Source organism: Verrucomicrobiia bacterium, assembly GCA_026414565.1.
Classification (GTDB): Bacteria; Verrucomicrobiota; Verrucomicrobiia; order Limisphaerales; family Fontisphaeraceae; genus Fontisphaera.
Genome location: JAOAIT010000053.1, coordinates 1 through 115,343 on the forward strand (window position 1 = coordinate 1; position 115,343 = coordinate 115,343).

The 115,343-nt window shown below is 61.2% G+C and carries 72 protein-coding genes, 2 tRNA genes and 1 pseudogene (1 of these 75 running past the window's edge); 38 read left to right on the forward strand and 37 right to left on the reverse strand.

What is annotated here, in order from left to right; genetic code table 11:
- Positions 1 to 215, reverse strand: a 215-nt coding sequence (locus N3J91_12035; protein ID MCX8157154.1) for a hypothetical protein, incomplete at its 3' end; no start/stop codon positions are given.
- Between the two features lie 551 nt (positions 216 to 766).
- On the opposite strand from N3J91_12035, the gene N3J91_12040 reads away from it, so the two are divergent.
- The 3 genes from N3J91_12040 to N3J91_12050 are packed head-to-tail and all read left to right on the forward strand — an operon-like array spanning position 767 to position 3,550.
- The gene (locus N3J91_12040; protein MCX8157155.1) at positions 767 to 1,774 is read left to right on the forward strand and encodes a serine/threonine protein kinase; all 1,008 of its coding nucleotides are present in this window, start codon (positions 767 to 769) and stop codon (positions 1,772 to 1,774) included.
- A 31-nt stretch (positions 1,775 to 1,805) separates the two neighbouring features.
- Positions 1,806 to 2,711, forward strand: coding sequence for a carbon-nitrogen hydrolase (locus N3J91_12045; GenBank protein ID MCX8157156.1), 906 nt, complete (start codon positions 1,806 to 1,808; stop codon positions 2,709 to 2,711).
- Entirely contained in the window at positions 2,708 to 3,550 is an 843-nt protein-coding gene (locus tag N3J91_12050) for an NAD(P)-dependent oxidoreductase (GenBank protein ID MCX8157157.1), read from the forward strand. Before N3J91_12045 ends, N3J91_12050 begins: the two co-directional genes overlap by 4 nt.
- Here the strand turns inward: N3J91_12050 and N3J91_12055 are convergent.
- The 15 genes from N3J91_12055 to N3J91_12125 all read right to left on the reverse strand — a co-directional run bounded on the left by N3J91_12055 (position 3,536) and on the right by N3J91_12125 (position 17,559).
- Positions 3,536 to 4,540 (reverse strand): 2-dehydropantoate 2-reductase, encoded by a 1,005-nt coding sequence (locus tag N3J91_12055; GenBank protein MCX8157158.1) that lies wholly within the window; start codon positions 4,538 to 4,540, stop codon positions 3,536 to 3,538. The two genes, N3J91_12050 and N3J91_12055, sit on opposite strands and share 15 nt — an antisense overlap.
- Positions 4,541 to 4,649: 109 nt before the next feature.
- Positions 4,650 to 4,937, reverse strand: coding sequence for an HU family DNA-binding protein (locus tag N3J91_12060; protein ID MCX8157159.1), 288 nt, complete (start codon positions 4,935 to 4,937; stop codon positions 4,650 to 4,652).
- Positions 4,938 to 5,102: 165 nt separating this feature from the next.
- Entirely contained in the window at positions 5,103 to 6,383 is a 1,281-nt protein-coding gene (gene argA, locus N3J91_12065; protein MCX8157160.1) for an amino-acid N-acetyltransferase, read from the reverse strand.
- A gap of 75 nt (positions 6,384 to 6,458) precedes the next feature.
- Complete coding sequence (locus tag N3J91_12070) at positions 6,459 to 7,556, reverse strand: glycosyltransferase (protein MCX8157161.1); 1,098 nt, start codon at positions 7,554 to 7,556, stop codon at positions 6,459 to 6,461.
- Position 7,557: 1 nt separating this feature from the next.
- Positions 7,558 to 8,202: a class I SAM-dependent methyltransferase gene (locus N3J91_12075; protein MCX8157162.1), complete on the reverse strand. Its 645-nt coding sequence runs from the start codon at positions 8,200 to 8,202 to the stop codon at positions 7,558 to 7,560.
- Positions 8,189 to 9,580 carry a hypothetical protein gene (locus N3J91_12080; GenBank protein ID MCX8157163.1) on the reverse strand — a complete coding sequence of 464 codons (1,392 nt, stop codon included), beginning with the start codon at positions 9,578 to 9,580 and terminating at the stop codon, positions 8,189 to 8,191. The genes N3J91_12075 and N3J91_12080 overlap by 14 nt, the downstream gene beginning before the upstream one ends.
- Before the next feature lie 11 nt (positions 9,581 to 9,591).
- A complete protein-coding gene (locus N3J91_12085; GenBank protein ID MCX8157164.1) occupies positions 9,592 to 10,359 on the reverse strand; it encodes an imidazole glycerol phosphate synthase cyclase subunit in 768 nt (255 codons plus the stop codon).
- Entirely contained in the window at positions 10,352 to 10,981 is a 630-nt protein-coding gene (gene hisH, locus N3J91_12090; protein MCX8157165.1) for an imidazole glycerol phosphate synthase subunit HisH, read from the reverse strand. The genes N3J91_12085 and hisH overlap by 8 nt, the downstream gene beginning before the upstream one ends.
- Complete coding sequence (locus tag N3J91_12095) at positions 10,978 to 12,126, reverse strand: N-acetyl sugar amidotransferase (GenBank protein ID MCX8157166.1); 1,149 nt, start codon at positions 12,124 to 12,126, stop codon at positions 10,978 to 10,980. Before N3J91_12095 ends, hisH begins: the two co-directional genes overlap by 4 nt.
- A gap of 13 nt (positions 12,127 to 12,139) precedes the next feature.
- A complete protein-coding gene (locus N3J91_12100) occupies positions 12,140 to 12,784 on the reverse strand; it encodes a methyltransferase domain-containing protein (protein ID MCX8157167.1) in 645 nt (214 codons plus the stop codon).
- Positions 12,785 to 12,931: 147 nt separating this feature from the next.
- Positions 12,932 to 13,669 carry a glycosyltransferase family protein gene (locus N3J91_12105; protein ID MCX8157168.1) on the reverse strand — a complete coding sequence of 246 codons (738 nt, stop codon included), beginning with the start codon at positions 13,667 to 13,669 and terminating at the stop codon, positions 12,932 to 12,934.
- The gene (locus N3J91_12110; GenBank protein MCX8157169.1) at positions 13,666 to 14,859 is read right to left on the reverse strand and encodes an N-acetylglucosamine-6-phosphate deacetylase; all 1,194 of its coding nucleotides are present in this window, start codon (positions 14,857 to 14,859) and stop codon (positions 13,666 to 13,668) included. Before N3J91_12110 ends, N3J91_12105 begins: the two co-directional genes overlap by 4 nt.
- Positions 14,856 to 15,647, reverse strand: a complete 792-nt coding sequence (locus tag N3J91_12115; protein ID MCX8157170.1) for an RDD family protein — start codon at positions 15,645 to 15,647, stop codon at positions 14,856 to 14,858. Before N3J91_12115 ends, N3J91_12110 begins: the two co-directional genes overlap by 4 nt.
- Entirely contained in the window at positions 15,644 to 16,657 is a 1,014-nt protein-coding gene (locus tag N3J91_12120) for a stage II sporulation protein M (GenBank protein ID MCX8157171.1), read from the reverse strand. Before N3J91_12120 ends, N3J91_12115 begins: the two co-directional genes overlap by 4 nt.
- Positions 16,654 to 17,559, reverse strand: coding sequence for a DUF4197 domain-containing protein (locus tag N3J91_12125; GenBank protein ID MCX8157172.1), 906 nt, complete (start codon positions 17,557 to 17,559; stop codon positions 16,654 to 16,656). Before N3J91_12125 ends, N3J91_12120 begins: the two co-directional genes overlap by 4 nt.
- Before the next feature lie 357 nt (positions 17,560 to 17,916).
- On the opposite strand from N3J91_12125, the gene N3J91_12130 reads away from it, so the two are divergent.
- From N3J91_12130 to N3J91_12145, 4 genes are all read left to right on the forward strand, one after another.
- Complete coding sequence (locus tag N3J91_12130; protein ID MCX8157173.1) at positions 17,917 to 27,909, forward strand: PA14 domain-containing protein; 9,993 nt, start codon at positions 17,917 to 17,919, stop codon at positions 27,907 to 27,909.
- Between the two features lie 83 nt (positions 27,910 to 27,992).
- The gene (locus N3J91_12135; protein ID MCX8157174.1) at positions 27,993 to 29,159 is read left to right on the forward strand and encodes an aminotransferase class V-fold PLP-dependent enzyme; all 1,167 of its coding nucleotides are present in this window, start codon (positions 27,993 to 27,995) and stop codon (positions 29,157 to 29,159) included.
- Between the two features lie 2 nt (positions 29,160 to 29,161).
- A complete protein-coding gene (locus N3J91_12140; GenBank protein MCX8157175.1) occupies positions 29,162 to 30,004 on the forward strand; it encodes an MBL fold metallo-hydrolase in 843 nt (280 codons plus the stop codon).
- Positions 30,005 to 30,013: 9 nt separating this feature from the next.
- Positions 30,014 to 30,757, forward strand: a complete 744-nt coding sequence (locus tag N3J91_12145; protein MCX8157176.1) for a carboxypeptidase regulatory-like domain-containing protein — start codon at positions 30,014 to 30,016, stop codon at positions 30,755 to 30,757.
- On the opposite strand, the gene N3J91_12150 is transcribed toward N3J91_12145, so the two are convergent.
- Genes N3J91_12150 through larB form a run of 4 tightly spaced genes read right to left on the reverse strand, consistent with a single transcriptional unit; the run spans position 30,754 to position 35,246 of the window.
- Positions 30,754 to 31,758: a class I mannose-6-phosphate isomerase gene (locus N3J91_12150; protein MCX8157177.1), complete on the reverse strand. Its 1,005-nt coding sequence runs from the start codon at positions 31,756 to 31,758 to the stop codon at positions 30,754 to 30,756. The two genes, N3J91_12145 and N3J91_12150, sit on opposite strands and share 4 nt — an antisense overlap.
- Before the next feature lie 6 nt (positions 31,759 to 31,764).
- The gene (locus N3J91_12155; protein ID MCX8157178.1) at positions 31,765 to 33,120 is read right to left on the reverse strand and encodes an ABC transporter permease; all 1,356 of its coding nucleotides are present in this window, start codon (positions 33,118 to 33,120) and stop codon (positions 31,765 to 31,767) included.
- A 36-nt stretch (positions 33,121 to 33,156) separates the two neighbouring features.
- On the reverse strand, positions 33,157 to 34,485 hold the full coding sequence (larC, locus tag N3J91_12160) for a nickel pincer cofactor biosynthesis protein LarC (protein MCX8157179.1): 1,329 nt from the start codon (positions 34,483 to 34,485) through the stop codon (positions 33,157 to 33,159).
- A gap of 2 nt (positions 34,486 to 34,487) precedes the next feature.
- The gene (larB, locus tag N3J91_12165; GenBank protein MCX8157180.1) at positions 34,488 to 35,246 is read right to left on the reverse strand and encodes a nickel pincer cofactor biosynthesis protein LarB; all 759 of its coding nucleotides are present in this window, start codon (positions 35,244 to 35,246) and stop codon (positions 34,488 to 34,490) included.
- 145 nt (positions 35,247 to 35,391) lie between these two features.
- Between larB and N3J91_12170 the strand changes: the two genes are divergently transcribed.
- A complete protein-coding gene (locus tag N3J91_12170) occupies positions 35,392 to 35,778 on the forward strand; it encodes a metalloregulator ArsR/SmtB family transcription factor (GenBank protein MCX8157181.1) in 387 nt (128 codons plus the stop codon).
- A gap of 49 nt (positions 35,779 to 35,827) precedes the next feature.
- Here the strand turns inward: N3J91_12170 and N3J91_12175 are convergent, their stop codons facing one another.
- A complete protein-coding gene (locus N3J91_12175; GenBank protein MCX8157182.1) occupies positions 35,828 to 38,059 on the reverse strand; it encodes an arylsulfatase in 2,232 nt (743 codons plus the stop codon).
- A 148-nt stretch (positions 38,060 to 38,207) separates the two neighbouring features.
- On the opposite strand from N3J91_12175, the gene N3J91_12180 reads away from it, so the two are divergent.
- The 5 genes from N3J91_12180 to N3J91_12200 all read left to right on the forward strand — a co-directional run bounded on the left by N3J91_12180 (position 38,208) and on the right by N3J91_12200 (position 43,470).
- Positions 38,208 to 39,200: a ZIP family metal transporter gene (locus N3J91_12180; GenBank protein ID MCX8157183.1), complete on the forward strand. Its 993-nt coding sequence runs from the start codon at positions 38,208 to 38,210 to the stop codon at positions 39,198 to 39,200.
- 142 nt (positions 39,201 to 39,342) lie between these two features.
- A tRNA-Ser gene (locus tag N3J91_12185) sits at positions 39,343 to 39,435 on the forward strand.
- Between the two features lie 94 nt (positions 39,436 to 39,529).
- Positions 39,530 to 39,907, forward strand: a complete 378-nt coding sequence (locus N3J91_12190; protein MCX8157184.1) for a YbjQ family protein — start codon at positions 39,530 to 39,532, stop codon at positions 39,905 to 39,907.
- Positions 39,908 to 39,914: 7 nt separating this feature from the next.
- The gene (locus N3J91_12195; GenBank protein MCX8157185.1) at positions 39,915 to 40,637 is read left to right on the forward strand and encodes a YebC/PmpR family DNA-binding transcriptional regulator; all 723 of its coding nucleotides are present in this window, start codon (positions 39,915 to 39,917) and stop codon (positions 40,635 to 40,637) included.
- Between the two features lie 52 nt (positions 40,638 to 40,689).
- A complete protein-coding gene (locus tag N3J91_12200) occupies positions 40,690 to 43,470 on the forward strand; it encodes an MMPL family transporter (GenBank protein ID MCX8157186.1) in 2,781 nt (926 codons plus the stop codon).
- A gap of 145 nt (positions 43,471 to 43,615) precedes the next feature.
- Here the strand turns inward: N3J91_12200 and N3J91_12205 are convergent, their stop codons facing one another.
- Genes N3J91_12205 through N3J91_12225 form a run of 5 tightly spaced genes read right to left on the reverse strand, consistent with a single transcriptional unit; the run spans position 43,616 to position 51,941 of the window.
- Positions 43,616 to 46,885, reverse strand: coding sequence for a hypothetical protein (locus N3J91_12205; protein ID MCX8157187.1), 3,270 nt, complete (start codon positions 46,883 to 46,885; stop codon positions 43,616 to 43,618).
- 3 nt (positions 46,886 to 46,888) lie between these two features.
- Positions 46,889 to 48,700, reverse strand: coding sequence for a DUF4340 domain-containing protein (locus N3J91_12210; GenBank protein ID MCX8157188.1), 1,812 nt, complete (start codon positions 48,698 to 48,700; stop codon positions 46,889 to 46,891).
- A gap of 7 nt (positions 48,701 to 48,707) precedes the next feature.
- Complete coding sequence (locus N3J91_12215) at positions 48,708 to 50,228, reverse strand: GldG family protein (GenBank protein ID MCX8157189.1); 1,521 nt, start codon at positions 50,226 to 50,228, stop codon at positions 48,708 to 48,710.
- 13 nt (positions 50,229 to 50,241) lie between these two features.
- Positions 50,242 to 50,994, reverse strand: a complete 753-nt coding sequence (locus N3J91_12220; protein MCX8157190.1) for an ABC transporter permease — start codon at positions 50,992 to 50,994, stop codon at positions 50,242 to 50,244.
- Complete coding sequence (locus tag N3J91_12225) at positions 50,994 to 51,941, reverse strand: ABC transporter ATP-binding protein (GenBank protein ID MCX8157191.1); 948 nt, start codon at positions 51,939 to 51,941, stop codon at positions 50,994 to 50,996. The genes N3J91_12220 and N3J91_12225 overlap by 1 nt, the downstream gene beginning before the upstream one ends.
- Positions 51,942 to 52,094: 153 nt before the next feature.
- On the opposite strand from N3J91_12225, the gene N3J91_12230 reads away from it, so the two are divergent.
- The 14 genes from N3J91_12230 (at position 52,095) to N3J91_12295 (ending at position 66,507) form a co-directional block, all read left to right on the forward strand.
- A complete protein-coding gene (locus N3J91_12230; protein ID MCX8157192.1) occupies positions 52,095 to 52,949 on the forward strand; it encodes an ABC transporter permease in 855 nt (284 codons plus the stop codon).
- Positions 52,950 to 52,954: 5 nt separating this feature from the next.
- Positions 52,955 to 54,193 (forward strand): ABC transporter ATP-binding protein, encoded by a 1,239-nt coding sequence (locus N3J91_12235; protein ID MCX8157193.1) that lies wholly within the window; start codon positions 52,955 to 52,957, stop codon positions 54,191 to 54,193.
- On the forward strand, positions 54,190 to 55,425 hold the full coding sequence (locus N3J91_12240) for a glycosyltransferase family 4 protein (GenBank protein ID MCX8157194.1): 1,236 nt from the start codon (positions 54,190 to 54,192) through the stop codon (positions 55,423 to 55,425). Before N3J91_12235 ends, N3J91_12240 begins: the two co-directional genes overlap by 4 nt.
- Before the next feature lie 2 nt (positions 55,426 to 55,427).
- Positions 55,428 to 56,750, forward strand: a complete 1,323-nt coding sequence (locus N3J91_12245) for a nucleotide sugar dehydrogenase (protein MCX8157195.1) — start codon at positions 55,428 to 55,430, stop codon at positions 56,748 to 56,750.
- 6 nt (positions 56,751 to 56,756) lie between these two features.
- Entirely contained in the window at positions 56,757 to 58,070 is a 1,314-nt protein-coding gene (locus tag N3J91_12250; protein ID MCX8157196.1) for a glycosyltransferase, read from the forward strand.
- A 52-nt stretch (positions 58,071 to 58,122) separates the two neighbouring features.
- Complete coding sequence (locus N3J91_12255) at positions 58,123 to 58,980, forward strand: hypothetical protein (GenBank protein ID MCX8157197.1); 858 nt, start codon at positions 58,123 to 58,125, stop codon at positions 58,978 to 58,980.
- Between the two features lie 84 nt (positions 58,981 to 59,064).
- Entirely contained in the window at positions 59,065 to 59,673 is a 609-nt protein-coding gene (locus N3J91_12260) for a MotA/TolQ/ExbB proton channel family protein (GenBank protein ID MCX8157198.1), read from the forward strand.
- The gene (locus N3J91_12265; protein ID MCX8157199.1) at positions 59,670 to 60,371 is read left to right on the forward strand and encodes a biopolymer transporter ExbD; all 702 of its coding nucleotides are present in this window, start codon (positions 59,670 to 59,672) and stop codon (positions 60,369 to 60,371) included. The genes N3J91_12260 and N3J91_12265 overlap by 4 nt, the downstream gene beginning before the upstream one ends.
- Positions 60,368 to 61,144, forward strand: coding sequence for a TonB family protein (locus tag N3J91_12270; protein ID MCX8157200.1), 777 nt, complete (start codon positions 60,368 to 60,370; stop codon positions 61,142 to 61,144). The genes N3J91_12265 and N3J91_12270 overlap by 4 nt, the downstream gene beginning before the upstream one ends.
- Positions 61,141 to 61,365, forward strand: a complete 225-nt coding sequence (locus N3J91_12275; protein MCX8157201.1) for a hypothetical protein — start codon at positions 61,141 to 61,143, stop codon at positions 61,363 to 61,365. Before N3J91_12270 ends, N3J91_12275 begins: the two co-directional genes overlap by 4 nt.
- A gap of 50 nt (positions 61,366 to 61,415) precedes the next feature.
- On the forward strand, positions 61,416 to 61,706 hold the full coding sequence (xseB, locus tag N3J91_12280; protein ID MCX8157202.1) for an exodeoxyribonuclease VII small subunit: 291 nt from the start codon (positions 61,416 to 61,418) through the stop codon (positions 61,704 to 61,706).
- Positions 61,707 to 61,770: 64 nt separating this feature from the next.
- Complete coding sequence (gene dxs, locus N3J91_12285) at positions 61,771 to 63,774, forward strand: 1-deoxy-D-xylulose-5-phosphate synthase (GenBank protein MCX8157203.1); 2,004 nt, start codon at positions 61,771 to 61,773, stop codon at positions 63,772 to 63,774.
- A 39-nt stretch (positions 63,775 to 63,813) separates the two neighbouring features.
- Positions 63,814 to 65,178, forward strand: a complete 1,365-nt coding sequence (gene icd / locus N3J91_12290) for an NADP-dependent isocitrate dehydrogenase (protein ID MCX8157204.1) — start codon at positions 63,814 to 63,816, stop codon at positions 65,176 to 65,178.
- Between the two features lie 126 nt (positions 65,179 to 65,304).
- Positions 65,305 to 66,507 (forward strand): DUF362 domain-containing protein, encoded by a 1,203-nt coding sequence (locus tag N3J91_12295; GenBank protein ID MCX8157205.1) that lies wholly within the window; start codon positions 65,305 to 65,307, stop codon positions 66,505 to 66,507.
- A 20-nt stretch (positions 66,508 to 66,527) separates the two neighbouring features.
- On the opposite strand, the gene moeB is transcribed toward N3J91_12295, so the two are convergent.
- A complete protein-coding gene (moeB, locus tag N3J91_12300; protein MCX8157206.1) occupies positions 66,528 to 67,667 on the reverse strand; it encodes a molybdopterin-synthase adenylyltransferase MoeB in 1,140 nt (379 codons plus the stop codon).
- A gap of 66 nt (positions 67,668 to 67,733) precedes the next feature.
- On the opposite strand from moeB, the gene N3J91_12305 reads away from it, so the two are divergent.
- On the forward strand, positions 67,734 to 68,591 hold the full coding sequence (locus tag N3J91_12305) for a purine-nucleoside phosphorylase (protein ID MCX8157207.1): 858 nt from the start codon (positions 67,734 to 67,736) through the stop codon (positions 68,589 to 68,591).
- Between the two features lie 84 nt (positions 68,592 to 68,675).
- Here N3J91_12305 and N3J91_12310 read toward each other — a convergent pair whose 3' ends face one another.
- Positions 68,676 to 69,968: a Gfo/Idh/MocA family oxidoreductase gene (locus N3J91_12310; GenBank protein MCX8157208.1), complete on the reverse strand. Its 1,293-nt coding sequence runs from the start codon at positions 69,966 to 69,968 to the stop codon at positions 68,676 to 68,678.
- Between the two features lie 464 nt (positions 69,969 to 70,432).
- On the opposite strand from N3J91_12310, the pseudogene N3J91_12315 reads away from it, so the two are divergent.
- Both N3J91_12315 and N3J91_12320 read left to right on the forward strand, forming a co-directional pair.
- Positions 70,433 to 85,093, forward strand: a pseudogene (locus tag N3J91_12315) (hypothetical protein).
- Positions 85,094 to 85,196: 103 nt separating this feature from the next.
- Positions 85,197 to 89,207, forward strand: a complete 4,011-nt coding sequence (locus N3J91_12320) for a tail fiber domain-containing protein (protein ID MCX8157209.1) — start codon at positions 85,197 to 85,199, stop codon at positions 89,205 to 89,207.
- Positions 89,208 to 89,233: 26 nt separating this feature from the next.
- Here N3J91_12320 and N3J91_12325 read toward each other — a convergent pair.
- The 3 genes from N3J91_12325 to N3J91_12335 all read right to left on the reverse strand — a co-directional run bounded on the left by N3J91_12325 (position 89,234) and on the right by N3J91_12335 (position 91,992).
- Positions 89,234 to 89,309 (reverse strand) — tRNA-Phe (locus N3J91_12325).
- Between the two features lie 127 nt (positions 89,310 to 89,436).
- Positions 89,437 to 90,645 carry a tryptophan synthase subunit beta gene (gene trpB, locus N3J91_12330; GenBank protein ID MCX8157210.1) on the reverse strand — a complete coding sequence of 403 codons (1,209 nt, stop codon included), beginning with the start codon at positions 90,643 to 90,645 and terminating at the stop codon, positions 89,437 to 89,439.
- A 63-nt stretch (positions 90,646 to 90,708) separates the two neighbouring features.
- Entirely contained in the window at positions 90,709 to 91,992 is a 1,284-nt protein-coding gene (locus N3J91_12335; GenBank protein ID MCX8157211.1) for an MFS transporter, read from the reverse strand.
- A 330-nt stretch (positions 91,993 to 92,322) separates the two neighbouring features.
- Here N3J91_12335 and N3J91_12340 point away from each other — a divergent pair, with 330 nt between their 5' ends.
- The 4 genes from N3J91_12340 to N3J91_12355 all read left to right on the forward strand — a co-directional run bounded on the left by N3J91_12340 (position 92,323) and on the right by N3J91_12355 (position 96,437).
- On the forward strand, positions 92,323 to 94,812 hold the full coding sequence (locus N3J91_12340; protein MCX8157212.1) for a right-handed parallel beta-helix repeat-containing protein: 2,490 nt from the start codon (positions 92,323 to 92,325) through the stop codon (positions 94,810 to 94,812).
- Between the two features lie 88 nt (positions 94,813 to 94,900).
- Positions 94,901 to 95,476 carry a sigma-70 family RNA polymerase sigma factor gene (locus tag N3J91_12345; GenBank protein ID MCX8157213.1) on the forward strand — a complete coding sequence of 192 codons (576 nt, stop codon included), beginning with the start codon at positions 94,901 to 94,903 and terminating at the stop codon, positions 95,474 to 95,476.
- 62 nt (positions 95,477 to 95,538) lie between these two features.
- On the forward strand, positions 95,539 to 95,841 hold the full coding sequence (locus N3J91_12350) for a hypothetical protein (GenBank protein ID MCX8157214.1): 303 nt from the start codon (positions 95,539 to 95,541) through the stop codon (positions 95,839 to 95,841).
- The gene (locus N3J91_12355; GenBank protein MCX8157215.1) at positions 95,838 to 96,437 is read left to right on the forward strand and encodes a hypothetical protein; all 600 of its coding nucleotides are present in this window, start codon (positions 95,838 to 95,840) and stop codon (positions 96,435 to 96,437) included. The genes N3J91_12350 and N3J91_12355 overlap by 4 nt, the downstream gene beginning before the upstream one ends.
- 1 nt (position 96,438) lies before the next feature.
- Here the strand turns inward: N3J91_12355 and aroF are convergent, their stop codons facing one another.
- The 5 genes from aroF to N3J91_12380 form a co-directional block, all read right to left on the reverse strand.
- Positions 96,439 to 97,455, reverse strand: a complete 1,017-nt coding sequence (gene aroF / locus N3J91_12360) for a 3-deoxy-7-phosphoheptulonate synthase (protein MCX8157216.1) — start codon at positions 97,453 to 97,455, stop codon at positions 96,439 to 96,441.
- A 243-nt stretch (positions 97,456 to 97,698) separates the two neighbouring features.
- Complete coding sequence (gene nifS / locus N3J91_12365) at positions 97,699 to 98,949, reverse strand: cysteine desulfurase NifS (GenBank protein ID MCX8157217.1); 1,251 nt, start codon at positions 98,947 to 98,949, stop codon at positions 97,699 to 97,701.
- Positions 98,950 to 99,061: 112 nt separating this feature from the next.
- Complete coding sequence (locus tag N3J91_12370) at positions 99,062 to 99,265, reverse strand: DUF6485 family protein (GenBank protein ID MCX8157218.1); 204 nt, start codon at positions 99,263 to 99,265, stop codon at positions 99,062 to 99,064.
- A 76-nt stretch (positions 99,266 to 99,341) separates the two neighbouring features.
- Positions 99,342 to 100,373, reverse strand: a complete 1,032-nt coding sequence (locus N3J91_12375) for a DUF4388 domain-containing protein (GenBank protein ID MCX8157219.1) — start codon at positions 100,371 to 100,373, stop codon at positions 99,342 to 99,344.
- Positions 100,374 to 100,417: 44 nt separating this feature from the next.
- Positions 100,418 to 102,412 carry an Ig-like domain-containing protein gene (locus N3J91_12380; GenBank protein ID MCX8157220.1) on the reverse strand — a complete coding sequence of 665 codons (1,995 nt, stop codon included), beginning with the start codon at positions 102,410 to 102,412 and terminating at the stop codon, positions 100,418 to 100,420.
- A gap of 182 nt (positions 102,413 to 102,594) precedes the next feature.
- Here N3J91_12380 and N3J91_12385 point away from each other — a divergent pair, with 182 nt between their 5' ends.
- A complete protein-coding gene (locus N3J91_12385) occupies positions 102,595 to 103,551 on the forward strand; it encodes an RluA family pseudouridine synthase (protein MCX8157221.1) in 957 nt (318 codons plus the stop codon).
- 23 nt (positions 103,552 to 103,574) lie between these two features.
- Here the strand turns inward: N3J91_12385 and N3J91_12390 are convergent, their stop codons facing one another.
- Positions 103,575 to 104,516 (reverse strand): uroporphyrinogen decarboxylase family protein, encoded by a 942-nt coding sequence (locus N3J91_12390; GenBank protein MCX8157222.1) that lies wholly within the window; start codon positions 104,514 to 104,516, stop codon positions 103,575 to 103,577.
- On the opposite strand from N3J91_12390, the gene N3J91_12395 reads away from it, so the two are divergent.
- The 3 genes from N3J91_12395 to N3J91_12405 form a co-directional block, all read left to right on the forward strand.
- The gene (locus tag N3J91_12395) at positions 104,403 to 104,837 is read left to right on the forward strand and encodes a hypothetical protein (GenBank protein MCX8157223.1); all 435 of its coding nucleotides are present in this window, start codon (positions 104,403 to 104,405) and stop codon (positions 104,835 to 104,837) included. The two genes, N3J91_12390 and N3J91_12395, sit on opposite strands and share 114 nt — an antisense overlap.
- A complete protein-coding gene (locus N3J91_12400; GenBank protein ID MCX8157224.1) occupies positions 104,834 to 113,149 on the forward strand; it encodes a DUF2341 domain-containing protein in 8,316 nt (2,771 codons plus the stop codon). Before N3J91_12395 ends, N3J91_12400 begins: the two co-directional genes overlap by 4 nt.
- A gap of 130 nt (positions 113,150 to 113,279) precedes the next feature.
- A protein-coding gene (locus N3J91_12405; GenBank protein ID MCX8157225.1) for a lamin tail domain-containing protein crosses the window boundary here: on the forward strand, positions 113,280 to 115,343 show its beginning. 6,603 nt of this gene lie beyond the right edge of the window; the window shows 2,064 of its 8,667 coding nt (coding positions 1-2,064); its start codon is at positions 113,280 to 113,282; the stop codon falls past the right edge of the window.

Sequence of the window (115,343 nt, forward strand, 5' to 3'; positions counted from 1 at the left end):
AGATGTGTATAAGAGACAGCCCCCCGCACATACCCCATCACGTTCCCATTCCCATCATAAACCGGAAAATACACCCCTGCATTCGGGCCGTTATGAATCACCGTCGCCAGCGACCCGCCCATGTTGTATGCGTCGTTCAGAGGAGAGGAATCCTGCGGGATGAGATTTGCCTCCTCCCTGGCCTCATACGTGCCGATGGTTCCCCACGCTTGCATTTGCTTTCGGCTGACCCGAAGCCAATATCCACCAAAACCTCTTTTCGTTCAAGGCCATTTAGGGGGATGGGGAAATGCAAAATGCAGAGGGGTAAATGCAAAGTGCAAAGTGCAAAATGAAAAATGCAAAGCCGGAGGGGGCGGAGGCGAGGGGGGAAAAAGGTGGCGTCTTCTCCTTCAAATTCTTTATGGGATGGTTTGGTTGTAAGAGGCGGGGCCTGCGCGGGGCAGTAAGCTTTGCTGGGGTTCATCTATGGCGCCAAGGTTGCAAAGGGGGAAATGCAAAGTGCAAAGTGCAAAATGAAAAATGCAAAGCGGGAGAGTCGCTGGCATAGGTGCAAAATGGGGAGCATCATGCCAATTTGTTAATCATTGGAGCATAGCTTTGGCTTCGGCGGGGGCCGGAGGCGGCACGCGGGCCGCGTGCGTGCCCCAAGCGGGTGGGCAGTGTTGGCGCCGGGGGTGGCTTGTGCCTTGGAGCCGACAGGCAGGGCTTTTGGTTGTGCAATGGACTTGACTTGACGGGGGAGATGCCAACATCTTTAGGACGCATGTCGGCGTTGTTTACGATTCAAAGCGAATTTCGCTACGACATCGTCCGCAAAATTTTTGAGGGCGGGATGGGGATCGTTTATGAGGCCGAGCAGCATGGGGCCCGCGGATTTGTCAAGCGCATCGCCATCAAGGTCATCCGACAGCATTATGCCAGTCAGAAGCTGTTCATTGAGAATTTCATCGGGGAGGCCAAGCTGGTGGCGGATTTGATTCATACCAACATTGTTCAGACGTATCATTTGGGGGAGGCGCGGGGGATATATTTCATCGCGATGGAGCTGATCCGGGGGGTGAATCTGGAGCAGTTCGTGCAGCAGTTGCAGGAAAAGAACCGGGTGCTGCCGGTGGAGCTGGCGGTGTTCATTGTGAGCCGGGTGGCGCGTGGTCTGGCTTACGCGCACGCCAAGACCGACAAGGACGGGCGTCCCCTGGGAATTGTGCACCGGGACGTGAGCTTCAAGAACATCATGATTGCCTTTGAGGGGGATGTGAAGCTGAGCGATTTTGGCATAGCCAAGGCGCGGGGGTTTCTGACCGACAACGAAGGGGAGGTGATTGCAGGCAAGGCCGACTATATGAGTCCGGAGCAGGCGGATTTCAAGATCACCGACAAGCGGTCAGATATTTTCTCGGCGGGGATCGTGCTGGCGCAGTTGCTGTTGGGGTACAACATTTTCAAGGGGGAGAATCCCGAGGCTTCGCGCCAGAAGGTGTTGAACATGCCCATTCCGGATTTCCGCAAACTGGATCCACGCATCAATGACCGGCTGAACGAGATTCTGCATCGCGCCCTGGCCCGTGATTTGGCGCAGCGTTATCCCACGGCTGACGAGCTGTTGTATGATTTGGAGCATTTCATCTACCATACCGGCTACGGCCCCACCAATGAGACGATTGGCCGGTTTATTCGCGAGCTGTTTGGGCAGGCGCCGCCCACGCCGGTGAGCGACACGGCGGTGACAATGGTGGTGGATCGCTCGGACAAATTCCCCACGCGGTTGTGAAGCCGCCGTGGGGCCCCGGTTTTTTCTGCACATGAAAAAAACTTTTTCCTCCCCTCGTGTCACTTTGGGTTTGATCCAGACGGCGAGTTCGCCGGATCCGGGGGAGAACACGTCGGTCACGCTGGCGGCGGCCCGGCGCGCGGCGCGGGATGGGGCGCAAATCCTCTGCACGCAGGAGCTTTATCGCTCGCCGTATTTTTGTCAGAGCGAGGATGCGCGGCATTTTGCGCTGGCCGAGCCGATCCCCGGGCCCAGCACGGCGGCGTGGCAGAAGCTGGCGCGGCAGTTGCGGGTGGTGGTGGTGGCCTCGTTGTTTGAGCGCCGGGCACCGGGTTTGTATCACAACACCGCGATTGTGGTGGATGCCGACGGCACGCTGCTGGGGCGCTACCGCAAGATGCACATCCCCGATGATCCGTTGTATTACGAGAAATACTATTTCACGCCCGGGGATCTGGGGTATCGGGCCTGGGCCACCCGGTATGGGAAGATCGGGGTGCTGATATGCTGGGATCAATGGTATCCCGAAGCGGCGCGATTGACGGCGCTGCAAGGGGCTGAAATTTTATTTTATCCCACGGCCATCGGCTGGCATCCGGCGGAGAAGGCGGCGGTGGGGCAGCGGCAGCATGAGGCCTGGGAGACCATCCAGCGGGCGCATGCGATAGCCAATGGCTGTTACGTGGCTGCGGTCAACCGGGTGGGACATGAGCGGCCGGCCGGGGGGGATGGTCTGGAGTTTTGGGGGCAAAGTTTTGTGGCGGGGCCGGACGGCGCAGTGCTGGCGCGGGCGGCGGTGGACAAGCCCGAAAATTTGGTGGTGACGGTGGATTTGGGGAGGTTGGACGAGGTCCGCACGGCGTGGCCTTTTTTGCGAGATCGTCGCATAGACAGTTACGGGCCGCTGACGCAGCGGTTCCTGGAGGGGCACGGATGAAGGTGTGGGTGACGGGCGCGGGAGGCTTGGTGGGGCAAGCCCTCATGGCCTTTGGCCCGCCGTCGCCGGACTGGCAGGTGCGGGGCCTGACACATGAGGAGTTGGAACTCACGGATTATCGAGCGCTGGGGGAGGCCTTCCGGCACGACCGGCCTGATTTGATCATTCATGCTGCGGCGCTGAGCCGTCCCTGGGATTGCGAGGCTCAACCCGATCGGGCATGGGCCGTGAACGTGGGGGTGACGGCGATGCTGGTGGATTTGCTGGACGAGGGACGGCTGATCTTCATCTCCAGCGAGCAGGTTTTCGATGGCCGCAGCGGGCCTTACGCCGAGGATGCGCCGGTGTGCCCCATCAATGTTTATGGGCAGACGAAGGCGGAGGCCGAGCGCCATGTATTGTCCCGGGCCCAGCATGCGGTGGTGCGGCTGGCCCTGACGTACGGGCGCTCGCGCAGCCACAACCGGGCGTTTAACGAGGAGTGGGAGGCGCGGTGGCGGCAGGGCGAGACTTTGCGGTTGTTCACGGATGAGTATCGCTGTCCCATCCCCGCCGGGGTGGCGGCGCAGGCGATGTGGGTGTTGGCGGCGGAGCCTGCGGCCCGTGGGGTATATCATCTGGCGGGGGCTGAGCGGTTGTCGCGATGGGAAATTGGGCGTTTGCTGGCGCAACGGGACCCTGGGGCTACGGGGTTAATTCAACCGGCCTGTCTGCAGGAGTGGCAGGGGCCGCCGCGGCCGCCGGATTTGCATCTGACCTGCGAGCGTTTGCAGGCGTTGCTGCCTTTCCCGCTGCCGGCGTTTTCGACGTGGCTGGCTACGCATTCACCCAGGGATTGAAGGCGGATGGGGCGGCGTCGCATTTCTTGCGGCATCCAGTTGGCGCAAAATCTGGCACAAGGCGGTGAGGCGGGGACACTCGGCCCCGGCGGCGCGGGCGCGGCGCCAGGGTTCCAGGAATAGTGCCTCCAGTTCCAAGGGACGGCCTTGGGCAAAATCCAGCAGCGTGCTGGCGTAGTAATCGCCCATGACGCGCGTGCGGGCGATGTTTTCGTCCGCCCATTGCTCCGGGATATTCAGGCCCAACTGGCGGGCTGCTCCAATGACCTCGAGCATCAGCTCCCGCACCAGGGCCAGCCAGCGGGAATCTTCCAGGAGGGCGCGGGTGGGCAGGCAGGGGCCAAGAGGTTGCGAAGGTTCCCATCGGCCCGTGATGACCGCCTCGTAACCGGCGGCGCCGGCCACGCCGAGGCCGTTGAAGGGGATGTTCCAGACCAGTTTTTTCCACAGCGCGAGATTCAAATCATCAATGACCTCGCAGGGCACTCCGGCTTGTTGAAAGCGTGCGGCCAAGGCCCGGGTGCGGGGCAGGGCGGGGCGTTGGAATTCACCCAGCATCATGCGGCCGTGGGCCAGATGCCGGATGACGCCGGGAGCGACGCGGTTGAGGCAGACGAAGCACAGCCCGCCGAGGACTTTTTCCGGGCCGGCCAGGGCAGCGAGGGCTTCCACGTTACCCAGGCCGTTCTGCAAAGTAAGCACCAGGGTATCGGATTTGATCAAGGGTGGCAGCAGGGCGGGAAAAGCGGTGGGGTTGGCCGTGGCTTTCAAGGCGATCATCACCAGGTCGCAAGGACCAATTTCCTCCGGGCGGCGGGCGGGATGGGGACGGAAGTGCCAGTCGCCCTGGACACTCAGAATGCGCACGCCCTGCGCGGCGACGGTGGCATGGTCGCTGCGCAAAAGGAAGTGGGTTTCCACCCCCGTGCGATGCAGCAATCCCCCGTAGAAACTGCCGACCGCGCCGCAACCCACAATGGCCGCTTTCATGATGGGGCGAGTAAAGTCTGCGTGTTGTTACACTCCTGCCGGGAGGGGAGGTTGTAATGAAAAAGGCGCTCTGTGGGGACACAGAGCGCCTGCCACCAGGACGGCGAAATTATTTCTTGCCCAACACGGCGTCCTTGCAGGCCTTGGCCACGCGGAACTTCACCACTTTCTTGGCCGGGATCTGAATGATCTCACCCGTGGCCGGATTACGGCCCTGCCGCGCCTTGCGATTCACCAGCACCAGCTTGCCAATGCCGGGCAGGGTGAAGGTGTTTTTGGCGTTTTTGTACGCCAGTTGAGCCAGCTCCACCAGTACGATGTTCGCTTGCTTCTTGGTGATGCCCGCCTTTTCAGCGAGAGCCGCCGCCAACGCCGACTTGGTAAGTGCTTTAGCCATAGTGATGCGAGTTTAATTGTTTGGTTGTTGTGTCTCTGTCGTCTTGACTCGGGGGCTATTAAACGCCTTCAGGCCGGGGACGCAAGGGAAAAATCGCGGTTTTTTCAAGGATTTTGCCGGTTTATGCGCCTTTGCCCGCCTGCAGGCGGAGCGTCGCGGCGGGAATTAGCGCAGCTTTTTGAGCAGGATTTTGGAGCGCCGCCCGCTTTGCTCGTACTTCTCCCGGCGAGCCGGTGGCAGGTCCTCGGGGCTGCCCTCCTGGAAGCCGGCCTTGGACTGGAAGTAGGCAAAGGCCTGCGTGGACAGTGCAAAAAGTTCCTGCAAACCAAGTTCCCGGGCGCGGTTTTCGACAAACTGGATAAGCTTGCGGCCAATGCCCTGATTTTCATGGGAGGGGCTGACGCAGAGGCAGGCGAGCTCGCCCTTTTTCTGGTCCTCGTACACGTGGAGCGCCACGCAGGCCACGGGGTTGCCGTCAATTTCGAAGAGGTAGTAATCGCCCAGTTGTTTTTCAATCATGGGCCGGGTGCGCTTGACAAGCTCCTCCAGTTCCACCGATTTGCGCGTGAGCAGGAGGATGGTGCGGATGTCCTTTTTCATGGCCCGCCGGATTTGCTGGTATTCATTGGCATAGATCAAGGTGCCAATGCCTTCGTTGGAGAACACCTCGGCCAGCAGTCCTTCGTCCACGCGCCCATTGATGATGTGCACCCGTGGGATGCCCTGGCGGCAGGCCTGCGCGGCAAAGAGGGCTTTGGACAAAGACTCCGGGGCGACATCCTGTTTGCGGAGAGCGAGGATGCTCTCGAGGTCGGCCACCGGCATTTGCCGCACCAACTGGCCGCGGACGATCAGGCCATCGGTGGTGGTAAGGAAGACGAGTTTGACCGCCTTGAGGGCGGTGGCGACTTCGGCGGCCACCATGTCGCTGTTGACGCGGAAGGTGTGGCCGTCCCCATCAAAGCCCAGGGGTGGCAGGACGGGAATGATGCCCTGGGCCAGGAGGGTTTGCAGCAGTTCAACATCCACCCGCTCGATTTTGCCGGTGAATTGATGGTCTATGCCATGCAGGATGCCCAGGGGGTGGGCTACCAGGGCGTTGGGGCAGACGGCCCGCAAATCCGTGGCGGCGAGCCCCTCCAAAATTTCATGGCTCAGCCGGTTGGCGGCGGTCAAGGCCAGCCGCAGCGTGGCGGCGTCGGTGATGCCCGAGCCTTCCAGGTCGCTGGGGGTGAGGCCCTGCTCGGCGGCCAGCGAGCGGATTTGCGCCGAAGCGCCATGGACCAGCACCACCCGGATGCTGAGGGAGCGCAAGACAGCAATGTCCAGCAGCAGGTTGGCAAAATTTTCGTCCGTGACAATGGCGCCGTCCACTGCGAGGACGAAAGTTTTTTCCCGAAACTGCGGGATGTACTGCAAGATGCCCCGAAGATCCGTCGGTTTCACGTGAGGCAGTATAGCGCGATTTCCCGGCGCGCCACGAAAAAAATGGGACGGCGGCCAGAGGGGGGAGGGGCAAACTTAAGGCGGTATCAACCCCAGTTGGTCCGCGTAGGCGCGAAGGAGTTTGTCCACAGCGTAATCAATCAGGAAACGGGCACGAATGAGTTGCTGGGCTTTTTCCACCCCCGGATCCAGCGTGGGCCAATGTTGCATCAGGTGCTGCAGAGCTTGCGCCAGGATGGCGGGCCGCCGGGGGGGCACCAGAAAAGCCGGCGCTTCGAGCACCTGCTCAATCACGCCCACGCGAGTGCTGAGGAGGGGGACGCCGGCAAACAAGGTTTCCAGAGCAGCCATGCCAAAGCTCTCGTGCCAGCTTGTCTGGAGGGCCAGGTCATATTGCCGCACCAGCTCGCGGAATTCCTCCACCCGTCCCAGAAAGTGGAACTGGCCGGTGGTCAGCCGCTCCAACTTGAGATTGTTGCGGGCGGGATCAGGGCGGTCGCCGGTAAAGTCCCACTGAATGGGAGGAAGGTTTCCGTCCTGCTGTAAAAGCCAGAGGGCTTCGGTGAGGTCCGCCCAGCCTTTCCAATCCAGGGGGCTACCGAGCACCAGGATTTTTGGGGGGAAACTGGCCGGCCGGGGTTTGGGGGGGAGCTGTTCAGCGGCTTCCAGTCCATCATGGATGAGCAGGATGCCACGCCCCATGTCCCAGTTTTGGGCCCGTTGTTGTAATTCATCACCGACAGCGATCACCAGGTCCATTTCGCGGCAGCCGTATTTGTCATAGTCTTCCGGCTTCATGCCGGGAGAGCGCAAGAACACGGCTGATGGGACGTGCAGGCGGCGGGCCAGAGTCAATCCCAGCAAGGCGTCCCAATGATCATTGGCGTGCACCAACTGGGGGGTCCAGCGATGGCGGCGCAGTTGCGCGGCCACCTGCCCGGCGAAGGCCTGATTGCGCCAGAGCCGTCCGGCCAGCGTGCGCGCGCTGGGAAAAGGATTCACCAGCACCCTCACGCCGGCCTTGCGGCACGTTTGAGCCAGCCAGCCTTCGTCTTCGCACACCAGCACGGGATTCCACTTTTGCATGGCCGGATGGCGGAGCAGGCGGGCCAGGCAGGTCTGAGCCCCCGCGCGGTGGGTGCGGCGTTGCAAAAAGATGACGTGACCGGCCATGTCAGCTTGTGGTGTGTGGCGTGTCGGGGCCGCGGCGGGCAATCACATAGACATCGTCCCCCACCCAGTAGCGGCCAAACAAGGCATTGCGCAGCGCGTAACTGAGGCGGCGCAGCAGGGAAGGCTTGCGGTCGGTGTGCTCGCCGGACTGGATCACTTCCCAGCCGGTGCGCCGGAGCAATTTGGACACGGCGGAGATGGGGTAAGGGCGCACATGGGTGGGGTCGCGCCAGAAATCGCCCACGGCGCGGCGGATGTTGGCGATGTTGGGGGTGAGAATGACCATGGGCGCCCCGGCAGGCAGGGCGCGGTGCAGGAGGGCGAAAAGTTCCTCCACCTGGGGCGGGGGAAAATGCTCGATGATGTGCGAAACATGGGCGGCGTCGTACGTGCCCGGTGCCACGGTTTTCAGGTATTCAAAGAAATTGCCCTGGATTACCTGCAGCCCTTTTTGGCGGCTGCGATGGGCCAGTTCCTGGTCCAGCTCGATGCCCGTGCCGGAGATGCCAGCCTCTTTTAATAATTCGAGGAAATGTCCCTGACCGGAGGCGATGTCCACCACCGACCGGCAGCCGTGAAAGTGTTTTAGGAAAGGGGCGAAATAGCGCCGGGCGACTTCACGTTCGCGGGGGTCAGGAATGTGCATAAGCCGTGGTCAGGGTTGCGGGTTGGGGGAGGACGCAGGCTTCAATCTGGCGGCGCATGGCCTGGACTTCCGAGGGACGGATGGCCTTGCGCTGACTGAGATGTTTGATGCGATAACGGGCGGGCCAGAACCAGTGCTTGGCCGCCAGCGAAGGGTCATAGTGGTAGGGCTGGTCCACGAGGTGCGTGAGCTGCCATTTCCAGTGGCGGCGGCGGTCGGTCCAATTTAGTTGTGACCAGTCAGGTTCGGGGGTGCGGGCCAGCATGTCGGCAATCAAGGCGGCCATCTTTTCGGCGGAATGTCCGTCGGGCGTATGACACCATCGGGCGAGGTGGGCGCGCTGTTTTTCTCGCAGGTCCAATGGCATGCCGTTTTGCAGCACCTGTTCCACCAAGGCTGGCAAAGCCTCCGGCCGGGCACAATGAACGTTGCAGGCGGAGGGTTCCTCGTAATACCAAAGGGGGTCCTGCTCGAGGAGCAATTCAATGGTGGGCTTGCCGGCAATCCAGCTCTCCAAGGCCGTGGTGCAGGTTTCACAGGAGATCTCCACGTCACACCCCAGAATGAGCGAGGTGATGTTGCTCTGCGCGTCCAAACGCACATAGCGGCGTTGCGCGGCGGGGAGGGCGGAGAGCCAGCGCTGGTAGAACATGGCGTCTTCGCGGGGGTGCGGGCGGAGCACAAGCTGATAGCGGTCGGCGTCGAGCAAGGCTTGCAAAAAGTTCAACACTTTCTGGCGGCCTTTAAAATGGGCTTCGATGGACTGCCAGTAATTGCGATAGCGCGGGATGCGATCTTTCCAGGCGGCGAAGAATTTGTCCCCTTCACTGCGCGGGAGCTCCCAGAAATGAGCCGTGGCAAAGTTGGTGCAGAGGAGGACGACGGGGCGGTCCTCTTTCTCGCGGGGCGGGGACGCAAAAAGGCGGGACCAGGGTTGGAAATAGAAATCGAAGCGGGGCACGCCAATGACCTCGATGCGGGTATGGGCCTGGCCGCCATGCTCCTGCAAGGCCCGGGCATGCACGTGATTCCAACAGAAGAAACAATCAATGTGGGCGTGGGTATGGTAACGGCCGGAGTTGAAGATCAAATCATCATAATCGTAGAAAATACCTTCATTGGGCAGGACGGCCGTCAGCACGCCCATCTGATGGAGGCGCTGAGAATAAGCCGCCAGATGACTGGCGGTGAGGTGATTGAATACCATCATGCGGGGCCGATGGGCGGCGAGGGCGCCCTGATAGGCTTCCAGCGGCTCCAGATGCGCGGTGATGCCTTGTTGCTCCAGATGGTGTGCCAGCAGAGCGGCGACCGGCAAATCCCGCACCTTGCTGTCCACCAGCAGGACGACGGATGGGTTTGGAGCAGCAGCCGGCATGTTGAGGGGGATTACAAGGGGGTGGTTTGCCGCACCCGGATACCATGACTGGCCAGGAAGGCCTTGGCTTCCTTGGGGGTTTGCTCGGTGAAATGAAAGATGCTGGCAGCGGCCACGGCGGAGGCGCCTTTTTGGAGCGCCTGTAGCAGGTGGACATAAGAGCCAGCTCCCCCGCTGGCGATGACGGGGATGGTCACGGCCTGGGCCACTTGTTCGATCAATTCGAGATCGTATCCCTCAAAGGTGCCATCGCGCTCGACACGGGTCAGCAGGATTTCGCCGGCGCCCAAATCCTGCAACCGGCGAGCCCAAGCCACCGGCTCCTGGCCGGTGGGTTGCTGGCCGCAATGGCTGAAGCACTCGTAGCGGCCCGTGGGATGGCGTCGAACGTCCACCGAGGCCACAATGCATTGCGAGCCGAAGTGTCGCGCGCCCTCTTGCACCAGTTGCGGGTGCTGGTAGGCCGCCGAGTTGATGGCCACCTTGTCCGCCCCGGCCTCCAGCAATTTCTGAATATGCTCGAGGGTCCGCACGCCTCCGCCCACCGTCAGGGGAACAAAACACTCGGCCGAGTATTCGGCCACGGACTCATAATCCGGCTCGCGCTGCTCGCGCGTTCCATTGATGTCCAGGAGCACCAGCTCGTCCACCTCCCGGGTGTTATAGACCTTGATGGCCGGCAGGACGGTACCCACGCGCCGCCAACTGTCGAAGGCCACCCCCTTGACCAGGCCGGCCCCTTTCCACAACAAGGTCGGTATGACGCGTGTTTTAAGCATGGTCGGCCGGGAAGGCCAAAAAATTACGTAACAGTTGAAAACCGGGGCGGCCGCTTTTTTCCGGGTGGAATTGCACGCCCAGGATGTTTCCATGACCCACCACGGAAACAAATCCGCCGGCATAGGGGGTGGTAGCCAAGGTGTCCCCGGCCTGGGCCGGCAGCAGGTGATAACTGTGCACGAAATAGAAATCGGTGCCGTCGGGGATGCCGTCCCACAGCCAATGGGGACGGGTGGGATGCACTTCATTCCATCCCACATGGGGGAGGCGCTCCCGTGTCTCCTGGACCTGCAAGCGGCTGACATGGCCCGGGATGCAGCCCAGGCCGGGGGTCAAGCCGCCTTCCTCGCCGCTGCCGGCCAGGAGTTGCATGCCCAGGCAGATGCCCAGCAGGCGCACGCGGGGGTTGGCCAGCGCCTGGCGCAAGGCGGACACCCATCCGGCTTGGTGGAGGCGTTGCATGCCGGTGGCGAAGGCCCCCACGCCGGGCAGAATGATCCGGTCGGCCCAGGCGAGGTCCTCCGGCCGGCTGGAAACCCGGACTTCGGCGCCGCACTCCTCCAAGGCGCGGCGCACGCTGCCGAGGTTGCCCATGCCCACGTTGATGACCAGTGCCTTCAAGGATTGTCGTAATTGATCTTGGTCAGGTTGCCGTGTTTGTCCTTGATCAGGTTGCCGTGGGCGTCTTTGAGGAAAAGTTTTTTGTTGGTGAAACGGTCGCAGATTTTGATGAATTCCTCCACCGTGATGTCCAGCGGTTCGAGGATTTTTTCGAGCGGTTTGCCCAGATAACTCCAGGGGAATTTGCCGTCATGCAACCGCACCAGCTCGATGGCATCCTGACGGGAGATGCGCCCGCGGCGGACGTGCAAGCACGCCAGGTCGGTGGCCCGGCCGAAGCCAAATTTCAGGAACTTGAAGTAATCGTGGATGCCGGTCTGGTGATTGTCCAGGTTTTCGTAATTCACCAGGCTGCCTTCCACCGTGGTATGATAGGTGGTGAAGCCATGGGCTTGCGAGAGCAGGGCGTTGGAATAACCATCCCAGGGGAGATAATAGCCCAGGAACAAGCCGGTGACCCCGACGCGTTTTAACTCCTCATCGGTAGGGTAAGTGTAGGGGATCAGGTCTTTGGCCTGCAGTCCTTCCAGCCCGATCAAGTCCGAGACGCGCAGGCCCAGCAGGCCGCCGAATTCTTCCAGCCAGCGCCGGTCAAGGGTGTTGTTTTCGGCGGCGGCGGCCGGGCCGCCGTACTCGTTCTGAGAGTTCTCCCCCCAGATGATCAGGGGCACGTTCATTTGGACGGCCACGCGGACGGGGATGGTAAAGATGCCCACATGCTCCGGCCAGGAGATATCGCCTACCTGCATGAGGCCGATGCGGTTGAGTTTGCGGCGTACGACGGGGTTGGGGGAGAATTCGACGTAATCCACTCCCTGGTTTTTGAGGTTTTGAATATTTTTCCGGCCGATGTCAGACAAATCGCAGGTAGTGGCGGTGACACAGAGCGGATTCAGGCCCAACTGCTTCATACGCACCACCTGGAAGGTGCTGTCCTTGCCGCCGCTGACCGGGATGAGACAATCCCAGTTGCGTCCGTCTTTGGAGCGGTAGCGGTCCAGGATGCCCATCAGCTCCTGCTTGCGGGCGTCCCAGTCAATCGCCTGGCGTCGTTCATAACTGCGGCAGGCATTGCAAATGCCTTCTTCGTCCAAATACAGGTCCGGCTTGGTGTCCGGCATGACACAGCGTTTGCAGTACCTCAGCATAACTCAGAACTCAATCGCGGTCAGGGGGTTGTCTGGTGGTTTTTTCCATTAAAAACCAGGTTAAATCATCCTGGGGGTGCTGGGGATCACGCCGATAAACGAAGCCGTAATCCACCAGGCGCAAATCGGGAAAGCGATCCAGCAATTCCCCGGCAAAATCACGCTTGAACAGACGGTCGGCATGGCCGCGGTAGGGCACGCTGACCGGCGTGGGGCTGTAATATTCGGCCAGGGCGACGTAACGGCGGCTGGCGCGGTACATCAAGTCGTACACCCGGGGCAGTTGGTCGGGGGCAATGTGAATCAGCACTCCCTTGGTGAAGACCAGGTCATAGCTCTGCGGCGGCTCGAAGGCCAGAAGCGACTCGTGGAAGACCTCGACTTCCGGCAAGCGGCGAAGGTGGGCCACGGCCTCGGGATTGATTTCCACGGCTGCCAGACGGGCTTGGGGCAGGAGTTGCCGGAGGGCGATCAGATTCAAGCCAATGTTGGCGCCCAGCTCGAGGATGCTGGCGGGCGGATGCGCCCGGGCCAGCAATCGCTGGAACAAGCTGGCGTTGCAGGCCACCAGACGTTCGCCCTGATTACGTTGGGTGTAATCATTTCCAAAGGCGCCCGCCCAGAAGGCTTCCTGGGGTGTTTGATACCCGGACATGATGATCGTTGTTTTTAACTGGGGCGGCCTCGCGTTACTGCTTCGCCGCCCTCCGGCGCAGTACTAAACCAAAGCCCGCGACTGGGTGCCATGAAATTTTTTTCTGCCGTGGCCTGGTTTATCTGAGAGGGCCAGCCGATCTGGTGCTCACTCTTTTTGCCGCACGGAGGCGTTGAGTTGGGCCAGCTCGGGGTGGGCGGCAAGTAATTCGAGCACCTGGGGGGTGGTAAAGGGGGTTTCGGGACGGTAAAGCGCTTGATAAATGGCCTCGATCAAGGCCCAATCCTCCGGGGTGTCAAGCGTCCACCGGTAATGCGACCAGTCCTGCGGGGCGCGATACGAGTGGAGGCGAAAGATTTCTGGATGGCCATACAGGTAAGGGGTAACATGCTCCCGTTCACGCGGCAACCGGGCTTCGAGGTAAGCCCTTTGCAACGCGGCACAGGTGAAGATTTCCGCATCCAGGCCGCGGGGATAGCGACGTTCGAGAACATTGCTTAGGTAATCCACGGTGGTGGCCGGCGTGTTAAGCTCCGCAAACACCTTGAGCATGTCCTCCAACAAATGCCCATCAAACAACGGACAGTCCGCGGTGATGCGTACCACCGTGTCGGCTCGCGCGGCCTTTGCGGCCTCATAAAAACGGGCGAGGACATCCTCCTCGCTGCCGCGAAAGCAAGGTGTGTCCCATCCCCGGCAGGCCTGAGCGATGGCGTCATCGGCCGAGTGGGTGGAGGTGGCTACCCAGACGTCATCCAGTCGCCGGCAAAGCCGGACCCGCTGCAAGACGTGCGCCAGGACGGGTTTGCCGCACAGCGGGCGAAGCACTTTGCCGGGCAGGCGCGTGCTGCCCATGCGCGCTTGAATGATGGCCACGGTTTTCATGGCGGGGTCGGTTGACCGTGAAAGTAGGTGCGTTCAATTTGCGGGATTCCTTCCATCGCAGGACGCACCAGACAAAAATTGGCGGGTTGTCCGGGTTGCAGGGAATTGGGCACACCGGCGAACGCGGCGGGGATGGCAGCAGCATGAGCCCACACTTCTGCCCAAGGTCGCTGCAAAATACGGGCGGCCCGTTGCACCGCCTGGATGGGCCGCAGGGCGGAGCCGGCAAAATAAGGGGTGCCCGGCAAACGCACCACCCCTTCCGGCCCTACTTCGACTTCCAGTTTGCCCAAGGTGTATTTGCCCGGAGGGCTGGCGGCAGCGGCCATGGCGTCGGTGGTGTAATAGATGCGCTCTTGGGGAAGCCATTGATGCAGGAGCCGGAATAAGTCGGGGCTGACATGAATTCCGTCGGCGATCAACCCAATAAACCGTGGGGGGCTGGTGACGGCTGGCCGGGCCAGGGAGCCGCCCAGCACTCTCCAAAGGATGTTGTCGTGCCGGTCCAACAGCCGGGGGCAGCCATTGGCCAGGTGGGTAAAGCCCACGGCGCCGGCGGCCAGGGCGGTTTCAATCAAGGTGGTGTCGGCATCGGTATGTCCCAGGCTGATGCGAATGCCCATGACTGCGGCCTTGCGGATGGCCGTCAGGCTGCCGGCGCGCTCCGGGGCCAGGGTGATGACCAAGGGATCGGGGGCCGTGAGGCGGCGCAACTCGGCCAGCAATTCCGGGGTGGGGTCCAGCATCAAGTCCGGGGCATGTGCCCCGCAAAACCCCGGTTTTTCTGAAAGAAATGGTCCCTCAATGTGCCAGCCGGCCAGGGCCGCCTGCAGTTCGGGATGTTCACGGCGGACGGCGGCCAAATGCCGCAGGCGGCGGGTCAAAGCGGGCCAGGAGTCGGTGATTAAAGTGAGCAGGAATCGGGCGCATCCATCGCGGCGCAGGCGACGGGCGGCTTCGAGGAGCGCCTCGGCTGTGAGGTTGTCCTGCTGGAAATCCACGCCGGCATAACCGTTGATTTGCGGGTCAAACAGGGCGGGGGCAATAAACAAATCCGGGTCACCCCCACATTTGACGCACTCGCTTTCCGTGAGCAGGCCGTTTTCCCACGCCAGCCGCCAGCAGGTGCCCCGGCGGTAATGCCGGGCCATGACCGCGCCCCGGTTTTTTATCCATGGCCTCGTGTTCATGCGGTAGTGGACTCGGACTTGGCTTCCGCTCGGTAAAGGGCTTCCACGATGTTGCGGATGAATTGTTCGTCGCTTAATCCTTCGCAGGCCTCGGGAGGGAAGGCCACTTTCTGGCTGAAGTGCTCGGCCAAGGCATGAAACAATTCCACGCGTTTTTCAGGGGTGAACGCCTCACGGCGCAGGACGGCCTGCAAGGCCAGAGCGGCTTCAGCGGGGGTGGTTTTCTGGCGCAACCGGGCCAGCAAATGGGGATAGCGCCGCAGCGAATTGAACTTGCCGGTGCGGATTTGCTCCAGGTCCGGCGCGGTGAATTGGGGGGTGCGAATGACCACCGTGCCGGCCGCCATGTCGCCCAGGCGCTGATAGCGCGGAGAGAGCATGCAGACCACGCCACCCAGGAGGTAAAGGAGAGGCAGGGCATCCACCGCCCGCAGGACGTTGCGCAGAAAAACCTGGTAAAACTGCAGGCGCAACCCCTGGGCGTCCACCACGCGCAGGCGCAGCACTTTTTTGCCGAGGGTCTGCCCCCGCCAGAACCATTCCAAGGCCATGCCGTAGCCAGTGGAGACCCCCAGCCAGCCCAAGATTCGCATGGCATGGCCCAGGTCGGGTGCGAGGAGGCCAATGAGGCCGAATATTTTGAGCAAGCTTAGCGTGAGGGCGAAAATGACCAAGGCGTCCAGCAACCAGGCCACCATCCGGGGCAGGGGACTGGCCAGCGGCAGGCCGAAGGTCACGCCTTCAGGGGTTTTAATCCAAAGCTGGTTGCTGGCAGCAATACCGTTCATGCTTGGGGTTTTACAGCCGTTGCGGCTTTCCGTCCGCCTCGGGCCAGAAAGAGGATCAAGAGGGCCAGTTGGACGGCCCCAAAGGCAATCTTGAGCGCGTAGGGAAAATGGGGCTGGTGATACTGGCTGAAAAAAGATTCGACCAACCCCGCCCAAACGAGCATCAAGAGGACTCCGCCAGCCAGCGTAAGTACTTGCGGCCCAACAGCCCGTACCCGCTGCGCCAGCCGCTCCCGGTTTCCTCGTCCCACAAGGGCTCCGGCCAGCACCAGCCCGGCCTGGCCGGCAATTAAAATGGCTGGAATTTCAATTGAGCCATGGGGCAGCAGCCAGGCCAGGAGGAAGGTCGTCTGACCATCCAGGCAGTAGTCCGTGGTGATCGCACCCAGCACCACGCCGTTGTAAAAGAGAAGCACCACCGTACCCACGCCATAGGTCATGCCCAGGGCCAGGGTGAGCAAGGACACTTTGGTGTTGTTGGCAATGAGATGGGAGGAAAAGGTCATGTGCTGTCCGGCGGGGGTTTCCGCGGTGCCGGATTCTTCGTGCGCAACGCGCTCACTGGGCCGCCATTGATCATGTCCAAACGGCATGGTGACGAAGCGGGATTGCGGGTCCAAGAGGGTGGCCAATCCGCCAAAAACCACGCCGGCCAGGGTGATCAGCGCCGCCAGTTGAAAGGCCTGCCAGCGTTGCCGGAAGGTTTGAGGAAAGGTTTGCGTCAACCAGGGCCAAAACCGCCAGCCCCGGCTGCGGCCGCGGGATTCATGGATTTCCGCGTAGGCGCGCGCCACCAGATTTTCCAGATAATTTCTGATTTCCGGCTCGGCGGCGTAGGTGCGGAGCCGTACCAGGTCGGCGGAGGTGCGCTCGTATAGATAGTGCAGCCGCTGCAAATCCAGGAGACTGATGGATTCCGGTTCGGTGCGTTCCAGCCGTTGGAGGCGCTCTTCCAGTTCGCGCCAGCAGGGCTGCTCGGCCTCCAAGAAGCGCTGGAGGTCAATGATCATGGTGTAAAAGCCTGGCGCAAGGCCGGGGTAAGCCGGGCTGCGGTGTTGGTCCGCACATTTTTCTCTTCGCGAGCCAAGTAGTCGGCGAAAGCGCGCAAAAGCCCCTGCGCCACGTGGCTTTCGATATTTCCCTGGGGTTGCGTCCCGAGCACCGCTCCCAGCAGCCCGCCGCCGCGCAGCATGGCGTTGGCGTAGGCTTCCGGCAGCTTGGTTTCCCGTCCATGGCGCTCTACGATTTGGAGCAGCCCGGTGGCCAGGGCTTCCCCTTGCACGCTGAGCAGGAGACGGGTGGCGGCCTCCGGCTCGCCCCGAATGATTTCGACCGGGTTGGTGTGATTCACCTGGCCGGCAAGCTGGCGAAGAAGCTGGGCGGCCTCCGGCACGGCGCGCTCGGCGGTCTGGTTCATGGCCTGCAAGAGGACCTCGCCACGTTTCCGGTCAAAGACGGTGACGCCGGTGGGGATGGCGATTTGGTGGGCGGCGTTGCTGGTGAAGGCCCCCGGTTTGGCCAGGGCATTGGAGGCGGCGGTTATGCCCTGAAACAACAAATCACGCACGGCTTGCAGTTGGATGGCCAGAAGCTGGGCCGGGTCGGGTGTGGCCGGTTTGGCGGGAGGCGGCGCGGGCAGTGCTGGGGCAGCAGCGGGCGGGGTAATCGGGGTCAGCAACTGGCCGGCAGCATTATAGTAGTTGGTGATGCGCGTGAGATTGGTCACCACGACGTAATTGGTGACGATGACGATGTTGGTTCTGATTTCCAGATTGGTGGTGACGAGCATGAAAGCCGGCTTGACGTCCAGCACGGCGGGTGGGGTTTGAGCCACCGTGGTGGCCGGCATGATGCCGGCAGCAGCCAGGAGTGCGAGGCTGCACATGGAGAACAACGTTTTCATGGCCATCATGGCGCTCATTCTACGCGGTCGGGCGAGGCGAGACAATCCTTTTGCCGCTGTCGCAAAAAGTGCCTTGTGCCGCTTTTCCGGAGCAGGCAGACCGGGTGGAGCATGAAGGGGGGCAAGGCCTGTTGCTGGCGTTGCAGCGCCAGCGGGTGGAGCGGGTGACGAACGCGAAAATTTTTTGAAAAAAAGTCTTGCGCTGCAACGGCTAATACGCTAATCGTAGGCGCCAGTAACCTAACAACAACCCAAAATCACCGTATGTTGGCGAAATTTTTTGCCAGGAAAAGTGTTGGTGTCATGGTGTCTGCAGGTCAGGATTTTACGTTGGTCAAAACAAAGCTCCCCCATCAAGGAAACCCTATGTCGTACTCCCGAACCCTCAAAACGTTGGCGGCTGCCGCGGTATTAACCGCCTGGTCAGCCTCGGCTCAGGTGGCAGTGGTACCATTTACCCTGTACCATGTTGGAGACAACCCGGTAGGCTCCGTGGTGAGCAATGCCCCCAACCACATCACTCTATACGCGGGGGGCAATGACATTTGGGATATGCGCGACGATTTCACCTATCTCTACCTGCAAGTCACGGGGGATTTTGACATCAAAATCCGCGTGGCTTCCATGGAGGTGACCGCGCGCTGGCCCAAGGCGGGCATCATGGCGCGGCCTTCATTGGATGTGAGCAGCAAGATGGTGTTCTCCAAGGCCACGCCGTCGGGGCAGATAGTAGGCAACGATGGCAATCCGGCGAGCAACTGCGGCCAAAGCGTTGGGGTGGGCGACCTCTCGCTGATGTACCGCACATGGCGGGCGGGGGAGGCCGGCAATGGCGGTCAACATGAGGATCGCATTGTGCCGGGCGATGGGAATCATCCGACCTATCAATGGGTGCGCTTGCAACGGGTGGGCAGCGTGTTCCGCGGCTACGCCAGCAGCAATGGTGTGGATTGGGTGGGACCGCAGACGCAGGACACCTACAACTGGCCCAGCACGGTGGGTGGGGTGGACAATGATCCCTTCCCGTCCACGATTTACGTCGGCATTGCGGGCAGCCGCCACGGGTGCGCGGGTGAGACGGGGAACGCGACGGCCACGACGCAGATTTACGATAATCCCGCTGAGCCGGTGATGTTCACGGTGCAGCCGGCGCCGGTAAGTGTGATTACGCCGGGGAGCAGCGTGACGTTGCGGGCCGTGGCCATGGGATGGCCCGTCTATTTGCAATACCAATGGAAGTTAAACGGCGTGAATATTCCGGGGGCAACCAATACAGCTTACACCTTTACGGCGCCGGGAGCGGCTGATTCGACCAACGTTCTGACTTGTGTGGTGAGCAATACCTACAATGGCACGGTGGCCACCAGTGCGAATGCAGAGGTCCGGGCCACCAAGGGTCCGCGCATTGCGGCCGTGTCCAACCCTGGGTACGGGGTGCTGTTCATTGATTTCAACCGTCCCCTGGCCAACAGCCAGAAAGTGAATGATGCGGTGGCGTTGATTCCGCAATATTGCTACCTTTTCTCCAATGCTCCGCCCAATCAGGTGGCCGTGATTGGCGCTCCGGGCAATGCCCCTGCCGCCTTTACGACGGTTTCATTGGTCAACAATCGGACGCGGGTGATTCTCAACTATGTGAACTACAACCTCGCGATTGGGCATCCTTACTTCGTCGAATTCGACCCGACGGTGGGCATTGATTTGGAGGACAATGATGGCAACAACATGTTCTCCAACATGAGCTATGATGATTTGCGCAGCCCGATCTTCACGCGGTCGGTGGGGCAGATGCAGGCCATTGGGGCCCGTGCTAATGTGGGTTTGCGGGGCATTGTGGTTTCCTTCAATCAATCGGTGGCGGGTGACTTGGCCAATGCGCAAAACCCGGCCAATTACACGGTCAACAACGGGGTGACGGTCATTGAGGCCACCATGATGCCGAACGGCACCAACGTGCTGTTGTACACCAGCATGCAGGATCCGGTGAGTTCGTACACGGTGACGGTGCGCAATATTGCGGACATGAGCCAGACAACGCTCAATTTCAGCACGCCCATATCCGTTCCGGGTTATGTGCTGAGCAAGCGTTACCTTGGCGATCGGAGCCTGTCGGACTTGAGAACGTATGCCGCGGCCAATCCACCGGCTGCCGCCAATTTCGTGCCGTATTTTGACTACCCGGACGACGGACTGGATTACTTCCAGGCGATCATCACCGGCTGGATTGTGCCGGCCAGTTCCGGCAACTATCGTTTCTACCTGGCCAGCGACGATGATGCGGAAGTGTATCTGAGTCCGGATGACAATCCGGCCAACAAGACCATGATCGCCAACCTGTACGGCTGGTGCTGGTATCGCGCGTATGGGGTGTGGCAGACGGCGCAAGGCAGCGGGCCTTATCCCAGTGCCCGTTCCGCCCCGGTGCAGTTGTATCGTGGCATGGCTTATGCCGCGGAAGTGATGTTCCGTGACGGCACGGGAGGCGGGCACGTGTCCGTGGGGTATAGCACGGGAGATGTGACGCCGACCGGGCCAATCCAAGGGGCGGAAGTGGTTTATGGCGCCCAACCGGGCGGGCCGACGACGTTGACGATCAACCAGCAACCACAAAGTGCCACCCAGTATGCCGGCCTGCGGGTAACGTTCACCTTTGGGGTGACCGGCGCCAATCCTGCCGGGCCGATTGTCTATCAATGGCAAAGTGGTGGAATGGGAGCGTGGACCAACATCCCAGGAGCGAATGCGGCCACTTATCAGACGCCGGTGCTGTCAATGGCTGACAATGGAAAGCAGTACCGGTGCTTGGCCGTGAATGTGGGAGGATCGCTGGCGCAGGTAATCAGCGCGGTGGCGACGCTGACCGTGCAGGAGGATACTATCGCGCCCGTGTTAGTGTCGGCGGAAGCGTACCAAGGTTACCGCAAGGTACGCGTGACTTTCAGCGAGCCGGTGGAGCCGACCTCGGCGGAGAACCTGGCCAACTACGCCATTAGCGGTGGGATTACGGTCCTAAGCGCGACCCGGACGGGTGATGGTTCGGTGGTGATTTTGGACACCTCCCCGCAGGATATTGCGACCCAGTACACGCTGACGGTCAATAACGTGGACGACTTCTCGCCGTTGAGCGGGGCCATTGCGCCCAACTCCACGGCGACATTCACCAGCTTCATGCTGATCCCCGGCAAGGTGAAAGATGAAGCCTTCACCGGGATTGGGGGCAGTGGGATCAATGATTTGAAGAACAACAGCAAGTACATCAATAATCAGCCAGACACCGTGGGATACCGGGCTGGTTTTGATGTGCCCGATGAAGGGATGGATAACTATGGGCGCCGGTTGTCGGCCTTCATCATTCCGCCCACCAACGGCAACTATCGTTTCTACATGGCCAGCGATGATGATTCCGAGTTTTACTTAAGCTCGGATGACAATCCGGCCAACAAAACGATGCGCGCGAGCCTGTATGGTTGGACAGACTACCGGGCTTATGATGTGTGGACAACCGCCCGCGGTGGCGGCACCTATCCGAGCGCCCGCTCCGAGGCCATAACGCTTGAGGGGGGCAAACTTTACTATGCCGAGGCGATTATGAAGGAAGGCGGCGGCGGGGACCACATTGCGGTGGCGATGGCCCCCGAGGGGTCGCAACCGGGCAATGGCAGCCCTGGCATGATTGGGTGGGGCTTGTTCCCGGTGACTGCCGGGGCTACAACGGTCACCATCACGACCCAGCCGCAGAACACCACGGGTTACGAGAACGCGCGGGCTACCTTTACCTGCGTGGCCCAGGGCAGCAATCCCAATCAGGTGGGTTACCAGTGGCAGGTGCGCCGTGGCGGGCAATGGCTCATGATTCCAGGGGCCACCTCTTCCACGTATCAAACGCCGGTGCTGACGGTGGCTGACAGTGGCACCCAGTACCGCTGCCTGGTCTATAATCCGGGCGGCAACATGGCGCAGAGAGTCAGCTCGGTGGCCACCTTGACAGTGCTGGTGGACACCGTGGCGCCGACAGTGGAAACGGTGAGTGCCACGCCGTTGCCCAACAAGGTGTTTGTGCGCTTCTCGGAGATGGTGCCCTATGGGTGGGACAGCACCAGCGCTTACACGTTGATTGATGGGGCGAATAGTTACAACCCGGTGGAGGTGGTGGATTTGGGAGACACCACCGGCTTCATCCTGACGTTCAGCGGAGTGACCCTCAATGCGAATCAGGAGTATTCGCTGCGCGTGGAAAGCGTTTATGATCAGGGATTTAACCTGATTAATACCACCACGGTTACATTCCGGGGCTGGTATTCACGGCCGGGCTTTGTACAACGGCAAGTCTTCACGGGTAACTCGAGTGCTGCCAACAGCTTCCCGATTATCACCAATAACGTGAAGTTCCCTTATTTCCCGGATTCGGTGACGATGCTATCGGTGGCCAATTCGCCGAAGAATTATGGGGATTATTACAGCATTCGGATGATTGGCTATTTCATCCCGCCGGAAACGGCAGTGTATAACTTCCGGGCGGAAGCGGATGACTCGGCCTGGTTGATGATGAGCCTGAGTCCGGTCAACCCAGTTAATCCGGCCAACATTGCCACGGTCATCCGGTTGGAGGGCGGATGCGCCGCCTGCAATGAACCGGGCAACTGGAGCGGGCCGGTGCCCTTGGTGGGCGGAGTGCCGTATTACTTCGAGGTGTTGATGCAGGAAGGCGGTGGCGGAGACTATCTGAGCCTGGCCTTCCGCAACAATGCCAGCTTCCAGACGGCGCCGGGGATGTTCCGCGACACGGACAACCAGGGTAATTTCACCAATGGGTGGATTGCCTGGGCATTGGTGCCTGATTACAAGTACTTTGATTTGCAACCGGCCAACATCTCTGTGCCGGACAGCTATCCGGGCACGCTGGTGGCGGCGGTGCATCCTTATGCGCAACCGGCCACCTACCAGTGGCAGCGGCTCAACGGAGGGGTGTGGCAGAGCCTGGCAGGGGCCACCAACGCCTCCTACACCAAGGCCATGCGGCCGTCCACGGATCAGGGGGCCCAGTACCGATGCATTGCCACCTTTGTGGATGGGACCACTGCGACCAGTGCGGTGGCGACGGTGACGGTGTTGGCTGATACTGTACCGCCCTTCGTAACTTACGTGAGCGGTTCGCAGAACTATCAGCAGATCATGTTGCGCTTCAGCGAGCGCATGAATGCCGCCTCTGTGGCTACGGGTACTTACACCCTGACCGACAGTATGAACAATGTGGTGCCGGTGCTCGGGGCAACCTTGATGCCGGACGCGTTGACGGCGGTCATCACCACCACCCCGCAAAATCCGGGGCAGGTCTATACCCTGACGATGAACAACGTCCGGGACGACAGCGAAAATCTCAATGCCCTCAGTCCGAACGTCGTCACGTACACGAACGCGGTGTATGCCGATGGCATCTACCTGCGCCGGTATGACGGCTTTGGCGGGACTACGTTGTCGGCGTTGACGAACAACGTGAACTTCCCGAACAACCCCGCCTTCCGCACCATCTTGGGCGATGCCAATTATCGTCCCAACCTGGATAATTACGGGGCCTTGATGTCGGGTGTGTTTGTGCCGCCAACCACGGGGAACTACAAATTCTGGCTGCGCAACGACGATGACGCGGGGATGTTTTTGGGCACCACCATTGATTACGCCAGCCGTCAGTTTGTGGCCTTCCGCGCCTGCTGCAACGACGGTTGGAATGACGGGGCCAACTCCCTGCCGAATGATCAGGCGGTGAAGTTCCTCATCGCGGGATTCCCTTATTACTGGGAAGCCATGGTCAAGGAAGGCGGTGGCGGTGACTACCTGGAGGTGGGATATACTGTTAATAACCTGGGTGGCGGGGCGGCGGTGCGCATCCCGCGCACCATGGTGTACCAGTATGGATTCATCAATCCGGCGATCACCATCACGACCCAGCCGCAGAGCGTGACCACCAACATCGGAGCAACCGTGACGTTGTCGGTGGCGGTCAGTGGCGGTTCGCCGTTCTACACGCTGTATCAGTGGCAGCGCAACGGAGTGAACATCCCGGGCGCCCGCAATGCCACCTATACCACGCCGGTGTTAAACTACCTGGACAACGGCGCGCAATATCGGTGCTTGATTGTGCGCTCGGATGGCGCTCAGGTGTCGCAGACGGCGGTGATTACGGTGACGCCGACGGAGACCACTCCGCTGGGATTGGTTCGCGGGCACAGCCTCAACGGCAAGGTGGTGGGCTTGGTGTTTAATGACGCGGTGGCCATCGGCTCGCTGACCAACTTGTCGCAAATCCAGATCATTAATCCGGGTTCGCCGGTGGGCATGCGTCCGGTGACAGGGCCGGGTGATGTGGTGACCGGCTTCTGGGGGACGTGGCCGGGCAATGAGCATCCGGGGCTGGCCGTGGATGGCTTGCTGCGGACGAAGTATCTGAACTTCGGCAAGCTGAACACCGGCTTTACGGTGCAACTTGGTGCCGGGGCTAAAGTGGTGCAGGCGATTCGCTTCACGTCGGCCAACGACGCGCCGGAGCGTGATCCGGTGGACTTCATCCTGGAAGGCTCGAACGACGGATTCACGTGGACGGTAATTACCAACTCCCCGTTGGCGCCATTCCAATCCCGCGGCTGGTCGCAGTTGGTGCCGATACCCAACAATACGGCATACGCTTATTACAAGGTAACGTTCCCGAATGTGGCCAACGCTGCCGCGGCCAACTCGATGCAAATCGGGGAAGTGGAGTTGCTGGAGCAGCCCACCTTTGTCTCGGTGGCCAGCGCTGTGGTGAACCGCGGCGAATCCAATGTGCTGGTACTGAACTTGACTGCGCCCATCAACGGACCCTTCCAGGTGTTGGTGAGTGGTCTGGCTGACCTGAACGGCAATTTCATGTCGCCGACGGCGGTCTTGGTGACCCCACGCGGGTTAATGCATGCCAACTCCAGTGAGATGGTGGCGGGTGATGCCAACAACCCCAATGCCAACTGGCCGGGGACTTACGGTTGGAACGCCATGGCTGATGAAAACACCATCCAGGCGTGGGTGGCTGGCTCGGACATTTGGGGCAGCTATGACGCCATGAACTTCACCTATCGTGAAGTCGTAGGCGACTTTGAGGCCACGGTGCGCATCCTTGGCCTTCGCAATGCTGCCAACTGGAGCAAGGCCGGCCTGATGGCGCGGCCGGGCTTGGCGGCACACGAACGTCAGCGCGCCATTCTGGCGACGCCGGCGTATGATACCGGCCTGGCTCGTGGTGAGAACGCCATCCAGATGACGTACCGCGATGGGTTTGGCGGCGGCTCAACGGAAGCGCTGCGCACGTACCCGACGGGTGGGCGCACGGGTGTGCCGCCGTTGCCATATCCGAATGTGTGGGTGAAGCTGGTGCGCTCCAACGGCAACTTCTATGCCTTCCATAGCCTGGACGGCAACACGTGGGTGGCCAACGGACAGTACACGGACAACCTGCCGAGCCTGCTCAATGTGGGTCTGGCCTCCTCGGCCGTGAACAACAGCGATTACACGATCGCCACGTATCGCGACTTCCAGATCAAGTTGGTGGTCTCGGCGCCGCTGGTGGCGACTGCGCCCGCGGTGGATGAGGACTCCATGGGTGCAATCAACATACCGGGCTACCGGGCTGGAGCCACCTATGAGATTGTGTCCGGGCCGGCGCATGGTCAGGTGATCTGGCAGGGCAACCAGTTCATCTACATCCCTGATCCGAACTTTAACGGTATGGACAGTTTCACTTACCGGGCGATTCTGAACGGGGTGGCTTCTGATGTGTTCACGATGAATGTGCCGGTGACGATTGTGGAGGATCCGGCGACCCGTCCGTACGCCTTCACCAACAACCTGCCGGTGGCCATGGGCGCGCCGCCGCGCGCGGTGGTGACGGCGGACTTTGTGAAGGACAACAAGCTGGATCTGGCGGTGGCCATCCCGGCCAGCAACGTGGTGGCCCTGCTGAAGGGCAACGGCAAGGGTGACTTCACCAACCGGTTTGACCTGGTGGTGGGCAACAACCCGATTGCGCTGACGCTGGGCGACTTCAACTACGACCGCCGTCCGGATTTGGCGGTGTTGTGTGCGGGCGACCGCGTGGTGCAGATCTGGCAGAATAACGGGGTGAACGATCTGGCCACGGCCCTGACGCTGGTGACCAACATCCCGCTGAGCGGCAATAATCCGGTGGCGTTCATTGCTGCTGACCTGAACAAGGATCTGTTCGTGGATCTGGCAGTGGTGGATGCGGGCAACGGCAGCAACCCGGGGACGGTGGAAGTCTTCTTCCACCAGCGGATGGTGTATGCGCCGGTCTTTGATTCCACCAACATCGTGGAAGTGGGCCGCTCGCCGAGCGCGATTGCCGCGGGCCTGCTGGGCACGCCGACGGCGCTGGACAAGCCTGACTTGGTGGTGGCCAACGCCGGTGATGACAATGTCAGCATTGTCACGCTGGTGGGGACTTCTCTGGCGGTGGTGACCAACCTGCCGGTGGGTGACATGCCGGTGGCCGTGGGCGTGGTGGACATCAACCTCGACAAGCTGCCGGACATCTTGGTGGCCAACATGAATTCGGACGACATCACCGTCTGGACCAACGCCTCCAACCCGAAGGTGCGCAATGACATGCGCTTTGCCCCGGCGGGCAGCTTTGGGGTGGGGATGGCTGCGGGCTTCCAGCCGCGTGACCTGGCCTTTGGCGACTACAACAACGACAAGCAGGTGGATGTGGCCATCGCTTTGATGGGCGCCGATGCGGTGCTGGTGATGCATGGCAACGGTCTCAAGAGCGTGACCAATACCCTGCCGGTGCTGAACTTCTACTGGGGTGATCCGGGTATGATCAGCGACGTGGAGGACATGCCGGTGTCCCTGGCGGCTGGCGATTACAACGCCGACAAACTGCCAGACCTGGCGGTGGCCAACTGGGGCACGGCAAATCTGTCCATCCTGCTGAACAACTGGGCGCCGAAGGCATACAACCAGAAGCTGGTGTTCATCGAGGATGTGCCGACCAACATTGTGTTGGGCGGCAGCTACGGCCCGCTGGATTACTACATCACGGTGTGGCCGACCAATGGCGTGCTCGATCCGAGCAACGCGCTGGGCTACCTCAATCTCACCACCAATCCAGTGTTGAAATACACGCCGCTCACCAACCGCTTCGGGCGCGACCTCATCAAGTACTATGTGTCTGACGGGGTCAAGACCTCGAAGTTGGCGACCCTGAGCATCAATATCCTGCCGGTGAATGATCGTCCGGTTATTCAGACGGCGGTGGGCAACATGGGCACGGTGGAGGTGCCGGAAGACATCCCGGTGAAGTGGACCAACTTCATCACCTATGCTTGGGCCGGGCCGTGGGGTGAGGAGAAGCAGCTTTTGAGCTACTTCTTCAAGCCGGCGGATCCGACGCTGTTCAAGGGCAAGGCCGGCCTGCCGCGGATTGCCACCACCAACCTGACCCTGTTCTTCACGCCGACAAACAACGTCTTCGGTGAGACGCTGGTGGAGTTGTGGGCCAAGGACAGTGGCCGGGTGAAGACCAACAATCCTGATTTGCGGCCTTACGGCGAGCAGGATACGACGGTGACGCAGGTGTTCATCATCCGCATCACCAATGTGAACGATGCGCCGGTGTTTGTGAATCCGCTGGCGCTCAATGCCCGCACCATTCTGGAGGATGAGAGCGTGACCTGGACGTTTAATGTGCGGGACCTCGACAGCGACATCAACAGTCTCACGGTGAGCCTGTTGTCCACCAACACCGCGCTGGTGAATCCGGCCAATCCGGCGCATTGGAGCTACACCAAGTCGCTGGTGCCCGGGACCAACCTGTACGAGGTGCAGTTGACGGTCACGCCGGCGCCGGACGCCTACGGGCGCACGCTGTTGACCGTGGTTCTGAGTGACGGCACCAATACATCCTCGCGTACGGTGGGCCTGATTGTTCAGCCGGTGAATGACAAGCCCAACTTCGTGCTGACGCGGACGAGTCTGGACATCAACAGCACGGCCGGGCACTGGAGCACGAATGTGGTGGTGGACATTGCCGCCTCCACGCCGCTGCTGGGTCCGGATAACGAGGTGAATCCTCCGGCTCCGCTGGCGCCGCAGAGGTTCCAGCAGTTCCGGGTGCAGGTGAGTGACGCTACGCCGTTTGTCTCAGCCCCCACCATCAATCCGCTGACGGGCGGGCTGGTTATCCGCACCAAACCGACCAGCGCCTCGCTGACGGTTACGCTGACCATCACGGCGGTGGACAGCGGCGGTACGCTCAACGGCGGGGTCAACACCAGTGACCCGCAAACCTTCACGTTGCGAATTAATCCGTAACGGTTGCACTTCAGAAAACGGCGGACGGGAAACCGTCCGCCGTTTTTTCTTTTTCGGGCGGGGGTTTTTTCTAAAATCCCGTCATGCCATTGACTGTTCAGGGTTTGCTGTCCAACGAGGAACTGCGCCTTCATGAATTTCCTGTGGCCGCCCGGAAGGTGTTTCTTGCTCATGCCGCGGTATCGCCGTTGCCGCGCCGGGTGGCGGAGGCGATGGCTGAGGCGTCAAAGGCGGGGATGTCGGATGATCAGGAGGCGGTGGTGGGGTATGAGGTCATTCATCAAACCCGCCAGCGGGCCGCAGAGCTCCTGGGGGCGGCAACCGAGGAGATTGCGCTGGTGGGGCCTACCTCACTGGCCTTGAGTTTTGTGGCGGGTGGTTTGCCGTTGCGGCGGGGCGACAATATCGTTGTTTATTTTGACGATTACCCTGCCAACGTGTATCCATGGATGACACTGGCGGAAAAAGGGGTCCAAGTACGCTTCCTCAACACGCGCGGCCTTGGGCGTATTCGCCCGGTGGACGTCATGGGCCAGGTGGATGAGTCCACACGGCTGGTCGCGCTAGCCTCATGTCACTTTGTTTCCGGTTGGCGGGTGGAGATTGAGGCTTTGGGGCGCCAATTGCGGGAGCGCGGCATCTGGTTTTGCGTGGATGCCATTCAGACCCTCGGTGCCTTCCCCTTAAAGGTGGCCAACAGCGTGGATTTTCTGGCCGCAGATGCACATAAATGGCTGCTGGGCCCGTCCGGGGCCGGCCTGCTTTATGTCCGGCGTGAGTGCCAGGGATTGCTCCGGCCCATCGTTTTCGGCTGGCACAATGTCCGCTGCCCGGACTTCATCGCCCAGGAAAAGATGGAATTTCGCCCGGATGCGCGCCGGTATGAAGTGGGCACGGTCAACCTGGCAGGCATTGTGGGTTTGAACGCGGCCCTGGGTTTGCTGTTGGAATTGGGGGTGGAAAACATTGCGGCGGAACTGCTGCGCAAGCGTGCCTGGCTGGTGCCGGAGCTGTTGCGCGCGGGCTGGCAGGTCTTGCATGCTGATGCATCTGAAGTCAATGCCGGCGGCATTCTTACTTTGTCTCGGGATGATACCAACCTGGCGGAATGGCATGCCCGCCTGGCGCGGGAAGGATTTGTCACCTCGCTCAGGGCGGATCGCTCGCGCCGGCAATACTTGCGTCTTTCCCCCCATTTCTACAACACGGATACTGAACTGCAGCGGCTGGTGGAAATCCTCAAAGCCTGATCATGTCTGTTGCCCGCCTCACCATCCTGGTGGAGAATTCCACCCATCAGCCCGGCTTGCAGGCCGAGCACGGTTGGAGCGTATGGATTGAGTGGGGGGATCAAGCGTTTCTTTTTGACACCGGGCAGAGTGGTATGTGGTTGAACAATGCGCGCCAACTCAAAGTCCCTCTCTCCAGGCTGGGAGGGGTGATGCTCAGCCATGGCCATTATGATCACACCAGCGGGCTGGCGGCCCTGGGGGCGCTGGCGGAGGAAATGCCAGTTTATTTGCATCCCGATGCGTTTGCGCCCAAATACTCGGTGCCGGCCGGCGCATCACCGCGGTATATTGGCATGCCCCAAGCCTCCCGTGACTGGCTGCAACAACAAGGCGCACGGGTGAAAACGGTGCATACTGCCCTTGAGGTGGCGCCGGGTTTGTGGTTGAGCGGTCCCATTCCCCGCCAGAACACCTTTGAAGACGTGGGCGGCCCGTTTTATTTGGATGCGGAGGGGCGATGCCCTGACCCCCTTTGGGACGATATGGCTTTGGGGATGATGACCCGGGAGGGGCTGGTGGTCTTACTGGGATGTGCTCATGCCGGCGTGGTGAATACCTTGGCCCATTTTCGTTCACTGCTGGGGAGTCCGCCCGTGTATGCCGTTGTGGGCGGCATGCACCTTTTGCAGGCGTCCGCTGAACGATTGACAGCCACCATGGAGGCTCTGGAGCAATATCAGGTGCGGCGTCTGGGGGTGGGGCATTGCACCGGCTTTGTGGCGGCGGTGGCCCTGAGCCATCGGTTTTCGGGCCGTTGTTTTGTGCCCGCGGCGGGCACCCGGCTGGAATTTCCTCTGCCTTGACGAGCAACCATGAAAAGCGCCCTGATGACGTGGTGGAGAGGCCGGAATTGCCGGTGGTTTCTTCCGCTGATGTTGCCTTGTGTGTGCGTGAACCTGTTGGCGGCGGTGGTGGAGGGGCAGGTTTTTCTACGCGGCACACCTCCGCCGGAAGTGCCGGTGGATTTGACCCAATTCCCCGATTGCCGGAGTGTCCGCCAGGCACCGCTGACCACGCGGCATTACGTGGCGGGCACCAACGGTGGTCTGGCCAATGTTTTTGTGTTCATTCGGGAAGGTTTGCAGGGGCGGAGCTTTGCAGTGTCCACCCAGGAAGTGGTGCTGGATCAGTACGAGTGCGGTTTTCATCCATATGTGCTGGGAGTCCAAACCGGCCAGGTTTTACGCATTAAGAATTCTGAGCCTTACCTGGAAACGGTGCATGCTGTGGCCCTGACCAACAAAGGCTTCAACATCGCCCAGCCGCCGAATACCAGTGCCCGGTTCAAGTTCGACAAGCAGGAAATATTGCTGCGCATCAAGTGCGAGATTCATCCGTGGGAATTTGCCTATGTGGGTGTGGTGGAGCACCCTTTCTTTGCGGTGACCGATGCTCGTGGAAGCTTCCGCCTGCCGGAGGGACTGCCGCCCGGTGAATATACGGTGGAAGCCGTGCACCAAAAACTGGGCAAGCAGTCCCAAACCATAAAAGTCCAGGAGGGACAAACGGTGTTGCTGAAGTTCGAATTTCACTCGCCTTACAAGGCGACTCCCTAGGGGGCAGGCGGGGCGGTGAGGGCTTTAGGCTCGGCCAATAAATATTCCACGCGCGTGAGTGCTTCCAGCGGTACGCGCTCCAGCGCCGCCGGCAACAGACAAAAATCTCCGGCTTGCAGTTCCACCGCTGTTTGCCCGCCACCCGCCCGCAGGCGGCCCTGGATGACTCCCAGAACTTGCGCGGCGCCAAAGCGCAGGTAGAACCGTTGGCCGCGCCGCACACGGCAGGCATTGACCATAAAAACCGGGTCGTCCACCAGATAGCGCACGGCCACGGAGGCGCTGCGCGAATAGCGGGAGGCAATCAACGATGGCTCCACGTCGGCAAAGTCAATGCAGGCCAGGGATTCTTTGACGTGCAGTTCGCGGGGGCGTCCATCCAATCCCGGCCGGTTCCAATCAAACACCCGGTAGGTGGTGTCGCTGTTCTGCTGGATTTCAAAAAGCACGCAGCCGGCGCCCAGCGCATGCAGGCGGCCGCTGGGTAGAAACATTGCGTCGCCCGCCTGCACGGGGAGCCGGTGGACGCATTCCGCTGCAGTGCCTGCAGCGAGGTGGCGGGCGAAGTCTTCCCGGGACACGCCCTTTTTCAAGCCGGCATAAATACAGGCGCCTGGCTGGCACTCGGTGAAGTACCACATCTCGGTTTTGGGTTCGCCCCCCAGGGCGGCGGCTTGGCTGGGTGGTGGATGCACCTGTAGAGACAGGACATCCTGGGCGTCCAGGATTTTCACGAGCAAAGGGAATCTGCCTTGAGGGGCAGGGGAGGCGGCGCCCAGGATTTCGGCGGCGTGATGTTCCATCAGCCAGCGCAAATCGCGGCCGGCCAGCGGACCATTGGCGATGACGCTGGCCTCTCCGGGGCGGTCACTGATTTCCCAAGATTCACCGATGGGCACATGGGGGGGAAGGGCTTTACGGTACAGCCGTTCCAGATTGCGCCCACCCCAAACCCGCTCTTTGAAGCGCGGTTGGAACAGCAGGGGATAAAAGCAGCTCATGGCCAATTATTCATAACGCAGGGCCTGGATGGGGTCGAGGCGGGAGGCCTTGAAGGCAGGAATGAGGCCGGCAATGATGCCGACGGCCACGCTGAAACCGAGCGCCAGAGCCATGGCACCCGTGGTAATGACTGGCGCGTTGGCCTGCGGGGTAAGGTGCTCCAGAAGGGCCACCAGTCCCCAGGCCGCTGCCAGACCGGCGGCGCCCCCGAGCACGGAGATAACCGCGCTTTCCACCAGGATTTGGGCGAAGATGGCGAAAGTCGTGGCCCCGATGGCCTTACGCAAACCGATTTCGCGCACGCGCTCAGTGATGCTGGCGAGCATGATGTTCATGATGCCAATGCCACCGACCAGCAGGCTGATGGCGGCGATGAAGCCGCCGCTCAGCCGGGCGTTTTTGATGGTGCGGTTGATGTTTTCCACGTTGTTTTCCTGGGTTTGAAAGGAGAAATCTTCAATGCCGCGGTGAGTCATCATCAGCACATTGCGGGCCTGCTGCAGGGCGGCGTCCATGCGATTCAGGCTGGCCACCTTGATGTCAATGTCCGACAGGCGCGGGTCAGGCACGCTGCCGGTGCCTGCGGAGGCCTTGAAGCGGAGCCACATGGTGTTTAGCGGAATGTAAGCGGTATAATTTTTACGCTGAAAAGCCCAGTTGGGGCGGCCAAAACCGCGGCGGCGCTCCACCATGGTTTTCTTTTCCTCCAGGCGGCCCTGTTCTTTGAGTTCGCGTTTCTTTTTCTCCAATTCGCTTTCGTAATGTTGCAACATGCCCACGATGATGAAGGGCTGATTATTGACGAAAATGGTTTCGCCCAGCGGGATGATTTCCCGGCCCACCTCTTCGGGGGAGCCGAACAATTCGTTGCGGATGCCGGTGCCAATAACAATCACATTGCGCGCCTCTTCTTCGTCCAGGTCGCTGAAGAAGCGGCCGTGCTCCAGCACGTGCAAATTCATTTCCAAAACCTCGCGCCATACACCCACCAGCTCGCTGGGGCGCACCGATTTGCCGCCGCGGGTGAGGATGGCATCGAACAGGGCCATTTCCGGGGAAACGACGCGCACGAGAGGAGCGCTGCGTTTGAGGGCCTGAACATCGGTGATGGTACGGCCGGGGGCCTGGTCCGCCTTGTGTTCCTGTTCGGGCGGCACGTCCTGTTCACGGGTAAGGACCTTGTCCAGTCCCCCCATCGCCATGAGGGCCTCTTTCATGCCGTTTTCCATGCCTTTGATGGTGGCGGACATCGCCACCAAGCTGGAAACTCCGAGCACAATCCCCAACATGGTGAGAAAGGAGCGGAACTTGTGCGCCCAAATCTCCTTAAACCCCACCAGGATGGCATTCAAAAGAAACATGCGTCGTGATCCTCCGCCGGGCTGCCTCGGCCCCGGTTATTTGCTGAGCTTGCGTCCGGCCTTTTTGGTTTTTGCCCGTCGCCTGGATGGCCGGGGCTGACCGGCGCTCAAGGCGCTCGCATAAACTTGACGCACCGGAATGCCGTTTTCTTCAGCCATTTGACGGCAGCTCTCAAATTCCGGCGCGGCATGAAGCAGCTCCCCGCCCAGCCAGCCTTGTTTGACCCGGACTTTGCCCCAGGGAGTTTCCACGTCAGCGAAGTTGCGCCGTAATTTGCGGCGGGAGCACAAATGAAAGCGCACGCCAAAGGCAGAAGTTTCGCGCAGGATCATCGCCATGAAGGCATCGGCTTGTGGTGGCGGGCAAAGCAGGGTCAACAGCACGCCCGGGCGGTTTTTCTTCATGGTGACGGGCGTGTAAAATACTTCCAAGGCTCCTTGATTCAGGGCTTTTTCCACGAAATGGCCCAGGATTTCGGGGTTCAAGTCGTCCACGTTGGTTTCGAGGACGGCCACCTGATCTGTTTCCCAATCCAAGGCCGGTTGGTGTTCGCCCACGGCGCCTTCTCCCAGGATCATGCGGACACAGTTGGGGCGGGTGTGCAATTGGCGGGTGCCAAGCCCGTAACCGGTTTGCGTTATCCTCATGGCAGGCATGGGGCCAAAGTGCTCTGCCAGTTCCGCCAGGATGGCCGCCCCGGTGGGCGTGAGCATCTCGTGCGGTTCCTCGCATTGTTCCAGGGAAACGCCGCGGGCAGCCAGGATTTCAAGCGTTGCCGGGGCGGGGACGGGGAAGCGTCCGTGTGCACATTCCACCCAGCCACGGCCTTCAACGACGGGGGAGGCGAAGATTCGGGGGCGGCCCAGCAACTCCAGCCCGATGCAACCTCCCACAATGTCCACAATGGAATCCACCGCTCCCACCTCGTGGAAATGCACCTTTTCGGGTGGCAGGCCGTGCACCTTGCCTTCCGCTTCGGCGATGCGGCGGAAGATGGCGACAGCCTTCTGGCGTACCCAAGGGGACAGGCGGGAGTGCTCGATCAAATCTTGAATTTGGGCAAATGTGCGCTCGTCGTGGTGATGGTGCGCATGGCTGGCGTGATGATGTCGCGCATGGGAATGCGCATGAGCGGATGAAGAGTGTTCCTCATGGGGATGATGATGATCCTCCAAATGCACATCCACCTTGATGCCGCGTATTTGCCAGGAGCTGCGCTCATGGGCATGCAGGTGGTATCCTTGGAGATTCAGTTTGGTCAGCTCTCGTTCGAGTTTGTCCAGGTCCACCCCCAAGGCCAGCAGCCCCCCCAGGAACATGTCGCCACTGAGGCCGCTTAAGAGGTCCAGATAAAGGATTTTCATGGTTATTCACCTGCTGCCAGAGCATTGATTTGGCTGGCGGCATAGCCCGCGCCGAAGCCGTTGTCAATATTGACCACCGTCACTCCGCTGCCACAACTGGTGAGCATGCCGAGCAGGGCGCTCAAGCCGCCCAGGTTGGCGCCGTAGCCCACGCTGGTGGGCACGGCAATAATGGGCCGGGCCACCAGCCCCGCCACCACACTGGGCAGGGCGCCTTCCATGCCCGCCACCACAATTAACACGTGCGCTTTTTGCAATTCCGCCAAGGGGCGCAACAGGCGATGCAGGCCGGCAACGCCAATATCATAGTAACGCTCGACCTGGTTGCCCATGATGCTGGCGGTGATGGCCGCTTCCTCGGCCACGGGCAGGTCGCTGGTACCGGCGGCCAGCACGGCGATGACGCCCGGGCGCTTGGGCAGGGGCTTTTTTTCAAAGGTCATGCAACGAGCGGTTTTGTGCCATACGGCCTTGGGCAATTTTCGCTTGACCGCCCGGACGTGAGCTTCGGTGATGCGGGTGATGAGCAGGCAGGATTCCTGCTGCGCCAGTCTGGCAGCAATGCCGGCCACCTGTTCGGGGGTTTTGCTTGCCCCGTAAATCACTTCGGGAAAACCTTTGCGCAAGCCCCGATGCGTGTCCACCTGGGCATAGCCCAAATCAGCAATGGGAGCGCGCTGAAAGGCGCGCAGGACCTCCTCGCGGGAAAGGCGGCCTGCCTGAAATTCGTCCAACAAGGTTGCTGCTTCTTTAGCCGTCATGCGCCTAAGTTTGCCTTGCCCTCAGGGGGACGGCAAATGGAATTGCGTCTTGAGGCGAACGGCCCGGGGGGCAGCCTTTATGAGGGGGCCCGGCCGCAAAGAAAGATTGCCAAAAGCGGGGGGCTTGGGGTATCAAGCCCTGCTCATGGGGAAGACGCAGGCCATAGATCATCTATCGGATGCCGCCTTGGAAATAATTGCATCGCGTTTTCGCATTTTGGGGGAGCCCACCCGATTGAAGTTGATTCATGTTTTGCGGCAGGGCCGGCGAACCGTGAACGAGCTTGTGTCTCTTACCGGCAAATCGCAGGCGCACGTTTCGCGTCAGCTCAAGGCCCTGGCCGATGCCGGCATCCTCAGCCGTCAGCGCGAGGGGGTGAGCGTCTATTATTCGATTGGGGATCCGGCCATTTTAGAATTGTGCCATCATGTTTGTGATGGGTTGGCGGGCGAGTTTGTGCGCCGAGGTCTGCCGGTGCCGGGCAAGCCCTCGATGGGGGGTACGGGAGCCAAGCTCCAGGAGCGTAATTGATTTGGGGCAAGGGCGCGCCGGGATGCCACACGCCCGGGGTGTGGCCGGCTCAAGGATCGAGGATTTCTATTATTACCGAGAGGGTCTTGCCCTTAAAAGTAAATGGCGGTGCATAAGCCCCCACCGCGCCATTTTCGTCGGCTCCCACTTGCAAACCATCCTGGGGCATGGCGGTGATCAATCCCTGGCTTTTTCCCGTTTTGGGTGGTTGTTGGCCCACGGTCAGGAGCATTTCACCTTTGTCGTTCAAGAGGGCGACCACTTCATGTTGCGCCGCTGCCGGGAGGGGCGCGCTGACGGTAGAACTGGCGCCCGCACGGTTGCGCACGGTGAAATGCACCTGACCTCCTTTAAGATACAAGCCGTAGCCCAGAGCATTACCGCCCTGCGCCACGATGACTCCCTCATCCTCGGGGCGGGCCTGAAATTGCGCAGTGATGCGAAATGCCTTTTTGGCAATGGCCGGGGCCTGGGCCCGCGTTAAAGAATCGCCCGCCTTCAGCAGGAATCGCTTTTCCTTGCTGCCTGGGGTGGTGTCTGTTTCGCCGATAGGTCTGGCACGCCAGGCTCCGAGCGGCAGGACATCGGCGCGTGCAGCCCAGGCGTCCCATGCCGCAGCCATGGTTTTGACTTTTGCCGGGTATTTGTCCGCCAGATTATTCATCTCAGTACGGTCCTGGTTCATGTCATACAGCTCCCAAGGCTGGTGTTCCGTGGCCACGAGTTTCCAGCGGCCCTCGCGAATGGCGCGGTTGCCCTCGTGTTCCCAAACAAGGGGATGGCTGCGTTGAATGGTTTTGCCGGTAAAGGCCGGGCGCAGGCTTGTGCCTTCCAGCGGGGTAATTTTCTGACCCTGGTATTCGGTGGGATAAACCACTCCCGCCACGTCCAAACAAGTGGCCATGATGTCCATCAACTGGCCCGGCTGTTTTTCCACCTTGCCGCGGCGGCTGGCGGGTATGCCGGCCGGCCAGTGCACGATGAGCGGGGTGGCGATGCCACCTTCATGCACCCAATGTTTATACTCGCGGAAAGGGGTGTTGCTTACATTGGCCCACTCGCCCCCATAGGCAACGTAAGTATCGGGCCCACCGGGCATAACACCGTAGCCCTGGCGCACCGGCCAGCCGTCCCGTGTTTGTTTGGGAATGCTGCCTTGCTGTGGGATATCCCTGCCCATGGGGGGTAGCGTAGGTTGGGCGGCGCGTGGCGTGGCGTTGGTGCCGCGTCCCACATTTTCCGCGCAGGCACCGTTGTCTTGCAAATACATCATGAGGGTGTTGTGCCACTGACCGGTTTCCCGCAAGGCCTCCAGCAAACGCCCGATGCCCTGATCCATGCAGTCCACCATGGCGGCATAAACCTCCATGCAGCGCGCCTCAAAAGCCCGGTCCGGTACCTTGCTCCAGTCTCCCGCCAACGGTACCGGGGACCATTTTCTTTCCACCACACCGAGTTGTTGTTGCTTCTGCCAGCGCGCCTGCCGGATGGCCGCGTAGCCGCCGTCATAACGTCCGCGATATTTGGCGATATCGGACTCTTTGGCGTGCATTGGCCAGTGTGCCGCAGTATAGGCGACATAGAGGAAAAAGGGTTGCTGGGGAGTTTGCCGCACGTGCTCGCGGACAAAACGCACGGCCTGATCACTGATGGCATCGGTATAATAATACACTTCGGGTTGGTATTCGGGATCGTTGAAAGCGGTAATGAGGCGGTTGTCGCGCACCAGGGCGCTGGGGTCCCAATAACTGCCGGCGCCGTGGATGGTCCCGTAAAAACGGTCAAAGCCGCGTTGCAACGGCCAGTTGCTGATGTCCTCCAATTCCCTGGCTGTGGTCCCGGGGGTGAGGTGCCATTTGCCCACGGCATAACTGCGGTAGCCGGCTGTTTTGAGGGCCTCGGCCAGCGTTACACAGCGGCGATTGAGCCGGCCCCGGTAACCCTCGTAGCCACGATCCTCCATCATGTGCCCCACGCCGGTTTGGTGAGGGTGCAGTCCGGTCAGCAGGGAGGCCCGCGTGGGACAGCAGCGGGCCGAGTTGTAGAACTGCGTGAAACGCAGTCCCTGGGCGGCCAGGCCGTCGAGATGAGGCGTGTTGATTTCGCTGCCGTAACAACCGATGTCGGAATACCCCATATCATCAGCCAGGATGATGATGATATTAGGGCGCGGAGGAGCGGCGGAAGGCCGGGCTGCCTGGGCGCAGAGAACCAGCCAAAGCCCAAATAGCAACCCTGCTGCCAGCCGGCACAACCAGAGCGGAACGCGGGATGTCAGCATAAACAGGACTGTGACCGGCTTGCATTCTACTGGCCGGGCTTGAGCAACTCAACTATTCCCGCAAGGGCCGGGGGCGGTCGGCGCGAATTACCTGCCAACCCTTTTCACTCGACTGCCCAAACGCGGCGGGCCAAATTATGTGCTGAATATGGACGATGTTTCCTGGTCACCGGGCGTGTTGCTGACGATTTATTGCGGGTTGATTTTGGGCAGCTCGCTCATTGGCGGCGCCGTTCCCTTGTGGATACGATTGACGCACACCCGCATGCAGGTGGCCACCAGTTTCGTTGCGGGATTGATGCTGGGGGTGGGGGTGTTACATCTGCTGCCCCACGCCTGGCATCAGATGGGCTCTGTGGATACCGTCATGCAGTGGATGCTGGGCGGCTTTTTATTGATGTTTTTTGTGCAACGCTTTTTGCACTTCCATCATCATGATGTGCCCGACGAAGACCCCGAGGCCTGTGGCAGTGCCATGGCTGAGGGGAAACCCGTGACGTTAAACCTGCGGCCCGGATCCTCAACCTCCCCCCCGGCATGTGATCACCACCATGATCATCATCCGCATCAACACACGCTGGCCGACAAATCGGCCCGGCAGCTTTCCTGGGGTGGCGCCGCCATCGGGTTGACCATTCACACCTTAATCAATGGCATGGCGCTGGCCGCCAGTGTGCGTGCCGAGACCAACGGCCACTACCACGCAGGCTTGGCCGGCCTGGCGACCTTTCTGGTCATTGTGTTGCACAAGCCCTTCGATGCGCTCACTATCACCACGCTGATGACGGCGGGAGGCTGGTCGCGGGCAGCCCGGCATGCGGCCAATGTGCTGTTTGCGCTGATGATTCCTTTGGGGGTGGGGTTGTTTTTCCTGGGCGCGAGTCAGGTGGCGGAAAATCATCCCGAGTATATTGGGGCGGCGCTGGCTTTGTCGGCGGGCACCTTTGTTTGCATCGCCGCCAGCGATTTGCTGCCTGAACTGCAATTCCACTCTCACGATCGCATCAAGCTTTCTCTGGCGATGGTGGCGGGTTTGGGGCTGGCATTTGTCATAGGGGCCTTTGAGGGGGGCGGCCATGGTCATGACCACGCGCATGAAGGCCACGACCAGCCTCCGCCGGCGGCGGTGCAAAAGCCGTAACTGATCTGCCGCTTTTTCCCGGCAGTCCTTTCATTAGAAGCTGCCTGCATTCGCAATTCCAACTTGCCTTCGGAGCCGTGAAAGGCCAGATTCTGGGGACGAAGGCCGGCCACACCGTCCGGGTGGCGGCCGGCGTGGTGGCGGAAGGGTGGCTCGAGTGGTTTAAGGCACCTGACTCGAAATCAGGCGTGCTGGGCAACCGGCACCGGGAGTTCGAATCTCCCCCCTTCCGCCAATTTGTTTTCTGATTTCCTGGTTTGTTGTGAGGAGAGGGGCGGGGGTTGATTATTTGCTAGAGCGTGGCGGCGGGTTGGTGTTGAATGGGGGGGATGTCGAGTCACACACATCCATTGACGACGACGGCATTTGAGCTGCCGGGGTATCGCGTGGTGCGGTCGTTGGGGGTGGTGCGCGGCATTGTGGTGCGCTCGCGCTCGATCGTGGGTAACATGGCCGCCAGCTTGCAAACCTTGATTGGGGGCAATATTTCGGTGTACACCAGCTTGTGCGAGCGCGCGCGGGCGGAGGCCTTTCAGCAGATGCTGGCGCATGCGGGCGAGCTGGGGGCCAACGCGGTGATTGGCGTGCGCTACGATGCCACGGAAATTGGGCCGGGCGTCACCGAGGTGTTGTGTTATGGGACGGCGGTTCATGTGGAGAGTGTCACGCCGGCGCCGCCGCCGGCGGGCGAATCGTACAAAGCGTAATTGATTTATGGCAGGCCATAGTAAATGGGCGAAGGTCAAACACTTCAAGGGCGCAATTGATGCGAAGCGCGGCAAGATTTTTGCCAAGTTGAGCAAGGAGATCAGCATTGCCGCCAAACTGGGCGGGGGCGATCCCGACATGAATCCGCGGCTGCGAATGGTGTTGCTGAAATGCCGCGCGGCCAACATGCCCAATGACAACATCGAGCGCGCCATCAAGCGCGGCACCGGACAGGGGGAGCCGGTCAATTATGAAGATTTGACGTACGAGATTTTTGCCCCCGGCGGCGTGGGCGTGCTGGTGGAAATCAGCACGGACAACCGCAACCGCACGGCGGCGGAAATCCGGAGTCTGGTGACCAAGCACGGAGGCTCCATGGCGTCCCAGGGAGCGGTGAGCCGGTTGTTTCAGCGCAAGGGGCAGATCATCGTGGCGCGCGAAACGGCGCCGGAGGATACGGTCATGGAAGTGGCCCTGGAGGCGGGAGCGGAGGATTTCAAGGCCTCCGAGGAAGGATATGAGATTTTGACGGATCCGGCCCATTTTGAGGCGGTGCACAAGGCACTGGAGGCCAAAGGAATCAAATGTGAGGCGGCAGAGGTGACGCAGTTGCCGCTGGTGCCCACCCCGGTCAACGCTCCGGAGGCGGTGGCCAGTTTGCAGAAGTTTGTGGAGGCCCTCGAAGATCACGACGATGTGAAGGAGGTCTATACCACTGCGGAGGTGTAACCCTGACCTGGCAGTGGGTGGGCCGGGGGACGCCTCGCCGGGCACCTGCATTATGAGCGCAGCAACCCAGCCCCAGCCGGAGCGATTGGTCGAGCGGGTATTGCGGGCCCTGGCGCGGGCGGTGTACCGGCATCCGCGCCTCTTCTTTTATCCACAGGCAGTTTTGTTTCTAGCCTGTCTGCTTTTCACGGTTTTGCGCCTGGAGTTTCACACCAGCCGGGATGCGCTGGTGGGTGCGGACAAACTTTACCATCAGAACTTCCTGCGGTTCAAAGCGGAGTTCCCAGTGCAGGACGACATGGTGGTGGTGGTGGAGAGCGAGGATTTGGAGAAAAACCGGCAGTTTGTGGAGCGACTGGGGGCGCGGCTGGAGGCGGAGACCAATTTATTTGCCAATGTGTTTTACAAGGGGGATTTGAAAATGCTGGGGCGCAAGGCGCTTTTGTTCATTCCCGAGGAGGAGCTGCAGGAGTTGAAGCGCACGCTGGAGCAAAGCCAGGCGGTGATCCAGCACTTTGCACGGGCCACCAATTTCATCCGCCTGTTTGAGCTGGTGAACACGCAGATGCGCACCGCCAAGCGGGAGACCAATGCCGAGAACGCGGCGTTGCTCAACGCGCTGCCGGTGCTGGAGCGGTTGTTGCAACAGGGGATTGAGAGCCTGCGCCGCCAGGGCATGCCGGTTTCGCCCGGGCTGAACGCGTTGTTCGGCAGCCATGAGGAAGCCGAGCAGAGGCTCTATATTACGTTCAATCAAGGCCGCATTTATCTGGTGACCGCCCGGCCGCAGAATGAAGCGCTGGGGCCCGAGGCCCTGGGCCGTTTGCGGCAACTGATGGCCGAGGTGCAGCACGAGGTGCCGGGGGTGAATGTGGGGTTGACTGGCGAGCTGGTTCTGGAGCTGGACGAGATGGAGCAGGCGCAGCGGGACACGACGTGGGCGACGGTAATCTCGCTGCTCGTTTGCGCGGTAATTTTCATCTATGCCTATCGGGAAACAGGGCGTCCGCTTAAAGCGACGGCGTGTTTGATGGTGGGGGTGGTGTACACCCTGGGCTACACCACGCTGGCGGTGGGGCATCTTAACCTGCTGACCATTACGTTCGTGCCCATCCTAATCGGGCTGGGGATTGATTTTGGCGTCCATTTAATCAGCCGTTATGAGGAGGAGGTGCGCCATGGCCGCAGCGAGCTGGAAGCTTTGGAGATTGCGATGGTGCATACCGGCACGGGCATATTTACCGGGTGTTTCACCACGGCCGGGGCCTTCTGGGCCATTGCGCTGACGGATTTTAAAGGCATTCAGGAGATGGGCGTGATTTGCGGGGGAGGCCTGCTTATCTGCCTGGTGCCGATGATGACGTTGTTGCCGGTGCTCCTGCTGCGCGGGCGGCAGAATGTTTTGGACCATGCGATGGCTGGCAAATCCAATCCGCGCCAGCGGCTGGAGCAGTTCTGGCTGGGACGTCCGGCGGTGACGCTGGCGGTGGCCGGCGTGCTTTCCGGGCTGGCGGCGACGCAGCTTCCCAAGATCCGGTTTGATTACAATTTGCTGCACATGCAAAGCGCTGGTTTGCCGGCGGTGGAATACGAGATGAAATTGATTCACTCGGCCGGCAAATCGGTACTGTTTTGCGCCCTGGTAGCCACGAATCTGGAGCACGCGCTGGAGTTGGAGGCCCGGGCCAGACAGCTTCCCTCGGTGGCTTCGGTGGACAGCATGGCGCCTTATTTAAGCAGTCAGTCCACGAACAAACTGGGGTTGGTGGGGGAGATCAAGCGGCTGTTGGAGCCGGTGCATTTTCTGCCGCCAGATCCGGCGCCGGTCAACCTGGACGAGTTAAGTCAGGTGCTCTGGTCGTTTTCCGGTTATCTGGGGCTGGCGCTGGAGGAACTGGGCAACCGGGAGCCGGAATTACGGGCGCGCCTGGAATCCTTGCGGCAGACGGTGCTGGAATTTCGCCGGGAGATGTTGCGGGGGGATCGAGTCCAGACGGCGGCCAAACTTGCGGCTTATCAGAGAGCTTTCTTCCAGGATGTGGTGGATACGTTTGAAAACATCCGTCACCAGGACCACAGTGCCGGCCTGCAGGTGGACGACTTGCCGCCTGCTCTGCGGCAACGGTTTGTGGGCAGGACGGGAAAATTTTTGGTGATGGTTTATCCCCGGAAGGATGTATGGGAGAGGGCGCCGCAGGAGGAGTTTGTGCGGCAGTTGCGCTCCGTGGATCCCAATGTCACCGGCACGCCTGTGCAATTGTATGAGTATGTGACGTTGCTGCTGGAGAGTTATTTACAGGCAGCACGTTATGCGCTGGCGGCCATTGCATTGCTGGTGCTGATCCATTTTCGTTCTCTCACCGCAGTGGCCCTGGGTTTGCTGCCGGTGGGCCTGGGCACCCTGTGGATGGTGGGAATCATGGGGTGGCGGGACATCCTCTTCAATCCTGCCAACATCATGACGCTGCCCCTGGTCATTGGGATTGGTGTCACCAATGGAATTCATGTGCTCAACCGCTTTATGGAGGAGCACGATGCCAGTGTGTTCAGCCGCAGCACGGGCAAGGCGGTGCTGGTCTCAGGGCTGACGACAGTGGCTGGTTTTGCGAGTTTGATACCGGCCAAACATCAAGGGATTGCCAGTCTTGGATTTGTGATGTCGGTCGGTGTGGCGACGTGCATGGTGGTGGGATTGGTGGTGTTGCCAGCTTTATTACTGGTCATGCAACGACGGGGAATGGGGCGGTGGTTGATAAAAAAGCCCAGCATCGTCCATGCACCGAGCGACACTGGGCCGGGAGGAACCGAGGTTAAACCCTCTACCCGGATTTAATATACGTTTGCAGTGGGAAGGAGGCAAGCAAAAAGGGAAAAAGAACGACAACTGAAGGCTATAACGATAAAGTTACTTATGTTAAAGAACTTCGGTATTGTTTATTGATTTCTTGGTAGTTGGGATCTTTGCGATGCGGTGGTTTTTATGGTTTTTCCGGTGGAGCTGCCGGTAGGGGAGTCGTGGGTGGCGGCTCGTTTTCCGAATGGAATAACTCGCGCAAACTGCGGATTGGCGTAAGGAGTTTCATTAGGAAGCTGGGAATGTAAACGGGCTTGGTTTTAGGTTGGGCCAGGGTGCCAGTCACGCGGTATTCAAAGAGCTTGGTGAAGGGTTTGAATAAAAGACTCAGGGCAGGGCCGAACATTTTGGTTTCACGCAGCAATTCCGCTTCGACACGGGCATTGACCTCGTAATCGAAATTCACAGTGCCGCGGTATTTGAGGTTGTAGCCCGCGGCTTGAATGACCAGGTCGTCCGTGCGAATGACGCTGTCCTGAATAACAAAAGAGGCATACGCTTCACGGGCGCGGGAATTGCCCAGGCCGGGAGAGATGGCGTTGAGCACGGGGGAGAACAAACCGAAGATGGGGATTTCCCAAATCAATCCATCGGTCAGGGCCACGTTGCCGAAGCCATTCCAGCTTTTCCAATCACTGGCGCGGGCCTGGGCATTGAGGTGGCCGGTGATCAATCCTTCCACGCGGTTGGTGCGGTCACTGATGTCGGCCATCAGACCGGCAAACTGAACCTGGCTGAGGCTGAAACGCAGTTGCATTTCGGTATCATTGGTGGAGGAGAAATCGAGGGCAATATCGCCGCGCAGGCGGCCGCCGTAGAAGTCGGCCCACAAGTTGGTGATGGTAACGGACTCATCGCGCCAGAGGACGGAAGCCGTGACGTTGCTGGCGTGGAATCGCCACCAGGCAAAGGGGGAGCCGGCAAGTTGGAAGGCCACGCGCGCTCCCAATTCACCATGCATGGGGATGTCGCCCGAGACTTCGGCCTTGACGGGGTTGCCAAAGCGATAAGGGGCCAGTGTTTTCACCACATGGGGGCCGATGGCTTGAGCCACGGCCATGGGGTCCACGGTGCCGCGGGCCTCGGAAAGGAAAACCATCTGGCTGTTGAAATCGGCCTCCACCTTGCGAGCGCGGGCCTCGCCCTCCGGGCGGAGCACGCGGGGTGCGTAGAAGGTGAGCACATTCGAGGCGTACGCGAAACGGGTTTGCAGGGCCTCAATGGCCACGTCACGAAAAGAGAAGCGGGCGGTCTGCAGTTCACCAGTTGCCTGCCAGGAATCAGGCTGATGCCAGTTGCCGGTGAGACGGAGCTGTAGATGCGGTGGAGCCTGCCATTGCCACAATGATAGCGTGCGCAAAGTTGTTTTCGAAAGCAGAGGGAGGAGCGGGTCAGGGGTTCCCTTCCAATTGATTTCGGTTTCAATTTCACCTTCAGGCGCGAGCAGCAGCCCGGCCTGCAAGGTGCATTCGCCAGCATTAATTTCCACACGGGGCGCCCGCAAGCGTTGGCCGTCCCATTCGGCTTCAATCAGGAGATTGTCGAGGGCGAGCTGACGAAATTGTGCGCCGTCTGATTGAATGCTTATCCGGCCCCGGGTGAGGGGAAGCAGGTTGGCAAGGGCATTGGTGGGTGGGTTGGGCCAATCGGGCAGGGTGGTGAGCAGGGAAAGTTCAAGGTGGGGCGGCCTGTCCCAGCGTATTTCGCTCATCTGGCTTTGCCACGAGGGGGGGAGCAACACGGCCACGTCACGCGGATCACAAGCCGATTGCAAATGCGCCTGAAGGACACGCCTTTCTGCGTTGAACTGGCCGGCAAGGGAGAGCCTGCCGCTGCCCAGGCGGGCTTGGAGATTGGAGACAGTAAGCAGGGGCGCCGTCCAAGAGCCGTGGTTTTCCAGGAAGGCCACGTTCAGTTGATCGAGCCGGCTGGTGGCCAGGGTCAGCCGCCAGTCAAGGGACACGCCAGCGGCGCGTTGCCACAAGCTTAGCAGCGTGTTGGTCCACGCGGCCACCAAATTGGTGGTGAGGTTGGCATTCCATTCCACGAGGGCCAACTGGCCGGTGGCGGAATTGCCTATTTCCCAAGCTTCAATCTTTCCCTGCCCTTGCACTTGGCGGGCGAATGGCGGCCAGGCAGCGTCAAGCGCCACTGCGGCCGAGAACTGACTCTGGCCGGCGCGGCCGGCGGCCGGCACTGACAGAGCTGCCGCTTTCACGTCCAATTGCCAGGCGGTGGGAGTTAACAGGGCAGGGGTTGGAGAGCGGGCGCGCAGTTGCACGGGGCCGCTGGTGGCCCACGCCGTTTGCAGCGAGAGGCTCTGCCAGAAAAAATTGGTTTGCAGAGGGGAAATCTCGAGAGTCACCTTGACCTCGCCCGCCTGGAGGGGCTGGGTCAGCAACTGACCCGCCTGGAGGGTGGCGTGAAGATTGGTTTGCCACCAGGCTGCAGGGGTTATGGGCATCTGAGCTGTCAAGGTGACAGCCTCCAGCCTTCCCCAGTGGTTGCTCATGGTGTGGGCCGTGATTTCCAGGTCTGCGAGCGCATTTGAGGGTGCCGTCGCGTTGGACTGGCGGTGGATGCGCGCCTTCAAGTGCCGGCCGGCCCCCCAGGGGGTTTGGACATCTTCAGCAGCGAGCCGCAGTTCCAGGCGGGCGGCTTCCCAGTGAAGGGCATCCAGTTGAAAGTTCAATTCCGCGTTGCAGGGGCCGGCGAAGTGGTAATTGGTGAGGGCCCGGGCAAAATCGCGCATCCACAAATGAGCGCGGGCGGCGGCTGAGGGACCCGAGGTGGCAGGGGTTTGGGCTTCGGCCCATTGACGGGAAAAAGCCAGGGCGTTGGAGATGACGCCGTGGATGCGAAAATCAGCGCCGGCAAATTGACCGCTCAAGTGCTGCAGCTCCCAGACATTTTCGCGGATGAGCAGCTCGGTTTGCAGGCCTGAGATTTCCAGGGGAGGGAGGGCCGGCTGGCCCGCCCCAAAACGCCAGAGTACCCGGCCATTCTGGAGGCGCAGAAGGTTGATCTGCAACTGACCGCGCAAGGCGGCACCGGCATCCGGTACGATTTGCACTTCGTCGGCCCGGAGCAGCGGGCCGGCGAGGAGCTGGTCCCGGCCGAAGGTGACTTCGCGGGCGATGAGGCCGCGGTCCCAGCGGAAATGGAGCGATTGAAATTGCAGATCCAGCCCGCGATGGCGCAGGGCTTCGAGCAGGGCATTTTTGACAAAGTCCGGGAGGCCGGTTTGGTGCCAGTAATAGAGGAAACCGGCCAGGGCGAGTACGGTGAGCAGGGCCAGGATGCGAAACCAGCGGAAGCCGCGTCGGACACGTTGCCATAACTCCCGCGAGCGGGAGGGCGGGGCAGGGGAGGATGGAAGGCCGGAGGGCGGCACGGTTCAGGGGGTGGCAGACGCCGGTGAGCGCGGCCAGGGAAGCTCGCGCATCAGCAGATGATACAAAGGCGCCGGAAACTCCAGAATCCACGGCTGGCCCTCCAGCGTGACACAGACGAGGGGCACCCCCTGCTGGCGGGGTGGGCCGAATTCAAGGGCATACATTTGAAACCGCTCGGAGCCCGGGGTGCGCACTTCAATTTCCAGGCGCGGGCTGCCGGCGTTGAATCCGTGGCGCTCGCGCGCGCCTTCGCCGCGGTCCACCCAGTAGATGGCGTTAAGGTCGCCGAGGCGAAACACGGTTTCTTCCACGGCAAATTCATTCATGATTCCCTGGGAATTGGGGCCGAAAGACCAGCGATTGGTGTCCACGCGGATGAGTTGGTTGACGCGGTTGCCTTCGCGCAAGGTGACGCGGACCACATTGGTGAGGGCGTAGGACCACAGATGGCGCTCGCGCAACTGCCAGCCGTATTGTGGCAGACGATAGAGCGAGGCTTCCTCGATGCTGAAGACGCTGCTTTCATCACTGCGCCGGGCGTAGAACTTTCCGGCGACATTGGTGCTGAGGGCGGCCTGGGAGAGAATGGAACTGGCGCCGTTGGTGGCGGCCAGGCGCAGGGTGACCTCCCGCCAGGGCGGCGCCAGGCCGTAGGCGGTGAAATCAGTGACCACATCTTTTTCAAAATCGGCCACCTCCCATGAATACAGATCGCCCAACAACTCCTTGACGAGCACGGGGTCGGCGGCAAGGTCGTCCGGTTGGGTCAGGCGCCAGGCATTGTCAGCCTGGCGGCGCACAGTGAAAGGATGGGCGCCGGAGACTTCAATCACTTGAACCTGGGCCGGGTCAAAGGTGAAGAGGTGCCGGTCCCGGAGTTCTTTGTGCGGGGTGCGCAGGCGATCCACCAAATCCCGGCTGACGAGGACCACATTGGTATGCGCCAGACTGCGGGCATACACCAGGGCGGGATCGTTGGTGGGGCTGGCGCCAAACTGCACGATGAGCAGGTCATTGGTGCCGCTGCCCAGGATCAGCTCCAGCTCGGGCGGAGCGCAGCCAAATAATTCGGGGTCGGCCTTGGGGTCATCGGTGACAAAACGCGCCACGCGGGCTTCGAGACAGGCCAGGACAAGCTGGCTGGCGCGTTGCTGATGAGCGCGGGCTTGCATGGGTTTGCCCAGTCGCCAGGTGCGGTTGGTGGGCTGGTATTGCAAGGCAAAACCCAGTCCACGGGTGGCGCTGCGCACTTCAAAACGGTCAAACATGAAATTCGTGGGCGAGGCCAGCAGGGCAAAGCTTCGCCAGGCATTGGCTTCGGGCGGAAGGGCCTCCTTGAGCAGAGCGATGTCGGCTAGATACACGCCTTCGCCGTGCGGTGTCCGCACATACACTTGTTCGCCGGTGGGGCTGGGCAGGCCGACCTCGAGGCTCATTTGTTGCGTACCCTGTTGCCAGTGAACGGTGGTCAGGGCCGGGGCCAGGCCGAAATCGGCAAAACTTTTGGTGCGGATGAGCATGCGGCGATCGAGGCGCGCCAGATGTTGCAGCAGGTTCTGAACGACGACGGGATTGGCCGGGTAGGCCACCGGCGCCAGCAGACGCCAATGGTCCCCCTGGCGTTGCAGACGCGCCACGTAATTGGTGTGGCGGATTTCCAGATGGGTGACTTCGTCGGGTTTGAAGCCCGGCAAGAGCGGGCCGGCGGCGCCCGCTTCAGGTAGCGGCTTGGTCCAGTGGCGCTCAAAAAAGACAATAAAAAGGAAGAGCGCCACCGCGAGGCCAAACCAGAACCATGTCGAACGGGATTGCATGTGCACATCACTTGCGCCGGCGGAACCAGACCAGGGCGCCCAGGAGCAATACGCCGCCGGGCAGCCCGCCCAACAGCAGGGCGTTCAACGTAAGCAACTGACGGCGCGTCAGGTCCAGGCGGTATTCCTGGAGCGGGCGCGGCTCGATGCCGGCCAGCAGGTAGGTTTGATCCACCAGCCAGTTGACGCAGTGGCTGCCCAAATCCCGGTTGTTACGGGATTCAATGAGTTGATTGCTCAGAAACATGGAATCCCCGCCCACGATGATGCGGGTGGAGCCGCGTTCGGCGCGCACGCCGGGGACAGCGCCCTTTTCCACCGCCACCATGAGCGGGAAGCGCCCGCGTGGATTCACCGCTGGATTGATGACCGGACGCCCGTTTTCGACGTCCTTCACCAGCAGCCCCTCGGGTGAAGTGTAGAGAATTTCGTCCACCTTCAGCGTTTCCGCGGCACGCCCGCTGGACTTGATGGCGGAAACCACCCGAGGCAGCAACAAATGGGCTGATCCCATCAATAGCGGACGGGTGACCGCGTGCGGCTCCGTGATGGGCACCACCAAATCCTGGAATTGGGAGGTGGGGGTGGCGTTGGCGGGGTCCAGTGCGAACCGCTCGCCCACCATGACGCCCCAGACGGCCATAAGGGATTCCAAATTGAGCGTCCGGCCAAAAGAACGGTAGTTTAACAGCACCATCAGGCGCCCGCCCTGGTTCAGGTAGCGGTCAATTTTTTCGAGTTCGTCACGGGTCAAGGGGGTGCGCGGCCCGGCAATAATTAATAAATTGCAGTCGGCGGGCACCTCGGCCGTGCCAAACAGGGTCAGGGTGGCGACTTCCAGGCCGTTTTCGCGCAACACCTGGGCAAACTGGGAGTAGCCGGTGATTTCATCGGTGCTGGCGGGATCGTGTTCGCCGTGACCTTGGACGAAATAGGCCTTGAGGACGCGGGGGCTGATCACGTGAATGAGCGCCGAAGTGAAGAGCTGCTCGCCTTTGAAATTTTTGGCGCGGCGGCGGAAAATGGTCTGGCCGGTTTCGGAGACGTTGGAGGTCGGTTCCAGATCGTAATCCCCCAGGTCTTGTTGATAGACGGTTTTGATTTTGCCGTTGCAGTCGAACAGGATGAGATTGCGCTGGTTGAGCGCCGCAAGATTGTAGCGGGTCCGGGCCAGGTTGGCTTCCACGGGCTGGCGGTCGGGATCCACCAATTCCAGGCGCAGACGGGGAGTGCGGGCGGCGTATTCGCGCAGCAAATCGGTGACTTCGGCGTAGAGGCGGTCGTCCTGGTGGTAGTAAACCAGAACCTTGACCTCGGCGGGAAGGGATTCGAGGACGTTCAGGGTGCGGGCGGAGAGCGTCCAACGCTGGGCGGCGCTGAAATCCCTGCGCCAATAATGCCGCGCCGCGAGGTAATTGACCATGATCACCAGGGCCAGCACGGACAGGCAGGCAATCAACACCTCCGCCCCCGCGCCCAGCCGGCGGCCGAGCGAGAAACTAGGGGAATGGGAGAGGGTGTTGTTCATGGCGGTTGAGGGGTCATCGCCAACGCCGGCTTTCCACGGCGCGCAGGGTCAAAAATAAGAACAGGAAAGCCGTCGAGACGCAAAAGACGACGGCGCGGGTGTCCACCACGCCGCGGCTTAAATCCTGCAGATGTTGGTACAAATTCATCTGGCTGAGCACGGCATGGGGCCAGCCCAACTGGGGCGGGACGGCATAGGACAAGTAACCGGCAAGGAAGATGGCGAGGCCGGTGACGAAACTAAGCATGGCGGCGATGACCTGGCTGCGAGTCAGCGCTGAAGCCAGGCAGCCGATGGCCACATACAGCATCCCGATGAGCATCACGCCGGCCAGGGCGCCGGCCAGGGCGCCCATGTCCACGGCTGCCGTCTGCCGGGTGTAATGGCGCAGGGTGAGGGTTATGGCCACCAGCGGCAGCCACATGATGCCGTAAAAAAGTAATGCCGCGGTGAACTTGGCCAGAACCACCTGCACATCGCTTACAGGGGCGGTCATCAGGGTTTCAAAGGTGCCGGTTTGTTTTTCCTGGGCAAAAAGGCGCATGGTAATGACCGGCGTGGCGACGAGCAACACGAGCCAGAAGGCGACGCTTTCGTAAAACAATTCATTGATCGTCATGGTCAGCGGCTCAGCGTTGAGGGCCTGCAAAATGCCGGCGAAGCTCAGCCCCATGATGAACAACACGGCCGCGATGACCATGTAGCCGGTCCACGACACGAAGAACGTGCCCAATTCGCGGCGGACCAGGAGCAGATAGGCGCGCATCAGCTTTCCTCCTCCCGGTCCGGCCGGGTCAGCCGGACGAAGATGTCCTCGAGCGAGAGCCGGTCGCGGGTCAGCTCGCGCAAGGCCCAGTTATGCTGCCGCACCCAGTTAAAAATCAGCGGGCGCAAATCCACCCCGGGGGGGGCGGAGAAAGTGCAGCGATAGTAGGGGCCCTCGGCGGGGGCCAGATCGTAACGTAAAATCTCCGGTTGCGCCTCGAAACAGGATTTCAGCTCGGCTTCGGGCGCGGCAATTTCCGCCACCACCAGACCGCCCTCGCCGAGGCGTTTCTGTAAGTTGGCCGGGGTGTCGGCGGCGAGGATGCGGCCGTTGGCGAGGATCAGCACCCGGCCACAGGTCATTTCCACCTCCGGGAGGATGTGGCTGGAAAGCAGGACGGTGTGGCGGGAGGCGAGGTCTTTGATGAGCTGGCGGGCGGCGCGAATTTGATTGGGGTCCAGCCCGATGGTGGGTTCATCCAGGATCAACAGCTCGGGTTCATGCACCAGGGCATCGGCCAGTCCCACCCGTTGCTGGAAGCCCTTGGAAAGATGGCCGATGATGCGTTTGTGCACCTCGGTCAAGCCGCATTGCTGCATGACCACGTCCACCCGCTCGCGGGAGGCGGCGCGGGAAAGGCCTTTCAGGCGCGCCCGGAATTTCAGGTAATCCCGCACCCGCATGTCATGGTGGAGGGGATTATGCTCGGGCATGTAGCCGATGCGGCGGCGGACTTCGTTGGCCTGGGTGTACACGTCCAGGCCGGCCACGCGGGCGGTGCCTTCGCTGGCGGGCAGGTAGCAGGCCAGAATGCGCATGGTGGTGGATTTGCCGGCCCCGTTGGGGCCCAGCAAGCCCACGACTTCGCCGCGTTGGACGGTGAAATTGAGGCGGTCCACCGCCAGCCGTCCGGCGTAGCGCTTGGTCAGGTTGTGAACTTCGATCATCGGCCCGGCAGTCATCTGACGTGCGGAGCGAAGTTTAATGACAACCCCCCTTGGGCGACAATAAAAAGATAGGGATTGGGAACTTACGCACGTCTGGTGTTGAAGCCGGGGCGGGTTGCAGGCATCATGAGCCGCGCAACGCAAACCAGACGCATGCATCCAACTGCTGCCGAAACGACGGTTTGCCGCGAGCGGGTGCTTCGTCCGCGCCGCGGCTGGCTGGCTTTGGACTGGCGGGAACTGTGGGCGTATCGCGAGCTGTTTCTATTTCTGGCCTGGCGCGATATTTTGGTGCGCTACAAGCAAACGTATGTGGGGGTGGCTTGGGCGGCGTTGCAACCCCTGTTGATGATGGTCATTTTGACCTTTATTTTCCGGACGCTGGGCAGATTTCCCAGCCCGGGGGGAGCGCCGTACGAGGTGCTGGTGTTTGCCGGCCTGATGCCGTGGCAGTTTTTTGCCAACGCGCTGACCGAGTGCAGCGGTTCCCTGGTGGCCAGCGAGCGGATGATCACCAAGGTTTATTTCCCCCGGCTGATCATACCGGCCAGCGCTGTCATCAGCGGGGGGATGGACTTTATCATCGCCGCGCTGATTTTGGCGGCCATGATGTTGGGGTTTGGCCTGCCATGGCATGGGCAAATCCTGCTGCTGCCGCTGTTTTTTGTGGCAGCGGTGCTGACCGCGCTGGCGGTGGGCTTGTGGGCCAGCGCGCTCAATGTGCGCTACCGGGATGTCAAATACGTGGTGCCCTTCCTGGTGCGCATGGGGTTGTATGTTAGTCCGGTGGGTTTTGTGTCGTCGGCCGTGCCGGAGGCGTGGCGGTTTTGGTACAACTTGAACCCGATGGTGGGGGTCATAGATGGCTTCAGGTGGTGCTTGTTGGGGCCGGCGTTCGAGCCGTACTGGCCGGGGTTTGGGGTCAGCCTGGGCGTGGTGATGGTGCTGTTGATTACGGGTGTCATGTATTTCCGGCAAATGGAGCGGACCTTTGCCGATGTCATTTAAGGGGCATGGAGAGCAATTCCAATCCCATTATCAGCGTGCGGGGCCTGGGCAAGCGATATCGGCTGGGGGCCGCCCTGGCGCAGGATACTTTGCGCGATCATTTGACCCATTTGGTGGGCGGCCTCTGGCGGCGGGACCAGCGGAAGGAGCCGCAGGAATTGTGGGCTTTGCGGGAAGTTTCCTTTGACGTGGGGGCAGGGGAGGTGTTGGGGATCATCGGGCGCAACGGCGCCGGCAAATCCACCCTGCTGAAGGTGTTGAGCCAGATTACCGAGCCGACAGAAGGGGAGGCGCGGGTGCGGGGACGGCTGGCCAGTCTTTTGGAGGTGGGGACGGGTTTCCATCCGGAGCTGACGGGGCGCGAGAACATTTACTTGAATGGGGCCATCCTGGGCATGAGCAAGGCGGAGATTCGCCGGAAATTTGATGAAATTGTGGCTTTTGCCGAGGTGGAGGAATTTTTGGACACCCCGGTCAAACGATACTCTTCGGGGATGTATGTGCGGCTGGCTTTTGCGGTGGCGGCGCATTTGGAGCCGGAGATCTTGCTGGTGGATGAAGTGCTGGCGGTGGGAGATGTGGCTTTTCAGGAAAAGTGCCTGGGCAAGATGCGGGAGGTGACGCGTGGCGGGGGGCGGACGGTTTTGTTTGTAAGCCACAACATGGCGGCGGTGCAGGCGCTGTGCGGGCGCGCCCTGTGGCTGGATCGCGGGCGGGTGATGGGGGTGGGGCCGGTGGAGGAGCAGGTGGCGCGGTATCTGGATGAGATGCGGCAGCATCACAAGGAGGATGCGAGGCTGCATGTGGTATTGGGGCCGTCCCTGGTTTTGGAGCGCCTTGTTATGACGCCCAACCCGGTGGTGAGTGGCCAAGAGGTGAGCTTCGAGGTGGAAATCAAGGCGGCGCAGGCCGCGCGATTGACTGATTTCCAGTTGCTGTTGTTCTCGGCGCTGGGGGTGCGGGTGGCGATGGTGGACTTGCGCCAGGTCAATGGTCATGGCTACACCTTGCAGAGCGGGCAACGGTTGGTGCTCAACGGGCGGATCCGGCGGTTGCCCCTGGTGGAGGGGGATTATCGGGTGGGGGTGTTTTACAGTTACCAGGGGCATTATGCAGATGTGCTGGATTTGGTGGCTTTGCATGTGGCGGCGGCGCCGCCGGCGGATGGACGGGTGCCTTACAAACCCGCCTATCGGGGGCTGGTGGTTCTGGATTATGCGGTGGAGGCGCAAATCAGCTCATGAATCGCCCGCTCCGCATTTTATGGTTGAAAACCGGCCCGCTGCATCCTTTGGACACGGGGGGCAAGCTGCGCACTTATCACCTTCTGCGCGAGCTCAATCGGCTTCACGAAGTAACTTTCCTGGCGCTTTGTGAGCCGGACACGCCGCCGGACATCAAACAGCAGGCGGCCGCCTATTGCCGCCGTGCACTGTGGGTCTGGTGGTCTGCCCCGCGCAAGGGATCGCTGGAGTTTTATGCGGATTTGGGCCGCAACCTTTTTTCCTCACTGCCCTATGTGCTGGCGCGGTATCGCTCGGACAACATGCGGCTGGAAATTCAGGAGGAGGACACACCGGAGAAGCACGACTTGATGGTGTGTGATTTTCTGACGCCGGCCATCAATTTGTTTCCGCTGGCGCGGGGTGTGCCGCGTCCCCGTTTGAAGGTGTTGTTATTTCAGCACAACGTGGAGGCGCAAATCTGGGAGCGGCTGTATCAGCAGCAGCGCCACCCCTGGCAGCGCTGGTATTTCCACCTGCAATGGCAGCGCCTGCGCCGATGGGAGCAGCGCTTGTGCGCCCGCAGCGACGGGGTGGTGGCCGTTTCCGAAACCGACGCCGGCCGATTTCGGGCGGATTACGGCCTGGGCAATGTGTTGGGCAGTGTGCCCACGGGCGTGGATGTGGAATACTTTGGCCAAACCCGCCCACACCCCGTGCCGGGGCGGATTGCCTTCCTGGGGAGCATGGACTGGATGCCCAACGTGGACGCCGTGGAATGGTGGATGAAGGACATCTGGCCACTGGTGAAGCAGCGGCATGCCGGGGCGTCATTTAGCATTATTGGGCGTAATCCGCCGCCTGCAATCGCGGGCCTGCCGCAGCGCGAGTCGTCCGTCCAGGTGACGGGCACGGTGCCGGATGTCCGACCGCATTTGGGACAGGCGCAGGTGCTGGTGGTGCCGTTACGCGCCGGGGGTGGCACGCGCATTAAAATCTACGAGGCCATGGCGGCGGGGCTGCCGGTGGTTTCCACGCGCGTGGGCGCGGAGGGATTGCCTTTGCGCGACGGCGAAACCATCTGGCTGGCCGATACGGCGGAGGATTTTGCCCGGGCGGTCACGACCTTGTTGAAGGAACCGGCGCAACGGGAGCGGCTGGCTGCAGCCGGGCAGGAGTGGGTGCGGCGCCACGCCAGTTGGGCACAGGCGGCCAGTACGCTGGCTGGGTATGCGAAACAACTGATCACTTGATTATGGTTATTGCCGTCTATGGGTTGGGATATGTGGGCGCGGTGGTGACAGCGGCCCTGGCCCGCCGTGGTCATCATCTGATAGGGGTGGACGTGGACGAGTACAAGGTGGCCCTGGTGCGGCAGGGGCGATCCCCGATTGTGGAGCCGGGACTGGAGGAGTTGCTGGCGGAGGGGGTGGCCGCCCGGCGCATCGAGGCCACCACGCATCACACTGAGGCGGTGGGGCGTTCTGCCATGGCCATGATCTGCGTGGGCACGCCGTCTTTGCCGAATGGGGGGCTGGACGTCGCGCCGCTGGTGCGGGTGGCCCAATCCATCGGCGAGGGGTTGCGCCAGCACCCGCCGCGCCGGCGTTACGTGGTGGTGGTGCGCAGCACGGTGCTGCCGGGCATGGTGGAGCAGCACGTCATTCCCGCCCTGGAACAGGCCTCAGGCTTGCGAACGCCGCGCGATTTTGGCGTGGCCATTCATCCCGAATTTTTACGGGAAGGCACGGCGCTGGAGGATTTTTTTCATCCGCCCAAGACGGTCATTGGGAGTGAACGCAAGGCGGATGCGGAGCGGGTGGCCGGCTTGTATCGCCGGCTGCAGGCGCCGCTGTTTTTAACGGACTTGAAAACGGCGGCGATGGTGAAGTACGCGGACAATGCATTTCATGCGTTGAAAGTGGTGTTTGCCAATGAAGTGGGTTTGTTATGCCGGCAAATGGGGGTGGAGAGCGGCAAGGTGATGGAGATTTTCTGTCACGATACCCGGCTCAATCTTTCGCCGGCCTATCTGCGTCCGGGCTTTGCTTTTGGCGGCTCCTGTTTGCCCAAGGATTTGCGGGCGCTGACGCGCCTGGCGCGGGAACAGGACGTGCCCACGCCGGTGCTGCAGGCCATCAGCGAAAGTAATCAGCGGCTGATACAGCGAGCCGCCGAGTGGGTGTTGGAGACGGGCAAAAAGCGGATTGGCATCCTGGGCTTTGCCTTCAAACCGGGAACGGATGATTTGCGCGAATCGCCCATGGTGGCGCTGATGGAGGTGCTGTTGGGCAAGGGATGCCGGTTGAAATTATATGATCCGCATGTGTCACTGGGGCGATTAATTGGTGCCAATCGCCGGTTCATTCAACAAAGGATTCCCCACCTGGCACGATTGATGGCGGACCAGCCGCAGCAGGTGTTGCGGCATGCGGAGATGGTGATCCTGGGCACGGCGTTGCCCGAGTTTGAGCCGTTGCTCAAAGAGCTTGCGCCGGAACAAATCGTCCTGGACTTAACCCCGGCACGCAAACGCCCGCCCGTCACCCCTGCACGCTATACGCGATTAACGGGCTAGGCTGCCATGACGCCCCTTGCACTTTATTGGCTGGCCAGGGATCGTTTGCGCGGCGGGCGCTGGTGGCGCTGGCCGGCCGCCCTGGCGTGGGCGTGGCGGGGGCAATGGGCCGGTACGGAGCAGCCGCAGGGCGTTGTGCGGGGGACGGAATTTTTATGCCGCGCCATCCGGTTGGTGCCCGCGTCGAAGCACGCCCGCCGCTGGGAGGTGCAAGCAAGGCAGCGGCTGGCGGCGCTGACTGAGCCGTTGGAGCCGGCGGTGTTTGATGTGCGAGCGGCTGCCAGCCGGGATTTGGAAAAGGCCGTTTTGCTGAAACCCCCCCTTTCGGCACGGGAGCCGGGCGTGCTTTATATCGCTTTTGAGTACCAATGGATGCGGCTGCTTTCCCTGCCCCCGGCCCAGCGGGAGGAGTTTGCCCGGCAATACACGCTGGTACTGGCGCCTTCATGGAGTCCGCCGCACAGCGTTTTCAATTTCTATTTTCCGCAAGTCTGGCCGGTACCGGTGTTTTGTCAGATCAGCCACCCTGCGGATGCGCAATGGCTGCCCCACCTTTCGCCTCGCTATCGCGTTGTGCCTCTGATGCCGTCGCACTGGGTGAATCCTGAAGCCTTTGCGCCGCGGCCGAAGAGTGAACGGGATTTGCATTTGGTGATGGTAGCCAATTTCGCCGAATTCAAGCGGCATCTGGTGTTTTTTCATGCCTTGCGACGGTTGCCACGGGATTGGCGGGTGGTGCTGATTGGTCAGCGTGAGGGGGGGCGCACGGCCAAGGACATTCAGGCCGAGGCGGCGGCGTTTGGGGTGGCGGATCGTTTTACCCTGCGGGAGAGTGTGGCTCATGCCGAGGTATGCGATACGCTTTGCCGGGCCCGTGCCAGTGTGGTGTTATCGCGGCGGGAGGGGGCGTGTGTGGTGGTGGCGGAATCCTTGTTTGCCGATACGCCGGTGGGTTTGATCAAGGGGGCGCATATTGGCTCCGGGCAATTCCTGAATCCCCAGACGGGACGTTGGCTCAAGGAAGACAGACTGGCGGAGGATCTGCGGCGCCTGGTGGAGGAGGCTCACACTTGCCAGCCCCGGGCATGGGCGCTGGCTGCGAAAATTACCTGTCAGGACAGTTCACGCCAGCTTAACGAGCTTGTACGCCAGCAGGCTTTGGCCGACGGCCAGGAATGGACTGGCGATCTGGCGCCAATGCAGTGGCGTCCCAATCCCGCCCTGGTGTCCGCCGCTGACGCAGAAAGGCTGGCGCCGGCTTGCAAAGCACTGGCTGCCAGGTACGGCATACACTTGTCAAGCCAGGTGCCGACGGTTTGAGAGGTCCATCGTGCTTGTTTCGGAGGGAGGGCAATTTTATAATCGAAACCGGATGCATATCAGCGCCCGACCATATTTGGGGGGATGGCTGCTTTGCCTGCTGGGTTTGTTCTGGACAAGCTGCTCGAAGGCACCGCCGCCCTCGCCGCCGCCCAACCCGGCCAAGGAAATCGTAAGCGGCATTTTGTTGCGTACGATGGTTACCAATGTGCAGGAGAGCCTGGCCAATCGCCGACTGGCGGTGGCCGGCCTGGCGAGCAATCGGGTGGGGAGCCAAGAACTGCTCAGGTGGCTAGGGGAGGGTGCCCTTTCCAACGACTTGCGCCCCATGCTCACCCTGGAGCTGGCGCACGTGCCTTGGCCGGAAGTACGTTCGCAGGCCTGGGAAGTGCTGCCGCCGTATCTGGACAAGAATCAGAAATTACTGCCGCCGCTGCAGGAGTTTTTCAAGCTCAGGGGCGACCCGAACCGGGGCGCGGCGTTGTTTCGACACCCAGACTTGAATTGCATTGGCTGCCATCGCTTGCAGGGGGAGGGGGTGGCGGTGGGATCGGATTTGTCCGACATCGGTTTGCGAATGGATGCGGAAAGTCTGTTGGAGAGTCTGCTGGATCCCAGCGCGGTGATTACCCCGGGCTATGAGACCTGGCTGGTGGTGGACGACGAGGAGAATGAATATGTGGGCGTGCTGGCCCGCGAGACCACGGCGGCGGTGATTTTGCGCGATGCCAAGAACAACGAGCTGGTTATTCCGAAGCCGCGCATCAAACAGCGCCGTCAGGTGCCGGTTTCGATCATGCCGGCCGGCTTGCAACAGAGCATGACCCTGCAGGACTTGGTGGATTTGTGGCTGTTTTTACGGGGTTGCCGCCAGCCGCCCGTCACCAACGCGCCTTCCGGTGGGCGTTGAAGGTGAGGGGGTGTGTCAGGGCAGGGGGGGCGATGCCCTTTTAACATTTGGACTTGCGTCCACTTTTACCGTAAGAATAGACCCATGTTGCCGACCTTGCTGAGTTCGGGCGGGCCGATGACCTGGCTGCTGTTGCTGGTGGGAGCAGCCGCGCTGGTGGTGTTTGTGGAGCGGTTGCTGACCTATCACCGCGCCCAAATAAATTGCGCTGAATTTTTGAACGGGGTGCGCACGGTGCTGCGCCGCGACAATGTGGTGGAGGCGCTTTCCATTTGCGACGCCACGCCGGGGCCGGTGCCGGCCCTGGTCAAACTGGCCATCAAACACAAAGATAAAGACCGGGAAACGGTGCGCGCATTGCTGGATGAGGCCGGGCGCAACGAAGTGCCGCGGCTGGAGGAGCGCCTGAGCGTGCTGGCCACGGTGGCCCAAATTGCGCCGCTGATGGGGCTGCTGGGGACGGTGCTGGCGCTCATGGGCATGATGGGGGTGTTGCGCGGGCAAGGGATGGCCATTCACCCGTATGACTTTGCCCGGTCCATTTATGCCGGGCTAAGCTCCACGGCGCTTGGGCTGGCCATCGCCATTCTGAACTATGCCGCCTACAACTACCTGGTGCGGCGGGTGGACGCCATTGTGCATGACATGGAGCGGGCGGCAGGCGAGGTGCTGCACATGCTTTGGGAGAAATGAACCCCCTGTTTCGATTTCCGCGCAAATACCAGATATTTCGCGGCCAGTTTCAAGCGGCGCCGTTTGCCGCAGTCTTTGTATTGTTGCTGCTGTTTCTCATGTTTCCCACTTGGCTGGTGTATGTGCCGGGGCTGCCCATGGAATTCGACGCACAGGGGCTGCCGGTGCGGCCTGGGGAGCTCAAGGTGGTTCGCGTGGACGAAGGGGGCTTGTTTCGTTATGGCCGGGAAACGATCAGTGGATGGAATGCTTTCCAGCAGCGCCTTCAGGGGGAGTCCCGCACCAATCGCAGCCTGCGCTGGCTGAGTGTGCAGGCGGCGCCGGGGGTTTCCAACGATGTGTTGCGGCGCGTGGTGGAGCTGGCGCGTGATTTGAATCTGGGGGTGGATCTGCCCGGGGCACGGCTGGATTTGCCGGTTTCCAGCAGCCTGGTGGTGGTGACCAATCCGATGGTCAGCCTGGCCATCAACGTGGCGGGTCAGATGTATTACAAGAATCAAATCATCACGGAAGCGGGATTGGAACGGGAGCTGCAAACCCTGGTAGGCAGCTCGCGCCAGCCGGTGACGTTGCTCATGCTGGCTGACCGCAACGTGCCTTACGACATGGTGGTGCGGGCGGGGGCTGTGGCCCGCGCGGCGGGAGTGCGGCAGGTGCTGCTGGCCACGCGCCCACCGCCTTATCTCCTTTCGCCATGAGTGGTTCACCTGCTTCAGCCCCGATGCTGCGCCGGCCGTTGTGGTTTTGGGTGGGGCTTTCGTTTATAGCTCACCTGGCCGTAATCTGGCTGTTGGGGGAACGACCGTCGCCGCCGCCGGCCGGTGAGGAGGCTTTTCGCACGGCGCTGGCGGAGAACCTAGCCGCCTGGGCGGCGCGGCTGCCGGATTACGACGATCCGCAAATATTTGCCCTGCCCTCCCTGCGGGGCTTTTCCGGGGCGGGGTGGCTGCGGGCCGCCCCGGTGCGCCACGAGTTTCATGAATGGTCCGACGAGCAACGGTGGCTGCCCCTGCCGGTGGAACAACTTGGGAGCACTTTTGCCCAATACGTCCGGGTGTTGACAGAGCCTGCCCCGCCTTTGCCACGCAAGGCGGAACCGGCACTGCTGCCGCTGGTGGCCGATGTGGCTTTTGACTGGGCGCCGGCGCGCTCGCGGGTGCGGCTGGAGGAGAAATTGTCCAGGCGGCTGGCTGGTGCGCTTCCTGAGCCGCCGGTGCTGGCGCACAAGGAAGTTCTGCGGCCCAGCGTGGTGGAGCTGGTGATTGATGAGGAGGGGCGGGTTTTCACCGCGGCCATCCTGGGTGAAAGCGGCCTCCCTGCGGCCGACGAGGCGGCGTTGGAACTGGCGCGGCAATTGCAGTTTCAACCCGCCCCCGGGGGGGGCTTGCTGCGCGGGCGTTTGACGGTGGACTGGCATGTACAACCCCTCACCCAGCCTCTGCCGGGCACCGCCCCGGCCACTGTGCCATGACGACGGAGAATCTGATTGCCGGATATGTGGGGGTGGGCCTGCTGGTGATGGCGCTGCTGGTGTTGTATGCCGAGCGCCGGCGGCGGCGGTTCACGCCGGTGCCCAGTCCGGATCACATCTTTCGCTGCACGCGATGCGGGCTGGTCTATACGGATGACAGCGATGTGGATCGCTCGCCATGCCCGCAATGCCAGACGATGAACGACGAGATCAAGTTTTAAGCCAATAACCACGCTGGACGATCAGGTTAAGCTCGGCTAAAGTGAGGGGAATGTCGAAGGCTGCGAATCATCGTGGCTCCGCCCACGCCGCTCCGCCGGGAGCGGCGAAGGAGCTGCCATTTGAAGAGGCCATGGACCGCCTGGAAAAGGTGGTACAGAAGCTGGAGACGGAGGAATTACCGCTGGAAGAGCTGCTGCGCACCTACACTGAAGGGGTGGAACTGGCGCGAAGCTGCCGGCGGAAATTGACGGACGCTGAATTGAAAATCCGGCAGTTGGAACAAATCCTGGCGGAAGAACCTGCCTTGAAACCCACGACCGAGCCGGAGGAGGCCCCTTGAGCCCCGCCCGGATGCGGAACGGCCTGCGCCGCGGGCGCAGGGCCCAATGCCTGGCGATGGAATTATGAGCCGATATCTGGACATGGTGGACAGTCCTGAACACGTCAAAAAGTTGACGCCTGAACAACGATTGAAACTGGCGGAGGAAATCCGTGAGGAGTTGATCCGCACCCTTTCCCGGCATGGCGGCCACCTGGGACCGAACCTGGGCGTGGTGGAGCTGACGATCGCCCTGCATACCGTCTTCTCCACGCCGAAGGACAAATTTGTTTGGGATGTCAGTCATCAGGTGTACGTGCATAAACTGCTGACCGGGCGCAAACACCTTTTCCACACCATCCGCACCACGGGCGGACTCAACGGCTTTGCCCTGCGCAGTGAGAGTCCCCACGATTGTTATGGCGCGGGCCATGCAGGCACGGCGCTCTCGGCGGCGCTGGGCATGTGCGCGGCACGGGACCGGCGCGGGAGTGACGAGCATGTGGTCTGCATTTTTGGAGACGCCGCGCTGACCAACGGCATTTCTTACGAGGCGCTCAACAACATAGCGCACACGACCAAGCGTTTTATTGGGATACTTAATGACAACGAGTGGAGCATTGCCAAAAACGTTGGAGCCATTGCGAACTACCTGAGCCGGCTGATCACCAACCCGCGGTACAATCAATTCCAGCGGGATTTTGCTCAATGGGCCAAGCGTTTCCTTAAAGGGGATCTGGGGGAGCGCCTGGGGCGGCGAGCGGAGGAGGCGATCAAAGGTTTCATCACGAAAATTTCGCTGGAGCAGCAACCGTCAGACTCCCTGGAGAGCGACGGCCGCGGGGGTGGTTTTGGCAGCAGCTTGATTTTTGAGGAGTTTGGGTTGCGGTACCTGGGGCCGATTGACGGCCATGATCTGGGCATGCTCATCACCTGCCTGGAGTTTGCCAAGACGTGCGATCAGCCGGTGGTGCTGCATGTCCTGACCAAGAAGGGCAAGGGGTTTGAGGCGGCGGTGAAGCATCCGGAGAAGTTTCATGGCACGGGGCCCTACGACGTGGTCACGGGGGACCCGCCGCCCCCCAAGCCGGGTGCGGCACCGGCCTATCAAGATGTATTTGGACAGGCGCTGGTGCGGTTGTGCCAGCGGGACACCACGCTGGTGGGCATCACGGCGGCCATGCCCAGCGGCACGGGGTTGAAATATCTCGAGAAGGCGATGCCCGATCGTTACTACGATGTGGGCATTGCAGAGGAGCATGCGGTCATCTTTGCGGCCGGGATGGCGACGATGGGCTTCAGGCCGGTGGTGGCGATCTATTCGACTTTTTTGCAGCGGGCTTTTGATTGCATTCATCATGACGTGTGTCTGCAGGATTTGCCGGTGATTTTCTGCATGGACCGGGCGGGGCTTTCGTGCAACGACGGCCCCACTCATCATGGTTTGTTTGACATTGCCTACCTGCGGTGCCTGCCCAACGTCATCGCGATGGCCCCCAAGGATGAGGATGAACTGGTGGACATGATGTTCACGGCCACCCATCAGAAACATCCCTGCTTCATCCGTTACCCGCGCGGTGCGGCCGAGGGAGTGCCCATCAAAGACCAGCCGCGGATGCTGGAGATTGGCAAGGCGGAGGTGGTGGAGCATTTTGCCAACAACGGCGGGCGGAAGGTGGCCTTGTTTGGCCTGGGCAACATGCTGTCGGTGGCCCGCCGCACGGCGGAATTGCTGGCCGCCGAGGGGTATGATTTTGCATTGATCAATCCGCGGTTTACCAAACCCCTGGACGCCGGCACCACTGAATATTTTGCGCGGGCGGCCGATGTGGTGGTGACCTTTGAAGACCACGTGTTGATGGGCGGGTATGGCTCGGCCGTGCTGGAGCTGCTGGCCGACCGGCAGATCACCACGCCGGTGGTGCGCATCGGCTGGCCGGATCAATTCATCGAGCACGCCACCACCGTGGACTACCTGCGTGAAAAATATGGCCTGACCCCGCAGCGTGCGGTGGAACAGGTGCGGGCCGTCCTGGCCCGGCGGGCTGCTGATGAAGAAAGCCCGCAAAAAAGCATTGCCTTGGCGTGAGCCACAGGCTTCATTAGCCACGCTTTAGTTGATCATTTTATGGCGTACAAAGACGTGACGCCGCCTGCGGGCGGCAAAATTTCCATTCACAACGGGGTGCTGGCGGTCCCGGACCAGCCAATTATTCCCTTCATCCGCGGCGATGGCACCGGTCCCGACATCTGGGCGGCCAGCCAGCGGGTTTTTGACGCGGCTGTGAACAAGGCTTATGGCGGACGGCGGCGGATTGCCTGGTTTGAGGTGTTTGCCGGGGAGGAGGCGTTCAAGCGCTTCAACAACTGGCTCCCGGATGACACGGTGGAGGCCTTCAAGGAATTCTTGGTGGGCATCAAAGGCCCGCTCACCACGCCGGTGGGCGGCGGCATTCGCTCGCTCAACGTGGCGCTGCGGCAATTGCTGGACTTGTACGTCTGTCTGCGGCCCGTACAGTATTTCAACGGGGTGCCTTCGCCGGTGAAGCATCCGGAAAAGGTGGACATGGTGATTTTCCGGGAGAACACGGAGGATATTTATGCCGGCATCGAGTACGCCGGCGGGACGCCGGAGGCGCAGAAGGTGCTGGATTTTCTGGCGCGTGAATTTCCCAAAGATTTTGCCAAGATCCGGTTCGGCACTGCGGCCCGCGCCGAGCAATACCTGAAAACGGCGGGCGTCACCCCGTCGGCCGAAGAGACGCAGGTTTGTGTGGGGGTGGGCTTCAAGCCGGTTTCAAGGCTGGGCACCGAGCGTCTGGTGCGCGCTGCGATCGAGTATGCTCTGCGCCAGAAGCGGCGCAGCGTGACGCTCGTGCACAAGGGTAACATCATGAAATTCACCGAAGGCGCCTTCCGCGATTGGGGGTATGCGCTGGCGGAGCGTTGTTATGGCGATCGCGTGTACACGTGGTCACAGTGGGAGCGCACCAAGAAGGCTGCCGGCGAGGCCGCGGCCAATCAGGAGCAGAAGGAGGCCCTGGCGGCGGGAAAGATTCTCATCAAGGACGCCATTGCCGACATTACTCTGCAGCAGGTTTTGACCCGGCCGGAAGACTTCGACGTGATTGCCACGTTGAATCTTAATGGCGACTATTTAAGCGATGCCCTGGCGGCGCAGGTGGGCGGAATTGGCATCGCCCCGGGCGGCAATATCAATTATGTGACGGGCCACGCCATTTTCGAGGCCACGCACGGCACCGCTCCCAAGTACGCGGGGAAGGACATGGTCAATCCCGGGTCGGTCATTCTCAGCGGGGAGATGATGTTCCGGCACCTGGGATGGAATGAGGCGGCGGACCTGATCATCAAAGGTTTGAATGGAGCCATCAGCAGTCGGCGGGTGACCTACGATTTTGCCCGGCTGATGGACGGCGCCACGCAGATCAAGTGCTCGGAGTTTGGCGATAACATCATCGCCCACATGGCTTGAGCGGACGGCCGTTGCAGCAGATGCCGCAGAGGGACGCCCATGACGGCGTCCCTTTTTTGTGGTGGCGTCCGGGCCATGAACATTTGGCGGTTTGCTTTTTGTTGGAGAGGCGCCTAATTTTGCGGCATGAGCACCATCGGCTTTGGACATCTGCGCCTCAAACGGCGCCGCTTTTTGGGACTGAGCGCTGCGCTGGCGGGGACCTTGTCCTGCGGTGTATGGGCCGCTGCGCCGGTGTCGGGACGCCGCCCGTCCAAGGTGGCCTTGCTGGCCTGTAAAACCTACGACGTGGCCGCGCTGAAGGAGGTTTACCAACGGGGATTTGATTTGTTGGGCGGCGTGGGCCGGCTGGTCAAGGGCAAGACGGTAACGATCAAACTCAACCTCACCGGCACCAGCAACCGGCCGGTGTTCAACCGCCATCCCGGCTACAGCTACATGAGCCATCCGCAAACCGCGGCGGCGTTGGTGGCGGTGTTGTTCCGGGAGGGGGTGCGGCGGGTGCGGCTGGTGGAGTCCACCAACAGCCGGGCCACGTTGGAGCAAACCTTGAAGTTTCTGGATTGGGACCTGCAAGCCTTGTCCGCCTTGGGGCCGGTGGAGTACGAGAATACCCGAAATCTGGGGTTGGGACGTGACTATGCGACGTTGAAGGTGGCCGGTGGGGGCCATCTGTTTTCTGCGTTTCAGGTCAATCATTCGTACGCGGATACCGATGTGCTGGTATCCCTCTGCAAACTCAAGGATCACCTTACCACCGGTGTGACCTTGTCCATGAAAAATTTGTTCGGCATCACGCCCAACAGCTTGTATGGCGATCAGGCGGGCAGCGAAGAGGCCACTGCCGGGCGCGGACGCCTGCATGGGCCGGGCCTGCTGGAGGCGCAGACGGAGGTGGCAAAAATCCAACTACCCGGGATGAAAAAAGGTTACCTGGCTTATCCCCGTGACCCCGGCTACCGCGTGCCCCACACGATCGCCGATTTGTGTGCGGCCCGGCCCATTGATCTGGCCATCATTGACGGCATCACCACCATGACCAAGGCCGAGGGGTACTGGGGCGGGGAGGTGGGTTATACCGAGCCCGGGGTAATGATTATGGGGTTGGACCCGGTGGCCACAGACGCGGTGGGGATGGCGGTCATGGGGTATCCCAATCCACGCGCCCCGCGGGGCGAGTTACCGTTTAACACCTGCGACAATCACCTGCTGCTTGCCGAGCAGAGCGGGTTGGGCACAGCCGATTTGACGAAGATTGAAGTGGTGGGCCGCACGATCCAGGAATCTGTGCATCCCTTCCCGCGCAGCCCCCTCAATAAAAAATCCTAGTCCGGCGCACCGGGCCAGACTCAATACTTGGGCACCTTGGGGTCAATTTGTTCTGACCATGCCGCGATGCCGCCTTTGACGCTTTTCAGGTTCTTAAAGCCCTGCTGACGCAGAAATTGCAGGGCTTTCATCGAGCGCATGCCACTTTTGCAGTGCAGATAATAAGTGGCCTCGGGATCCAATTCCTGCACACGTTGGGGCAACTGGCTCAGGGGGAGCAGCACGGTGCCGGGGATGCGGGCAATCTGATATTCCTCCGGCTCGCGCACGTCCAGAACCACCACGCCCGGGCGTGGATGCTCCAGGCATGCTTTCAGTTCTTGCACGGTGATTTCGTCAGCGGCCTTGTTTTGCGAGGCGGCCGCGCCACACACAGGTTGGTATTCCATAAGTTGCGTAATAGTGGGGGAATCGCCACATACCGGACAATGCGGGTCGCGTCGTACTTTGATTTCCTTGAAACGCATCCGCCAGGCATCCACCACCAGCAGACGGCCCAGCAGGGGATCGCCCCCGCCCAGGATGAGTTTCAAGGCTTCGGTTGCCTGCAGACAGCCCACCAGTCCCGGAAGCACCCCCAGGACGCCAGCTTCTGCACAGTTGGGGGCGGCCTCAGGGGGCGGGGGCTCGGGATAAAGGCAGCGGTAGCAAGGGCCGCCCAGGTGCGGAGCAAACACGCCGGCCTGGCCTTCAAATCGGAAAATGGCGCCGTACACGTTGGGCTTGCGCAGCAGGACGCAGGCATCATTTGCCAGGTAGCGGGCGGGGAAATTGTCGGTGCAATCCACGACCAGGTCGTAGGCAGAAACAATTTCCCGCGCGTTGGCGGCTGTCAAACGCTCCGGGTGCGTGATGACCTGCACCTGCGGGTTGAGCCAATTTAAGGTTTCCCGCGCGGAGGCCACCTTGGGGCGTCCCACGTCGGAAGTGCCGTGCAAGGGCTGGCGGTGCAGATTGGTCAAGTCCACCACATCGAAATCCACCAGCCCCAGGGTGCCCACGCCCGCAGCCGCCAGGTAGATGGCCACGGGAGAGCCCAGCCCGCCCGCTCCGAGGATTAAAATGCGGGCGGCGCAGATTTTTTTTTGGCCTTCCACGCCCACCTCAGGCAAAATGAGGTGGCGAGCGTAGCGGCGCAGTTGTTCGGCGCTTAAGTCCATCGTTAACAGGACGGGGAAACCTTACGCCGGAAGGCCGCAATTGCAAGTGAGCAGCACAAACGCTTTATGAATCGAGAAGTGCCACTCAGTTTCAAGAGCCGGGCCACCCCCACGGCGGCCGCGGAAGTGGCGGCCGGGATTTTGCGCCGCTCCAAATTGCGGCCGACTCTGGCCATTCAATTGGGCAGTGGTTTCCAGCATTTGCTGGCCAGTTGCACCGTCGTTTTGGAAGTGCCTTATGCCTCCCTGCCCGGTTTTGCCACACCTGACGTGCCCGGGCATGTGGGCAAACTGGTGCTGGGCAGCATCGAAAAAATCCCGGTGGTGCTCCTCTGCGGCCGCTCCCACTATTACGAGGGGAAATCCCTGGCCGAAATTACTTTTCCCATCCGCGTCCTGGCCGAGCTGGGCATCAAATCCATCCTGCTCACCAACGCGGCAGGGGGTATTAACAGCAGCTATCGGCCGGGGGACTTCATGTGCGTGACCGACCACATCAATTTCATGGGCGAGAATCCTCTGCGGGGAGCCGTGGCTCCGGGGCGGCGGCGGTTTATTGACATGACGGATGCCTACAATCGTTCGCTACGGCGGCTGTTGCAGGAGGCTGCTGACCAGAACCAGATACGATTGCATCACGGCGTGTTCCTGGCGGTCAGCGGGCCCAGCTTTGAAACTCCAGCAGAAATCCGCGCTTTTGCCTTGTTGGGCGCGGATGCGGTGGGCATGAGCACGGTGCCGGAGACGATTGTGGCCCGACAATGCGGGTTGAAGGTTGCCGCCCTGGCCTGCATCACCAACTTTGCCGCCGGCCGCAACAAGGAGCCGCTTTCGCATCACGAAGTCCTGGAGACCGGCAAACGCGTGGCCCCGCAGGCCACCGCCTTGATTGAGAACTTTGTCCGGCTCTACGCGAGCCGCTAACTGTCAGGCATTCAGCGGATTTGCCGGGCGGAGTTGGTTTTTCGTCAGCCCGCCCTCCTTACCACTCGCTGCTTTTGACGGAGGTTACCCGCGCCAGGGATGCTTCCACGGGGCGCGATAATCGCGCTTCAGGAGTTTGGCGGCCTCGGGATCGCCCACGATCTGCTCGGTGGCGGCGTCCCAGGTGATTTTGCGGCCGGTGTCGTAGGCAATCATGGCCAGCTTGACCGCGGTGGTGGAGAGGTGCGCGTCGGCCACGGTGCAACTGGCGGGTTTGCGTTCGCGCACCGCATTGAGAAACTCGGCCATGTGCAGCGTTCCGGCGTCGGCGCGGGCCTCATTCACCTGCCGCTCCCGGCCCTTGCCGCGGGGAATCACGATCCAGCGGTCGTCGGTGACAAAGACAGTCTGCGTCTCACCGTAGAAGAAAATGCCATTGTTCACCTCGGGCGCGAATTCCTCTGCGCCCCAGATGCGGTGCCGCCAGGTGACCGGACAGCGGGCGAATTCAAAATGAGCCGTGAGCGTATCCGGCGTGGTGATTTTGTCGCGGTAGTGGTAAATGCCGCCGGCGGCGGCGACGGTGCGCGGCGTGGTCTCACCCAAGATCACGCGCACGGCGTCAATCAAGTGGATGCCCCAATCCACCAAATGGCCATGGCCGCTGGTTTTCTCCAGGCGCCAGGAAAAATGGCCCACCTGCGGACTGTAGGGAATCTTTGGCCCCGGGCCGCACCACAAATCCCAGTCGAGTGACGCGGGCGGGTCTTGCGGCGTGGCGTCCTTGGGGTTGGCATTGTAGTGAATCTGGGCTTCGACGTGCACAATGCGCCCGGCCTTGCCGTCGGCAATATGCTGGCGCACAGCTTGAAAGGCGGGGTTTTGGCGGCGCTGAAAGCCCACCTGCACGATGCGCCCGCTTTGGCGGGCGGCTTCCACCATGGCTCGCCCCTCGCGCACGTCGTAGGCCAGCGGTTTCTCGCAATAAACGTCCAGCCCTTTTTCCACGGCAGCGATAAATTGCAGGGCGTGCCATTGCGGAGGGGTGGCGATGATGACGGCCTCCAGTCCCGGGGTGGCAAGCAATTCCTCGTAAAGCTTGAAGGTTTTGGGGCGTTCGCCCTGAAGCTTGGCGATTTCGTCGGCGGCCTTGGCCAGGTGGGCACTGTCCACGTCGCAGACAGCCGCCACTTCGACGCCACCGGCCTTGAAGGCGGCCCGCACGTTGACCAGGCCGTACCAGCCGCAGCCGATCAGGCCAAGCTTGATTTTCCGGCCGGCGGCGGGCTCTTCGGCGGCGCGGGTGGAAACTTGGGCGGCCACGACCGTGCCGGCCGCGGCGAGACTGAGAAAATGACGGCGGTTGAGATTTTGCATATCAGAATTTTTCAGAAACAGCGGATTACGAAAAGAAAAAAAGAGGTTGTGAATTGCTCGCCGTGTTTTGCTTAACGGTGAGGAGGAAAGGCGGAGGAAACAACTTGAGACGCTCCAGATGGTGCGGGTGATCCGCCGGGAGAGCTTAAGGGTTAAAGGCAGATTCTGCGCTAATCGCGCCGCGTTTTCACGCGATTACGGCGCCGCGGCTTCACCGCTGCTGCAGGTTGCTAATGATACATCAAATAAAATTAAAAATATAAGTTGTTCTTTTTCAACTTTGTGGTATGTATGGTAATGCCCATCGCCAACATTCAAACGTGATTCCCATGAATGCTCGGCCAGAGCCTGGAGTGGAATCCGGTCGTATTAGGCCAATCGAGGTCAAGTACTGGATAATTTTTGTCTTGTTTGCCCTTTTACTGGGTTTGGCCGGACCGCCTTCCCACCAAAATGGGCCATTGGACACAGATGGGGATGGCCTGTCCGATGCCGATGAAATCAACCTTTACGGCACCAACCCCAATCTGGCGGATACCGACGGCGACGGGGCCGGGGACGGCGATGAAATCAAGGCCTCCACGAATCCGCTGGATCCGCGCAGTGTGTTCAGACTGGTCGCGCCGCCGCAACGCACGCCCGAAGGCCATTGGCGGCTGACGTGGAATACTGTTAGCAATCAAATTTATCACCTGCAACGCGCCTGGGATGACAATCCGTCCGCCACCAACTGGCTGACCATTGCCTCCCTGACCAGCACTGGTGCGACCGCCAGTTTTGTGGATACCGTGAACCAGCCTCGCCGGTTTTATCGTGTGATGCTCAATCCGGTGGCACAAACCAATTTGATTGGCTCGGGCACCTATCAATTCCTGCCGCTGGACGCCAATCAACAGCCCATGGAGGGCAGGCAGATCAGCATTCAACCGGACGGCACGATTCCGCCTTTTGAACTGCGTTTGTTGGGGCTGGTTGCCGGGGGGACGGATCACGGTTTTTATTTGCGTTTCCCCCAGGGTGGGCGGCTGGTCAGCGGACTGGCACAGACCTTACAGTTCAATACCGTGGTGGCGGCTTTCGGGCCGGATTCTGCTTATCAACTGGCGTACCCATTAGCCGTTACCAATGGGCCTTTGCGCAGCCTGCCAGTGGGTGAGGTGGATGTTTCCGTGCTGGTCACTTTGTTTGGCCTGCCGGAGACCAATGGCCTGGACGTGGTGCTGTTCCAGCGGTTTCCCCTGAAGATTTTGCGGGGCGTCTTTCGGGATGACGGACTGCACAACGCCGTGGTGGCATTGGAGGGACTGCAGTTGCCGTTGCCTGGTCTCAATCTGGCTTATCCGGGATTCAAGCTGGATATGTCGCCCAAGACGGGTTTACGTCTGGCGGTTGCTGGCAATTTCAAGCTGCCGGTCAACGCGGGTTACGTGCCGCAGGTAACGGTGCCCGCCAGCCGTCCGCTTTGGCTCGATCTCAAACCCAGCGGCGACCTGCGGCTGGGCGGACGCGCCGAGGTGGCATTTCCCCAAGGCCCGAAATTCATGGTGGATGTTGCGTTGGACGATCCCCACTACCACCTGTCCATGAGCGCGGGCAATTTGCATGCTGCGCTGTTGGGATCGCTGGCGGATCTGCTGCCCGCCGCGCCGGCGGGGCCGGCGTCCACTGATGCCGCCACCCTCAATGAGGCGCGCCGCCGGCTGGGGTGCTTTCAACAGGCCATCGGCCAGTTCAGCGCGGCTACGGTGGGCGTCGCGCCGCCGGGAGTGGACACGCGCCCCGACGCGCCCGATGAGGCTTTCGCCACGGCCGGCAGTGTGTTGCGCGCCTGGGGCTTCATGGGGGGGTGCGCTCAGAATCTCTCCGGCGCCGGACTCTCCACTGCGCTGACGCATGCAGCGCAACAGGCCGCGGCCCAGCGCGACTTGAAGGCAACGGTGGAGCAACACGGCGCGTTGATGCGGCTCAAAGCCGCCCAGGTCGCCGGCGGACTGCAACTGGACACGGCCCAGCAGCAGGAGTTGGACGCTGCGTTGGCGCAGGCTGCGGCCGCCGTCGCGGCGCGGGCGCGGGCAGGCGATGCAGTGGTTTCGTTGGATAACATGCTCATGGTCATGCAAGGCCTGGTGGAGATGGAGCAGTCCCGCCAGGCCGCAGGTTTGGCGCCGAACCCGCAACTGCAGGTTGCCATGCAAGAGTTGCTGGGGCGTTTTGCGCTTTTCCACACCGCCCGTCTGGGAGTGTCCAACGGGGTGTTCTCGCCAGTGTCGGTGCCAATCCAAGCCCTGAACCGTTTTGCCGCCATGGAAGAACTGCGTTTATGGGTCAGCACACTGGCGCTGGCACAATCGCTGGGCCTCGACAGTCAAATCACCGCGCCAGTGAATGAGGCGATGGGCCAGTTGGGATTGCGTGTGTGGGCACTGCTGGAGGCCGCGCTCGCAGAAGCCGAGGCACGGGGCGATTACGCCGCGTTTACTGATGCGCTGGAGGATGCGCTTGAGTTTATCGCGCTCCAGCAAACAGGCATCTTCCCGGACCACCCCGCACTGGCGGGACTGCCTACCGCCGCCACACTCAACAGTTTCCCGGCACGACTGGAGACTGTGCTGGTGGCGGACATGAGCCGCCCGCCGCTGGAGCGGAGTTTGGGCAACTTGAAGCGCGACATGGCGCGGCTGACGGCGATTCTCCGGCAACTCCCGGCGGGTTTCACTTACTCACCCGCGCCCATCCAACGGGCCCACGAGCGCTTGGACGCCAAAATTACGGCGAGCTTTAACCTTCTCAGCCTCTTGTCATTGGATGACTTGCAAGTGCTGCTGGAGGCAGGCATTGCCCTGGAGGAATACCGCGCGCGCTTCAACCTGACGGCCACGGTGCCCTGGGAAAGCACCCGGTTGCCGGAGTTGGTGGCGCGCTTGGGTGCCAAGGCAGCGCAGAGCAACGCCTGGCACGGGCTGGACAAGGCCATGGGCACTTTGCTGGCCGAGTCCGATCGCCTGGCCGCCAACAATCAGCTCATCAGCCGCCGGGTGTACTTGCAGCAGGCCGCCGCCCTGGCTGCGACGGCGCGCACGGTGGCGGTGGCTTTGTGGCAGCAGGAGAAATCGCGGCGGCAGACCAATCCTTTGATGTACGTGGCGGACATGCTGTTGCCCGGGGATATTTACGTGGACCGCGTGGCAGGATCAGTGCGCTATCATCGGCATGACAAATACCTCGAGGGCGCGTTCAGCGGACAGTTGCGCCTGCCCAAATATGACCTTTCGTTGACCGTGCAAAATGCTTCGCTCAACACCAGTGGCGCGTTTGATTTGAACCTGCACGGGCAGGTGGGGATTGGGGCGGGAGCAAATGCCTTCGGCACGATCTCCATATTACCGCGTCGCCCGCTGCATCTGGCGTTGACGGAAGACCGGCATTTGACCCTGGCGGGCAGCGGGCGGGTGGCATTGCGCAATGGCATGGCGTTTGAGGCCTTTCTCACGCTGGATGATCCCACGTACGAGTTTGGCTTGAGCGCCAGCGGTCTGCGGTTTGATTTGGCCACGAACATCATGGGATACATCCCCGTGATTGACCGTGCACGCCTGGCGCAACTGGGGCCGGAGGTGCGGCTGGCGCTCAATCGCTACCAGGCCAGTCTCAGCGCTGCGGCGGAGGGGTTGTCCAGTCTTGCCGACCCGCCGGAATTCGCGCCCATGGGCACGCCGCCGGATTATAGCGAAAGTGTGTTCACCGTTTCCACCGATCCGTTGAACGCCGCGGCCAGTGGGGTGCTGATCGTGCTCGTGGCGCCGGCGGCGTTGGGGTACGTGGCGGCGGATGCGACGGTCACGCAAATCCGTGAGGCCACCACGCCGGTGGTGCAGGCACTGGTGCGCGATTTACAGAAAGCCCTCGTCAAGGCCGCGCAGGACTGCGACCGGGCGCGCGCGGAACTGGCCGGCGCCGCCGCGAACCAGCGGGCCGAAGCTCGTCGCACGCTCATCCGGGCCGCGCGTGAAACTGGCGAGGCACTGGTGCGCGTGGCCGAGGCGGGGGAGAAAGCGCGCGAGCGACAACAAGCCGGCGCACTTGGCACGGAGGGCACCAACCCGGCGCAGACACCGGAGGCTCAAGCAGCCCGCACCGCGCAGCGCCAGGCCTTGGAGGCGGCGGCGGCGGAACCTGTCATCACTGTGAACCCGGACACGGAAATTGCGCTGCTTTCCGGCATGGTGGACTACCTGGCCACGGAGCAGGCTGTGGGCGGCAATCCTGGGGAGGTGGACGTGGCCATGCGCAACTACATAACCAACGTGCGCACCAAGATGTTCGCCGAACACGGCATGGATGCCCAGGGAGTGGTGACGAACGCGGCGTTGTTCAATCAACTGACCGATGAGCAACTGGAAAAGCTGCTCTCGGGCACCAGCAAGTTTGCGCAAGTTGGGTTGATGGCCAATGACCCCACGGCGTTGAATGTGATGCAGCAGGTGGCCCGCACCACGTTGGTGCGGCGGATGATGTTGAACAGTGACGCACTGAAAAAGGCCCGGCAGGCCCGCTACACCACGCCGTTTTCCGGGGGGCAGGATGTGGACGGCCTGCGCCAGGAGGCCGAGTGGCCCATCCTGAGCAAGTCCGCCACGCTCCTTGCCGAGATGCAGCTTTTGGGTGTGGATGATGCACCAATGCCGGCGGGTTACGACGGCACCCCTGGGGCCACCACCGCTGTTGCGGAGTTTCCGCGCCTATTGCAGGGCCTGAATGACAATACGGGCAAGCGAGCGGCTTACCTGACTCCCGAATCTCCGCAGGCGGACCGTAATTACATGTTGGCCGTGCGCCAGCGCAACATGGAGGAGCGGCTGCGGCAGTTGCGCGCGGCTGAGCAGGCCGCGCTGCTCAAGCAGGCCAAGACCAATGCCAATGTGCCGCCCGGTGTCCTGTCCGCGTGGCAAAGCAGCCTTAACACTGCCGCCAACCGCATGTTTGAGGATGTGCGCGCCTGGGCCAATGCCTCGCCCGTGCTGCAATTTCCGCTGAAATCCGCCCTGCGGCTGGGCCGCGAGCTGGCCGGTCTGGGCCGGTTGTTGGAGGAGACCGGCGAGCCTGCCGGAGCGGGCTTGCGGGGGCTGGCCCGTCAGCAGCAGGGTGGCGCGCCGCATCAGCTCAACGCCAATCGTGCCCAATTGGAGGCGTTTCGCCTGGAAATCTTCCCCAAGTACACCGCGCGCGTCACGGCGCTGGCCGACGCGCAAAAGGCGTGGTGGATATTGGCCCGGGTGAATGAGGTGCTGCTCGACGGCGTGGCGGGCAAGGCAGTGAACGACTTGAGTCTGTTGGAGCAGGCGGGGTATGCGGCCTCGGAAAGCACGCTGGGTATGGGGGGCGAGGTGCTTGTGGCGTTGCGGGAAAATGTGCGTTTGTTGAACCGGCCGTTGGAGCTGCGCCTGCCCGGGGATGTCGTGGTGGAGCGAGTCTCCGGTTCGGTCTATTACCGGCGCGACACGGGCTACCTGCGCGGCACGTTTGGCGGGCGGCTGGAGTTTCCCGATTTGCAAAACGCCTTTTTCGAGATTTCGCACGCCTCGCTGGACAATCAGTTAAACTTTTCCATCGCCGCCGCCACCGCCGGCCCGTTGCCGTTTGCGGGCGCGCGTGTGCGGGCCTCCATTCAGGCGACCGGCGCGGTGGGGCGGGCCTTGTCCCTCACCGGCACCGGCACGCTCACCTTGACCAACGGCCCTGACTTTAATGTGGCGGTGGGCTTCAATTCCGAAACCCGCACCCTCTCCTTCGATACTTCGGCCACCGAGCTGCAATGGTGGCGGCTGACGGACAAGTTGGTGCTGTTTGACGCCGGTTTTGGGTTTACGGTGCGGCCCAGCGCGCAGTACGGCCAGTTGCGCGCCACCGGTTCGGCGGGCTTTTTTGCCCGAACCGCCCTGGCCACCAACCGGCCGCCGCATGGCACCAACTTTTATTTGTTTGCGGAGCACGTTACCGCCAGCGCCGACTTCCAACCCGGCCAGATTGAGCTGACGTTCAGCAACGGCACCCTGCGGCTGCCGGAATTCTTCAGCGCAGGATTGTGTCCCAACGTGCCCGCCCACGCCGGGCCGTCCGTGGAGCTGAATCCACAGAATCCCATTCGTGTCACCTTCCTGCCCGAAGGCGCGGGCGGCGAGCCGGAATTGCGCTTCACTGGCGAGTTGGACTTCTACAACCTGGGGGTGCGCGTGCCGGATCTGCCCGGCCTGGCGGCCGAGCTGTGCAGTGCGCGGATGCTGTTTAGCAGCAGCGAGCTGCCGTGGTTCACCAACCTCAATGGCACGGTGCAGATTCCTCTGCCGCGCGGGCAGACCTCCCGCGTGGACATCCTTAATGGCGCGTGGCGGTTGGACGGCTTCCCCAGCGGCAAAATCCGCCTGGCTACTGACGTGACGCTGCTGGACCTGGGCGGCACGGTGGTCAAACTGCTGGGGGCGGGCAGCGCGATATGTCCTGAAGGCAACGCTTTCACTGCATTTCCCGCCGCGCCGGGCACGCTGCCGCGCATCCGGTTGGATGGGGCGGTGGAGGTCACCCTGCCGGCGAACGTTTTGACCAGTGTAACCGGAGATGTGGCGCGGGCCACCGCTTGCGGCGCGCTGGATTGGGACTTGCGGGAGTTGCCGCAGTTGACGTTGGAGACCGTAGCCTTCGCGGGCAATTTTCACCTGGGCGGCGGCAATGGCCTGGTGCTGACCAATGGCAGTCTCACCTTGCGCAACCTGCACCGTTTGTTTGATGACCGCGCCAACCCTTCGGATCCGTTCTCCATTGAAATCGGCGGCACCATCCTCGTGCCCAATGGGCCGGGGTTTGGCTTGCGGGACACCAAGTTTGTGTTCAATCATGCCAATCCCCAGTTCCCCGGTCAGCCACAGTTCATTCCCGGCACCATGATATATGATCAGCACCAATGGGAGCTGGCCAACCTGATTCCGTTTCAAGTGCGCCACGCCGAGCTGACCTTCCGCAGGGGGGATCTGCCCCTTGAAGCGCTGCTGCACCCCACCAATATTATCGTGACCATCAGCGCGCGCCTGGCCATTCCGCCGGATGGGCCTGTATTCCAGGGCGAAGTGAATGACCTCAAGGTGACATATGAGCCGGACGGCACGCCCATCTTTGGCCTGCAATCGGTCCGGCTTTCCCTTGATCCCGGCCTTGCCCTTACACCCATTTCCGATGTGAAAGGGGACATTTTCATCGGCGCACTGGATCAGAATCCGCCGAACCCATTTTTTGCCGGGCGGGTCGGTGGCACTTATCAGACTTATAAATTAACCATGCTGCTGGCCTTTACACTGACCGGGCCGGTGGGCTTCTGCATTGATGTCAATTTTGGCGCGGCGGGTGTCCCGCTGGGGCAGACCGGTTTTCTCTGGACCGGGGCCAATGGCGGTTATCATTTCCTCAACGAGTTTGGCGATCCCTGTGAATTTACCGCCTATATGGATGCCGAGACCGGGCGGCCCAAGTCCGCTCCCGCGCCGCATCTGCCGCCGGTGCCCGCACCCAAGATGAACTGGTCGGCATTTCGCAATTTTCTGGAGCGCGCGCGGCAACAGGCGGAGCTGTTTGCGCAAAGCGTGCCCGGTGGCGGCAATCTCGTACGCACCGCCCTGGTGCCCGGCGGGACCGCGCCAGGCGTCAGCGGGCCGGTCAACGAGTTCAACATACCTTGCCCCGATGATTGCCCGCCGCCGACAGTGAACATTCTCTGTATGCCCCACCCCAATCAGGAGAAATTCCCCGGTAAAATCATTCTGAAGTTCACTTCGATTGACGAGCCGACCCTCAACAACGTCTTCGGGATTACCCAGCAGCGCATTCAAGACTTGAAAAACCAGGGGGTCAGCCTGGCTTCCAATCTGGCCAATGGCATCCGGTTGAAAGTGGCGGAGACGTTGCCCAGCGCGGATCCGGGCATTGTCGGGGTTGATGCCGCCCGGCGGCTCAACCAATTCCGGGAGGAATCGTTGAATCTGGTGGAGCAGAGTTTCCGCGAGGCATTTGCTGCGGCCATCAACGAACAGCAGGGGGCGGAGCTGATTTACACCGTCATCCGTGACGTGGTGGAGGCCGGCCTGCCCTGCCCGGATGTCACGTTCAAGGTGGGCGGCACCTTCAGTTATGCCGGCATTTCCGCGTTTGCCAACGTCACCGGCGAAGGCACTGTGGGCACCACCGGCTCGGGCGGCGTGGGTGGCAAGCTGAATGTGTTGGGGGTGCCGATGGCGCGCGCCAAACTCTTTGTCTCCGCCACCGATGCGCGTGGGCTGCCCAATCCCTCGGTCTGCGGGGATGTCAACGTGTCCCTCGGCCCGCTGGAGCTGGGCACCTTGCGCGCGGAATTGCGCTGCGACGGCTGCGTTTCGGAAATGCTAGCGGCGTTTGGCAACTTTGTGCTTGGCCTCAGCCGTGCCACGCTGGATCACCTATTACACAAAGTTGCCCCCCAATATGTGGGTTACGCCGCTACGGCCCTGCCGGCGCTGTTGAACGATCAGCAAAAGATTGCGCTGCTGGGGGAGATGATTCAATTGCCGCCCGAGCTCGCCCCGCCCGGCTTGAAACAAATGTTCATTAACGCTTTAGGGGAAGGCCTGGATCGCCTTAATCCCGAGCTGCGCCTCTGCGGGCAGGTGCAGCCGAAAATATTTGGAATCCCGCTGGGCTATAATTTGGGCGGGGCGGCCGCGTATGCCAACAAGACCAACATCATCGCCGTGGGCAGCGGTTCACCGGCGGCGATGATGGCGGAAGTGCTGGGGCGCACCTATGTCCTTATATTGCCGGCTTATGCGCTGATGTTTTTCTCCATTTTTTCCAATGAGGAAATGATGTTTTCTTACAGTGTAAGCTGGCCGAATGCCAGCGATATGCTGTTGGCGGGCCTGGAGGGTCGTCTGCGCAGCCCGGAGGCCATCACCCGCTACCTCGATGAGTCTTTCGATTACGTCACCGAAAACGCGGTGTATTCGTTCAGCTATGCTCTAAGTCCCATGGGACTAAAATCCTTCGATGCCCAGGCGCGCGTCATCATGCCCAACCTTACGGCGCATCCGGCCTATACGGGCACGTGGGTGCGACCCGAGAACCGGCAGCCGCCGCTGCCGTCCCGCCTGGAGCTGCTGCTCTCCGCCCTCACCAATCATCTGCCGGGCACCACGGCTGGATTGATTGCCGATCCAAACTGGAAGGGGCGGCCCGAGGACCTGTTTCTGGCTTTTCCGGAAGGCTCCCCCCAGCGCGCCCAAGTCACCGGGCGCAGTTTTGCCAATGATTACTTCCCGCACGGCGGCATCCTGGGCGGGGCTTATTTGGGGGTGCCGCGGGCGCTCTATGAGGCGCCGCCGGAGGAGCTGCGCACCGCGATGAATCCCAACGCGCCACCGCTGGATCGCCTGCTTTCCGCCATCACCTATGTGCAGCAATACATCCTGGCCATGCAGCCGGCGGGTGCTCTGGGCTTTTATCTGCCGGCGCCCAATCCGCCCAGCTTGACAGATACCAATGGCCGTCCGCTTTCGAAGCGCGCCCTGTTGGAGTCCATCAACCGCTTTAATTTCCGCGGCATCAATCCCGGCCCGCCATATCCAGTGGAGGAAGTGTTTGTGACGGGTTATTTGGAGGGCAAACTGCTGGGCGTGCCAATTGGACGGGCGCGGCTGGATGTCATGCCACCCGACTTCGACCAGGGACGGCCCGCCTATTTTCGCGCCCTGGCGCAGGTGCCGCCCAACCAATGGCTGAGTGAGTTCACCGACGGCGCCATACTGGAGTTTGAGATGACGCAGTGCCCCACCATCAATATTGAACGCAACTTCACCCTGTACCTGGAGCGGCTGCTCAACCAGTTGGGCACCGCCACCAACGAAGCGCAGCTTGATGCGACGGCCCAGCAGTTCATGCAGGAAATCGCAGCCAACCTGCCCAAGATCAAATTGGAGGCCACCCTTACCAATTTCCATTTCCCCGCGGCCTGGTCCACCCTGCTGCAGGCCGATGGCTCCTTCTCCTTGGGTGCGTACTCGCCGCGATATGATCCCAATTACCAGCCGGCCAATCAATCGCCGGTGGCCAAGGCGCGGCGCGAAGGCGGGCTGGCATTTCAGGGCCGCGCCCGCTTCAAGGCCGGGCCGGTCACGCTGGTGGACATTGCCAACGCCGAGTTCTCCGTCTTGCCCAAGGCCAGCAGCCTGCCGGCGGTCAGCGCGCAGTTGAGCGCGCCCGTCATGCCGTATGAGCTGCTCACTTTCCGCAACGTGTTGATTGACTTCTCCACCGAACCCGCCCCGCGTTTCAGTGCTATAGGCGATCTGGAGGTGTTTAATATCGGCAGCTTCCGATGCCTGCCCAACAGCGGGCCGCTCTTGAGCGGACGCCTGAGCGTTGCCTTGTCCAACAGCCAGCCGGCCATCAGCGTGTTGATCCATCCTGCACGGCTGGCGCTGCCTTCGCTGACCGGCGACACGCTATTATTGCACGGCGCCACCCGCCATGATCCCTTCACGTTCAGCACCACCGGGCCGTGGAATGCCACCGTCGAATTGACCAACGATTTGAACTTGTTGAACATGGTGCGGCTGGGTGCAGGCGGACTGTTGGGCACCGCAACACTCAGCGGCCAGGGCGTGTCCAGCGCCTCCTTCTCCCTACAGTTCGGTCCTTCAGCCTCGCTTACTTTATTCCCCGGGCGAGAGGGCCTGGAGCGGCAGGTTATGTTGCAGCCGGGCGTTCAAGGCTCGTTGCAGGCGCAGAGCGACGGGACGTTTTTGCTGACGGCCACGCTGGGCGGCCAGGGGATGGTTATCGGCGGTATATCCGTGCCTGCCGGCGCCACGCTGCAGGCCAGCCAAAACGGCGTGCTGTTCACGTGGTCGGCGGGCGGCGTGAATGGCTCATTGGGCCTATCCGCTGATGGCACGCCCACCTTCAATGGGGAGGCCGAGCTGCCGCCCTTAAATCTGGGCATCTTCCGGATTAGCGGGGCGGACGGCGGCAACCTGCGAGGCGCGTTCAATGAGCAAGGGTTTGCGGTCAACTCGGGCGCGAAACTCACCCTGTTGGCCGAGTGGCTGCAGAATCAATCGCTCACCCTTCAGAGCTTTACGGCGAGCAACAACGGCGCGGTGGACATCCGTATCACTTCGCCGGGGCAGTCATTGTGGTTGTCGGGGTATCCGTTTGAGTTGACGGGATTCCATTTTCAACGCAATCCCACCAACGGCGGCGACGGTGTGGCCAGGCTGGCGTTGGAGGGCACCTTGCGCGCCGGGGCCACGTTCCCGGGACTGCCCACACTGAATTTCACCGGCACTGTTTCCAGCGCCGGGGAAGTTCACATGGGGACGTGGGCGCCTTCAGCCGTGTGGTTTTCATTCCCCACCCGCAACTTTAGCAGCGCGCTTGATTTCTCTGCCATTCAGCGCGTCGGCCGCCTCCGCGCCTCGTTCAGCCTGGGCAGTGGCGCCGGCTTGTGGGCCTTGTTTTCCACCAACTGGTTCACCGGGGAATTAAATGCCGATGGCGCTTTTAACTTTGCCGCGACAAATGCCTACACAAGCCTCCAGGGCTTTGGATTCACCAACATTCAGTTTCGTTTTTCACGACAGGGATCGGCCCATATACCGCAGGTACGTTTGGAGGGCGATGTGCTTTTGCCCGGTTTCGATGGGTTTCGGCTGGGTGGTAATATTCAGAGTGACGGCGGCTGGGTCCTGTTTTGGACGCCCCCAATGCCGATGTTCCCGGTGCCGTATCCCGCCTTCAGCGGCAATGTTTCCCTGGTGTTTAATCAGAATGGCATGTTTGCCGGCGGCACCCTCGAAGTGCCGCCGCTGCCGGCGGTCAACGTCAACGGCAACATCACTAATAATGGCGGATTCCGTCTCACCGGCACGCTCGGCAGTTTTTCATTGCTGGGTTTTGCGGTTAATGGCGGCACGCTGGCGCTCGACCGTCCCGCGGGGGGCCAGGCCACAGTGACGCTCACTGGCAGCCAGTTGACCGTGCCCAATCTCGCCGGGACTCATACCGTCAACGGCGGATTCACCAACAACGGCACATTCCGGCTGACCGGCACGGTCAACAATCCTTCCTTTGCAGGGCTGCCGGTGCCGGGTTTGAGCGGCGCGTCCACGCTTGAATTCACTCATGAACAATTGTCGCTCAGGGGTAATTTGCGGACGGATAGCGGCGTACTTGCGACCGTGGTGCCGCAAGGCTCCTTGGAGGGAAGCATCCGCGTATCGCCGGGCGGCACGCTACAACTCTCCGCCAATCTAACCATTCAGCCGTTCACCAACGACGTTATTCGGGTGATTCCTTATGTCGGGCCGGTGTTTGATGCAGTGCTCAACAATGCCGGCCTGCATCTGACGGGGGGTGCCCAATTCCAATTCGGCACCAACTTCGCCGCCCCATTGCCGCTGCCGGCCATCACGCTTGATGCCAATGGGAATTTCTCGGTGAGCGTGGGAGATGCTCCGCCGCTGTCGCTTACCTGGCGCGGGTTTGGACTTGCGGATGTCCGTTTCACCCTGGAGCGCGCCGGCCAAACCTTGCGGGTGCCGGCATTCAGCGGGCAGATCAATGTGCCGCATCTGGGGCGGCTGATTCGGATTAGCGGCAGTTTAACCAATAATGGCACTTTTCTGCTTTCCGGGTCCATGGGCGGCCCTGTGAGTTTAACGGCGGTCTCCCCCCCGCTGCCCGTTTCGGTCCTTGCCGACGCTTCATTAAATTTCAGTCACAATGGGTTGGTGGCGTCGGGCAACTTAAGTGGCGGCGTCCTGAACCATTTCCCCATCAGCGGCGCGGCCAGTGGCACACTGACCATTACTCCCGGTGGCGTGACCTTGGGCGGCACAGTGACGCTGCAACCGATTCAACTCGGCGCTTTCCGCATTGAAAGTGGCGGGGGTGGCGGGGCCATCCCCGCCTCCTGGAGCGTGAATGAACTGCGCTGCCCGTCCAATCTGAGGTTGCTGTTCAATGGCGCCACATTGTTCAACGGCAATTTGAACGATTTTGTCCTCCAATCCAACGGAACCTTCAATATCAGCGGCACGTTGCCCGCCATCACCTTAAATGGCTTTAGTATGAGCGGAGGCAATTATCAGGTGGAACGCACCGCGTCCACCATGAGCCTGACCCTCTCCAAGGCCTCGCTGAGCATTCCGGGCTTTACCACCGCGTTCAATGTGTTGATGGAGGGCAACCTGGAGAGCGATGGCACCTTCAGTTTGATCAATGCCAATGCGATCAGCGGCTCCTACACGCCCAACAGCACCTTGTCCATCAACTTCAGCGCCGCCAGCGCTGTGCGGTTTGATCAGCAATCATTGCGGGTCACCGGCACTTTTAGCGGCGGCGCTCTGGGCACCATCAACTCTGGCATCAGCCTCACCGGCGAGTTGTGGGTGCAGAGCAACGGTGTCATCACTCCCTCGGCCACCTTCACGCTGCCCGAACTGTTGCTCGCTGACAAGACCAGCGGTTTCCACCTGGCCCCCCTGGCCGGCGGCAATTTCCAACTGGTAGTGGACGGTACTGGGGTGCGCTGGCCCGCCGGGGCGCGACTCTATTATCGCAACACGGCACTGGGCCAGTTCGCTCTGCCGGAATTCACCATACCCCGCAGCGGCAATTTCTCCTTCACCACCCCCGCGGTGGAGATATCCCTGGATTTCTTTACGCTGACTGGTTCGCTCACCCTCGCGCGCGCCAGTGGCGTGACGACTTTGTCCATCAACAGCGGTACCGCGCTGCAGTTGCCGGGGCTGGGCACATCGGTGAATGTTTCCGGCACCGTGACCAACAACGGCACCTATCGCGTGGCCGCCCCAAAAACCGCCGCTTTGGCCCTGCCGTCCACGTTCCCCGTCGCGCAATTTAATGCTGGTTCCGCCGTCATCCTGCAACGCACTGGTGGTGTCACCCGATTGTGGGTGGAGGGCGATGTCAGCGGCGGTTGTTTGGGCGGCTCCGGCAGTGACGATCTGCGTCCGGTCAACGCCACCGCCACACTGGACATCACCAGCAGCGGGGTGCTGAGCCTCGGAGGCACGCTCTCCATCCAGCCGGTGAGCGTGGGGGTCTTTCAAATTGAAGGTCCTTCAGCAGGCGCCCATATTGCGTTGCTGTTCACCAACAACACGCTGCGGGCCACCGGGGCGCGGCTGCGGATGACGGTGGCCAACATCTTGGACCGCACCCTCGATCTGCCGGCGTTTGCCATACCCGCCGACGGCCAATTCACCATCCCTTTATCTCCCGGCAATCTGGGCGTGCGCAATTTCCCCTTCACCAATGTTACTTGCCAGTTGGTCCGCCATGCTCCGGACGGCGGCGGGTTGAACGATATGAGCCTGGGCAATTTTGCCGGTAACCTTGGATTCGCCAACTTTGGCCAGCGCTTTACCGGCGGCACACTCTTTTCCTCCGGCGCCCCCGCGTTTGACTGGGAGGGCAGCCTGACCCTGGCGGGCTTTACGGCGGGGCGGGGTTACTTGCGCCTGCGCAGTTCCGGAATGAGCGCGGGGGGTGAGTTCAACTTAACGGCCGCGGGACGCACGTTCCACGCCGGCATGGCTTTTGCCGGCCATGTTTTTACCGACGCCACTTTTAGTCTGACGGGCCGGGGCACTCTCTCCATCAACAACCTCGAAGTGTTGGAGGCTGACTACACGCTGAATGCCAAGGGTATCAGCGGCTCGCCCACCCTGCGTTACGGCGATCTGAACAAGTTGAGCTGGACGCCGTCCAATTTCACCTTGATCTCCTCCATGGGGGTGGCTTTTTCCCATAGTTTGAGCTGGAATGAGAATCTAAGCATTTTCGGCAGCGGCAACCTTGCCAGCTTAAGCATTTCCGCCACCCTGCTGAGCACCAGCGGCAGCGGTGATTTTGAAGTGCGCTTGGGGGGCAACATCACCGTGCTGGGCAATCAGCAGAGTTTTAATGAGAGCTTGAGTCCCAGCCTGGAATTTCGCCGCAATTTCCCGCCGCCCGCGGGGCCGTGCGTGGACTTTGACCTGGCGCCGCTGCGCGCCAAGGACTGCAACGTCAATTGGCCGTAATGGCTTTGAAAACCAGCAGGACCTATGAATTCCTTTCAACAATTATCTCACTACAACCTCGCGTTACAGTGTGGCAGGCGCGTGAACAGCGACTAATACTGCTATGAAAAACACCCAAACCCTCCTGGCCGCCGCCGGGCTGTGCCTGGTGCTGGCCGGCCCGATCCTGGCTCAAACCACCACCTTCTCTTATCAGGGCAGGCTGGTGGAGAACGGCTTGCCCGCTAACGGCACCTATGACCTGAGATTCACGCTGTACGACGGTCCCACCAATGCCACACCCCTGGCGCCACCGGTGCAGGCCGCGCCGGTGCTGGTGAATGCCGGACTTTTCCAGGTGCTGCTGGACTTTGGGCCGGGCTTGTTCACCGGCCCGGAACGCTGGCTGGAGATTGCCGTGCGCCCGCAGGGCAGCGCCGGCCCTTACACCACGTTGACACCGCGCCAGTGGATCACGCCCGTGCCATACGCCATGCACGCGCACACCGCCTCCAACCTGCTTGGCCGCGTGAGCGACGCCCAATTATCCACCAATATTGCCCGCCTGAACACCGCCGCCTCCTTTACCGGCAGCCTGACGTTCAATCCCTCCGCCGGCCCGCCCTTTGCGGTGGGCAACACCAGCCGGATTACCAACCTGAATGCCGATTTATTGGATGGTTTGGACAGTTCGGCCTTTGCCCGGCAGAGTCATCAACATTCCGCGGCGGACATTACCAGCGGTGTGCTCGTGGACGCCCGGCTTTCCGGCAACGTCCCGTTGTTGAATCGGGAGCAAACTTTTAGCGCCAGCAACAGTTTTCAAGGAGTGCTGATCGCCACCAATCTGACCAACCAGCTCGCGGGCACCTTCACCGGCAGCGGCGCGGGCCTGAGCAACCTGCCGGCGGCGCGGCTGACGGGTTTGCTGCCCGAGGCGGTGGTCCCCGCCAGCGTGGCGCGCTTAAGCTCCAATCAAACCTTCACCGGCGCGCTGACCTTTGAGCCGCCCACCGGTGCGCCCTTTGCGGTGACCCGCACCAACTTGGTGGCCAACCTGAATGCCGATTTGTTGGACGGCTTGAATTCGACGGCCTTCTGGCGCGTGGGTGGGAATACCAACGCCGGAAACCCAGCCCAATTGGGCACCTTGGACAACACGGCGTTGGAATTGCGGGTGAACAACAGCGCGGCTTTGCGGCTGGTGCCCAATAACACTGGTCCTTCGATGATACTCAATCCCGGCGGGAATACGATTAATCCTGATGTTCCCGGCGCCACTATTGCCGGAGGCAGTTTTAACGTGATCACCAATAACTATGCCTTCATCGGGGCAGGTTCCCTGAACCAGGCGGGAGGCATTGTTTCCGCCATCGCCGGCGGATACAACAACCAGGCCTCCGGTTTTGCGGCTGCTATCCCGGGAGGTGCCGGCAACGTGGCCGCGGGCGCGAATAGTTTAGCCGCCGGCTCAGGCGCGCAGGCGCTGCACTCAGGCGCCCTGGTGTGGGCGGACACCAGCAGTGGCATGGCTTTCACTTCCTCTGCGCCCAACCAGGTGCTTTTTCGTGCCGCAGGCGGCGTGGGCATTGGCACCAACGCTCCACAAACCGCACTGCATGTGGCGGGCACCGTGCAAGCCGATGTCCTGAAACTGCCTTCCGGCGCAACGGTTGGCGCGGTGCTGGTTTCTGATGCCAGCGGGGTGGGCGGTTGGCAGCCCCCCGCCGTGCGCGCCCAAACTAATGTAACCAGCCCCAATCTCCTCGGTGGCCATGCGGCCAACTTTGTGGCTAATGGCGTGGTGGGGGCCACCATTGGGGGTGGGGGGAATGCCGTGAGCAGCAACCAGGTTACAGCCTCCTACGGGACGATTGGGGGTGGGCGGGGCAATGCAGTCAGCGGTGCCGAGGGCGCAGTAGCCGGCGGCTTCAGCAACGTGGCCTCCGGGGCCTGGGCTGCTCTTGGCGGCGGCTCGTTGAACACCGCAGCCGGGGTGTATGCCACTGTAAGCGGCGGAGAAACCAACCGCGCCACCGCCAGTCACGCCACCGTGAGTGGTGGCCGGGCCAACCGCGCCTCCGAAGTGGGGGCAACGGTGGGCGGCGGCCAATTTAATCAAGCCAGCGGACTGTCTGCCACCGTGGCCGGTGGCACCAATAACCAGGCCATTAGTACCGGCAGCACGGCGGGGGGAGGGGGTGGCAACCAGGCCTCGGGCATTTACGGCACTGTGGGCGGTGGTCTGGCCAACTGGGCCAACGGCAGCTACGCCAGTGTGGCCGGCGGCCTGAGCAATCGCGCCATAAACGCTTACGCCACGATCCCGGGCGGCTGGAATAACTCCGCCGAGGGCCTGGCCAGTTTTGCCGCGGGCGCGCGGGCGCAGGCGCTGCATACCACGGCCTTTGTGTGGGCGGACAACTCCACGCCCACACCTTTTGCCAGCACCGCTGATCATCAGTTTTTGATTCGCGCTTCCGGTGGCGTCGGTGTTGGGGCGGCACCCGTAGATGCCATGTTGGATGTGGAGGGGAATGTGAGGATCAATGACGCCGAATTGTTCTTGCGAGGCGGCAGCGACCGCAATCATGGCTTGGCCTGGTATGGCTCCGGCAAGCCTTTTGCGGGCGTGCAACCCGATGGCCCGGTGGCCTACGGCTGGTCGGGTGGGGCCTTGGGCACCCGGAGCGGCGGCGATAAAATCGCACTGGCTTGGAACAGCGCCCAACAAGTGGGTATTGGAACCAGCTCACCCGGCAATCCGTTGACGGTGGAAGGAGCGGGCACGACGTTGGGAGGAGTTGCGGGTTTCAATGAAGTGGTGGCCCGCTTCAAGCGCACCGGCAGCGGTCATACTGCCATTGCTGTGGATGCGCTGGCCGGGCAGGACGCGGTGCTGTACTTTGCGGAAAACGGCGAGGCCAGGTGGAACTTGCGACATGACCGCGACCCCGACGGCGCCTTTCAATTGCGTGCGCCGGATGGCTCGGTCCCTATCAATGTGCAAACCAATGGCCGCGTGGGTCTGGGGACCACCACGCCCGGCTCCCGGCTGGAGGTGTTTGGGCCGGATGTCACTCTGCGGCTGCGCAACGCCAACGACCCCGGCGGCGCCTTTGCGGCGAATACCTGGAGCAGCCTGCAACTGGGAATTTACGCTCCGACCAACGCCGCCTTTGGCATCGTCCCGGCCGGCGAGCAGCGGACATTTTTCGCCATTGCCCACTCCGGCGTGGTCGGTTCCATGCGCGGCGCCCCCGGCAGTGTCGTCTTTCGTAATATTCTTGATGATGCCAATGGCAGCCTGGTGGTGGATGCCCAGGGGTTGAACACGGGTTCCCTGGCGAATGGACTGCGCTTGGGCGGCACGGGCAGCGGTGAAGGCATGGCCTCCAAGCGTAACAGTGGCGGCAATCAAAACGGTCTGGACTTTTTCACCTCCTCGCAAGCCCGGCTGAGCATTGCCAACAACGGCAACGTGGGCATTGGCACCACCAATCCCGGAGAGCGATTTCGGGTGGAAGCGGCGGACCAGACGGTGGCCGTGGTGCGCGGTACCCACTCTGGCGGCACCTGGCTGGGCCTGGAAAACGGCTCCGCGGGCGGCCAGCGGTGGTCCATCATCAGCACCGGCAGTGGTAACGGCGAGGGCGCTGGCCGTCTGCTGTTTTTTACCAGCCAGACCGGCTCCACAAGGCTGCGGCTTGAACCCAACGGCGACCTGGTGGCTGCCGGGACGGTGACGGGCAGCTCGGATCGTGACCGCAAGGAAAATGTTGGCGCGGTCAATCCCCAGGAGGTGTTGCGCAAAGTGGCGGCGCTTCCACTGGCCACCTGGAACTACAAGGATGATGAAGCCAAAACGCGGCATTTGGGGCCGATGGCCCAGGATTTCTACGCCGCCTTCCAACTGGGCGCGGATGACAAGCACATCGCCATGGTGGACGCCGACGGTGTGGCGCTGGCGGCCATTCAGGGATTGCATCAACAAGTGGAGGAAAAAGATCGGCGGATTGCGGAATTGCAAAAGGAATTGGCTGCGTTGCGTGAGGAACTGGCCGGCCAAAAGGACGCCAGTCGGCGGTGGGAGGAGCGTCTGCAGGCCCTGGAAAAGCGCCTGGGAACTCCCTAAAGCTCAAGGTGGGGAGGGATAAGAACTGGTGGCTGGGGGCGGAATCGAACCGCCGACACAAGGATTTTCAGTCCTCTGCTCTACCAACTGAGCTACCCAGCCACCGGGGAGGGTGCGCGTCAGCGCGGGCATCAAAGTGCATGACGATTGGGGCTATTGCAAGCAGGAAAATGCTTGCCGAATTTTAAGGCGACTTGCAAGGCGGCGGATCCCCGTGCCATAGGGCTGGCTAGAGGGTGATTCGTTCTGCGACCTGCGCCACGTCTTTGTCCCCACGGCCGGAGAGGTTGAGGAGGATGATTTGGTCATGGCCAAGGGTGGGGGCACGCTGAATGGCGGCGGCGATGGCGTGGGCGCTTTCCAAAGCGGGAATAATGCCTTCCAACCGGGCCAGGCGCAGGAAGGCGTCGAGTGCCTGTTCATCCGTGGCATAGCTGTATTCCACCCGGCCCTGATCGCGCAACCAGGCATGTTCAGGCCCCACGGCGGCATAGTCCAAGCCGGCGGAAACGCTGTGCGTCAGTTCAATCTGGCCATAGGGGTCTTGCAACACGTAAGAGCGGGTGCCCTGGAGCACGCCCAGGGAGCCGCCCTGAAAGCGGGCGGCATGTTTGCCGGGCTGGATGCCTTCGCCCCCGGCTTCCACGCCTAACATGCGCACGGAGGCGTCGCTTAGGAAGGGATAAAACAGGCCGATGGCATTGGAGCCACCGCCCACACAGGCGATCAGAAGGTCAGGCAGGCGTTCTTCTTTTTCCAAGATTTGGCGGCGAGCTTCATCCCCAATGACACGCTGAAAATTACGCACCATGACGGGGTAGGGGTGGGCGCCGTAGGCCGTACCGAGGATATAGTGGGTATGGCGGACATGGGTGACCCAGTCGCGCATGGCCTCGTTGATGGCTTCTTTGAGGGTGCGTTGGCCGGCGGTGACGGGTACGACCTGCGCGCCCAGCATTTTCATGCGAAAGACGTTCAGTTTCTGGCGCTCGCAGTCTGTTTCGCCCATGTACACCACGCATTCCAGGCCAAACATGGCGGCGACGGTGGCGGTGGCCACGCCGTGCTGGCCGGCGCCAGTTTCCGCAATGACCCGGCGTTTGCCCATACGGCGGGCCAGGAGCACCTGGCCAAGGGCATTATTGATTTTGTGGGCGCCTGTGTGCAGCAAGTCCTCACGTTTCAGATAGATTTTAGCACCGCCCAGCTCGCGGGTGAGGCGCTCGGCAAAGTACAGGGGCGTGGGGCGTCCGCAAAATTCGCGCAGGTAATACTGCAACTCGTCCTGGAAGGTGGGATCTTGCTGGGCGCGAAAGTACTCTTCCTCCAATTCCCGCAACGGGTGCATCAGCGTTTCCGGGACAAACCGTCCGCCGTACGGCCCAAAATGGCCTTGGGCATCCGGTGCGGTGGCGGCCAGCATGGCATCACTGTTCATGGGTTCAATTTAGGCCAGAATCAGGGGGTTGGGAAATCCATTTGTAGTGCGGCAAGCACGGGGTTAGGCCGCTGAGGGGTCTTGCGGGGCGGCGGGGGTTGCCGGAGAAGTAACCGCTTTGGGGGAAGTACGGCGGCAGAGCCACCACCACGTCACCACGCCGGTCAACAGAGAGATCCCGGCACCCACGAGATAGGGCAGGGCAGGGTGCAGCCCATAGTACACACCGGCAAACACGGGGCCGGCGATGCGCGCAAGGCTGCCCATGCTTTGGGCCACCCCCAGGGTGGCGCCCTGCTCGTGCGCATCGGTCATGGCGGAAATGAGGCCGAAGAGGGGAGGCCGGGTCAGGCTGGCTCCAATGGAAAGCGCGCCAATGGCCGCCAGCAACATCCACCAATCGCCTCCACCTGGGGCAAACAAACCTTTGAAACTCAGGACGGTGTGCCCCTGGATAAAGGGGAGTGGGAGCAGGCTGAAACCCACGATAAAAAGACTCATGGCTATGATGCGCCCTTCGCCAAAGCGACGGACCAGCCGGCCGATGAGGCCGCCTTGCACGACGGCCCCAATCACCCCGCCAAAGGCAAAGAGGATGCTCACGACTTCGGCATCCCGGGCGGTTGCGGGATCAAGCCGGAAATTGCGGCTGACCAGCAATCCCAAGGTTGTTTCATAGCATGTAAAACAGAAGGTGGCGAAGAAGAACACCAGGACCAGGAGTCCAATTTGCGGGTGTTTCATGGTGTGCCGCCATTGCTCCCAGCGGGGCCGGGGAGCGACGGCATCGGGCGCATGCCGGCTTTCCGGCAGCATGAAAAAGGCAAAGAGGAAGTTGGACAAACAAAGGGTGGCCGCCACCCATCCCGGTCCGGCATGGCCAAGGAGTTTCAGGCTGATGGCGCCTAAGGCCGGCCCGAAGATAAATCCCAGTCCAAAGGCCATACCAATAAGGCCCATGCGGCGGGAGCGTTCTGCTGGAGGGGTAATATCGGCGATGTAAGCCTGGGCAACGGCGATATTGGCGCCACAAATGCCGGCAATGACCCGTGATCCCAGCAGCAGGGCAATGGCGGCCGGTCCCTGCAGGGTGGAGGCCATGCCAAATGCTGCGTAGGACAGTGCGGCGCAGGCGGTGCTGCCCAACAGCACCGGCCGACGGCCAATCCGGTCGGATAATCTGCCCCAAACGGGCACAAAGAGGAACTGCATCAAGGAATAACTGGCCATGATCACGCCGATCATGACCTCGCTGGCCTGCAATTTTTGCCCATAAATGGGCAGCAAGGGCAGCACGATGCCGAAGCCCACCAGATCCAGGAAGACCGTCAAAAAAATGATCCCCATGCCGGGGGTGTTCCGGCGATTTCCGGATTGCCGTTCCATTATCTTGAAGTGTAGGCGCGCCCGGCCAAAGCGCAAGCATTGGGCTTTTCAAGCTGCTTCCCGCTCATGCCCAGCGATTTGGCCTCTTGATGAGTTGGGACCTGACCTCGGGTTGCAAGTGACCGGCCCAATATTAAACGGTCAACCGGGGGCGACAATGGATGATCAGTCTTGCTCATTGAAAAGAACGACATTTGCTGCGAGTTTATGTCAAATATGCAACGCAATAGCGCAATGACGGGCTGGGGCGGGCTGCTTGCCGCAATGCTCGTGCTTGGTTCGCTTACCGGCATGCTATCCGCTCAAACCACCAATGGCCAACTGGTGGTGCAATGGGGCCAGCCAACGGCCGCGAGCAAGGTGTTGGTGGCGCACGATGAGCTTTGGCACTACCGCCTGGGGACCAATGCACCGCAGGCCATTTGGGCCGTGGCCGCTGACAGCCAGCTCGATGGGACGTGGGCCGTGGGCCAGGGTGGATTTGGCTTTGGAGATCCCGGCATCGCCGGCGAGAATACCACGGTCAACGTGGCCAACCTCAGTTCAACCTTGTACTTGCGGCGCACTTTTCGGGTCACGGAGCCATTAGATCCGGCGGCAGTGCTGCGGTTGGTGGTGGATTACGACGATGGTTTTGTGGCGTATCTGGACGGGGTGGAGATCGCCCGCGCCAACCTGACCAATGCCGTGGGGGCGCCGGTGTTGCACACGGCCACCACTGGCGGGCGCAGCCATGAGGCCTCGTGTTGCAATCCCCCCACCAATCCGCCGGAGACTTTCACTTTGGGGGCCGTGGGGAACCGGCTGCCACCGGGGGATCACGTTTTGGCCATCATTGCTGTCAATCAGAGCCTGAGCAGTTCCGATTTGCATTTGATTGCCGAATTGCGACTGGACCCGCCTCCCACGGGCGAGGTGCACGGAGATTTCTTCAGCATCGTGGGGACTCGCGGGCTGACGGTTTCTGGCCGGCAGCAGGTGGCTGGAGCCCGGTGGGTGCTTATAAACGGCAATGAAGTGGCCGGACCCCCCGCGCCGGAGCAATGGCAGGTGTCGGTTCCTCTGTCACCTGGGGTTAATCGGCTGAGTGTTCAGGTAACGGACAGCACGGGGCATATCCTGTCTGAGACCAATCGCCTGGTTGTTCTACGCACGGCCGAAACCCTCGCGGGGGGCACCTTGGCCTCCAACACGCTCTGGCGTGCCGGCAGCGTGGTGCGGCTGACCAATTCCCTGGTTATTCCACGCGGGGGCAGTTTAATCATTGAGCCGGGGGTGGTGGTTCTGGCCGAGGCCAATGTCGTGGTGCGGGGCACCAATGTCACGGTGGCGGCTCAAGGCACGGAGGAACAACCCATTTTTTGGCTTCCTGCCGATGGGAGCAACACCAACTGGGGAGGACTGGTGCTGGTGGGCACCAACACCACCTTGGTTTTGCAGCAGGTGGAAATATTAGGTGGATATGTGGATCTGCGGGACGGCGCGCAAGGGTTGCTGGAAGATTGCTATTTGCATGATTACCGCGGCTCCAGTCCGCCCATTGTGCAGACGGTGGGCACGCCCAATGAGGTGACCATTGTTTTGCGCCGGTGTCATGTGGCGCGTTATCACGAGCTGCTGTTGCGCCTAAGCCATGTCCGTATTGAGGACTGCCTGCTGGAATATCAGGACTACAGCGGCGATGGGATTGATTTTGACGGGGCGCGGCCGGGTTCGCAGATCGTCCGCACGACGGTGCGGCGCGGCACGATATACAACACGGATGCCCTGGACATTGGTGAGTACTCCCCCACCGAGCCGTCGCGCGGGGTGCTGGTGGCCGATTGTTTGCTCCATGACTTCGTGGACAAGGGGGTGAGCATGGGGGCGTATGTGGAGGTGACGGTGAGCAATTGCGTGATTTACAACGTGGAGTCTGGCATTTCCGTCAAGGACAGCTCCCTGGCCGCCGTATATCAAAGCACGGTGGCGGCGGCCCAATATGGCATCCGCAATTATAACAAAGCCAATCCCAACGCGCCGGATGGGGGAGGGGCGGTGACCAGTTCATGGAACAACATATTTTGGAATTTGGAGGTGGCGGCGGTTTCGCTTTTGAACGGGTCAACGCTGGCCGCCGAATACTCCAATTTTTACCACACCAACTGGCCGGGGGTGGGCAATCTGGCCGTGGACCCCTTGTTTGTGGATGCCGCCCGTCATGATTACCGGCTGGCCACCAATTCTCCCTTGCGGGCTGCAGGCCGCGAGGGTTGGCCAATGGGGGCAATCTACCCGGTGGGCGGGATTCCTGCCGCTCCGGGGGCGCTGGAGGCCCTGCGCTTGACGCCGGGCACCTTGACGTTGCGATGGCTGGATGACGCGGACAATGAGGAGGCGTTTGAGTTGCAGCGTTCCACCGATTGCAGAACCTGGCAGCCCTTGGGCAGCGTGCCGGCCGACGTGTGCGAATATGCCGATGCCAACCCGCCGTTAGACGTCCGCGTTTATTATCGCGTCCGGGCCCGTAATCGCTCCGGCGTTTCTCCCTGGTCCGCGCCGGCCGGAGCAACGGTCCTGGGTGCTCCGCACCTGGGGGAGTTACGGCAGGTGATGTACGGGTCTTGGGGGGTGAGCCTTGATGTCCCCAGCGGCACGGAGGCGGTGTTGGAAGGCTCGGCGGATTTGCGCCATTGGCAAGCGTTGTGGATCACCAATGGTGTGGGCGGCAGATTGGAGCTGATGGATCCGGATCCCTTGCGTCCGGCATGGCGCTTTTACCGGGTGCGCCTCAACCGTTAACCCTTCCCGGCACCTCGGCAGGCCGGAAGCGGGCAATGATTGCTTTTAGGCCGGGGGTGCTTTAATTTGGGCCTCGCGTTTTTCGGGCATGGACCAGAGCGATGCGGAACTGATTGCCGCGGTGTTAAAGGGGGACACCGACAGTTTCGCGCCCCTGGTGGCCAAGTACAGTCCGCGTGTCTTTGCCACGGCCCGCCGCTATGCGCGCAAGGAGAGCGAGGTGGAGGACATCGCCCAGGAGGTGTGGCTGCGCGCCTACCAAAAATTATCCAGTTACCGGGCGGAAGCGCCCTTTGAGCACTGGTTGATGCGGCTGACGGTGCGGGTCTGCTATGATTTTCTACGGGAACATCAGCGCAACCGGGAAACGGTGCTTGCCGAGCTGACCGAAGATCAGGAGGACTGGCTGGAACGGTTTAACCAGGACCCCGCCGGGGCCGATAGCGGCGCCCAGGCGGCCAAAGAGCTCATTGACAAGGTGCTGGAGCAACTGTCTCCCGAGGCGCGGCTGGTGATCACGTTGCTGGAGATTGAGGAGCGTTCAGTCAAGGAAATCTCCCGGCTTACCGGCTGGTCCATTTCCCTGGTGAAGGTGAGAGCTTTTCGGGCACGGCGGGAGATGCGGAAAGTGCTCGAGAAAATGGCGCGTGACAAATACTATTGAGACCACTAAAAATGCCCTGTAACTTTTGTCCGGGGCTTGCCGTCTAAGTGGTTGGCAGGCTTATGCAATACGAGGCACTCGAAAAGAAACTGCTCGCCGCCGCCCGGAGCCATCCGCCGGGCGACCAGGTGCCGTACGCCTTTGAGCAACGCGTCCTGGCCCGCATCCGGCAGAAGCCGCAGGCGGATGCTCTGACGTGGTGGACGCAATGGCTCTGGCGGGCCGCCGTTTCCAGCCTGCTGGTCACTTTGCTGGCCGGGATCTGGGCCTTGACCCCCCCTTCGCAGAACTCAGCGGGGGCGTACGCGGATGATTTTGAAAGCCTTGTTTATGCCGGGCTGAATGAATTGAGCGACAGCCGGTGAAAACGTGGAAGGTCATTCTGGCGGCAGCGGTCATCTTCATAGCCGGAGTCCTGACAGGCGCGGTGGTGGTATGGAAGGCCCGCTCGGTGCCCACTTTGCCCACCGCCCGCAGCAACACCAACGCCCCCAGCCCATGGTTCATCCATCGCCCTGAATTCCTTGAGGTCATGAAAAAGGAACTGGCGTTGACCCCGGAACAGGCGGACAAAATTGCTGCCGCTGTCCGCACCAGCCGCCAGCGCACCGACTTTCTCTGGGAAATGCTCAAGGAGCCGCTGCAGGAGGAGTTGTACTTGCTCAAAGACAACATCCTGGCGGTGTTGGAGCCGGCGCAGCAAAAAAAGTTTGAAGAACTGATCAAGCCGCGTCCCCCGCGTTGGGATGGAGGCAAACGCTGGGGCGGAGACAAGGAAGGCGGCCGGCCGCCCGGTCCTCCAGGCCCTGGAGGCCCCGGCGGTCCACCTGACAATCAAAAACGCTCCGGTGGCCCCCCGCCCTGGGGGGGTGGACCCGGAGTAGGAGATAAACCTCCGGGCGGCCCACCTCCGGGCGGGCCGCCTCCCCTTCGACAACCAGGGGCACCTGGCGAGCGATAGTTTAATCGCGTCCTGCGGCCGCCAGGAAGGGCTTGATTTCGCGCATCAGGCGGCTGAAGTGATCAAACGTCAACTGCTGCGCCCCATCACTCCAAGCCTCAGCAGGATTGGGATGCACTTCCAAGAGCAGGCCATCGGCACCCATGGCCACGGCCCCCTTGCACAGAGACATGACCAAATCCGCCCGGCCGCATCCCTGACTGGGGTCAATGACGATTGGGCAATGGGACTCGTTTTTGATGATCGGGATGGTGGACAGGTCCAGGGTATTGCGGGTGTAGGTTTCAAAGGTACGAATGCCGCGCTCGCAGAAGATCAGGTTGGGGTTTTCATTGGCCAGAACGTATTCCCCGGCCAGCAGCCATTCTTCGATGCGCATGGATAAACCGCGCTTGAGCAACACGGGCTTGCCGGTCCGGGCGGCGGCAATGAGCAACTGGAAGTTTTGGGCGTTGCGCGTGCCGATTTGCAGGATGTCCGCATACTCGGCCACCAATTCCACGTGTTGCTCGCTGAGCAGCTCGGTGACGATGGGCAGCCCGGTTTCCTCCCGGGCCTTGGCGAGCAATTTAAGCCCCTTTTCGCCCAGGCCCTGAAATTCGTAAGGACTGGTCCTTGGCTTGAAAGCGCCGCCGCGCAGCACGGTGGCGCCCGCCTGCTTGACCACCTTGGCGGTGGCCATGAGTTGTTTTTCGCTTTCCACCGAGCAAGGCCCGGCCATGACGTGAAACTTGCGCCCCCCCAGGGTTACATGGCGGCTCACCTTGACGGTGGAGTTGTCTGGATGCGCCTCCCGGCTGACGAGTTTATATCGTTTTTGGACGGGCATGACACTCTCGACCTGCGGCCAGGCCGTGAGCGTTTCCAGCGAGGCATGCGTGCGTTCATCACCGATGGCGCCAATAACCGTCCGCGCCACCCCGCGCATGACATGGGGTTCGTACCCGAGCTTTTGGATTTCTTTGAGGACTGCATTTTCCTGCCGCCGGGTAATATTGGGCTTGAGAACGATGATCATAATGTTGTTGGTGCTTGCTGCTTAAAAAAACAAACCGCAGGAGGCATTCCTGCGGTTGGCAAACTGACGGTGAAACGACGGCAGCTCAAACGCAGGTGCCCGGGTGGGCGTACCACCCGTACCACGCGCCATTAAATCGAAAGCTGCTCACGTTCACGGGGACTAATCTAATGGAGGGCCTCGTGACGTCAACAAAAAATTGAGGTGCACGGTAACCCACCCCGGGATACCGATTTAATGAGGTCAACTTTCCTTGGACAGGGCCTCGGCCAGGTCCTGCTCGTGCTTGACCCGCGCGGCCTCCACGTCGTAGTTCACATTGTCGGGATGATCGGGGTTGAGCGGCGAGATGTCGCGCAGTTTCTTGATGATGCCCGGCAGGTGCCGCAGCAGGTAATCTACATCCTCGTCGGTGTTGTAAATGCCCAGGCTGAAACGCACGCTGCCCCGGGCGCGCATGGGGGTCAGCCCCATGGCCATGAGGACGTGCGAGGGGTCCAACGAGCCGGTGGTGCAGGCCGAGCCGCTCGAGGCACAGATGTTGACCTGGTCCAGAAGCAGCAGGACAGCTTCGGCCTCCACAAAATCAAAGGCGATGTTGCAGGTGTTGGGCAGGCGGGGTTCTTTGGCCCCGTTGCGGAAGGTGTGGGGGATGGTGGTGAGGATGGTGTTTTCCAGCCGGTCCCGCAACGCCCGCACCCGGGTGTTTTCCTCCTGCAGGCGCTCCATGGCCAGCTCGGCGGCGCGGCCAAAGCCGATGATGCTCGCCACGTTTTCGGTGCCACCGCGGCGACCGCGCTCCTGATGGCCGCCGATAATGTAAGGCTGGAATTTGGTGCGCCGCTTGATGTAGAGCATGCCGATCCCTTTGGGCGCGTGCAATTTGTGAGCGGAGAGGGAGAGGAAATCCACGCCCAAATCGCGCACGTCGAGTTTCAATTTACCGGGGACCTGCACGGCATCGGTATGGCACAGGACTCCTTTGGCTTTGCAGATGGCGGCGATTTCTTTGATGGGAAAGACCACGCCGGTTTCATTGTTGGCGTACATGACACTGACAATGGCCGTGTCGGGCCGGATGGCGCGCTCGACTTCTTTCAGGTCGAGCAGCCCTTCCGAGTCCACGGGCAGAAAAGTGACCTCGTACCCCTGCTTTTGCAGGTATTCGCCGTAGTTGATGTTGGCGGAGTGTTCCACGGCCGTCGTGACGACATGTCGCTTGTTGGGCTGGGTGGCCAGGGCGCTGTGGAGGGCGGCGTTGTTGCTTTCGGTGCCGCAACTGGTGAAAACCACTTCTTTAGGATCGGCATTGATCAGCGCGGCCACCTTTTCGCGCGCCTGTTCCACTCCCTTGTGGATTTCGTTGGCGAATTTGTAGGCACTGCTGGGATTGCCCCATAAATCCCGCAAATAAGGCACCATGGCCTCAATGACTTCCGGGGCCACCTGGGTGGTCGCGTTATTGTCAAAATAATAAAATTTTTTCTCGCTCATACTGCCGTTTCCTCGGTTCCCATCGCGTAACAAGACCAATTTAGTCTGATTTATACTACATCTTTTGGGCCAAACCGCAAGCTGGCATTGTCAAAAATTCCACAGGACCGGTTCAGACTTTGCCTGCACCCACCAGGCGGGCGAAGTGCTCGAAGGAGCGGTCGTAGGTCTGTTCCGCGTCGTCAGGGAAGCAGCAGGCGGGCAGTTGCCGCTGGCTGAGGTGATAATGAAGGCACTCGCAGCAGATGCCTTTGCGGGAGCAGGGATGGTAGCTGCAGTTGCAGCGTTTGAGATTGAGCGCTTTTTTGCATTCCATAAGCCTGAAGTGATAGAGGGGATTTTGCCCCCGATCACCCCCAGCCGGCAAGTCTGGTGACAGGCCTGCCTAAGAATCAGGGGGTGGTGGGGATGCAGAGGACGTTGCGCCGAAGCAGCCCCACAAGCAGCCGGCACACGACGAGGTCATTTTCCGGGTGATGGTCAATGATGGCCCGCACGGTGCCATGCAAACGCACCAGCCCCACAATGAACATCTCGGGCGGACTTAACTTGGCCAAAGCCCCACGGGGAAGGTTGCCCACCGAGAGTTTGGTTTCCGGCGGAGGCAGGGAGGCCAGCAACCCTTCGATGGCCTCACTTTCGGCCTCCGCTTCCGCCAGCATGGTCTGCAAGGACTGACCTTCCAGGCTCGGTTCAATGGGGTGGGGCTCGCCGGGCTGCCAGACGTAATCCCCTTGCTTCCAGCGGAAAAGGCGATAGAGGGCGCGCTTGGCACTCGGGGCGGGACTGGAGGCGATGAAGGCATCGGCGATCTGACCTTGATTGATTTGCACGGCCCCGATGTCCCCCTCAATCATGAGGCTCAGCACACCGCTTTGCCCGGAGGCGCAGAAGTAGCGCAGCAGCTCCCCGAGCGAGTGTTCCTGCAGGGTGCCCGCTTCGGGCAGCTCGTAGAGCGGTTTTTTCAAGGCCGATGTATCGCGCCGGGCGGGCGGCGGGGGAGCGGTCACCGGCGGGGGCGCAGGGGCCTTGGGGACGGGACGCGCGGCGGGCGAAGGTGCCGTGGGAGCCATTATTTTCTCGCCCTTGGCGGCGGCGCGGGCGCGGGCGGCCTTGGCTACGGGGCTGTACTTGATGACTTTGACCACCATGAAGCGGGTTTTGCCGATGCGCACGGCATCGCCTTCTTTGAGCGGGGCTTCGGCGCACTTCTTGCGGTTGACAAAGACTCCGTCTGGGGCGCCCAGGTCTTTGAGGGAAATTTGGTCTTTGACGGCTTTAAGGATGGCCACCGGCTTGCCTGGCCCCTCATTGAAACACAATTCCTCACCGCCGGCGGAGCTGATGATGAACTCGCCGTCTTCCGGCAGCAGATACTCCTGCCCTTTGGCCTTGCCCGTCAGGACATGAATTGCCAGTGCCATGCTGGTGCAAGTATGGCCTGACCGGGAGCGGGCTTCAAGCGGGATTACCAGCCTTCGCGCACGCGATAGAAACGGCGCATGGGGCTCAGGTTCCAGTCTTCTATAAACAGCGTGCCGCTCTGGTTCCAGTCGGAGCGCAGGGGATACCATTGGCGGAAGTTCTCGGTGAATTCTACAGTGCAAGGAGTTTCGCGCTCGCCCTGAATTTCCAGACGGACGTAGTTCCCAAAATGCCGGATGGTGCGGAATGTCGTCCGGGCGGGCTGGCCGGTGGTGGCGAGGGGGAAGGTCGTGAAGGCACCAAAAGCGACCACGCCCACAGCGCCGGGGTAGCTGGTAATGTCGTAGGAAACGACTTTGATGAAGTTGATATAGGCGGTGAAGGTGCGGCCGGCGGGCAGGGTGCCGGCGGGGATTTGCAGGCTGGTGGCCAGGCCGTTAAGGGCATTGGGGCTGAGCGGGTCCGGCGAAGAAAAAACGGTGCGTTGCGTCCAGGGTGTTTCCAGATCAATCTCCACCTCGATGCGGTCATTGGTGGTGGCCCCGGCAAAAGGCTCCCATTGCAGAGTAAAGGGGGCGTTGGGGTCAATGGCCTGGGCGGCGTTGAAGTTGATCAGCCGCGGCGCACTGGGCAAAGCGGTGGCCGGGAGGTTCAGCGCAACCTGCCTGAAGCCATCATGTACCGTCTGGATGCGAAAGGTGTAAGTTCCCGGTGGGTAGGCGGCATCCACGTCGGCGAGCCGGGAAGCTTGGAATACGCCTCCCCAGTCGTCGCCGTTGAATCTCATTGCCATGGTATTCGGGCCAATCAAGATGACGTTGGTTACGGTCGCGGGCGCATTCAGCATGACACCAGATTCAAAGCCAAAAGGAGGCTCAAAGGTGGCGGGAATGGGATTGGTGGGGCCGGTTTGTTGGTAACTGGCGTATTTGAAGAGGACATAGGCCTTCACGTCAAGCGAAACGGTTTGATTACCGGTGGTGAAGTAGCCCTGGATGGTAGGCAGGGCGTTGCCGGCCAGGTCGCGAAAACCAGTTTGCCCCGGTGGATTAAGGGTATAGTTGATGGTAGTGTTGGTGGGCAACAGGCCGCTGGCGGGGAAACAGAACAATACCGTACGGTTGGAGTTCCATTGGTAATTCAAGGACAATGCCGGGTTCCATTGGATGGAATAGGAGGCCTGCATTGGCTCGGAGAAGATAAAGGCGATGCCGGCATTGCGCGCGACATTGGTTTCCCCATAACGCGGCGCCTGGTCCTCCAGCCACGGGGCTTGGTTGTCCAAGCCCGCTCCCGTGCTCAAGGTCAATTCTGTTTCCCGCAGGTAGCCGGACACGGCCATGACACCGGGGTAGGTGGTGACGTCCATGGTCACGGGCCGGAAAAACATGAGCAGAACATTGTAACTCCGGTTGGCGGAGCACGTGTTGGCGGGTATGGTCACCGAAGTGGCGGTGCCATTCAGTGCGCCTGGGCTGCTGGGGAGTGGCGTGCTGAACACCATGTCCCAAGTTTCGGAGTCTTCAATTTGCACCAGAATAAGATCATTGGTAGTGCCGCCCGACCAGGGGAGCCACTGCAACGTTAGTGGCGAGGCAGGGTTTACGGCTTGGAGCGCCTGGTAATTACTGACTTGCGGGATGGGGGGATAGGAGTTGCCGGAAAGATTTAATGTGAAGACCCGGTTCCCATCATTGCGGGTGGCGATGCCCAGCACGTAATTCCCGCTGCCGAAGGTGGCATCCATGGTGGCTTGGGAGTTGAAATCCATGCCGAATCGCAGCTCGTTCTCGTCCACGGCCAGCGAAAAAGTCTGGTTGGCCGGGGTACGCACCGTGCCGGATAATAGCGAGCCTGGTGCGGTCATTTGGGCAAAGGCTCTGAAACTGGCAAACTGGGTGCCGGCTTTGGGAGTGACGGTGTTTTGACCGGTTTGTTGATAGAAAAAGCCTTTGAAGACTACACACAGCCCGGCATCCGCTGCTCTCAGGCTTAAAAGGGGCAAACTGGCCAAGGCCAGGAGCAGGGCGGGAAACAATCTAAGATGAAGGTGGGCAAGAGCGGGTTGGCAGTGATATGGGCGCATAAACCAATCCAAGTTTGTGGTTCTGAAAATGACAGAACCACGGCCCTTTTCTTATAATCAAAATATCAGGTGGGTTCAAGTTGTTTCACGGACTCAGGCTTGGCAGGCCGTTGGGAGAAGAGCAGAATGGGGGGGTGGCCGAGCGGTCGGAAACTTTTGTGATTGAAACCTCCATACCCGGAGGAAGGCTGGATATTTTCCTGGCCGCGCGATATCCGGCGGTGTCCCGCGGCACTTTGCAAAAGCTGATGGAGGAGGGCCATATTCAGGTGAATGGCCAGCGGGTCAAGCCTTCGCATGCGCCGCGGGCGGGTGAGGTGGTGTCCGTGTATTTCCCCGAGCCGCGTCCCAGCCATGTCTATCCCGAGGCCCTGCCGTTGGATATCTTGTATGAGGATGAGCACCTGCTGGTGGTGAACAAGGCCCCCGGCATGGTGGTGCATCCGGGGCCGGGCAACGAAGAGCATACGCTGGTCAATGCCCTGTTGCATCATTGCGCGGGGCGGCTCAGCGGCATAGCCGGGGTGGCGCGGCCGGGGATTGTGCATCGGTTGGACAAGGAAACCAGCGGCTGCCTGGTGGTGGCCAAGGACGACACCGCGCATTTGGGGTTATCGGCGCAATTCTCCGGGCGACAGGTGACCAAGATTTACCACGCCCTCGCCTGCGGACAAATTCCCCGGGAGGGGGGGACCCTGCGCACGGCCATTGCGCGTCATCCGGCGCACCGCAAACGGATGGCCGTGGTGGATGGAGACGCTGGCCGCGAAGCCGTGACCGAATATCGAGTTCTGGAGCGTCTGACGCAGGCCACGCTGGTGGAGGTGCGCATACACACCGGGCGCACGCATCAAATCCGCGTGCATTTTCAATACCTGGGCCATCCGTTGGCGGGGGACATTACTTATGGCAAGCGCCCCACCGCCCGCCTGGCGGAAGCCACGGGTTACACCCCGCCGCGTGTGATGTTGCATGCGTGGGAATTGACCTTTTGCCACCCGGTCACCGGGCGGCGGCATACCTTTCATGCTCCGTGGCCCTCCGACTTTGCCGAAGCGGTGGCGGCATTGGGGGGCAGGCAGAAGTTTTAGCGCGGCAGGGGAGGGGGATTCGCTCAACCCGCTTCGTCCACGGTTTTGAAGAAGGCATCCAGGTTGGCCAACGGGGCGCGGGCTGGCACATCACAGCCGGAGGAGATGACAAAGTTTCTAAAGGTTTTTGTGGCGGAGAGGAGTTGGCGGGTTTTTTCGGCCACTTCGGATGGACTGGCCTGCACAAAGACGCCGGTAGGGTCCAAGTTGCCACAGAGCACCACGCCTTGCGGCGCTTGGGCGAGTGCCGCGGTGATGTCCATGGGGGCGCCGAAATGGAAGGTTTGGACTCCAGTCTCCCATAAAACGGGCAGATGCATAACTTTGGCGGCGCAATTATGGTAGATCAGCGCAAAAGCTGGGGAGGGCAGGGCCTCTACCAGTTGGCGGATATATGCGCAGGAAAACTCCTGCATCATGCGGGGGGAAAGAAGGCCGGCGGCTGGTTCGGCCATAATCACGCCGTCAGCGCCTTTCTCGTGGAAAGCCAGGAGGTAGCTACGCAAGAAGTCGGTGCTTTTTTGCAGCAAGGTGTGCATCAATTCGGGTTCGGTAACGATCAGCTCCATGGCCTCGCTGACGCCGGCCAGTCGCGCGGCCAGGGAGAAGGGCCCGATGCATCCGCCCAACACCAGGAATTGCGGGTAGTGACGCCGTAACCGGGCGACGGTCTCGAGGTAAACGGCGGTGCGCCGGGTGCCCGGTTGGGGGACTTCCAGGGCTTGCGCTTCTGCCAGCGTGGTGATTAACCGGCCGGTAACTGAGGGCACTTCATCTTCGGATTCGTGCAAGGTGCAACCAAAGGCCTCGGCTTCTGCGCTCAAATCCATGGCCGAGAGGACAAAAGGCGTATGATACCGCAAGTGCAGGGCGGTCTGCGCTTGCAATTGAACCTCAGAATTGTGGGTTACTTCGCAGACCTTGTTCCGGGTCAGAGCCACGCCGGGGTAAACCGCGATGGGCATGGCCAACCGGCGGGGGGCGCTCAGGACGAATTGGTTGAAACAATGCACGGCGGGAAATTAAGGGAATGGGGCATGCGTGTCCATCCTCCGGTGAATGGGCTGGGTCACAGCCCGGTAGGGAGTCCGAATTATGTCATGGTTTTGCGCAAAATGGTGAAATATATTCGCAAAATGGTGTTGATTTTTAACCGTTTTGAATTACTTAATTTTATTAACATATTACTTCCTACGCGCCTCGTCACGAGGGCATTGTTTGCACACCAGGTGACAGGGTGGGCCGAGGAAGTGGGTGTTACAACCAATTGCGCTTGGTGTTTATGAAAAGATTCGTTCTCAGCTTGGGCAGGTGGCACGGGTGGATGTTGTTGAGCGCGTTTCTCGCGTGGAGTCCGGCTCACGCCTATTACAACTTCCTGGTTAACCAGTACAACTTCGAGGAGGCCGTCAATGCCACGCTGGCCAATGACATTCTCAGCGGGGCCAACGGTGAACTGCGCAATGGCGCGGCTTTTACCGGCAACGGCCAGTTGGTTTTCAACGACGGCATTGCCGTCACAGCGGCCCATGTGGCCTTGCCGGCGGGATTGTTGAGCGGCTTAACCAATGTGACGGTGGAGGCCTGGGTGTATTGGACGGGCGGGGGCAACTGGCAGCGCATTTTCGACTTTGGGACGAGCACCGGCACGGCGGGCAGGCATTATTTTCAGCTCACCCCCAATGCCAATGGCCAACGGCTGCGGTTTGTGGTGAGCACCAACGGCAACGCAAGCGGCGCCGAGCGCATAGTGGAAGCCCCCAGCTTGCTGCCCATGAATCAGTGGGTGCATGTCGCGGTGAGCTACAACTACGAGGCGCGCGTGGCCACGTTGTACCTCAACGGCCAGCGGGTGGGTTATGGGGTGGCGGACATTCCTCTCAGCGCCATTGAACATACCAATGTCTGGCTGGGGCGCTCCCAGTATGCGGCGGATGCGTATTTCATGGGACGCATGGAAGAATTTCGGATTCACGCGGCGGCGTTGCGCGCGCCGGAGGTGGCGGCCAGCTACGCCAATGGCCCGGCCCTGGATGACGTGGATCCGGGCGCCTTGCAGGGGGTGCGCATCCAGGCTCCGCCGCTCTATGCCTGGAGCACGGCCCAACTGCGGGTGTTGGCGGATTTTGCGGCGGTGACCAATGTGGACATCACCGTGAACGAGGGCGTGCAATACGTCTCCAGTGATCCCACGGTCATAACCGTCAACAGCAACGGTGTGGTGCGGGCCTTGCGCGTCGGCTCGGCCACCATTTCGGCCATCTATGGCACGATGACGGCGGCGGTGGTCCTGGAAGCCATGAATCCGGATCTGGCCGTGCTGCGGCATCGCTACAGCTTTAATGAGAACGAGGGCACCACGGTGTTGGACTCCGTGGGCGGGGCGCATGGCATCGTAACCAATTACTTCAACAACAACGGGGGCGTCATCACCAATTTCTGGCGCGAGAGCGGCCGGTTGATTCTGGCGCAGGCGGGGACGAATGCTGCGTACGTGGATTTGCCCAACGGTTTGGTTTCACGCTATGCGGCTGTGACCTTGGAGATGTGGGTGGTGGCCAGCAACGCGCCAAGCTGGGCGCGGGTTTTTGATGTGGGCATGAGCACTGGCGGGGAGGGAGCGGGCGGGACGGGCACCAATTATCTATTTTTGGCGGCACAAAATCCGATTCGTTTCGAGAGCAAGCAGGTGGATGGCAACCCCAACATGGTGGTTTTGGGCGACAGCGCCTTTCCGGCCAACCGGCTGGTGCACGTCGTGTGCACTTATAACTACGCTCAAGGGGAGGCGCGTTTGTATGTGGACGGGCGGCTGGTGGGTTGGGGGGTGCCGGCCATGCCATTAAGCGCGCTGGCGGATTTGAATGTCTGGCTGGGGCGTTCCCAATATGCCGCCGATCCGGCTCTGCGTGGGGCGTTTGAGGAGTTCCGCATCTATGAGGGGACGCTATCGCATGGTGATGTGGCGGCCAATTATGCCGCCGGCCCGGACACCCTCTCGAGCGGAGGCAACGAAGTGGCTTTGGCGCTGGTGGTCAACGAGACGATGTTTGATTTCCAGCAGGCGCGGGTTTTGATGACTTATGACAACGCGGCCAACGTGGACATTACCTTGGCACCGGGCGTGGTCTTCACCTCGGACAACCCAGCGGTGTTGCGTATTGGCGCCAATGGACAGCTTATTGGTATGCGCAACGGGACGGCCACGGTGACGGTGAGCTATCATGGTTTTACGGTGTCCCGCCCGGTGACGGTGCAGATGGGGTCTGCGCCGTTGGTGCATCGGTATGCGTTTAATGCGGCAAGCGGCAGCGTGGCGGAGGACTGCATTGGTGGAGCGCACGGTACGCTCCAGGGGGGAGCATCCTTTACTGGCAGCGGCGCGGTTACGCTGAACGGTTCCTCGGCTTATGTGGATTTGCCCAATGGCATCATTTCGCGTCTGAACGATGCGACTTTTGAGGCGTGGATCATTTGGAATGGGGGCAGTGACTGGCAGCGGGTTTTCGACTTTGGCAGCAACAATAACGGCGAGGACAAACAGGCCACTGGAGTTAACTACATTTTCTTTGCCCCACGGTCTGGATTGACGGGCAACCCCTCTGTGTTTGGCGGCCGCTGGCTGGGAGTGCCGGTGGACATGGCCATCCGCGGGCCGATTTTGCCCACGGGCACGCCGGTGCATGTGGCCTGCACCTTTGACTGGAGCCGCAAGGTGGCCCGCCTGTTCCTCAACGGGCAGTATGTGGGATTTGAAATCCCTGCCAGGCCGCTGGCGAGCATAGACGATTTCAATAACTGGCTGGGCCGTTCACAATTTGCCGATCCTTATTTCAACGGCCAGATTCTCGACTTTCGCATTTACAACACCAGCCTGCGGGCGCCGGAGATTGCCGCCAATGCGGCCGCCGGCCCCAATGTGGGCGTGTTGCAGAACCCGGGAGCCCTGACGGCGCTGCGTTTGACGGTCAACACCAATCAGTTTGTGGCGTGGCAGGTGGGGCAGTTGACGGCGCGGGCGGACTTTGCCAATGCCCTGGATGTGAATGTAACGGTGGGGGATGGCGTGGTATATACCTCCAGCGATCCCGCGGTGGCGGTGGTGAGCGATCTGGGCCGCATTCAAACGCTGGCTCCGGGTACCACCACCATCACGGCGCGTTATCCAGGCAGCGATCTTACGGCTTCGGTCGAAATTACGGTGATGGCTGCTCCGGCTCCGGTGGCTGCGGGCACTTTGTATGTGGATTTGCGGGCCACCAATGTCTCCGCGGTGAGCACCACCTGGATCAATGAAGGCACGCTGGGGCATTTCACCCGCCAGGGCACGGCCACCATTGAAACTCCACCGGGCACGGCATTCCCGGGGGTGTTCTTCAATGGTTCGCTGGCGTACGTGGGGCCGGCCGCGGGTGCGGACTTGGCCGGCAACAGCGATCGTTCCGTTGAAGTTTGGGTCTTGAATCCGGCCATCGCCACCGAGGAAACGCTGGTTTCCATGGGGGCCCGCAGCCTGGGTGACCGGCAGAACGCCTCATTCAACTATGGCAGCAGCACGGGAGCCAGCGGGTATGGGGCGATTGGTTTCTGGGGGGCGGCGAATGATGTGGGCTGGCCGGATTCGGCCAGCATACCTGCCGCGGGGCAGTGGCACCACATTGTGTATACTTACAACGGGGCCCGATTGGCCTCCGTTTATGTCAATGGACGGCTGGTGACATCCAAGACCATTGGCGGAGATCTAGCCACGGATCCGAATCGGACCATCAACATTGGTGCGCAGCGCTCGGGCTCCTCCGTCAATCAGTTGTATTTCAGCGGCTACATCAATGCCGTACGGGTGCACGGGGGATTGCTAAGCCCCGAGCAGGTGCAGACCAATTATCTGGCCGGGCCGGTGCGCCCGGCGGTCAGCGTCCTGGCATTGGCGGCCTTCAACGTGCGGACCAATGCCGCCGAGCTGCGCGGCCAGTTATTGGGCATGACTGCGCCCAGTGCGGTGTCGGTTTATTATGGCCGGACCGATGCCGGCGCGGCCAAACAGGGTTGGGAGGGCGTGGCTGAGCTTGGGTTTATTCCGTGGGGAAACTTTGTGGCTCCCGTCAGTGGTCTGCAGCCGGGCACGCGCTATTATTTCCGTGTTTATGGCAGCAACAGCGTGGGTGAGGCCTGGTCTGCGGCGGCTTCCTTTGTCACTTATGGCCCGGCGTGGGTGGAGAACGTGCGCCTAAAGACGTTGACTCCTGCCTATGCTCATGTGGCCGGCCGGTTGGTGGCCACCAATGGCCTGCCCACCGAGGCGCGGCTCTATTGGGGCACTGCGGACGGGGGCACGGAGGCGACCGCCTGGCAAAATGTGGTCAATCTGGGGTTGCAGCCGGCGGGAGAGCTGGTGGCGAAAATTACCGGATTGCAGGCGGGCACCACGTATTACTATCGGTGGTCGGCGGTCAATGAAGGTGGGCAATCCTGGGCCCCGGAGACGCGCAGCTTTGTCCCACAGGCCTTCCAACCGCTGGGGTACGCTTACGTCATGCGCCATACTCTGGCAGGTTACACGCGCAGCACCACGCTGACCAACTTCCCGGTGCTCATCCGGCTCAATGAAAACATACCCGGGTTCCGATACAGCCAATTCCTCTCCGGCGCCGCCGATTTGCGGTTCACCGAGCCCAATGGCGCGGAGTTGAATTATGAAATCGAGAGTTGGAATCCGGCTGGGGATTCCTTTGTGTGGGTGCAGGTGCCGGAGTTGTCTGCCGGGGCTTATATTGACATGTACTGGGGCAAGGCGGGCATACCCACGCCGGCCTACACCACCAACGGGGCCACGTGGAACGATGGTTTTGCGGGGGTATGGCACATGACCAACGCGGTGGTCAAAGACTCCTCGCCCAACAGTTACCATGCCAACTACGTTAACAATCCGCAAAACATCACCAACGTGGCAGGCATCATCGGGCCGGCGCAGGAATATGCCGGCACGGCCAACAGTTACACGGCGGTGGGGGTGATCAATTTTACCAATCTCACCCTGTCGGCCTGGGTGTGGTGCACCGATGCCAGCCGGGACGGCATGTTTATGTGCAAGGACGGGACTCCAGCGTTGAACTATGGGGATCTTTATTTCTGGCAGCAGGGGGCCAACTTGCGTATGGAAGTGTACAACTGGGGGGGAGATGTGCAGATTCCGCTGGCCAACGCCGGCGGACCGGGGCGTTGGATTCATTTGGCGGCCACTATCAATGGCCTGCGGCATGAGTTTTACACCAACGGGGCCCTGGCGGGGGTGTGGTACAAGGCGGGGCCGGGGGTGAATAACAATCAATTCCAACTGGCCGGCTCCATGAAACAAACGGGACGTCATCACAAGGGCCGTCTTGATGAAATGCGGGCGGAATGGGTGGCGCGGCCGGCGGACTGGATCTGGGCTTGTTATCAAAACCAAACCGCGCCGAATCAGTTTGTGCAGGCCGGCCAGGTGGTGCTGCGGCCGTTGCCGTTGGCCTTTGCGGCGCCCGCTGTGCAGGACATTACGCCCACCACGGCCAACGCCACCGTGCGGGTGCTGTCGGACGGCGGCAACGGAGCAACCGCCTGGGGGGTGGCATGGGGATTGACCCCTCAGCCTGCGGATAATTTCGCGGTGACCGCTGGGTTTACCAACGCGCCTTTTGAGGCGGCGTTTACCCTCTCGAATTTGCTGCCGGGGACGCGGTATTACGTACGCGGCTTTGCCAGCAATGCCGTGGAGGGCGTGGTAGCCTCGGTGGACAGCGAATTCTACACGGAGCCGCTGCCGGCGACGGATGTAGCCTTCAGTCAGGTCCAAAATCGGGCCCTCACGGTGAGCTGGACGCCGGGGGTGGGCAGTAGCCGCTCGCTGGTGCTGATGCGCGAAGGGGCGCCGGTGACGGCGACGCCCGGCGATGGTCTCAGTTACGCCGCCCATGCCACCTTTGGACGGGGCGCCGTCATGCCGGATGGTTCGTATGTGGTTTATTCGGGTACGGGCAATTCGGTGACGGTGACGGATTTGAACAAGAACACCCCTTATTACGTGGCGGTTTATGCCGCAGCGGGTGAGGGGACACTGGTCAATTACCAGGTCTTGACACCTGCCGAAGGCCGGCAGACCACGGCCAATGAGGCGCTGCTGGAAGTGGCGGGCGAGTTGTTGATTGACCTGAACGTCACCCGTGGATTGCAGGGCAATGCGTTGGGGCAGGTCACCAACTGGTTGAACTTTGGCACCGCCGGTGGCGGATTCAACCTGGATGGGGCCATCAGCACGGCGCCCATTTATGGCGTCACCGGCGGCCAGCCGGCGCTGAATTTCAATGGCTCGCAACATCTCAAGGCCACCATCCCCGCGCCGCCACAAATTACGGGCCGCCAAAACGGCATCGGCCGCAGTTTCAGCGTCGAGTATTGGGTGTTCAATCCGGCCGTAAGCGCGGAAGAATGGGTCTTTAGCTGGGCGCGGCGCGGGGGTCCGGATGGCACCTATGCAGCGGTCGGGTATGGCAGCCACGGCTCGTGGGGATTGGCCGCGCACTGGGGCGCGCCGGACCTGGCTTTTGGCGAGGGCCTTGGCCCGACGGGCGAACCCTCGATGCCGTCGGCCGGGCAATGGCACCATATTGTGGTGACCTATGACGGCACGTGGCAGCGGGCTTATGTGGACGGTGTGCTGAACGCCCAGGAAACCAAGAACCTGAATATATATTCGGGCGATCCGATGACGCTGGGACAGCCTTACGAGTCGAGTTATGCTTACAGCAGCTCAGGCATATCCTTCTCCGGCGCACTGGCTGCTTTACGGGTACACAGTCAGGCCCTGACGCCGGGACAGGTGCGCGACAATTACCAGTTGGGCATCAGCCTGGGCGCGGGAGTGCCGGTGGCCATACTAGGTCAACCGGAATCGCTGGTGGCGGCGGAGTTTTCTGCGGCCACGTTCAAGGTGTTTGCCGTGGGCACCGAACCGGTGACCTATCAATGGTATCGTAACGGCAGCGTGGTGGAGGGAGCCACCGCCCCCAATCTCCGCATTCCGGTGACGCGGATGAGTGACGACGGCGCGCAATTCTACTGCGTGGCGCAAAATGAGATCAATGGCCGGGTGTACACGGCCACCAGCGCCGTCGTGACGCTGACCGTTAAAACGGCGGCCGGGAGCCTGGTGCATCGCTACAGCTTCACCACCGGAGCGGAAGACTCGGTGGGCGGTGCGCATGGTGAGTTGATGGGAGCGGCCACGGTAGCCAATGGCGCCGTGGCGCTGAATGGCACGGCGGGCACGTTTGTGAACCTGCCGGGGGGATTGATGAGCAATTACGCCGCGATCACTTTTGAGTTCTGGGCCAGCTTTGGCCCCAATGGCAACTGGGCGCGGGTGTTTGACTTTGGTGACCAGAACCCCAGCAGCCTGGGCCGTTACTATGTGATGTTCACGCCGCACAGCGGGGCGGGGGATACACGCATGAGTTATGGGGATGCGGATCCCGGTTACTTGCACGAGCTGTTGGTGACTCGAGCCGGGGTGTTGGATGGCCAGTCGAATGTGCATGTGGCGTGTGTCTATGATCCGCCCAACGGCGTCATGCGGATGCACATTAATGGCCAGTTGGTCGGCAGCACGGCGCTGGATTTCCCGCTTAGTTCCATCCGCAACGTCAAATCGTGGCTGGGCAAGGCCTTGTACGAGGGGGATGCGCCGCTGAATGGGTCCATTGACGAATTCCGCATCTACAATACCGCGCTGCCGGCCGAGCGCATTCGCCAGAGCTACGAATTGGGGCCGGACGTGCTGCTGCCGGCGGAGGCGGTGACCATCCTTTCGCAACCGGTCAGCCGCACCAATCTGGTGGGCGAATCGGTGGTTTTCGAGGTGACGGCCACCTCAATTTATCCCCTGGAGTATCAATGGTACTTTGGGAATGCGGCCATTGCAGGGGCCACGCAGCGGACCTTGAGCCTGGGCCCGGTGGGTTTGAACCACAGCGGGACCTATTATGTAGTGTTGAGCAATGCGGCCGGTGTGGTGACCAGCGCGGTGGCCACCCTTGCGGTCATCAGCCCGGTGACGGCGGGCGATGATGGTCCCTATGCCGTGGTCAATCATCAGCCGAGCTTCTTCTCCTTCGGGCAATTGTTGGCCAATGACGCCGCCGGCCCGCAGGCCGTATTGACGGTGGTGGCGGTGGACGGCGTGAGCACCAACGGGGCCGTGATTAGCACCAACGCCGCGGGCGTGACTTACACGCCGGTGCCGGGTTATACTGGGGAAGATTTGTTCACCTACTCCGTGAGCGACGGCCAGGGAGGGCTGGCCTCCGCTCGAGTGCGTTTGTGGGTGGTTGCCGGGGAGATCCCGGCACAGGATCACGTCAGCTTGGCGGTGGCCCCTGGCCAGGTACAAATCCGGTTCAAGGGCACGCCAGGGGTGGTGTACGAAGTGCAGCGTGCCGAACAGATTCAGGGGCCGTGGCAGATGATGCGACAGATAATCTGTCCGGCCCACGGGTTGATCGAGTTTAGGGATGTTGAACCGCCTGCCTCGGCCGGCTTTTATCGAGTGGTAAGCCGGCCTTAAGTTGCGGCGCGTGGGGTCAAGCACGTGGAGCTAAACATGCCACGGCTGGCGCGCGGGATGGTTGGCGTGGGTTGCCGACCATCCCGCCGTTTTGGCCGGGGGCAAAAATGATGGTATGCTAACAAGCAAAATGAAACCTCGCCTGTGGAAATTGGGGCTGCTGGCTTGCTGGATGGTTTGTGCTGCAAGCCAGGTTACAGCCGCGTTAACGCATCGTTACACCTTTGAGACGGATGCCCGCGATTCAGTCGGGGATGCTCATGGCCAACTGGTCAATGGGGCCACGGTGAGCGGCGGGGCACTGGTTCTCAACGGTTCAAGTCAATACCTGAATCTTCCCAACGGACTGCTGAGCAACCATCACTCCATCACCATCGAAGTCTGGATTACCGACAACGGGAGCGGTACCTGGTCGCGCATTTATGATTTTGGCAGCAGCTCGGCGGGGGAGGATTTTCCCATTGGCACCTCGGGCACCACAGGTACGCGCTACATGTTTTTGACCCCGCGCAGCGGCAGTGGGACCTTGCGGGGCGCGCACACGGTGACGGGCGGTGGGGCGGGCGAGCAAATCGTGGAGTGGAGCGGGACAGCCCTGCCGTCGGGCGTCATGAAGCATGTGTTGTGGGTCTATGACGCAGCTACTTTGACCGTCCGCTTGTATGTGGATGGACAGGTGGTGGGCATCAATGAGCTCGTGACCATCAAACCGTCCGATTGTGAGCCTACGGTGAACAATTGGATTGGCCGTTCCCAGTTTTCGGCGGATGCCTTTCTCAATGCCCGCATTCATGAGTTTCGCATCTACGATGAAGCGCTCAGTCCCTTCCAGGTTGCTCTGAATTACAATGTTGGGCCGGATGTGATCCTGACCAATGCGGGGTCGCCGCAGGCCCTGCGATTGAGCGGCCCTGCTCAACTGGTGTTGGGCGGCTCGGCTTCGCTGAATCTGCGCGCGGACTTTTCCTCGGTGACCAATGTCAACATCACCTCGGTGCCGGGGGTGGTTTATCGCTCGAGTGATACGAATGTGCTCGTGGTTTCGGCCGCCGGGCTGGTGACGGCGGTGGACAGTGGCGAGGCGGAACTCACCGCCCAATACCAGGGGCTGGTTTCGACGTGGCGCATCATGGTGCAGCAACCGCCGCAAACGTTGCGGCATCGTTACAGCTTCACCACCGATGCCACGGATGCAGTGGGAGGGGCGAACGGGGTTTTGCTCGGCGGCCCGGTCATCTCCAATGGCGCGGTGCGGTTGAACGGGGTCAATCAGTATGTGGATTTGCCCAATAACATGTTCATGACTTTTACCAGCATCACGTTTGAGGCGTGGGCCACGGATTTTGGCAGCGGCGGGTGGGCGCGGTTGTGGGATTTTGGCAACAGCTCGGGGGGAGAGGGGAACCAGGGCGGGGGCACAAGCTATATGTTTCTGGCGTGGCCTTATGGGGGTGGGGGTGGCATTCGGGGTGCCTACAAAACGGCTGCCGGGGCGGAGCAGATCCTGAACATTACGCCCCAGCCCCCCATTGGTGTGCGCCAGCACATTGTGTGGACACAGGATGCGGCCAGCCAGACGGCGCGCTTGTATGTGAACGGCGTGCTCCGGGGGGTGAACTCATCCTTCACCTACACGCCGGCGGCCATTGGAGCGACGTTTAACAACTGGCTGGGCCGTTCGCAATACAATGATCCGTGGTTTAATGGCAGCATTGACGAGTTTCGCGTTTACGACGTGGCGATTACCGAGGCTGAAGTGCAGCAAAATTATTTGTTAGGCCCGGAGGTGTCCCCGCAAAGCGGGCCGGTGACCATCACGACAGCGCCATCTAACACCACGGTTAATGAGGGGCAACCGGTGACGTTCCGCGTGGCTTACGTGGGGCAGCGGCCGATTCGGGTGCAGTGGTATCGTGATGGCGTGGCCATTCCCGGAGCGACCAATCTGAGTTTGCGTCTGGCGCAGACCCGCCCGCAGGATGATGGCGCAGTCTTCTCGGTCGCCTTGACCAACGTGGTTTTGGGCACGACCTACGGGGTGGCAAGCAGCGGGGCCGTGCTCCGGGTGGTCACAGATACGGCACCGCCGCAGGTGGTGCGGGCATTTAACGTGGGCTCGAACGAGGTGCGGCTTGTCTTTTCTGAGCCCCTCGCGGCGGCCACAGCGACCAATGCAGCCAATTATGCCTTTACC

Coding starts and splice junctions, on each gene's coding strand:
- N3J91_12040 (MCX8157155.1), top strand. CDS start 767: ATGTCGGCGTTGTTTACGATTCAAAGCGAATTTCGCTACGACATCGTC.
- N3J91_12045 (MCX8157156.1), top strand. CDS start 1,806: ATGAAAAAAACTTTTTCCTCCCCTCGTGTCACTTTGGGTTTGATCCAG.
- N3J91_12050 (MCX8157157.1), top strand. CDS start 2,708: ATGAAGGTGTGGGTGACGGGCGCGGGAGGCTTGGTGGGGCAAGCCCTC.
- N3J91_12055 (MCX8157158.1), bottom strand. CDS start 4,540: ATGAAAGCGGCCATTGTGGGTTGCGGCGCGGTCGGCAGTTTCTACGGG.
- N3J91_12060 (MCX8157159.1), bottom strand. CDS start 4,937: ATGGCTAAAGCACTTACCAAGTCGGCGTTGGCGGCGGCTCTCGCTGAA.
- N3J91_12070 (MCX8157161.1), bottom strand. CDS start 7,556: ATGGCCGGTCACGTCATCTTTTTGCAACGCCGCACCCACCGCGCGGGG.
- N3J91_12075 (MCX8157162.1), bottom strand. CDS start 8,202: ATGCACATTCCTGACCCCCGCGAACGTGAAGTCGCCCGGCGCTATTTC.
- N3J91_12080 (MCX8157163.1), bottom strand. CDS start 9,580: ATGCCGGCTGCTGCTCCAAACCCATCCGTCGTCCTGCTGGTGGACAGC.
- N3J91_12085 (MCX8157164.1), bottom strand. CDS start 10,359: ATGCTTAAAACACGCGTCATACCGACCTTGTTGTGGAAAGGGGCCGGC.
- N3J91_12100 (MCX8157167.1), bottom strand. CDS start 12,784: ATGTCCGGGTATCAAACACCCCAGGAAGCCTTCTGGGCGGGCGCCTTT.
- N3J91_12105 (MCX8157168.1), bottom strand. CDS start 13,669: ATGAAAACCGTGGCCATCATTCAAGCGCGCATGGGCAGCACGCGCCTG.
- N3J91_12110 (MCX8157169.1), bottom strand. CDS start 14,859: ATGAACACGAGGCCATGGATAAAAAACCGGGGCGCGGTCATGGCCCGG.
- N3J91_12115 (MCX8157170.1), bottom strand. CDS start 15,647: ATGAACGGTATTGCTGCCAGCAACCAGCTTTGGATTAAAACCCCTGAA.
- N3J91_12120 (MCX8157171.1), bottom strand. CDS start 16,657: ATGATCATTGACCTCCAGCGCTTCTTGGAGGCCGAGCAGCCCTGCTGG.
- N3J91_12125 (MCX8157172.1), bottom strand. CDS start 17,559: ATGATGGCCATGAAAACGTTGTTCTCCATGTGCAGCCTCGCACTCCTG.
- N3J91_12130 (MCX8157173.1), top strand. CDS start 17,917: ATGTCGTACTCCCGAACCCTCAAAACGTTGGCGGCTGCCGCGGTATTA.
- N3J91_12135 (MCX8157174.1), top strand. CDS start 27,993: ATGCCATTGACTGTTCAGGGTTTGCTGTCCAACGAGGAACTGCGCCTT.
- N3J91_12140 (MCX8157175.1), top strand. CDS start 29,162: ATGTCTGTTGCCCGCCTCACCATCCTGGTGGAGAATTCCACCCATCAG.
- N3J91_12145 (MCX8157176.1), top strand. CDS start 30,014: ATGAAAAGCGCCCTGATGACGTGGTGGAGAGGCCGGAATTGCCGGTGG.
- N3J91_12150 (MCX8157177.1), bottom strand. CDS start 31,758: ATGAGCTGCTTTTATCCCCTGCTGTTCCAACCGCGCTTCAAAGAGCGG.
- N3J91_12155 (MCX8157178.1), bottom strand. CDS start 33,120: ATGTTTCTTTTGAATGCCATCCTGGTGGGGTTTAAGGAGATTTGGGCG.
- larC (MCX8157179.1), bottom strand. CDS start 34,485: ATGAAAATCCTTTATCTGGACCTCTTAAGCGGCCTCAGTGGCGACATG.
- larB (MCX8157180.1), bottom strand. CDS start 35,246: ATGACGGCTAAAGAAGCAGCAACCTTGTTGGACGAATTTCAGGCAGGC.
- N3J91_12170 (MCX8157181.1), top strand. CDS start 35,392: ATGGGGAAGACGCAGGCCATAGATCATCTATCGGATGCCGCCTTGGAA.
- N3J91_12175 (MCX8157182.1), bottom strand. CDS start 38,059: ATGCTGACATCCCGCGTTCCGCTCTGGTTGTGCCGGCTGGCAGCAGGG.
- N3J91_12180 (MCX8157183.1), top strand. CDS start 38,208: ATGGACGATGTTTCCTGGTCACCGGGCGTGTTGCTGACGATTTATTGC.
- N3J91_12190 (MCX8157184.1), top strand. CDS start 39,530: ATGTCGAGTCACACACATCCATTGACGACGACGGCATTTGAGCTGCCG.
- N3J91_12195 (MCX8157185.1), top strand. CDS start 39,915: ATGGCAGGCCATAGTAAATGGGCGAAGGTCAAACACTTCAAGGGCGCA.
- N3J91_12200 (MCX8157186.1), top strand. CDS start 40,690: ATGAGCGCAGCAACCCAGCCCCAGCCGGAGCGATTGGTCGAGCGGGTA.
- N3J91_12210 (MCX8157188.1), bottom strand. CDS start 48,700: ATGCAATCCCGTTCGACATGGTTCTGGTTTGGCCTCGCGGTGGCGCTC.
- N3J91_12215 (MCX8157189.1), bottom strand. CDS start 50,228: ATGAACAACACCCTCTCCCATTCCCCTAGTTTCTCGCTCGGCCGCCGG.
- N3J91_12220 (MCX8157190.1), bottom strand. CDS start 50,994: ATGCGCGCCTATCTGCTCCTGGTCCGCCGCGAATTGGGCACGTTCTTC.
- N3J91_12225 (MCX8157191.1), bottom strand. CDS start 51,941: ATGATCGAAGTTCACAACCTGACCAAGCGCTACGCCGGACGGCTGGCG.
- N3J91_12230 (MCX8157192.1), top strand. CDS start 52,095: ATGCATCCAACTGCTGCCGAAACGACGGTTTGCCGCGAGCGGGTGCTT.
- N3J91_12235 (MCX8157193.1), top strand. CDS start 52,955: ATGGAGAGCAATTCCAATCCCATTATCAGCGTGCGGGGCCTGGGCAAG.
- N3J91_12240 (MCX8157194.1), top strand. CDS start 54,190: ATGAATCGCCCGCTCCGCATTTTATGGTTGAAAACCGGCCCGCTGCAT.
- N3J91_12245 (MCX8157195.1), top strand. CDS start 55,428: ATGGTTATTGCCGTCTATGGGTTGGGATATGTGGGCGCGGTGGTGACA.
- N3J91_12250 (MCX8157196.1), top strand. CDS start 56,757: ATGACGCCCCTTGCACTTTATTGGCTGGCCAGGGATCGTTTGCGCGGC.
- N3J91_12255 (MCX8157197.1), top strand. CDS start 58,123: ATGCATATCAGCGCCCGACCATATTTGGGGGGATGGCTGCTTTGCCTG.
- N3J91_12260 (MCX8157198.1), top strand. CDS start 59,065: ATGTTGCCGACCTTGCTGAGTTCGGGCGGGCCGATGACCTGGCTGCTG.
- N3J91_12265 (MCX8157199.1), top strand. CDS start 59,670: ATGAACCCCCTGTTTCGATTTCCGCGCAAATACCAGATATTTCGCGGC.
- N3J91_12270 (MCX8157200.1), top strand. CDS start 60,368: ATGAGTGGTTCACCTGCTTCAGCCCCGATGCTGCGCCGGCCGTTGTGG.
- N3J91_12275 (MCX8157201.1), top strand. CDS start 61,141: ATGACGACGGAGAATCTGATTGCCGGATATGTGGGGGTGGGCCTGCTG.
- xseB (MCX8157202.1), top strand. CDS start 61,416: ATGTCGAAGGCTGCGAATCATCGTGGCTCCGCCCACGCCGCTCCGCCG.
- dxs (MCX8157203.1), top strand. CDS start 61,771: ATGAGCCGATATCTGGACATGGTGGACAGTCCTGAACACGTCAAAAAG.
- icd (MCX8157204.1), top strand. CDS start 63,814: ATGGCGTACAAAGACGTGACGCCGCCTGCGGGCGGCAAAATTTCCATT.
- N3J91_12295 (MCX8157205.1), top strand. CDS start 65,305: ATGAGCACCATCGGCTTTGGACATCTGCGCCTCAAACGGCGCCGCTTT.
- moeB (MCX8157206.1), bottom strand. CDS start 67,667: ATGGACTTAAGCGCCGAACAACTGCGCCGCTACGCTCGCCACCTCATT.
- N3J91_12305 (MCX8157207.1), top strand. CDS start 67,734: ATGAATCGAGAAGTGCCACTCAGTTTCAAGAGCCGGGCCACCCCCACG.
- N3J91_12310 (MCX8157208.1), bottom strand. CDS start 69,968: ATGCAAAATCTCAACCGCCGTCATTTTCTCAGTCTCGCCGCGGCCGGC.
- N3J91_12320 (MCX8157209.1), top strand. CDS start 85,197: ATGAAAAACACCCAAACCCTCCTGGCCGCCGCCGGGCTGTGCCTGGTG.
- trpB (MCX8157210.1), bottom strand. CDS start 90,645: ATGAACAGTGATGCCATGCTGGCCGCCACCGCACCGGATGCCCAAGGC.
- N3J91_12335 (MCX8157211.1), bottom strand. CDS start 91,992: ATGGGGATCATTTTTTTGACGGTCTTCCTGGATCTGGTGGGCTTCGGC.
- N3J91_12340 (MCX8157212.1), top strand. CDS start 92,323: ATGCTATCCGCTCAAACCACCAATGGCCAACTGGTGGTGCAATGGGGC.
- N3J91_12345 (MCX8157213.1), top strand. CDS start 94,901: ATGGACCAGAGCGATGCGGAACTGATTGCCGCGGTGTTAAAGGGGGAC.
- N3J91_12350 (MCX8157214.1), top strand. CDS start 95,539: ATGCAATACGAGGCACTCGAAAAGAAACTGCTCGCCGCCGCCCGGAGC.
- aroF (MCX8157216.1), bottom strand. CDS start 97,455: ATGATCATCGTTCTCAAGCCCAATATTACCCGGCGGCAGGAAAATGCA.
- nifS (MCX8157217.1), bottom strand. CDS start 98,949: ATGAGCGAGAAAAAATTTTATTATTTTGACAATAACGCGACCACCCAG.
- N3J91_12370 (MCX8157218.1), bottom strand. CDS start 99,265: ATGGAATGCAAAAAAGCGCTCAATCTCAAACGCTGCAACTGCAGCTAC.
- N3J91_12375 (MCX8157219.1), bottom strand. CDS start 100,373: ATGGCACTGGCAATTCATGTCCTGACGGGCAAGGCCAAAGGGCAGGAG.
- N3J91_12395 (MCX8157223.1), top strand. CDS start 104,403: ATGATACCGCAAGTGCAGGGCGGTCTGCGCTTGCAATTGAACCTCAGA.
- N3J91_12390 (MCX8157222.1), bottom strand. CDS start 104,516: ATGCCCATCGCGGTTTACCCCGGCGTGGCTCTGACCCGGAACAAGGTC.
- N3J91_12400 (MCX8157224.1), top strand. CDS start 104,834: ATGAAAAGATTCGTTCTCAGCTTGGGCAGGTGGCACGGGTGGATGTTG.